Origin of the sequence: Streptomyces exfoliatus, assembly GCF_000725545.1 — a bacterium.
GTDB classification, from domain to species: Bacteria; Actinomycetota; Actinomycetes; order Streptomycetales; family Streptomycetaceae; genus Streptomyces; species Streptomyces exfoliatus.
On sequence record NZ_JNZP01000014.1, the window covers coordinates 56,625 to 169,397 of the forward strand.

Below are 112,773 nucleotides of genomic sequence, written 5' to 3' on the forward strand. Positions count from 1 at the left end.
GGCCGCGTACGTGGTGACGCCCGAGGTCTCGTCGGTGAACAGCACCGTGAGGGTTCCGGGCGCGTGCCCGTTGAACGCGGTCAGGCTCAACTCCTGTCCGCCCAGCCGGAAGACGACGCGGCCCGGGGCGTCGTACACGTGCCGAAGGCCTTCGACGGAGGCGCCCACCGTGGTCGGCCGCGGTTCGTCGAAGGCCTCGTAGCGGCCCGTGACCACCCAGCGCGGATCGGGCGCGTACGCGGGCGTGCCGGTGAAGGCGACACGCAGCGGGTGGTCGGGGTGCCTGGGCCGGACCACGTCGTGGCCGCCGCGCTTGGCCACCTCGATCACCGTGTCGCCCCAGAGGGCGTGGACGCCGCCGCGTTCCGGAATGACGCCGAAGAGGTGCCGCGTCCGCACCGACGCGCCGTCGACGAGGAGTTCCGTCCCCTCGTCGAGCTCCACGACGACACCTTCGGGCCCCGTCGACCAGGTCCCCGGCACCCCGGGGAAGCTCTGGGGCTCGGCGGAGAGCCAGTGCAGGGCGGTGACCGCGAGGAAGCCGTGCTCCGACGCGAGCCGGGCGTCCTTGTCCCGGTGCCACTCCCGCCATTCCGCGGCGAACGCCTCCGGATCGGGAACGCCGGCGGTGCCGTTGGGGTCGTCGCGGCCGACGGTTGCGCGGGGGTCGGAAATGTCACGGACGCTCATGCGTCTCCTCCTGGTGCGGTGGATGGTGGGGTGTGCCCGGCTCCGTGTCCCTTGCCGGAGAAAGCAGAGAACCCCGGTACGGGCCGGGAGGCGGGGAGGGAAGAACGGATCGCGGGACGGAACGAGGCCGTCAGGGGCCGCAGCAACCCTTCGGCGCGAGCGCGTCGGTGTCCGGACGCCGGGACGAGGCCTCGGTGTCAGCCGGAACAGGCCATGGTCGTGACGCGCACGTAGTCCACGTGTCGACGCATCACGAGCAGGCTCATGGCTTCAGGAGAGCACAACACCGGTGCCGCGCGCCAGTGTTCCCTCGGCTCGACCCCTGAACCCCCTTGCAAGTCGGACGGGTTGGGGGTGGCCGGAAACTGGGTAGTCCCCTTGTTCCGGCGGCGCCCCGTCTCACGGCCCGGCTCGCCGGCCCCGCACGGCCTCGTTCCGTCCCCGAACGAAGGGTTCCCGCCTGCGATGACCGCCACCACGCCTTCCGGAAGACCCGCACCTGCGTCCCCGCCCGGCGGCCGGGTCGAACTCGCTCCCGGCGCCGCCCCGGACGATCCCCGCTTCGTGAACGACGACCTGCTGCCCGTCCCCGTCGAGCGGCGCCGCTGGACCACGTACAACTTCGCCGCCCTCTGGGTCGGCATGGCCCACAACATCCCCTCCTGGATGCTCGCCTCAGGTCTCGTCGCCCTCGGCATGGACTGGAAGCAGGCCGTCCTCACCATCGCCCTGGCCAACGTCATCGTGCTCCTCCCGATGCTGCTCACCGGGCACGCGGGGCCCAAGTACGGCATCCCCTTCCCCGTCCTGGCCCGCGCCTCCTTCGGCCTGCGCGGGGCGAACCTGCCCGCCCTGATCCGGGGAGGGGTCGCCTGCGCCTGGTTCGGCATCCAGACCTGGATCGGCGGCCAGGGCGTCTTCGTCCTGCTCGACAAGGTCTTCGGCGGCAGCTGGGCCGAGGCGTCGAGGATCGGCGGGCAGCCCTGGACCCTCTGGCTCTGCTTCGTCCTCTTCTGGGCCCTCGAACTCGCCATCATCTACCGGGGGATGGAGGCCCTGCGCCGCTTCGAGAACTGGGCCGCGCCGTTCGTCATCGTCGGCGCGCTCGCCCTCCTGGTATGGATCACGGTCAAGGCCGGCGGCCTCGGCCCCCTCCTCGACCAGCCCTCCCGGCTCGGCTGGGGCGCGGACTTCTGGCCCGTCTTCTTCCCCGCGCTCATGGGCATGATCGCCTTCTGGGCGACGCTCAGCCTCAACATCCCGGACTTCACCCGCTTCGGCGCCGGCCAGCGCGCCCAGGTCCGCGGGCAGGTGCTCGGACTCCCCGCCACCATGACCTTGTTCGCCCTGCTCTCGGTGCTCGTCACCTCGGGCTCGCAGGCCGTCTACGGCGCACCCGTCTGGGACCCCGTGGCCCTCGCGGCGAAGACCGACAGCGTCTTCGGACTCCTGTTCGCCCTGGTCACCGTCCTCGTGGCGACCCTCTCGGTGAACATCGCGGCGAACGTCGTCTCACCGGCGTACGACCTCGCCAACCTCGCCCCGAAGCTGGTGAACTTCCGCACGGGCGCCCTGATCACCGGCGTCGTCGGCGTGCTCATCATGCCGTGGAAGCTGACCGCCACCCCCGAGCTGTACATCTTCACCTGGCTCGGCCTGGTCGGCGGTCTCCTCGGTACGGTCGCCGGCATCCTCATCGCCGACTACTGGCTCGTCCGTCGCACCGTCCTCGACCTCGAAGGGCTCTACCGGGCCGACGGCCCCTACTGGTACCGGGGAGGCTGGAACCCGGCGGCCGTACTGGCCTTCGCCGTCGGCGGGGTCCTCGCAGTCGGCGGCTCCCACTCCGCCCCCGGTACCGGGCCGTTCCCCGAGGACGGCCTGATCCCCTTCCTCAAGCCCCTCGCGGACTACGGCTGGGCCGTCGGCCTCGTGGCCTCCCTGCTCCTCTACACCGCGCTCATGAGGCGCGGGGGAGCCGCCCGATCGTCCGCTCGATCCAGTTGACGTAGGAGCGGACGCGGGTGTTCACGGCGGGGGTGTCGGTGGCGCACTCCCTGCCGTAGGACACCAGGCCGACCACGTAGGGCCGGCCCCCGACCGCGCGGACGAGAGGGCCGCCGGAGTCGTACTGGCAGGTGTCGCGGCCGGGGGCGTACGTGCAGATCTGGGTGGTGGTGACCTGCGTCATGCCCCGGCTCGCGCAGGCCGCGTTGCTCATGGTGCCGAGGGCCACCGTCCGCAGCACGTCGGAGGTGCGGCCGCCGTAGGAGGTGGTGCCCCAGCCGGGGACCTCGACCTGGGTGTCGTCGAAGGAGCCGTGGGCGTACGCGGCGGGCAGGGCGATCGGCCGCACGTGGCGGTTGAGGGCGACCGGCTCGGCGAGCCGGACGAGAGCGATGTCGTTGACCTGGGTGTCCGGGTCGTACTCCGGGTGCGGCAGGAGACGGTCGGGGCGCGCCAGGACCGCGTGCGGGCTGTCGGCCCCGGTCGTCAGGTCGTGGTCGCCCAGGAGTACGCCCACCCGGGTGGGGTCGCTGTACGAGCCCGTCAGGCAGTGCGCGGCGGTGAGGACGTACCGGTCGCCGATCAGCGACCCGCCGCACATCACCCTTCGCTCCAGCACGTCCACGAGTCCCGCCATGAAGGGGTACTGGTGGGGCCGCGCCTCCTGTCCCCCGACGACCGCCCGCGCGGGCGGCGCGGTGCCGAGGGGGCTCACGGCCATCACCGCGCCCGCGACCGTCGCCATGAGCCTTCTCGCCCGTCCCACCTGATCTCCGTATCCGTCGGCGCCGTACGACCGGGGCCGGGGGTCTGCGGAGACGTTTCCGCACGGCCCTCCCCGGCCCGCGTCGGCATCAACGACGGGGGCGGGACCAGGTCACTCGACCACGGGGCCGGACTGGTGACCGAAAGGGCGGTCAGCGGTCAGCGGTCAGCGGCCATGGGTCAGCGGTCCGCGTCCGGCGCCCAGCCGGGTACGTGCGCGGTGGCGGCCGCGTCCCAGCCGGGGACGCCGCCCGGGAACGGCCAGGCACGGGTGAGGTCGTAGGCGTGGACGAGGGACCTGAGCTGGGCGGCCAGCATCCGGCTCTCGTTCGCGATCCGTGCCGGGGCGAGCGGGCCCTTCAGCGCGGCCACCCGCTTCTCGTACTCCAGCACCGGACGTTCCGCCCAGCGCGCCACCCGGGCGGCGTCGGCCGCCCGGGAGAGGAGGAGCACCTGCGGCCTGCCCCCTTCCGCGAGCGCCGCCGTAAGGCGGTCGTGACCGTCGAGCACCACGGGGGAGTTGAGCCCGCTGATCCACCAGGCGAACACCGGCGGCAGCACCCCCTCCCGGTACTGGCGGCGGTACGCCTTCACCCGCGGCGCCTCCGGGGGCGACAGCGCCCGCAGCGGCAGCAGGTCGCGCGCGTCCTCCACCGGGTCGCCGTACCCGAACCAGGTCAGATGGCCCCGGTCCGGGTCGTGGGCCAGGAGCTTGGGCCAGTTCGCGTCCACGAACCACCGGTGGGCGTCCGGAGCCAGCAGCCACTCGCCCGCGTGGAGCGGGCCGTCGGCCGCCGCGCGGAGCCCCGCCTCCGCGTACGCGGCCCAGCGCTCCGACCACTCCGCCGATCCGGGAGCCGCCGACTCCGCGGCCGCCCGGGCCCGTTCGGCCCGCAGGGGCGGCAGCGGGGAGGCGTACCGCCCGGTGCGCGCGTAGCGCACGCCACGGTGCGTGGCCCGCTGCCGGGCGAAGAGCACGGGAACCGTGCCCTGGAGCAGGACCAGCCGACCCCCGTCGGCGCTCTCCATCCGCAGACCGGGCTTCACCGGACCCTCGATACGCATGCCACGACCCTACGCAGCAGCGCCGGGGCGCCTCACACCCCCGTCCGGCGGATCAGGCCCTACGGCACCCGGGCCGTCCACTCCGCCGTGCCGAACTTCGACTCCGCGAGTTCCTTCGCCCGCGTCAGCTCGTCCTCCGTGACGTGACCCTCCGACAGCCCGTACCGGCCGCGGAAGGAGGCGATCATCCGCTCGATGACCGTCTCGCGCGGCAGGCCCGTCTGGCGCCGCAGCGGGTCCACCCGCTTCTTCGCGCTCTTCGTGCCCTTGTCGGAGAGCTTCTCGCGGCCGATGCGGAGCACCTCCGTCATCTTGTCCGCGTCGATGTCGTACGCCATCGTCACGTGGTGCAGGACCGCCCCCTGCCCCGTCACGATCCGCTTCTGCGCCGCGCCCGCGATCTTGCCGGCGTCCGTGGCGATGTCGTTGAGCGGCTGGTACCAGGCCCGGACGCCCATGTCACCGAGGGCGCCGAGCACCCAGTCGTCGAGATAGGCGTAGCTGTCCGTGAAGGACAGGCCCTGCACGAGGGCGTCGGGCACGGAGAGCGAGTACGTGATCGTGTTGCCCGGCTCGATGAACATGGCGCCGCCGCCGCTGATCCGGCGCACCACCTGGATCCCGTGCCGCTCCGCGGCCGCCGGATCGACCTCGTTGCGCAGCGACTGGAAGCTGCCGATCACCACCGCGGGCGCGCCCCACTCCCAGACCCGCAGGGTCGGCGGGCGGCGGCCCGCGGCGACCTCGGCCGTCAGGACCTCGTCGAGTGCCATGTGCAGGGCGGGGGACTGCGCCGGCTCGTGGATCAGCTGCCAGTCGTAGTCGGTCCAGTCCGTGGCGTGCGCGAGGGCCCGGCGGACCGCGACCCCGACGCCCTCCGAGGTCAGCCCGAACATCCGGGTGTCCGGCGGCAGCGCCGCGTCGATCCGCGCCGCGAGCCCGACGGCGTCGGTGTCGGCGGGCGCGCCCTCCAGGGCGTGGTCGATCGCCAGGATCGCCTCGTCCGGCTCCAGGAAGAAGTCCCCGGCGACCCGGACGTTCCGCAGGACGCCGTCCTCGGTGTCGAGGTCGACGACCACCAGCTTCCCGCCGGGGACCTTGTACTCGCCGTGGTACGCGCCGTGCACGGAACCCTCCCTGCGTGTAAGGGGTGAACTCGGCCAAAGGGTACTCCCCGGGAGAACGGAGGACGACGAGTGCGGTGGCCGGCCCGTCAGTGCCGCGTGCTTAGCTGGGTGCATGACCGAAGACCTCATCGAGCACGTCCTCGGCGGCCGTACGACCGAGGTGGAGGAGGCCGTCCGCAAGGCCGCCGCCGCCGAGATCATGCCGCGCTTCCGCCAGCTCGCCGCCCATGACATCGTCGAGAAGAACGGGCCGCACGACCTGGTCACGGTCGCCGACCGGGCAGCCGAGGCCCATCTCACCACCTCCCTCACCGCCCTGCTGCCCGGCTCGGTGGTCGTCGGCGAGGAAGCCGTCCACGCCGACCCCACGGTCTACGAGGCCCTGCGCGGCGATGCCCCCGTCTGGATCGTCGACCCCGTCGACGGCACCCGCCAGTTCGTCCACGGCGACCCCGCCTTCTGCACCCTCGTCGCCCTCGCCCGGCAGGGCGAGCTGCTCGCCTCCTGGACCTTCGCGCCGGCCCTGGACGAGTTCGCCGTCGCCGTACGGGGCAGGGGCGCCGCGCTCAACGGGCAGCCGCTGCGCGCCGGTTCGCCCGCCCCCGGCGCGGTCCTGGAAGTCGCCACCTCGCACCCCGACTACACCACCCCGGACCAGAAGCGGGCCCTGCTCGGCCTGGTCACCGAGGGCGTCGCCCCCCGCCCCTGCGGCTCGGCGGGCCTGGAGTACCTGGCCGTGGCGCGCGGCCGGCTCGACGCCACCGCCTTCTCCTGGGAGTACGCCTGGGACCATGCGGCCGGACTGCTCCTGGTCACCGAGGCGGGCGGCGTCCAGACGACCGTCGCGGGAGAGCCGTTCCGTATCACCGGAGGCAACGCGCTGCCGTTCACGGCGGCCCGGGACGCGGCCACCGCCGACCGGATCCGGACACTCCTGAGGGGCCGTTAAGGGACGTCGGGGCACAGGAATATCCTGGGAGTGCTGGTCATCGGCTGACGAAGGAGTCCGAAGGTGTCGAAGGTGACGTCGATGCTCGATGCCGTCGTCGTGGGCGCGGGGCCCAACGGACTGACCGCCGCCGTCGAACTGGCCCGCCGTGGCCTCTCCGTGGCCGTCTTCGAGGCCGAGGCCACCATCGGCGGGGGCGCCAGGACCGAGGAACTCACCCTCCCCGGCTTCCGCCACGACCCCTGCTCCGCCGTCCACCCGCTCGGCGCGGGCTCGCCCGTCTTCAGGACGATGCCGCTGGACCGGTACGGCCTGGAGTGGCTCCACCCCGAACTGCCCATGGCCCACCCGTGGGACGACGGCACCGCCGCCGTCCTCGCCCGCTCCGTCGCCGAGACCGCCGCCTCCTTCGGGCCGCGCGACGCCGGGGCGTACCGCCGCCTCGTCGCACCCTTCGCCGACAAGTGGGACACCCTGGCGCGGGACTTCATGCAGCTGCCGCTCACCGCGCTGCCCCGCGACCCGGTCACCCTCGCCCGCTTCGGCCTCGCCGGCCTGCCGCCCTCCACCTGGCTCATGCGCCGCTTCCGCGACGAGAAGGCCCGCGCGCTCTTCGCCGGGCTCGTCGGCCATGTCATGGCCCCGCTCAGCGGATTCGCCACCGGCGCCGTCGGCCTGGTCTTCGCGCTCGCCGCGCACGCCGGCGGCTGGCCCCTGCCCCGGGGCGGCTCGCAGTCGATCTCCGACGCCCTCGCCGGGTATCTCAAGGACCTCGGCGGGACCGTCCACACCGACTTCGAGGTCAAGCGCCTCGACGACCTGCCGCCGGCCCGCGCCTACGTCTTCGACACCTCGCCCACCGCCCTCGCCCGGATCGCCGGCTTCGGCGGGCACTACGACCACTACCGGTACGGCGCGAGCGCCTTCAAGATGGACTACGCGCTGGACGGCCCCGTGCCCTGGACCGCCGAGGAACCCCGGCGCGCCGGCACCGTCCAGATCGGCCCCACCGCCGGCGAGATCGGCGCAGCCCTGCGCCAGGCCTCGTCCGGCACCGCGCCCGACGTCCCCTTCCTCATCACCGCCCAGCCCAGCCTCGTCGACCCCTCCCGCGCTCCCGAGGGCAAGCACGTCTTCTGGGCGTACGGTCACGTCCCCAACGGCTGGCGGGGCGACCTCACCGAGGCGATCGAGCGTCAGATCGAGCGCTTCGCCCCCGGCTTCCGTGACCGCGTCCTCGCCCGTGCCACCGCCGGACCGCCCGAACTCGCCGCCCGCAACGCCAACTACGTCGGCGGCGACATCGCCTGCGGCGCCGCCCGCGGCCTCCAGCTGCTGCTGCGCCCCACCCTCTCGCCGCGCCCCTACGCCACCCCGCACCCGGCGGTCTTCCTCTGTTCCTCCGCGACCCCGCCCGGCCCCGGCGTCCACGGCATGTCAGGACACAACGCGGCGAAGGCGGTCTGGCGCAGCCTGCGCGCCCAGGCCGTCCGGTAGGGCCTGTCTGTCGGACCGGGCCCGCCCGCGAAAATAGACTGCCCCCATGGCCAAGTACTTCGACGTCCACCCCGACAACCCCCAGCCCCGCACGATCAGCGCGGTGGCCGACTCCATCCGGAACGGGGCGCTCGTCGCGTACCCGACCGACTCCTGCTACGCGCTCGGCAGCCGCCTCGGCAGCCGTGACGGCATCAGCCGGATCCGCGCGATCCGCGATCTCGACGACCGGCACCACTTCACGCTCATGTGCCAGAACTTCGCCCAGCTGGGCCAGCTCGTGCACGTCGACAACGACGTCTTCCGCGCGGTCAAGGCGTCGACCCCGGGTGCGTACACCTTCATCCTGCCCGGGACGAAGGAGGTGCCGCGCCAGCTGCTGCATCCCAAGAAGAAGACGGTCGGCGTCCGCATCCCCGACCACGTCGTCACCCAGGCCCTCCTCGCCGAACTCGGCGAGCCGCTGCTGTCCAGCACCCTGCTCCTGCCCGACGAGGCGGAGCCGCTGACGCAGGGCTGGGAGATCAAGGAGCGGCTCGACCACCAGGTGGACGCGGTGCTCGACTCCGGCGAGTGCGGAACCGAACCCACCACGGTCGTCGACTTCTCCAGCGGCGAGCCCGAGATCGTCCGCCGCGGGGCGGGGGACACCTCCCGGTTCGAGTAAGCACTTCGAACAGGCGCGACGAGGGGCACGGGAAGCGGTCCACCGGCTCCCGGGCGGCCCTTTCCGCCCGGTCGTGATCGCCGTACGGTCGCGTGAACGCCCTTCACGCGCACCCACGGAGGATCGGCCGCATGATCGTCATCGCCCACGTCAGCGACGTCCACATCGACGGCGAGGAGCGCGCCACGGACCGCACCCGCGCCGTCCTGCGGTACCTGGAGGAGCTGCCGTACGACCTGTCGGCGGTCCTCGTCACCGGGGACGTCGCCGACCACGGGACGCCGGACGAGTACGCGGTGGCGCGGAAGCTGCTGACCTCCCGTCACCCGCTGCTCGTCTGCCCCGGCAACCACGACGACCGCGCCGCCTTCCGGAAGGCGCTGCTTCCTGAGGAGACGCCGGCCCTCCCGTACGCGCCCGTCAACCAGGTGCTCCGCGGCGAGGGCTTCGTCGTCGCCCTCTGCGACTCCTCCGTCCCCGGTGAGCACCAGGGGCTCCTGGAGGACGAGACGCTGGAGTGGCTGGACGCGGTCCTCGCCGACACCCCGCACGAGCTGCCCGTCCTGGTCGCCTTCCACCACCCGCCCGTACCCCTGCACACCCCGTACGTGGACGAGATACGGCAGTTCGGCGAGGAGCGGCTCGCCGCGCTCGCCGACCGCCACCCCCACCTCACGGCCTTCCTCGCGGGCCACGCGCACACCGCCGCCGCCACGACCTTCGCCGGGCGCCCGCTGCTCGTCGCGCCCGGGGTCGTGTCCGCGCTGCGCCTCCCGTGGGAGAACCCGGGCCCGGACTCCCCGCACGTCCACCTCGACCTGCCGCCCGCGCTCGCCTTCCACGTCCTCGGCGACGACGGCCGGCTGACCACCCACTACCGGACGGTCACCGTCTGACCGTCCGACCCGCGGAGCGGACGTCCATGTCGTTTTCTCGCCAGCCCGCGAGCCGGCCGTCCGCGATCCTGGACTCATGCACACCGACACCGAGCGCTGCGTACGGGCCGTTCAGTCGAAGGACGCCCGCTTCGACGGCGTGTTCTTCACCGCCGTCCGCACCACCCGGATCTACTGCCGGCCCAGCTGCCCGGTCGTCCCGCCCAAGCCCGAGAACATGGAGTTCCACGCCAGCGCCGCGTCCTGCCAGCGGGCCGGCTTCCGGGCCTGCAAGCGGTGCCGGCCCGACACCAGCCCCGGTTCGCCCGAGTGGAACGTCCGCGCAGACGCCGTCGCCCGCGCCGTACGGCTCATCCAGGACGGGGTCGTCGACCGGGAAGGCGTCCCCGGGCTCGCCCGCCGCCTCGGCTGGTCCACCCGCCAGATCGAACGCCAGCTCCTCGCCGAACTGGGCGCGGGACCCCTCGCCCTGGCCCGCGCCCAGCGCGCCCAGACCGCCCGGGTCCTCATCGAGACGACCCCGATGCCCCTGGGCGAGGTCGCCTTCGCGGCCGGCTTCTCCTCCATCCGCACCTTCAACGACACCGTCCGCGAGGTCTTCGCCCTCACCCCCGGCGAGCTCCGCGCCCGCGCCGCCCGCCCGGCGTCCGACCGCCCCCGCACCCCCGGCGTGATCAGCCTCCGGCTGCCCTTCCGCGCCCCCCTGGAGCCCTCCAATCTCTTCGGCCACCTCGCGGCCACCGCGATCCCCGGGGTGGAGGAGTGGCGGGACGGCGCCTACCGGCGGACCCTCGCCCTGCCGTACGGGCACGGGATCGTCGCCCTCGCCCCCCGCCCCGACCACATCGCCTGCCGCCTCTTCCTCACCGACCCCCGGGACCTCACCCACGCCATCAGCCGCTGCCGCCGTCTCCTCGACCTCGACGCCGACCCCGTGGCCGTCGACGACCGGCTGCGCGCCGATCCGCTGCTCGCCCCGGTCGTCGACAAGGCGCCCGGCCGCCGGGTGCCCGGGACCGTCGACCCCGCCGAGTTCGCCGTACGGGCCGTCCTCGGCCAGCAGGTCTCCACCGCCGCCGCCCGCACCCACGCCGCCCGGCTCGTCACCGCCTACGGCACCCCCGTCGACGACCCCGAGGGCGGCCTCACCCACCTGTTCCCGGGGCCCGAAACGCTCGCCGACCTCGACCCCGAGACCCTCGCGCTGCCCCGCAGCCGCCGCGCCACCCTCCTCACCCTGGTCAGGGCCCTCGCCGACGGCTCACTGCCCCTCGGCCCCGCCGACGACCGCGAGGAGGCCCGCGCCCGGCTGCTCGCCCTGCCCGGCTTCGGCCCCTGGACCACCGAGATCATCGCCATGCGGGCCCTCGGCGACCCCGACGCCTTCCTCCCCGGCGACCTCGGCGTCCGCCGCGCCGCGGCAGGACTCGGCCTGCCCGGCACCCCGGCCGCGCTCACCGCCCGCGCGGCCCACTGGCGCCCCTGGCGCGCGTACGCCGTCCAGTACCTCTGGGCGACCGACGACCACCCGATCAACCACCTGCCCAGCGAAGGACACTGAACCGCCATGACCACCACCGTCCGGCACACCGTCGTGGACAGCCCGTACGAGCCGCTGACCCTCGTCGCCGTCGACGGCGTCCTCAGCCGCGTCCACATGACCGGGCAGCGCCACCGTCCGCCCGAGGAGGCCTTCGGCGCAGCGGACCCGCGCCCCTTCGACGAGGCGATCCGCCAGCTGGACGCCTACTTCTCCGGCGAACTCACCGAGTTCGACCTGCCGTTGCACCTGGTCGGCACCCCGTTCCAGGTGCGGGTCTGGGAGCGGCTGCTCCGCATCCCGTACGGGGAGACCCGGACGTACGGCGAACTCGCCGAGGAACTGGGCAACCCCGCAGCCTCCCGCGCGGTGGGCCTCGCCAACGGCAAGAACCCCGTCAGCATCATCGTCCCCTGCCACCGGGTGATCGGCGCGGGCGGCGGCCTCACCGGCTACGGCGGCGGCCTCGACCGCAAGCAGCGCCTCCTCGCCTTCGAGTCGGGCGCGGCGGAACCCGCCGGGCTCTTCTAGGACCGGTTCCGTCCCGCAGCGGCTACCGCAGCCGGTCGAGCAGCGCGGGCAGCGCCGTGCCGATCGGCTCGCGCAGGATCTCGTCGGCGACGGCGTCGTACGGGGTGGGCTCGGCGTTCACGATGATCAGCCGCGCGCCGTGCTCGGCCGCGATCCCCGCGAGGGAGGCCGCCGGCTGCACCTGGAGACTGCTGCCGACCGCGACGAACACCTCGGTGGCCTTGGCGATCGACATGGCCTCCCCGAGCACCACCGGATCGAGCCGCTGCCCGAACATCACGGTCGCCGACTTCAGGATCCCGCCGCACACCCGGCACGCGGGGTCGTCCTCACCGGCCCGCACCCGGTCCAGGGCCTCCTCCATCGACGAGCGGGCGTGGCAGGCCGTGCACACCACCGACCGCGCGGAGCCGTGGAGTTCGAGCACCTTGCGGCCGGGCACCCCGGCGGCCTGATGCAGTCCGTCCACGTTCTGGGTGATCACCCGCAGCGCGTTCCCGCTCGTCCGCTCGTACGCGGCGATCGCGTGGTGCGCCACGTTCGGCTCGGCGCTCAGGACGGGACCGTCGAGCCGCATCCGCCACGAGCGGCGGCGGATCTCCGGGTCGGCCATGTACGGCCCGTACGTGACGAGCCGCTCGGCGTCGGGGTCCCGCCGCCAGACACCGTTCGGGCCCCGGTAGTCGGGGATGCCCGAGTCCGTCGAGATACCGGCTCCACTGAGAATCGCGACCATCGTCATACGACGAGCCTAGGCACCGCGAAACCGCTCCCGCGAACGGGTTTTCGGGTGCTAGGTTCCCGGCATGGCCAAGGTGAACATCGCGCTCGACGCCGACCTCGTCGTGGAGGTCATGGTCCTGGCAGGAGTCGGGAACCCGCAGGACGCGGTGGAGGCCGTCGTCCGCGACTACATCGCGCGCGGGCACCGCACCGAGGCCCGGGTGGCCACCCGCGACGAGCCGCACCGCACCGGCGAACTCCTGCCGCCCGAGCCCCCTCAGGGTTAGGACCTGGCCCGCGTCATCCCCCGACCGGGTGACCGTTCTCCAGCTCCACCGGCCCCGCGCCCGTCGCCAGGACGTCCAGCGAGGCGAGGACCCGCAGGCCCAGGCTGCCCGGAAGGTGGGCGGTGACCTCCTCGCGCTCGATCAGCTTCCAGGACAGCAGTTCCTCCTCCTGGAGCCGGATCTCCGCGAACCGCTCCTCGGCCAGCACTCCGCCGTCGTACACGTACGCCACGATCGGCGGCCGCCCCGAGCCGTGCGACCAGTCGACGGAGAGCAGCGGGCCGAGGGCCACATCGAGGCCGATCTCCTCGGCCGTCTCCCGGCGGGCGGCCTGCCGGGGCGTCTCGCCGGTGTCGGACTCGATCGTGCCGCCGGGCAGCGTCCAGCCCTCGCGGTAGTTGGGTTCCACCACCAGGACGCGCCCCGTGGCGTCCCGGAAGAGTGCGGCGGCGCCGGCCAGGACGCGAGGGAGACCGGCGATGTACGTGGTGTAGTCGGTCGTGGTCATGGCGTCAGCGTAGCCAGCCGCACGGTCCGCTCGGCCAGTTCACCGATCCCGACGCCGTCGAAGCCGAACACCGCGCTGCTCACCCGGTCCCGCAGCGGCTCCGACCACTGGGGCGGGATCGCCGCCGCCCCGCACATCACGCCCGCCACCGAACCCGCCGTCGCCCCGTTGGAGTCCGTGTCCAGGCCGCCGCGCACGGTCAGCGCGATCGTCCGGGTGAAGTCCCCCTCCCCGTACAGGAGTCCGGCGGTCAGCACGGCCGCGTTCGGCACGGTGTGGATCCAGCCGAGGCCCGCCGTGCGCTCCGCGAGTTCGTCGAGCGCCGCGGACCAGCCGAGCCCCGACTCGTACAGGGCGATCGTCCCGCGCACCGTCCGGGCGAGCCGGCTGCTCGGCGGAACCTGCGCCAGGCCCGCTTCCAGGGCGGTCCTGACGTCGGGCGCGGTGAACGCCGCCGCGATCACGGCCGCCGCCCACATCGCCCCGTACACCCCGTTCCCGCTGTGCGAGAGGACCGCGTCCCTGCGGGCCAGCGAGGCGGCCCGGCGCGGGTCGCCCGGACTGGTCCAGCCGTGGACGTCGGCCCTGATCAGCGCGCCGATCCACTCCTGGTACGGATTGTCGTACGTGGCCGTCAGCGGCGGCCGCAGGCCGTTCGCGAGGTTCCGGTAGGCGGCCCGCTCGGCCGTGAACGTCTGCAGATAGGGCAGCCGCGTCAGCCACTCCCGCCCCACCTGTTCGGTCGTGAAGGCGGAGCCGTACGTCTCCAGAAGGTGCAGCCCGAGGATCGACCAGTCGATGTCGTCGTCCCGGCAGCTGCCGTCGATCCGGCCGCGCACGCACCGCTGCCACTCCGGACGCAGCTCGAAACCGGTCGCCCCCGGCGGAGGCGGCGGCAGGTAGTCCGTCAGGGGCAGCGCGCCCGTCAGCCGCAGATAGGTGTCGATGTGCTCCCGGCTCCAGTGGTCGCCCTGCTCCACGGGCTTGCCGAGCATGTTCCCGGCGATCCGGCCCGTCCAGCCGCCCAGGATCCGGTCCGCGAGCCCTCCGGCCGTGCGGTCCATCTCAGCCCTCGCCCTCGGGAGGTTCCACGTCGGTCCGTGCCTTCGCCGCCCGGCGCAGCCGGTGGTGGCGCGACTCGCCCCGCTCCGTGATCGCCTCCCCGACCAGCGCCCTGACCGCGTCACCGGGCCCGTGCAGCGCGTGGTGCCGGACCAGGCCGGCCCCGGGGTCCTCCCGCAGCTCCTTGAGCAGTGCCCAGCACAGTGCCAGCATCACCACGACGAACGGCAGCGCGACCAGGATCGTCGCCGTCTGGAGCGAGTTCAGACCGCCCACCACCAGGAGGACCGCCGCCACGGCGGCCATCAGGACGCCCCAGGTCACGACCAGCCAGGTCGGCGGGTGGAGCGAGCCACCGCTCGTCAGCGACCCCATGACGAGCGAGGCGGAGTCCGCGCTCGTGACGAAGTACGTCATCACCAGGAGCATCGCGACCACCGAGGTGACCGTGCCGATCGGCAGCGCCTCCAGCATCGCGAACAGCGAGGCCTCCGCCCCGTCCCGCACCGCCGTCGCCAGGTCCGCCGCGCCCGTGGACTCCAGGCGGATCGCCGTACCGCCCATCACGCAGAACCACACCACCGTGGCCCCTGACGGCACGAGCAGCACCCCGACGAGGAACTCCCTGATCGTCCTGCCGCGCGAGATCCGGGCGATGAAGGTGCCGACGAACGGCGCCCAGGACAGCCACCACGCCCAGTAGAAGATCGTCCACGTCCCCAGCCAGTCGGGGTCGGTGAACGCGCCCGTGCGGCTCGCCATCGGCAGCAGCTGGTGCAGGTAGCCCCCGACGGAGGCCGGAATGGTGTCCAGGATGTAGACCGTCGGGCCGAGCAGGAACACGAACAGCATCAGACAGCCCGCGAGGACGATGTTCAGGGTCGACAGCCACTTCACGCCCTTGTGCAGCCCCGAGAAGGCCGACAGGACGAAGGCCCCGGACAGGGACACGATGATGATCAGCTGGGTGGACGTCGAGTTCTCCACGCCCATCGTCAGGTTCAGGCCCTCGGCGACCTGCAGCGCACCGAGCCCGAGGCTCGTCGCCGTGCCGAACACGGTCGCGAACACCGCGAGCAGATCGATCGCCCTGCCCGGCCAGGACGCCGCCCGCCGAGCCCCGAGGAGCGGCACGAACGCGGAACTCAGCCGGTTCCCGCGGCCCTTGCGGAATCCCGCGTACGCCAGGGCCAGACCCGCGATGCCGTAGATCGCCCACGGGGTCAGCGTCCAGTGGAAGAACGAGTACTCCATCGCGGTACGGGCCGCGCCGCCCGTCCCCGCCGGCACGCCGCTCGCCGGGGGAGGGCTCAGGAAGTGCTGGAGCGGCTCCCCGACCCCGTAGAACATCAGGCCGATGCCCATGCCGGCGCTGAACATCATCGCGATCCACGCCAGGTTGCCGAACTCCGGCTCCGAGTCGTCCGCGCCCAGCCTGATCCGGCCGAAACGGCTCAGGGCGATCACCACGCACAGCACGAGGAACGTGTCGGCCGCGACGACGAAGAGCCAGGCGAAATTGGACAGCACCCACTGGAGGGCCGTGTCCGAGGCGCTGTCGAAGGAGTCCTCGCCCAGAGCCGCCCACCCGACGACCGCGACGACGGCCGCCACCCCGATCCCGATGACCTTGCCGTCCGGCTCGGCGTCGGAAACGATCTTTTCCGTACTCATGTGACCCCACTATGGTGCGGAATATCGCCTTATCAGGGGGTGGCACGCCGTCCGGGGGTACGGATAGGGTCGGCCACGGCGCGACTGCACGTTCGAAAGCAAGGGATGCAAGGTGACGGACGGGGCAGCAACTCAGGTCGCACACGTGCTCGTGGCGGCCGACAAGTTCAAGGGCTCGCTCACGGCCGTACAGGTCGCGGAGCGGGTCACAGCAGGACTGCGACGGGTCGTCCCCGGCCTCACCGTGGAGACGCTCCCCGTCGCCGACGGCGGCGACGGCACCGTCGCGGCAGCCGTCGCGGCCGGATTCGAGCGCCGCGAGGTCCAGGTGACGGGACCGCTCGGTGAGCAGGTCACCGCCGCCTTCGCGCTGCGCGGCACCACCGCCGTCGTCGAGATGGCCGAGGCCTCCGGCCTCCAGCTCCTCCCGCGCGGTGTGTTCGCCCCGCTGACCGCGACCACGTACGGCTCCGGCGAGCTGCTCAGCGCCGCCCTGGACGCCGGTGCGACCACCGTCGTCTTCGGCGTCGGCGGCAGCGCCACCACCGACGGCGGCGCCGGCATGCTCGCCGCGCTCGGCGCCCGCTTCCTCGACGCGTCCGGCGACCCCGTGGGCCCCGGCGGCGCACCCCTCGCGGACCTGGCCACCGCCGACCTCAGCGGCCTCGACCCCCGCTTCTCCTCGGTCGACCTGATCCTCGCGAGCGACGTCGACAACCCGCTCACCGGCCCCAAGGGCGCCCCCGCCGTCTACGGCCCGCAGAAGGGCGCCACCCCGGACGACGTCCGCACCCTGGACGCCGCCCTCGCCCACTTCGCCACCGTCCTGGAGAAGGCCGTCGGCCCCAGGGCCGCCGAAGCCGCCGTCGCCCCCGGCGCGGGCGGCGCGGGCGGCATCGGCTACGGCGCGCTCATCCTGGGCGCGAGCTTCCGCCCCGGCATCGAGCTCATGCTGGACGTCCTCGGCTTCGCCCCCGCCCTGGAGCGCGCCACCCTGGTCATCACCGGCGAGGGCTCCCTCGACGAGCAGACCCTCCACGGCAAGGCCCCGGCGGGCGTCGCCGCGGCGGCCCGCGCCGCCGGCAAGGAGGTCGTCGCCGTCTGCGGCCGCCTGGCCCTCCCGCCGGAGGCCCTCGGCAAGGCGGGCATCCGCCGCGCCTACCCCCTCACGGCCCTGGAACCCGACCCGGCCACGTCCATGGCGAACGCGGGCCCGCTCCTGGAGGACGTGGCGGCGGACATCGCGCGGGACTTCCTGTCGTAACCCGGGCCCGCCGCCCCCGAAGCAGGGGGCGGCCGCCCGGTGTGCTCAACCCCCCGGCGCCGTCAGGCGGAACGCGTCCAGGGCCAGTGTCATCTCCGTCAGGTCCCGTGGCCGCGACAGCGACCGTGACGTCAGCTGCTCGAGCCGCCGCAGCCGGTTGAAGACCGTGTTCCGGTGGCAGTACAGCCGCCCCGCCGCCCGTCCCGCCGACCCCTCGCACTCCAGCCACGCGTCCAGCGTCTCCAGGAGCACCGCCCGGTCCGCCGGGTCCAGTTCGAGCAGCCCCCCCAGGACGTCGGACACCAGAAGACTCGCCATCTCGGGCTGGCTCACCACCAGCGCCCCCGCCATCCGGCGGTCGAGCCGCACGATCTGGCGGCTGCCCGGCGGACACGTCCGCAGCGCCAGCTCCGCGAGGCGCCGCGCCCGGCCCAGCTCCGTCAGGCCCACCACCACAGGACTGATCCCGCCAGGCCCCGGGCACCGCCCGTCGAGCAGCTCGGACAGCGCGTCGAGACCGGTGTCGTGGGCCAGCGCCACGACCCCCAGCTCGCAGTCCGCGCCCATCCGCCACAGGAACCGCACGCCCTCGCCCTGCACCTGCCGGTGGAACGGCTCCCGCTCCTCCCGCCGGTCGTAGCGCAGCACCACCACCGCGTACCGGCCCTGCTCCGGCAGGTCCAGGCCCGCCGCCGCCCGCGCCACCAGCTCGGGCGACCGCTGGCCCTGGAGCAGGGCGTCCAGGAGCGCCTGGAGCTGCTCGTCCGTCCGGCGGCTCAGCTCCAGCTCCGCGGACCGGTACGCCTCCGACGCCGTGTCCGCCTGCGCGTCCACCGCCGACCACACGGTCGTCGCCGACTGCATCAGCGCCGCGAGCTGCGCCGTGTCCGACCCCGCGCCCTCGATCAGCGCGTCCCACACCAGATGCCCGGCATGCCGGTACGCGTGCACGACCAGTTCGAGCGGCATGCCCTGAGCGGCCCGCCGCCGGCCCACCTCCTCCGCGTTCTCCAGGTCCCTGCGGGGCGAGTTCCGCGGCGCCGAGATCATCTCGATCCCGATCCGCATCGCCTCCTGGGCCTCCTGCCAGTGCTGGTCGTACGGGAGGATCCGCGCGTACGCGGGCTCGTACGCGTGGAGTTCCCTCAGATGCTCGTCCACCAGCTCCGGCACCCGCTCCAGAAGAGCCGTGCACGCCTGAGCGAGCACCTTCCAGTCGTCATCGGTTCGCCGTCTGCGCCGTCCCATGCCGGGAGGATCCACCGCCCCGGCCCCCTCCGCACAGCCCTGACGCGCACTGTTGTGCGCATGCACAGCCCGCCGCCGCGCCCGCTGGTCACCGGCAGCGATTCGGCCGCGGGACGTGGACGCGCGGTCCTGAGCGGTGTTGGGGTGAGCGCCACTGAACGGCCGAGTAACACGTACGGCCGGGGAAAGGGGAACCATGGGAGGTACCGCACCCGCTCTCCAGGTGACGGACCTGACGGCGGGATACGGACCGGTACGCGCGCTGCGGAAGGTGTCGCTGACCGTACCGGCGGGCGCCGTCGTCACCGTCCTGGGCGGCAACGGGGCCGGTAAATCGACGCTGCTGAGGGCGGTCTCGCGCACCCTGCGGTTCCACGGCGGCGCCGTGGTGGCCGGCACGGTGAGCCGCGACGGCCGACCGCTCGACGGACTGCCGCCGGACCGGGTCGTCGCGGCCGGCGTCTCCCAGGTGCCCGAGGGCCGCCAGGTCTTCGCCCGGATGACGGTCGAGGACAACCTGCGCGCCGGCGCGCTCGGCAGGCGCGGCGGCCGGGCGTCGAAGGCCGCCGCACTCCGCCGCGTCCACGAGCTGTTCCCGGTCCTCGCGGACCGCGCACGCCAGCAGGCCGGGCTGCTCTCCGGCGGCGAACAGCAGATGCTGGCCGTCGGCCGGGCACTGATGGCCGCGCCGGGCCTGCTGCTCCTGGACGAGCCGTCCCTCGGCCTGGCCCCGCTGATGGCCGCCCGGATCGCGGACGCGATCCGGGAGATCAACTCCCAGGGCACGGCGGTGCTCCTCGTCGAGCAGAACGCCGCGCTCGCGCTGCGGCTCGCCTCCCGGGCATACGTCCTGGAGGTCGGCGAGGTCACCCTGTCCGGTCCCGCCGACGAACTCGCCGCCTCCGACGAGGTCCGCCGCCGCTATCTGGGCGTGGTCGACGAGGACGCCGCCGCCGACGCGGCCCGCGCCCGCGCCACCCACCCGGTCCTGTCCCGCTGGGAGGAGACCCGATGACCGACACACCGGCCACCACCGCGGCCGTCCCCGGCGTCCCGGCTCTCGTCGTCGAGGGCCTGACCGTCCGCTTCGCGGGACTCACCGCCCTCGACGGCGTCGGGTTCACCGTCCGGCCCGGCACCGTGCACGCCCTCATCGGGCCCAACGGCGCCGGCAAGTCCACCTGCTTCAACGTGCTCTCGGGTGTCTACCGGGCCACCGAGGGCTCCGTCCGGTTCGGCCCGCACGAGCTGACGGCGCTGCCCCCGCACCGGATCGCGGACCTCGGCGTCGGCCGGATCTTCCAGAACCTGGCCCTGCCGCCGCGCGCCAGCGTCGAGGACAGCCTGATGCTCGGCCGCCACCGGCTGACCCGTACCGGCTTCGTCGCCGCGGGACTCAGGCTCCCGTCCGCCGCCCGTGAGGAGGCGCGTCACCGCGCCAGGGTCCGGGAGATCGCCGCCTTCGTCGGTCTGGAGAAGCAGCTCGCGCAGCCGGCGGGCTCCCTCCCTTACGGACAGCAGAAGCTCGCCGAACTCGCCCGCGCCCTCTGCATGGAGCCGAAACTGCTGCTGCTCGACGAGCCCGTCGCCGGAATGACCGCCGACGAGCGGGTCCGTACCGCCGCCGTCATCGCGGGTGTCCGCGACAGCCTCGGCATCTCGGTCCTGCTCGTCGAGCACGACATGGGCCTGGTGATGCGGCTCGCCGACTCCGTCACCGTCCTCGACTTCGGCCGCCGGATCGCCGACGGGGTTCCCGCCGACGTCCAGAACGACCCGGCGGTCGTCCGCGCCTACCTCGGAGAGGAGTCCGCCGCGTGAGCACGTTCGCCGAGTTCCTGATCAACGGCATCTCACTGGGCTCGATCTACGCCCTCATCGCCCTCGGCTTCGTGGTCATCTTCCGCGCCACCGAGGTCGTCAACTTCGCCCACGCCTCCCTCCTCCTGGCGGGCGGCTACGTCACCGCCGTGCTGCACGACGAGATCGGCTTCTGGCCCGCACTGCTCGCCGGCATCGCGGGCGCCGCGGTGGTCGGCGCGGCCGTCGAGTTCTTCGTCATGCGCCGCCACCGGGGCGGCGACCACAGCGTCCTCGCCATCGTCACCATCGGCGTCGACATCCTGCTCGCCACCGAGCTGACCCGCCGGATCGGCACCGACATCCTCGCCCTCGGCGACCCGTGGGGCGACGCCGTCGTCACCGTGGGCCCGGTGACCATCGCGGAGACCCGGATCGCCGCCCTGCTCGCCGCGGCCCTCCTCATCACCGCCTTCCTGGTGGCCTTCCGGTACACGTCCTGGGGCGTCGCCATGCGGGCCGCCGCCGAGAACCAGGAGACCGCCGCCCTCATGGGCATCCGGCTCGGCCGGGTCTCGCTCGGCGCCTGGGCGGTCGCCGGCGGTCTCGCCGCCGTCGCCGCGCTCTTCCTCACCGTCTTCCCGACACCGGGACTCGAACGGGCCACCTCGCTCGCCGCCCTCAAGGCGTTCCCCGCGGCCATCCTCGGCGGCCTCGACTCCACCACGGGCGCCCTCGTCGGCGGCCTCCTCGTCGGCGTCACCGAATCCCTCGCCACCGGCTACCAGAGCGACCTGGCGTTCCTCGGCCGGGGCATCGGCGACCTGGCCCCCTATCTCGTCATGGTCGCGGTGCTCCTGATCCGCCCGGCCGGACTCTTCGGCACGAAGGAGCTGGCCCGTGTCTGAGACCCTCGCCCGGAGCGGCCTGCGGGTCCGTACCCCCGCGGTGTACGGGTGGGCCGCCGCCGCCCTCGTCCTCGTCGTCCTCCCGTTCTACCTGGACCGCTTCTGGCTCCAGGCGGGCCTGTTCGCGATGGCCGCCGCCATCGGCGCCATCGGCATCAACCTGCTGACCGGCGCCACCGGACAGCTCTCCATGGGACACGCCTTCTTCCTCGCCGTCGGGGCCTACGGCTACTGCCTCTTCGCCGGCGACGGCACCGACGGGCTCGCCGGACTCGGCCTGCCCGGCTGGCTCGCGGCGGTGCTCGCGGTCGCCCTCTCGGGCCTGGCCGGCGGGGTGTTCAGCCCCATCGCGGGCCGGCTGCGCGGCGCGTACCTCGGTATCGCCACCCTCGCGCTGATCTTCATCGGACAGCACGTGCTCTTCAACGCCCACGACCTCACCGGCGGCTACAACGGCCGAGCCGTCCCGCCGCTCAGCCTCTTCGGCCTCACCTTCGACGACACCGAACTCCTCGTCGCCCAGGTGCCCTTCGGCGCGGTCGAGAAGCTCTGGTACCTCGGGCTCGTGCTGCTCCTCGCCGGGGTCGTCTTCGCCCGCGGTGTGCTCAGGGGCCGTCCCGGGCGGGCGATGAACGCCATCCGGGACCACCGGATCGCCGCGGGCGTGATGGGCATCCCGGTGGCCCGCTACCGCGCCGCCGTCTTCGTCCTGTCCTCCATGTACGCCGGCCTCGCGGGCGTCCTGCTCGCCCTGGTCTTCCAGCGCACGGTGCCCGAGTACTTCGGCATGGCGCTGTCCCTCGAATACCTGGCCATGATCGTCATCGGCGGTCTCGGCTCGGTCGCCGGAGCCGTGGCCGGAGGCGTCTTCGTCTCCCTCCTGCCGCAGTTCCTCAACCGGTACAGCGAGGCGCTCCCGCTGGTCTCCGCCCCGGGAACGGGCGGCATCGCACCGGGCGAGGCATCCCGCTACCTGTACGGCGCCGCCGTCGTCGCGGTGGTGCTGTTCCTGCCCGGAGGCCTGGCCCGGCTCGCGGCCCGAAGGCCCGGCAGGCCCAAGAACCCCACACCCGACACGCCCCCGTCCACCACCCCCACTCCGCCCGACACCTCTTCCACCGAACCCTCAGGGGAGCCACGATGACCCACAGACGACAGGCCGCGCGGGGCCTGGCCGCCGCGCTCGCCGCACTGGTCGCCCTCACCGCCGCCGGATGCAGCTCCAAGGCCAAGACCGGCGACGGCAAGCAGACCGACGCGGGCGGGGTGAAGACCGGCGAGGGCGTCACCGACAAGGCGATCTCGCTCGGCGCGCTCACCGACATGACCGGCGTGTACGCGACCCTCGGCAAGAGCGTCACCCAGGCCCAGCAGCTGTACGTGAAGCAGGTCAACGCCGCCGGCGGCATCTGCGGCCGACAGCTGGAGCTCACGGTCCGCGACCACGGCTACGACCCGCAGAAGGCGCTCGCCGCCTACACCGAGCTGGAGCCGAAGGTCGTCGGCTACGCCCAGTTCATCGGCTCCCCGTTCGTCGCCGCCGTCAAGCCCCTGGTCGACGGCAAGGACAAGGGACTCGTCCTGCCGCAGGCCTGGTCGGCCTCGCTGCTCGGCTCCCCGTACATCCGCGTCCTGGGTGCCACGTACGACGTCGAGACGATCAACGCCGTCGACTTCCTGGTGAAGGAGAAGGGCCTGAAGTCCGGCGACAAGCTCGGCCACGTCTACTTCGAGGGCGACTACGGGGAGAACGCGCTCAAGGGCTCCAAGCACGCGGCGGAGGCGGCCGGTCTGACCGTCGTCGAGCAGAAGATCAAGCCCACCGACAACGACATGTCGGCGCAGGTCGCGGCCCTCAAGAAGGCCGGGGTCAAGGCCATCGTCATCAGCGCGGGCCCGCGCCAGGCGGCCTCCCTCGTCGGCGTCGCCGCCGCCACCGGCCTCAAGGTGCCGGTGGTCGGCAACAACTCGGCCTTCGCCCCGCAGCTCCTCGGCACCCAGGCCGGTCCCGCCCTGGAGAAGATGTACTGGTTCGCCTCCCCGAGCCTCCCCATCGGCGCGGACACCCCGACCGCGAAGAAGTTGGTCGCCGACTACAAGGCCGCCTACCCGAGCGACACCCTCGACAACGGCATCGTCGCCGGCTGGACCGCGGCGAGCGTCTTCGGCGAGGCCCTGAAGAAGGCCTGCGCGGAGAAGGACCTCACCCGCGAGGGCGTCGGCAAGGCGCTGCTCACCATGACGGCCCACGACGCCGGCTTCGGCATGAGTCACGACCTCGGCGACCCCAAGGCCCCGTCGTCCCGCGAGTCGGTCATCATCCAGCCGGACAAGTCCGTCCCCGGCGGCATGCGCACGGTCCGCCCGCCCTTCGTCTCGGACGCGGCGAAGTCCTACACCCCCTGAGCGGTGACGCCCCGCGCCCGGGACCTCCGCGAGGGGTCCGCGGGACGCGGGGCGTCGGCTTCACCTCGCCGAAACATCGGAATGTGAAGCTCTGATCCATGACCTATGCACGTATCGAGGAGAACCGCTCCCACCCGCGGCTCCCCGCCCTCCTCGCCGCCTACCACCTGGCCAACCAGGCCGAGAAGGGCGTGGCGGTGGGGGCGGTCGCCGACCTTCCGGCCGTATACCGCGGCGAGGCCGAGGACCCGGCGACGGCCTTCGCCGCCGACACCGTCCTCCTCGTCACCGCACCCGGTGACGAGGACCCCTCGGGCTGCGTCGTCCTCAAGGCGGCAGGGGAGGGCGGCGCGCCGGAGATCAAGCGGCTCTGGGTCGAGCCCCACACCCGCCGCAAGGGCCTCGCCAGGGCCCTCATGACCGAGGCCCTGCGCCGCGCCGCCACCTCGGGCGCGCCCGCCGCCCGCCTCACGGTCTGGTCCTGGCGGGCGGAGCCGCTGGCCCTCTACCGCGCTCTCGGCTTCGAGGCCGTCGACTCGTGGGACGAGCGGCCGGACCTGGTCTGCCTGGAGAAGCCGCTCGACGTGATCGAGCGCCTCACCCCCGACGCCGTACGGGCCCACGCCGAGGCCGGTCTCGCCGCGCTCCTCGTGGACGCCGTGGACAGTGGCGCCTCCGTCGGCTTCCTCGCGCCCCTGGACGCCGCCGAGGGGGCCGCCTGGTGGTCGGGCGTCGCCGAGGAGGCCGCGGCGGGCGTACGGGACGTCTGGGCGGCCCGCGCCCCGGACGGCGGCCTGGCCGGCGTCGTCACCCTCACCCGTACCGGCACCGCCAACGGCCGCCACCGCGGCGAGATCGCCCGGCTCCTCGTGCACCGCTCGGCCCGCGGCCGGGGCCTGGGCCGCCGGCTGCTCGCCACGGTAGAGGCGCACGCCGCCGCCACCGGTCTCACCCTGCTCGTCCTGGACACGCAGACCGACAGCCCCGCCGAGCGCCTCTACCGGGCGGCGGGCTGGACGGCCGCCGGGACGATCCCGGACTTCGCCGCCGACCCGGGCGGCACCCTGCGCCCCACCACGCTGTACTACAAGCGCCTCGGATAGGTCCTGCCGACGCACGCGAAAGGGCCCGGGAGGCGATATCGCCTCCCGGGCCCTTTCGTACCGCGGAATCCGCTACGGCAGCTGTGCCGCCCGCGCCTCCCGGCTCTCACGCCGGTTGCCGCGGAAGGTGTTCACCCGGCGGGCCGTCGCGAAGAGGGGGATCACGGCGCCCATCACCACCTGCAGCGCGCAGCCGGCCTGGAGCAGGAACGCGCCGCCCGGGGCGTCGAACGCCCAGGCCGCCAGCATGCCCATCGCACCGACGATCCAGCTGAGCATCGCCACCGCGAGGATGCCCCGCGGCTTGGGGTACTCGACCCGGCTCACCATCAGCCAGGCCACCCCGATGATCGCGAGCAGCGTCGGGATGAACGGCAGCTCCAGGAGCACGATCGAGACGACCGTCAGCGCGCCGAAGGGGCTCGGCATGCCCTGGAACATGCCGTCCTTCATGGTCACGCAGGAGAATCTCGCCAGCCTCAGCACCACCGCGAGCAGCACCACGATCGCGGCCACCGCCGAGACCTTCTGCTGCGCGCCGGGCGTGACCATCCCGTACACGAGTACGAAGTAGGCCGGGGCCAGACCGAAGCTGATCAGGTCCGAGAGGTTGTCGAGCTCGGCGCCCATCGGCGACGAGCGCAGCTTGCGCGCCACGATGCCGTCGAAGAGGTCGAAGATCGCCGCGGCCAGCATCAGGATCACGGCGGTGGCGGCGCTGTTGCGCGCCATGCCGGTCTCGGTGCTGCCGGTGAGGTGCGGGATGAGGATGCCGGTGGTGGTGAAGTACACCGCCATGAATCCACATGTGGCGTTACCGAGCGTGAGGGCGTCCGCTATGGACAGCCTCAGCGACAACGGCATCTCCTCGGCCTCGTCGGCCGCTTCAGGATCGGTGCCGGCGACCCAGTCGGCGGCCCGTGTGTCGGGATCAATCACGGTCAATGCGAGTCACCCCCGCTGTGGTGACCTGGCCGACCTCGACGTCGACTTCGACACCCTCGGGGAGGTAGATGTCGACGCGCGAACCGAAGCGGATGAGACCGATCCGGTCACCCTGCTCGACCTTCGTCCCCTGCGGGATGTACGGCACGATGCGCCGGGCGACGGCGCCCGCGATCTGGATCATCTCGATGTCGCCGAGCTCGGTGTCGAAGTGCCAGACAACGCGCTCGTTGTTCTCGCTCTCCTTGTTGAACGCCGGGACGAACCCGCCGGGGATGTGCTCCACGGACGTCACCGTGCCGGCCAGCGGCGCGCGGTTGACGTGGACGTTCAGCGGGCTCATGAAGATGGCGACCCGGGTGCGTCCGTCCTTCCACGGCATGATGCTCTGCACCACACCGTCGGCGGGGGAGATGACCCGGCCCTGAGCGATCTCGCGCTCGGGGTCGCGGAAGAACCACAGCATGCCGGCCGCGAGAGCGGTGGTCGGCACGGCGATGGCCGCGGCCCGCCTCGACTTGCGCGCGCGCACGAGGCTGAGCGCCGCGGTGGCGACGGTCGGCAGAAGCCACGGCGATGCTCCGCGCGCGAGGCGTACGCCGGAGAGGCTGTCGCGGTGTGCAGAGGTTTGGCTGTGGGGCATGGATGACCTTCGTAGCGGATGATGCCGCACTGGCAACGGGGACGGCGGCTTTCCCGCGATGCTATCGGTTGCGGGGCGCAACTGGGTAAGCCAGGAACCGAGTCGACGGCCGGAAGACGAACACAGGGTGTGATCTTCTTCGCGGCCGTATCGACCCAAATCCGACAATCAACCCTGGAATCGGTACTCCTCGAGCAGCCGACGACCAATGATCATTTTCTGGATCTCGGCGGTACCTTCACCGATGAGCAGCATCGGCGCCTCGCGGTAGAGACGCTCGATCTCGTACTCCTTCGAGAACCCGTAGCCGCCGTGAATGCGGAACGCGTCCTCGACGACCTCCTTGCAGTATTCGGAGGCGAGGTACTTCGCCATCCCTGCTTCGAGGTCGTTTCGTTCCCCGGAGTCCTTTTTGCGTGCTGCGTTCACCATCATGGCATGAGCGGCCTCGACCTTGGTAGCCATCTCGGCCAGCTTGAACTGAATCGCCTGGTGCTCGGCGATCGCCTTGCCGAAAGTGTGACGCTGCTGGGCATACGAGACACCCAGTTCGAAGGCACGCTGAGCGACGCCGCAGCCACGCGCCGCCACGTTGACGCGGCCGACCTCCACGCCGTCCATCATTTGGTAAAACCCTCGGCCGGTGGTGCCGCCGAGGACCCGATTGGCCGGAATGCGCAGTCCGTCCATGATGAGCTCGGTGGTGTCGACGCCCTTGTAACCCATCTTGTCGATCTTCCCGGGGATGGTGAGGCCGGGGCGGACCTCTCCGAAGCCGGGCTCCTTCTCGACGAGGAAGGTCGTCATCGACTTGTGGGGGGCCGTGCCCTCCGGGTGTCCTTCGTCACTCCGGACGAGAACGGCGACCAGCGACGACGTTCCGCCGTTCGTCAGCCACATCTTCTGGCCGTTGAGGACGTACTCCTCGCCGTCCTTCACCGCCTTCGAGGTGATGGCCGACACGTCCGAGCCGAGACCCGGCTCCGACATCGAGAACGCGCCACGCGTCTCGCCGGCCGCCATCCGCGGAAGGAAGTAGTCCTTCTGCTCCTGGGTGCCGTGCTGCTTCAGCATGTACGCCACGATGAAGTGGGTGTTGATGATGCCGGAGACCGACATCCAGCCACGGGCGATCTCCTCCACGCACAGCGCGTAGGTGAGCAGCGACTCACCCAGGCCGCCGTACTCCTCGGGGATCATCAGGCCGAAGAGACCGAGTTCCTTCAGCCCGTCGACGATCTGCTGGGGGTACTCGTCACGGTGCTCCAGCTCGGTCGCGACCGGGATGATCTCCTTGTCGACGAACTCCCGGACGGTCTTGAGGATCTCCTGCTGGACGTCCGTGAGCCCGGCGGTCTGGGCGAGTCGGGCCATGGCTACTTCTCCGTCTTCTTGGCGGGCTCGATCAGCGTGGGGCGGCCGGGCTGCTCGCCGCCGCGCTCCTTGATGTACGTCTCGGTGGGGACCATCACCTTGCGGCGGAAGACGCACACGAGGGTGCCGTCCTGCTTGTAGCCCTTGGTCTCGACGTAGACGATGCCGCGGTCGTTCTTCGACTTCGACGGGGTCTTGTCGAGGACCGTCGTCTCGCCGTAGATCGTGTCGCCGTGGAAGGTCGGCGCCACGTGCCGCAGCGACTCGATCTCCAGGTTGGCGATGGCCTTGCCGGAGACGTCCGGCACGGACATGCCGAGCAGCAGCGAGTAGATGTAGTTGCCGACGACGACGTTCTTGCCGAAGTCCGTCGTGTTCTCGGCGTAGTTCACATCCATGTGCAGCGGATGGTGGTTCATCGTCAGCAGACAGAAGAGGTGGTCGTCGTACTCGGTGACCGTCTTTCCGGGCCAGTGCTTGTAGACGGCACCGACTTCGAACTCTTCGTAGGTACGGCCGAACTGCATGGTCCTACGCCTCCGGGATCTCGAACTTGCTGGTGCGCTGCATTCCCGCGGCGCGGCCCTTGCCCGAGATGACCAGGGCCATCTTGCGGGAGGCCTCGTCGATCATCTCGTCGCCGAGCATCGCGGAGCCCTTCTTCCCGCCGGCCTCGGACGTGTAGTAGTCGTACGCGTCGAGGATCAGCTCGGCGTGGTCGAAGTCCTCCTGCGACGGCGAGAAGATCTCGTTCGCGGCGGCGACCTGGTCCGGGTGCAGCACCCACTTGCCGTCGAAGCCCAGGGCCGCGGCGCGCTGGGCGACCGCCTTGTAGCCCTCGGGGTTGCGGATCTGGAGGTACGGGCCGTCGATCGCCTGGAGGTTGTTGGCGCGGGCGGCCATCAGGATCGCCATCAGGATGTAGTGGTACGCGTCGGCGCCGTAGCCGGGCGGCTGCTCGCCGACGACCAGGGACTTCATGTTGATGGAGGCCATGAAGTCGGCCGGGCCGAAGATGATCGTCTCGACGCGCGGGGAGGCCTGCGCGATCGCGTTGACGTTGTTGAGGCCCTGGGCGTTCTCGATCTGCGCCTCGATGCCGATCTTGCCGACCTCGAAGCCCATCGTCTTCTCGATCTGCGTCAGGAGCAGGTCGAGCGCGACGATCTGCTGGGCGTCCTGGACCTTCGGCAGCATGATGCAGTCGAGGTTCTGGCCGGCGCCCTCGACGACCGTGACGACGTCACGGTAGGTCCAGTGGGTCGTCCAGTCGTTGACGCGGACCACACGGGTCTTGCCGGTCCAGTCGCCCTCGTTGAGGAACTTCACGATGGTGTGGCGGGCCTCGGGCTTGGCCAGCGGGGCGCACGCGTCCTCCAGGTCCAGGAAGACCTGGTCGGCGGCGAGGCCCTGGGCCTTCTCCAGGAAGCGCGGGTTGGAGCCGGGGACCGCCAGGCAGGAGCGGCGGGGGCGGAGCCGGTTCACGGGGCTGGTCATGCGAGGACCTCCGTACTTTCAAGGGGGCTGAGCTTGTTTGCTGTCCGGATCTCGTCGACGATACGGCCGATGATCTCCGTGATGCCGAAGTCCTTCGGTGTGAAGACGGCGGCGACACCCGCCCGCTTCAGTTCTGCGGCGTCGGCGTTCGGGATGATCCCGCCGACGATGACGGGAACGTCGGTGGCGCCCGCCTCGCGGAGGCGCTCCAGGACGTCCGGCACCAGCTCGGCGTGCGAGCCGGAGAGGATCGAGAGACCGACGCAGTGCACGTCCTCGGCGAGGGCCGCGTTCACGATCTGCTCGGGGGTCAGCCGGATGCCCTGGTAGACCACCTCGAAACCGGCGTCACGCGCGCGTACGGCGATCTGCTCGGCCCCGTTGGAGTGTCCGTCCAGGCCCGGCTTGCCGACGAGCAGCCGCAGCCGCCCGCAGCCGAGCTCCTCGGCGGTCCGCGCCACCTTCTCCCGTACGAGAGCCAGCGGGGTGCCCGCCTCGGCCGTCACGGCGACCGGGGCGGAGGACACGCCCGTGGGGGCGCGGAACTCGCCGAAGACGTCCCGCAGCGCCCAGGACCACTCCCCGGTCGTGACGCCCGCACGCGCGCACTCCAGGGTGGCGGCGAAGAGGTTGCCGTCGCCGGCAGCCGTCGCCTTCAGCTTCGCCAGGGATTCCTGGGCGCGGGTCTCGTCGCGGTTGTCGCGCCACTCGTGGAGGGCCGCGACCACCCGCGCCTCGTTCGCCGGGTCCACCGTCATGATCGCGGTGTCGAGGTCGGCGGTGAGGGGGTTCTCCTCGGTGCCCTGGAAGATGTTGACGCCGATGATCTTCTCGTCACCGGCCTCGATCCGGGCGCGCCGCTCGGCGTGCGAGGAGACGAGCTGCGACTTGAGGTAGCCGGACTCGACGGCGGCCATCGCGCCGCCCATCTCCTGGATGCGCCCGATCTCGGCCAGGCACTCCTCGACGAGCGAGCCGACCTTGGCCTCGATGACGTGCGAGCCCTCGAAGATGTCCTCGTACTCCAGGAGGTCCGACTCGTGGGCCAGGACCTGCTGGATGCGGAGCGACCACTGCTGGTCCCAGGGCCGGGGCAGGCCCAGCGCCTCGTTCCAGGCGGGCAGCTGCACGGCACGGGCGCGGGCGTCCTTGGAGAGGGTCACGGCCAGCATCTCCAGGACGATCCGCTGGACGTTGTTCTCCGGCTGGGCCTCGGTCAGACCGAGCGAGTTGACCTGCACGCCGTAGCGGAACCGGCGCTGCTTCTCGTTCTCGATGCCGTACCGCTCGCGGGTGATCTTGTCCCAGATGCGGCCGAAGGCGCGCATCTTGCACATCTCCTCGATGAAGCGGACGCCCGCGTTCACGAAGAAGGAGATACGGGCGACGACCTCGCCGAAACGGTCCGCCGGGACCTGCCCGGAGTCCCGTACCGCGTCGAGCACCGCGATGGCGGTGGACATCGCGTACGAGATCTCCTGGACCGGAGTGGCCCCCGCCTCCTGCAGGTGGTAACTGCAGATGTTGATCGGGTTCCACTTCGGGATGTTGTTCACCGTGTAGGTGATCATGTCCGTCGTGAGGCGGAGCGACGGGCCGGGCGGGAAGACGTGCGTCCCGCGCGACAGGTACTCCTTCACGATGTCGTTCTGGGTGGTGCCCTGGAGCCGGGTGACGTCCGCACCCTGCTCCTCGGCGGTCACCTGGTAGAGCGCCAGCAGCCACATGGCGGTGGCGTTGATGGTCATCGAGGTGTTCATCTGCTCCAGGGGGATGTCCTGGAACAGCCGGCGCATGTCACCGAGGTGCGAGACGGGGACACCGACCCGGCCGACCTCGCCGCGGGCGAGGATGTGGTCGGGGTCGTACCCGGTCTGCGTCGGCAGGTCGAACGCGACCGAGAGGCCGGTCTGACCCTTGGCGAGGTTGCGCCGGTACAGCTCGTTGGACGCCTCGGCGGTCGAGTGACCGGCGTACGTCCGCATGAGCCACGGCCGGTCCTTCTGGCGCTCAGTCATCTATGGTCCCGGGCTCAGATGTTGCGGAAGCGGTTGATGGCGTCGATGTGCTTCTCGCGCATCTCCGGGTCCCGCACGCCCAGGCCCTCCTGGGGCGCGAGGGCGAGGACGCCGACCTTGCCCTGGTGCAGGTTGCGGTGGACGTCGTAGGCCGCCTGGCCGGTCTCCTCCAGGGAGTAGACCTTCGACAGGGTCGGGTGGATCTTGCCCTTGGCGATGAGGCGGTTGGCCTCCCACGCCTCGCGGTAGTTGGCGAAGTGCGAGCCGATGATCCGCTTGAGCGACATCCACAGGTAGCGGTTGTCGTACTCGTGCATGTAGCCCGAGGTCGAGGCGCAGGTGGTGATCGTGCCGCCCTTGCGGGTGACGTACACGGAGGCGCCGAAGGTCTCGCGGCCCGGGTGCTCGAAGACGATGTCGATGTCCTCGCCGCCGGTCAGCTCACGGATCTTCGAGCCGAAGCGCTTCCACTCCTTCGGGTCCTGGGTGTGCTCGTCCTTCCAGAACTTGTAGCCCTCGGCGTTGCGGTCGATGACCGCGTCGGCACCCATCGCCCGGCAGATGTCGGCCTTCTCGGGGGAGGAGACGACACAGATCGGGTTGGCGCCGCCGGCCAGCGCGAACTGGGTGGCGTACGAGCCGAGGCCGCCGCTCGCGCCCCAGATGAGGACGTTGTCGCCCTGCTTCATGCCGGCGCCGTTGCGGGAGACCAGCTGGCGGTACGCGGTGGAGTTGACGAGACCGGGGGAGGCCGCCTCCTCCCAGCTCAGGTGGCCGGGCTTCGGCATCAGCTGGTTCGACTTGACGAGCGCGATCTCGGCCAGGCCGCCGAAGTTGGTCTCGAAGCCCCAGATGCGCTGCTCGGGGTCGAGCATCGTGTCGTTGTGGCCGTCGGAGGACTCCAGCTCGACCGAGAGGCAGTGCGCGACGACCTCGTCGCCGGGCTTCCACGAGTTCACGCCGGGGCCGGTGCGCAGCACGACGCCCGCGAGGTCGGAACCGATGATGTGGTACGGCAGGTCGTGGCGCTTGCTGAGGTCGCTGAGCCGGCCGTAGCGCTCCAGGAAGCCGAAGGTCGACACCGGCTCGAAGATCGAGGTCCAGACCGAGTTGTAGTTCACGGAGCTGGCCATGACGGCGACGAGGGCCTCGCCCGGGCCGAGCTCGGGCAGCGGCACGTCGTCGAGGTGCAGCGACTTGCGCGGGTCCTTGTCGCGGCTGGCGAGCCCGGCGAACATCTCCGTCTCGTCCTTGTGGACGGTGACGGCCCGGTACGACTCGGGGAGCGAGATGTTCGCGAAGTCGGCGGACGAGGATTCCGGCGACTGGATCGCGTCCAGGATGTCCTTCACGGGGTTGCCTCCGGCGGTGCGGCGTCCTGGGGCGGACGCGCTGAGGGTTACGTCTTGGAGTGCTGCTGTGGAGGTGTGCCGTCGGTTCGGCGGGTGGAGCGGTGGCGGCGCCTGGCTCCGCTTCGTTCCGCCTTCGCTCGTGACAAAGGCGCTGAGGAAGCAAAGCCGAACGCGAGGGGTGCCTGTGACGCAGGCGTCCGGGCGCACAATCACGATCGCTTGTGGGGACAGCCGGCGCACGAGGAGAACTCTGCGCGCCGACCGCCCGGACAACATCAACGTATGGCACGCCGTGTCACGTGACAAGGCACTGCGTGCCAACAATTTCACTCATATGCAATCTGCCCGTCACATCTGAGCGATGATCGATCGAACGGGGGGAGGAAACGGACGAAGGCCGCCCCGGGGAGGGGCGGCCTTCGGTGAAGCAGGGGGTCAGTTCTTGCGCAGGGCCTGCTGGATCGTGCGCATGACCTCGTCCAGAGGTGCGTCCGTACGGGCCACGGCGACCACCACGTCCCCCTCCGTGGAGGCGACGGCGGCGGGCGCGGCGACGGTCACGCCGGCGGACGAGCCGGCCGGCTGCTGCGTCGACGCGGCCGGCCGGGCGCCTATGCCCGAACCGAAGGTGTCCCGGACGATCGCGAAGGCGTGGTCCAGCTGGGCCTCCACGTCACCCTGACCGCCCGCCCGCAGCCAGCGGCGCAGCACGTGGTTGTGGGCCGTGACCACCGCGGAGGCGGCCACCTCCGCCAGCAGCGGGTCGTCGTTGCCGTCGTGGTGGTCGCGCTCGTCGAAGTGCCCGAGGAGATAGCGGGTGAACAGGCGCTCGTAGCGGGCCACGGACGCGATCTCCCGCTCCCGCAGGGTCGGCACCTCGCGGGTGAGCCGGTAGCGCTCCACGGAGACCGCGGGGGAGCCCGCGTACATCTTCATGACTTCCTTGATGCCCCGGCACACCGTGTCCAGCGGGTGCTCGTGCGGCGGGGCCGCGTTGAGCACCGCCTCCGCACGCACGAGCGTGTCGTCGTGATCGGGGAAGATCGCCTCTTCCTTGGAGCGGAAGTGGCGGAAGAAGGTGCGCCGCGCGACCCCGGCCGTCGCCGCGATCTCGTCGACCGTCGTGGCCTCGTACCCCTTGGTCGCGAAGAGCTCCATCGCGGCCGTGGCCAGCTCCCGGCGCATCTTCAGCCGCTGGGCGGCGGCGCGGGTGCCCGCCGCGCTCTCCGGAGCGTCGGACGGGGAGGTGGCACGGGGTGTCTTCGCGGCCTTGGGCATGGTCCGAACGTACTGCATCGGAGGGACAGTGTGCCCAGGTGGGGGCGGGGAGCCCCCCGGGGCACCGACGGTGCCCCGGGTCCTCAGCAGACCGCCCCAGCCGGCCGCTCCGGGCTCAGCGTCGGGCATATTCGCGGAAGCCGCGCCCCGTCTTCCGGCCCAGGCAGCCGGCGGCCACGAGGTGCTCGAGGAGCGGTGCGGGCGCGAGACCGGGGTCGCGGAACTCGCGGTGCAGCACCTGCTCGATCGCGAGCGAGACGTCCAGACCGACCACGTCGAGCAGCTCGAACGGGCCCATCGGGTAGCCGCCGCCCAGCTTCATCGCCGCGTCGATGTCGTCCAGGGTGGCGTAGTGGTCCTGCACCATCTTGATCGCGTTGTTCAGGTACGGGAAGAGCAGCGCGTTCACGATGAAACCGGCCCGGTCGCCACAGTCCACCGGGTGCTTGCGGATCTTCGCGGTGACCTCGCGGACGGTCGCGTGGACGTCGTCGCCGGTCAGGACCGTACGGACGATCTCGACCAGCTTCATCGCCGGCGCCGGGTTGAAGAAGTGCATCCCGATCACGTCCTGCGGACGCGAGGTCGCACGGGCGCAGGCCACGACCGGCAGCGAGGAGGTCGTGGTGGCGAGCACCGCGCCCGGCTTGCAGATCTTGTCGAGCCGGGCGAACAGCTCCTGCTTGATCTCCAGGTCCTCGGCGACCGCCTCGACGGCAAGGTCGACCTCGGCGAAGGCGTCGAGCGTGCCCGCCGCGGTGATCAGGGCCAGCGTCGTGTCGCGGGCCTCGCCCGTCATCCGGCCCTTCTCGACGGAACGGGCCAGCGACTTGGCGATGCGGGCCTTGGCCGTGTCCGCCTTCTCCTGGGAGCGGGCGGCGAGGACGACCTCGTACCCGGCCTTGGCGAAGACCTCGGCGATGCCGGAGGCCATGGTGCCCGAGCCGGCGACACCGACCGAGCGCACCTCACGGCCACCGGTCGCGTCGGCGGAGCTGAGCGGGGTCAGCGCGTCCCGCACCACCTCGCCGGAGCCCGGCGCCTCGTAGGTGTAGAAGCCGCGGCCCGACTTGCGGCCGGTCAGACCGGCCTCGCTGAGCTGCTTGAGGATCGGGGCCGGGGCGTGCAGCCGGTCGTGCGAGTCGGCGTACATGGCCTCCAGGACCGTACGGGCCGTGTCGACGCCGATCAGGTCGAGCAGCGCGAGCGGGCCCATCGGAAGCCCGCAGCCGAGCCGCATCGCCGCGTCGATGTCCTCGCGGGAGGCGTACTTGGCCTCGTACATGGCGGCGGCCTGGTTCAGGTAGCCGAAGAGGAGTCCGTCGGCGATGAAACCGGCCTTGTCGCCGACCGCCACCGGCTCCTTGCCGAGGTCTTGGGCCAACCGGGTGACGGCGTCGACCGCTCGCGGGTCGGTCAGCACGGAGGAGACCACCTCGACCAGCTTCATCGCCTGGACCGGGGTGAAGAAGTGCAGACCGAGGACCCGCTCGGGGTGCGCCGAGTCGGCGGCGAGCCGGGTGACGGAGAGCGCGTTGGTGCCGGTGGCCAGGATGGTCCCCGGCCGGACGATGCCGTCGAGGGCCCGGAAGACCTCCTGCTTCGCCTCGTAGGACTCGGGCACGACCTCGATCACGAGGTCCGCATCGGCGGCCGCGTGGAGGTCGGAGAAGGTACGGAAGCGGGCCAGGACGTCCTGCCGCTCCTCCTCGGTGATCCGCTCACGGGCCACCGCACGGGCGGTCGAGGCCTCCAGGGCGGCGACGGCCTGGGCCGCCGCGGTGTCGCTGATGTCGATGCCGATGACCTCGCGGCCGGCGCGGACGAGGACGTCGGCGATGCCGGTGCCCATGGTGCCGAGACCGACGACGGCGATGGTGGAGAGAGGGGTGTCCATCAGGGGACTCCTGAGAGGAAGAGTGACGACTGAGGGCAGTGCGCGCGCGAGGGAGAAAGGTCGCGGGAAAGAACGAGGGTGATGCCCTGCGAGAAGGGGCGATGCCCTGGAAAAGGGGGCGATGGACTCTGTCCCGGAGTCACATCTGAACTGCCGAACCGACGAAACAATCACAACAGCTGCGTCACCAGGCTGCTGTGAGGAAGGCGGGGGGTGGCCCGCTCACCTGAGACTAACCGGCCGGTAACGAGCGCGCCAGTCCTCGGAAGTTGAGAAAGTGTGATCTGGATCGCGGATAGGCTCCGATTCATGGAAATCGCCGAGGATCCCGAATTCTGCTCGATGATCGATCGATTGCGGGACGAGATCGGGAATGGCGACGGAGAAGTCCCCGCGGCATTCGGAGAACTCACCGGAACCACAGACCCGGAGGAACTCCACCAGGTCCTCACCGCACCGGGGCAGCCGCTCTGGGCGCGTGAGATCGCCGCCTTCAAGCTCGGGCTCGCGGGCGACCCGCGCGCCTTCGAGGCGCTCGTGCTCCTCCTCAACCACCGCGACCCCGAGCGCTGCGTCACCGCCGCCCACGCCCTGACCCGGCTCGGCGACCCGCGCACCGCCCGCGCCGCCGCCGCCCTCGCCACCAACGAACTCCGGATCGCCTACGCCCTGCTGCCGGTCCGGCTGCTCGCCGAGCTGCGCGCCCCCGAGTCCGTCGCGGCCCTGATCACCGTCCTCGAACGGCGCCTCCCCGCCGACGACCCCCACTGGCGGGTCGGCCTCGCCTGCGTCGAGGGCCTCGGCACGCTCGGCGACGCCCGCGCCCGGCCCGCCCTCGAAGCCGCGCTTCCCCACCCCCGCCTCGGCTCCGCGGCCGCGGCGGCGCTCGGCCGCCTCCCGTCGGGCGCCCCGGCAGCCCGCCCATCGGGGTGAACAACGCCGGGCGTCCAGCCCGGGATCATCGCCGGGCGAGCGTCTTCCGCCAAGGATGAGCGCCGGCGGTACCGGTCGGTCTCCGCCCTCGCGCACACACGGACCGAGGTTGGTGGAGATGCCCGGCACCCGCCGTCGACGAGGACGCGCCCGGCTCGCAGCCCTGCTGACGGGTTGTCTGCTGCTCGGGGCGGGAGCCGCGTATCCCTCGCCCGTGGCGGCAGCGCCGCCCGCCGCCCGGACCGACGTCACGACGATCTCCGAGGACACGCTCCGTACCGGCTGGGACCCCGACGAGCCGAAGCTCGCCCCCGCCGAGGTGTCCAGCGCGGACTTCGGCCGGCAGTTCTCCACCGCCGTGGACGGCCAGGTCTACGCCCAGCCGCTGGTCGTCGGCGACACCGTCATCGCGGCCACCGAACGCAACAAGGTGTACGGCCTCGACTCCGCCACCGGGAAGATCAACTGGACGAGGAGCCTGGGCGCGCCGTGGCCGGCCTCGGCGATCGGCTGCGGTGACCTGGTCCCCGACATCGGCGTGACCGCCACCCCGGTGCACGACCCGGCCACCCGGACCGTCTACCTCACCTCCAAGACCGACGACGGCGTCGACGACAAGCACCCCAACTGGTACGTCCACGCCCTGGACGCGGCCACCGGCGTCGAGCGCAGCGGCTGGCCCGTGAAGGTGCAGGGCGCCCCCGTCAACGACCCGGGGCGTTCGTTCAACGCCTTCACCGCCGGCCAGCGCCCCGGCCTGCTCCTCATGGGCGGCGCGGTCTACGCGGCGTTCGCCTCCCACTGCGACGTCGGCCCGTACGTCGGCTACGTCCTGCGGGTCGACACCGCGACCCGCAGAACCAGCCTCTGGGCCGCCGAGGACTCCTCCGCCAACGGCATGGCGGGCATCTGGATGAGCGGCGGCGCCCCGGTCTCCGACGGACCCGGCCGCATCTTCGTCACCACGGGCAACGGCATCTCGCCGGCGCCCGGCCCCGGTTCGAGGCCGCCGGGTCAGCTGGCCCAGTCGGTGGTCCGGCTGGGCGTCAACAGCGACGGCTCGATGTCCGCCCAGGACTTCTTCGCCCCGAGCAACGCCCCGGCCCTCGACACGAACGACACCGACCTCGGCTCGGGCGCGCCGGTGGCCCTGCCGGGACCGTTCTTCGGCACCCCGCAGAACCCCAGGCTGATGGTCCAGATCGGCAAGGACGGCCGTCTCTTCCTCCTCGACCGCGACAACCTCGGCGGGCGCAGCCAGGGACCCGGCGGTACGGACGCGGTGCTCGGCACCTTCGGGCCGTACGAGGGCGTCTGGGGGCACCCGGCGGCCTACGGCGGGGAAGGCGGCCACGTTTACACGATCGGCAGCCGAGGTCCCCTGCGGGCCTTCGCGTACGGAGTCACCGGGGCGGGCAAGCCGTCCCTGACCAACACCGGCACCAGCACGGGGACCTTCGGCTACACCTCGGGCTCGCCCGTCGTGACCTCCACCGGCACCACGCCCGGCTCCGCCCTCGTCTGGGCGATCTCCTCGGACGGCGCCAACGGCGCGAACGGCCAGCTCCGAGCGTACGACGCCGTACCGGTGAAGGGCATCCTGAACCTGCGCTTCTCCGCCCCGATCGGCATCGCGTCGAAGTTCGCGACACCGGCCACCGACGGCGGACGCGTCTACGTCGGCACCCGGGACGGTCACGTCCTCGCCTTCGGACGCCCCTCCACCACGGCGCTCACCGGCAGCGCGGTGGACTTCGGCAAGGTGCCCGTGGGCGGAACCGGCCAGGCCACGGCGACGGTGACGGCCACTCAGGACCTGACGATCTCGGCGGTGAGCACGCCGTCGGGCAGCGCCTTCTCCGCCGCGCCCACCGGACTGCCGCGGACCATGCGCCCGGGGGACAGCTACTCCGTGCCGGTGTCGTTCTCGCCGACCACGCCCGGAGCGGACCACTCCGTGCTGACCTTCACCACCGACGCCGGCGCGCTCGGCTTCGGCCTCGGCGGCTACGGCACCCGGCCAGGACTCACCCCCACCCCGCTCGGGCTCGCCTTCGGCACGGTCGCGACGGGTACGTCCAGGACCCTGGGCGTGACCTTCACCAACACCGGGACCGAGGCCGAGACGATCGCGGCCGCCAGTGCGCCCGCCACCCCCTTCAGCGCCACCGGTCTGTCCGCCGACGGCACCGTCGTCGAACCCCAGCAGTCGGTCACCGTCCAGGTGACGTACACCCCGACGGCCCCGGGCGACCACACAGGGACGCTGTCGGTCACCGGGCAGCACGGCACGGCGACCGTGCCCCTCACGGGGGCGGGGGTGACCGGCTCGGCGCGGCTGACGATCACCCCGACCACCACCGGCTTCGGCAACGTCGCCGTCGGGAAGTCGGTCACCAAGACGTTCGCCATCAGCAACACGGGCAACATCCCGCTCACCATCACCAAGGCGAAGGCGCCCGCGGCCCCGTTCCAGGTGACGAGTCCGCTGAGCGAGGGGCAGGTCATCGGCCCCGACGACGTGCTGTACCAGGCCGTCACCTTCTCCCCGACCGCCCTCGGTGCCGTCACCGGCACCTACCAGTTCACCTCCGACGACGGCCGGGGACCGCAGAACGAGACGCTCACCGGCACCGGGACCGCGCCCGGCAGAGTCACCGTGCCGCCCCCCGGCGAGGGCGGCTGGAAGCTCAACGGAGCGGCGCAGCTCTCCGGCGACGACCTCCAGCTCACCCGGACGGCCAGGAGCACGGCGGGCTCGGCGGTCTTCCCCGTCCCCGTGGTCACCGACGGCCTGAAGGCCGCCTTCACGACCGTCATCGGCGGCGGCACCGGCGCGGACGGACTCACCCTCAGCCTGCTCGACCCGGCCCGGTCCACGCCGAGCGCGCTCGGCGCGACCGGCGGAGGCCTCGGCTGGGCGGGCACGTCGGGTGTGGCGATCACCTTCGACACGTACCGCAACCCCGGCGATCCGTCCGCCAACTTCGTCGGCATCGCGACCGCGGCCACCGGCTCCGCCCTCACCTACGCGGCCACCACCACCGCCGTACCCGGGCTGCGCGCCGGCCCGCACTCCGTGTCCGTCTCCGTCACGGGCCAGACGATCACGGTGTCCATGGACGGCTTCCGGCTGCTCAGCACCTCGGTGCCCTCGCTGAGCCCGACGGCCCTCCTCGCCTTCACCGGCGGCAACGGCGGTCTCACCGACCTCCACACGGTCCGCGACGCGGTCATCAGCGCGGCCACCTACGCGGTGCCGCCACCGGGCCCCAACGGCTGGACCTACAACGGCTCCGCCGCGATGTCCGGCACCGGCCTGGTGCTCACGAAGCCCGCCGCGTACCTCAAGGGCTCGGCCGTCCAGTCGACCGTCGTCCCGGCGGCCCGCCTGAAGGCGAGGTTCACCGCCGCCATCGGCGGCGGCACCGGCGCCGACGGCATGGCCTTCCTCCTGCTCGACGCGACGAAGGCCACCCCCACCTCGCTCGGGGCGGCCGGCGGGGGCCTCGGCTACTCGGGCCTGCCGGGCATCGCCGTCACCCTGGACACCTCCCGCAACACACCGGATCCCTCGGCCAACTTCGTCGGCGTCGCCACCGGGGGGACGGCGGACCGGCTCCGGTACGCCGCCACCTCCACCGCCGTCCCCGCCCTGCGCACCGGTACGCATGTCATCGACGTGAGCGTGACGGCCGCCGGGCACCTGCTCGTCGCCGTCGACGGCAAGCAGGTCATCGACGCCGTGGTCACCCTGCCGAAGAACGTGCTGATCGGATTCAGCGGCGCCACGGGAGGCAGGACGGATCAGCACACCGTCCGCGGCGTCAAGATCACTTACTGACCACCCGGCCCGTTCCGACCGCCCGATCCGTTCCGACCGCCGGGCCCGTCCAGGAGGCGTCGTCCGGGACCAGCGCGAAGGCCTCGATCTCGATGAGGAGTTCCGGGCGGACCAGCGCCGACACCTGCACCGCCGAGCTCGCCGGCAGCGGCGTCCCCGCGAAGTGGGCGTCCCGCGCGTCCCGTACCGCGGGGAGGTGGGCCACGTCCGTGACGAAGTAGGTCAGCTTGACCACGTCCTCGAAGCCGGCGCCCGCCGCGTCGAGGCAGCGGGCCAGGTTCGCGAAGACCTGCCGGGCCTGCGCCACCGGGTCGCCCTCCCCGACCACCGCGCCGGAGGCGTCGAACGCGCACTGGCCGGATATCGCGACGAAGCGGCCCGTCCCCCCCACACGACGTGGCTGTACTGGGGGCTGGCGGCGATGCCGTCGGGTGCGGGGAGGTGGGTGAGGTGGCTCGTCATGCCGGACATCCTCGCGCACGCCACTGACAGTGCCCGCGTCCCCAAGGGGCGCGGGCACTGTCGGTGGGGCTACGGCGATGTCAGCGCACGTGGCCGAGAAGCCCGTGCAGGACGCCGCCGACGGACTCCGTCCGGACGGGTCCGGCGGTCTCCGCCCGTGCCGGGGCGACGTTCGCCTTCCCCGGCGGGAGGGACCGGGCGGCCGTCTTCCCCTTGGTCTGCTTGCCGGCCGGCGGCGTGAGCGGCTCCGGCTCGGGCTCCGGGAGCGCGGCGCAGACCGCGTCCACGTCGGCGTCGCCCGCGGCGCGCGGGACCTTGCCCGTCGCCAGATAGGTGGCCAGGTGCTCGTCGAGGCACTCGTTCCCGCCGAGCGTCACCCCGTGGTTCCCGCCGCCCTCCTCGACGACCAGGCTGGAGCCGCGCATCAGCCGGTGCAGGGCGACCCCGCCCTCGTACGGCGTCGCCGCGTCGTCCGTCGCCTGGAGGATCAGGACCGGCGGCACCTGGTCGTTGCTGACGTCCGGCGGGGTCAGCGAGTCCACCGGCCAGAACGCGCACGGCGCGTTGTACCAGGCGTTGTTCCAGGTGGAGAAGGGCGCCTTCGCGTGCACGTCCCAACTGTCCTTGCGCCAGACGTTCCAGTCCCGGGGCCAGCCCGCGTCCCGGCACTGCACGCTCGTGTAGACCGAGTAGCCGTTGTCCGCCGCGGCGTCGGCCTCCCCGTACCGCTCGTACGCCTCCGTCAGCGGCACCGCGTCGGCGTCGTTGACGTACGCGGAGAAGGCGGTCGCGAGGCGGGGCCAGTAGCCGTTGTAGTACCCGCCGGGCAGGAAGGTGTCCTCCAGCTCGCCCGGGCCGACCTTCCCGCCGGCCGGGGCCGCGCGCAGCGCGTCGCGCATCCGGTACCAGGCCGCTTCGACCGCCGCCGGGTCGGTACCCAGCTTGTACACGGCGTCCTGGCGGGCCACCCAGGCCATGAAGTCCTTGTGGCGGGTGTCGAAGGCGTAGTCCTGCGCGATGTTGTCCTCGTACCAGACGCCGTGCGGGTTGACGACGGAGTCGAGCGCCATGCGCCGCACGCGGTCCGGGTGGAGCCGCGCGTAGACGGCGCCCAGGTAGGTCCCGTACGAGTAGCCGAGGTAGTTGATCTTCGGGGCGCCGAGCGCGCGGCGGATGAGGTCCAGGTCGCGCGCGGTGCTCACGGTGTCGATGAACGGCAGCACGTCCGCGTACTTCTCGCCGCAGGCCTCGGCGAAGTCCTGCGCCCGCTCGACCGCGGCCCGCTCGCCCTCGGCGCCGCGCGGCACCGAGTCGGGGCGGACCGGCGCGAAGTGGCCGGGCTTGCAGTCGAGGGCGGGCTCGCTCCTGCCGACCCCGCGCGGGTCGAAGCCGATGACGTCGTACTGGGCGGCCACCTCCGGGGGCAGCGAGGCCGCCACGTACCCGGCCATGGTCCGCCCGCTGCCGCCGGGCCCGCCCGGGTTCACGAGCAGCGGTCCCTGGAAGGTCTTCGCGGTGTGCGGGACCCGGCTCAGGGCGAGGGTGACGGTCCGGCCTGCCGGGTCGTCGTGGTTGAGGGGCACCTTGAGGGTGGCGCACTGGAGCTTCGGGTAGGCCTTGACGGCGCAGCCGGTCCAGGCGAGCGGGGGGAGCGGTCGGGGGGCCGGTTCACCGGCGCCCGCGGGGGCGGCGGGCAGGACGGTGACCGTCCCGGCGACCAGCGCTCCTGCGGCGATCAGCATTCCTGCGCGTGGGGTCATAGGGCGTTTGTGTCCCGAACGGGCCGCCGGGGGACCTGTTTCGCCGAGAGTTGACCCGAACGGAGGGGGATCCGACGGCGTGTCAGGTGATCGGTCCGATGATCGGACGAGGCGAGGGACCGCGCCTCGTGGGACGGGTGGTGGTCAGAGGAGCGTGAGCTGCTCCGGAGCCGCCGCCGTCTCCGGTTCCTCCGGTACGGGTACGCGGCGCGAGGCGCCCCGGTGCGAGGGCCCGATGCCGAACTCGGCCGCGAACTCGTGCACCTGACGGGTGATCCGGCGCTGGTACCAGGTCGGCGCGTAGGCCCCCTCCGCGTACATCCGCTCGTACCGTCGCACCAGGTCGGGATGGTGGCGCCGCAGCCACTGCATGAACCACTCGCGGGCGCCCGGCCGCAGATGCAGCACGAGCGGGGTGACCGAGCTCGCCCCGGCCTCGGCTATCGCGCGGACCGTGTCGCGCAGCTGCTCGGGCCGGTCGCCGAGGAAGGGCACCACGGGGGCCATCAGGACCCCGCAGTCGATGCCGTGCTCGCCGAGCGTCCGGACCACGTCGAGGCGGCGCTGCGGGGAGGGGGTGCCGGGTTCGATCGTGCGCCACAGCTCCTGGTCGGTGAAGCCGACCGAGACGGAGATGCCGACCTCGGTGACCCGGGCCGCCTGGACGAGGAGCTCCAGGTCGCGAAGGATCAGCGTGCCCTTGGTGAGGATGGAGAACGGGTTCGCGCGGTCCCGCAGGGCCGTGAGGATGCCCGGCATCAGCCGGTACCGGCCCTCGGCCCGCTGGTAGCAGTCCACGTTGGTGCCCATGGCGATGTGCGCGCCCTGCCAGCGGGCGGAGGCGAGCTGGCGGGTCAGCACCTCCGGGGCGTTGATCTTGACGACGATCTGGGAGTCGAAGCCGAGCCCGGTGTCGAGGTCGAGATAACTGTGGGTCTTGCGGGCGAAGCAGTACACGCACGCGTGCGTGCAGCCCCGATACGGGTTGACCGTCCATTCGAACGGCATCCGGGAGGCGCCCGGCACCCGGTTGAGGATCGAGCGGGCCCGCACCTCGTGGAAGGTGATGCCCCGGAACTCGGGGGTGTCGAAGGTGCGGGTGGTGACCGCGTCCGTGCCGAACAGCGCGATGTCGGCGGGAGCGGCAGGGGTGTCGCCCAGATTGTCCCAGCGCATTGGACGTCTCCTCGGTGGCTCTGCATCGACCGTTCGACCAGAATAGAACAACTGTTCCCTTGATCGTCGCAACCCGGATTTCGCGCCCCGGGGCCCACGTGGTTCGCTAGGCCGCACACCCCCGAGGAATGACGAGCTGGAGGAAGTCAATGGCGCAGGTCGAGGCCACGACGGAACGAATCATCGCCGCGGACGCGGAGACGGTGTTCGACGCGCTGGCCGACTACAGCGGCACGCGCGCGAAGGTGCTCACCGAGCACTTCAGCGAGTACGAGGTGCGTGAGGGCGGCGACGGCGAGGGCACCCTCGTCCACTGGAAGCTCCAGGCCACCAGCAAGCGCGTCCGCGACTGCCTCCTGGAGGTCACCGAGCCCACCGACGGTCAGCTCGTCGAGAAGGACCGCAACTCCTCCATGGTCACCACCTGGACCGTGACCCCGGCCGGCGAGGGCAAGTCCCGTGCCGTCGTCACCACCGTCTGGGACGGCGCCGGCGGCGTCGGAGGGTTCTTCGAGCGGACCTTCGCGCCCAAGGGCCTCGGTCGCATCTACGACGCCCTTCTCGCCAAGCTGGCGGACGAGGTGGAGAAGTAACGCCCGGAGCGTTCACCGATTCGAGTGGATCGCCCGCGCCCCCGTTACCCGCGCCCGCGCGCGACGGGGGCGCGGGCCCTCTCGTAAACGCGCTGATGAGCGACCCAAGTGCGCCGTAGCTCGCGGTCGTTCGGCGCCCCGGACGCCACTGCCCTCCCGCACCGCCCGACTTGCTCCCCCTTCGTGCCCAATGCGAAGAATGGCGCGGCGCAGACGCCGTGACGAGGGGAGCAGTACGTGGGTGCGATCACGACGGCGAAATCCGTCAAGGGCACTGCTGACGCGGAGGGCACCGTCGGCGCGGTGGACGTCGGGGCACCGATGGGCGCGGAACCCCTCGCAGCGAGCGGCCCGCCCGCCGACCCCGCGCCACCCTCCGAGCAGGGAACGGCCGCCCTCGACCCCCGCCGCGTCCGGCTCGTCTTCTGCGGCCTCATGCTCGCGCTGCTCCTCGCCGCGCTCGAGCAGATGATCGTGGCCACCGCCCTCCCGAAGATCGTCGGCGAACTCCAGGGCCTCGACCGGATGTCCTGGGCGATCACCGCCTATCTGCTGACCTCCACCATCGGCCTGCCGATCTACGGCAAGCTCGGCGATCTCCTCGGCCGCAAGGGCGTCTTCCTCTTCGCCATCGTCGTCTTCGTCATCGGCTCCGGCCTCGCCGGTTGGTCCCGCAGCATGGACGAGTTCATCGCCTTCCGCGCGCTCCAGGGCGCGGGCGCCGGCGGACTCATGATCGGCGTCCAGGCGATCATCGCCGACATCGTCCCCGCCCGGGAACGCGGCCGGTACATGGGCCTGATCGGCGCCGCCTTCGGCCTCGCCTCCGTCGCGGGACCCCTGCTCGGCGGCTTCTTCACCGACCACGTCTCCTGGCGCTGGTGCTTCTACTTCAACGTGCCCTTCGGGCTCGTCACCCTCGCCGTCGTCGCCGTCGTCCTCAAGCTCCCCAAGCCCACGGCCCGCGGGCGCTTCGACGTCCTCGGCGCGCTGCTCCTCGCCGCCGCCTCCACCTGCATCGTCCTGCTGACCAGCTGGGGCGGCACCGAATACGCCTGGAACTCCCGGGTCGTCCTCGCCCTCGCCTGCGGCGCCGCCGGAACGACCCTGCTCTTCCTCGTCGTCGAGCACTTCGCGCCCGAACCCCTGATCCCGCTCCGGCTGTTCCGCGACTCGGTCTTCACCGTCACCGCCCTCGTCGGCGCCGTCGTCGGCATCGCGCTCTTCGGCGCCGCCAGCTACCTCCCCAGCTTCCTGCAGATGGTCGAGGGCGCCACCGCCACCGAGTCCGGCCTCCTGATGCTGCCGCTGATGGGCGGCATCGTCATCGCCTCCGTCGTCTCGGGGCAACTCATCAGCCGCACCGGGCACTACAAGATCTACCCGGTGGCCGGCGGCGCCGTCTCCGTCCTCGGCATGTGGCTGCTCTCCCGGATGGACGTCGACACCCCGCGCCTCCAGCACAGCCTCTGGCAGGCCGTCCTCGGCACCGGCATCGGACTCGTCATGCCGGTCCTCGTCCTCGCCGTGCAGAACTCCGTACGCCCGGCCGACCTCGGCACCGCCACCAGCGCCCACAACTACTTCCGCCAGATCGGCGGAAGCGTCGGCGCCGCCGTCTTCGGCACCCTCTTCGCCTCCCGGCTCGACGACGCCCTCGGCGACCGGCTCGCCGGCGTCCTCTCCGGCGGCACGACGACCCTGCCGCCGGCCGAGTCGATCACCCCGCAGACGGTCCACACCCTGCCGCCCGCCGTACGCGACGCCTACATCCAGGCGTACGCGGACGCGATGCCGCGCATCTTCCTCTACCTCGTGCCGGTCCTCGTGCTCGGCCTCGTCCTCGCCTTCTTCCTCAAGGAGAAACCGCTGGTGTCCCACCACACCCCCACCACCGAGGCCACCGCCGACGACCACGCCGGCGTCCAGGCCGTCCCGCACGCCCGGCACGCCGCCCCCGCCCCGGTCCCCGCCTCCGTCGCCGCGCCGCACTCCGGGCTCCCCGTCTGCGGCACCGTGCAGCACCACGACGGCAGCCGGGTGCCCCGCGCCGCCCTCACCCTCATCGACGTCCAGGGCCGGCAGGTGGGCCGCGGCGCCAGCGGCGAGGACGGCCGGTACGCGCTGAGCGTCCCCGGCGGCGGGGCGTACGTCCTCATCGCGGCGGCCGGCGGACACCAGCCCCAGGCCGTCTCCGTCACCGTCGGCGACCGGCCGGTCGAGCTCGACGTCGTCCTCGGCGGCGCCGGGCGGCTCGCGGGCAGCGTCGTCACCGCCGACGGGAGCCCCGTGCGGGACGCGGCCGTCACCCTCACCGACGTACGCGGGGAGGTCGTCGCCTCCACCCGCAGCGGGCGCGAGGGCGGGTACGTGATCACCGAGCTCGTCGCGGGCGAGTACACGCTCGCCGCCAGCGCCCCCGCCTTCCGGCCCGCCGCGCTCCCCGTGAGCGTCCAGTCCTCCCGCGAGACCCGCCAGGACATCGAACTGGCCGGCGGCGCCGTGCTCCGCGGCACGGTACGGGCCGGCGGCGGGCGCCCCGTCGAGGACGCCCGCGTCACCCTGCTCGACGCCGCGGGCAACGTCGTCGACACCCTCACCACCGGGCCCGACGGCACCTTCCGGTTCGTGGACCTGTCCTCCGGCGAGTACACGGTCATCGCCGCCGGCTACCCGCCCGTCGCGACGGTCCTCCAGATGGCCGGCGGAGGCCGCACCGAGCGCGACCTCCAGCTCGGCCACCAGGACTGAGGGGTCAGGAGGAGGTGGTCGTCGCCTTGCGCAGCGCGCTGATGCAGGTGCCGATCGCCTCCTGGAGGGCTTCGAGGCGCTGGAGCATGTCGGCCTCGTAGATGTCCTCCTCCATCACCTCGTCCAGGGTCAGCTCCTCGAAGACCTTCGTCGCCTTCTGCAGGCTGTTGTAGAACTTCGTCCGCCGCTCCTGGACCCGCAGCGCCGGGTCCTCCTCGACGGCCTTCGCGACGAGGCCCTTGACCGTGTCGTACGCCTCACCCGCCCACTCGCCCGCCTCCTCGGAGTCGTCCAGCTCGTCGAGGAGCGACAGGTGCCGCTCCGCCTCCGCGCGCAGTTCGGCCGGCGCCTCCACGGTCTGCCCGGCGGGGGTCCTGATCTGGCCGTTCTCGACGATCTGGCGCACGTACCCGATGCGGTCGGCCGCCTTCGCCTCGCTCGCCACCGCCTTCTTCAGGTCGTCGGTCCGCGCGATGGCGCGGGCCATCTCGGTTTGGAGGGCGGGATCCTCCTTCATGCGGTCGAGCAGCGCGCCCCGCGCGGCCTCCGCCGTTCCCGGGTCGGCCAGGATCGCGGCCCGCAGCGCCGTCGGGTTCTCGGCGACCTCCAGGGCCTTCGTCGGCCGGATGCCCTCCGCCTCGGCCGCCGCGCTGATCGCCTGGCCGCGCACCGAAGAGGCGCTGTTGCGGGAGGTGTAGTACGAGAGCCAGACGTCCGCCTCGGGCAGCTCGATGTCCTCACCAGGGACGAGCACCTCGAACTGCGGGACCAGACCGTCGTCGGCCGCCATGTCCCAGGCCTTGTAGTACCGCATGACCCGCTCCGGCGAGCACCCCGCGAGCTGCGCGAAGGCCTTCGCCGACACCTTCGTCCGGGCCGTCCCCTCGGCCGCCTGGCCGCCGGGGCGGACGCTCCGCGCCACCTTGAGGGCGAAGGCCCAGCCGCCGGTCCGCGCGTACACCCCGAAGTCGTGCGCGTCGCGGACGACCACGGGGTCGTGGTCCCGGCCGTCCGCGCCGTCCGTGCCGTCCGCGCCGTCCGTGCCGTCCGCGTCGTACCGGCCCTGGTCGTCCGTTGCGTCCGGTACGTCCCGCGTCGCCACCTGGGGCTCGGGAGCCGACGGCTCCCAGAACTCCGGCTCCGAGATCGCCGCGACGGCCTCGGGTTCGGCGGGGGACGATGCGGACGGGGTGAAGGCGATGGTCACCGAGGGCTCTCCGGAAGGTCGACTACGACAACTGCGGCCGACAGCCTATACGCACCCGTTGGCGATGGTTCGTCCGATTCGAAGCCCGGTAAACCGGTGGCGGCGCGGCCACGGCAGCGGGCAGCATGCCGCCATGACCTACGGAATCGAGCTCCACCCCGCGCGATGAGCGCCCCGCACGAGCGCCCGACGCTCGCACCCTCCCTGTACGCGTACGCCGAGGGCCTGCGCGACAGCGACCCCGCCGCGCCGCCGCCCGAAGGCGGCCACCCCCTCCCCGACACGGCGAACCTGCCGGGCCGCCGGACCCTCCGCTACGCCGAGGCCCGCGCCGCCGTCACCGCCATCCTGCTCCCGCTCCTCGACGCCCCCGACCCCGTGCGGGCCGCCGCCGAGGCGGAACGCGCGCTCGGCGCGACGGGCGTCGTGCGTGGGCGGGTCGTCTTCCACGCGGCGGCGGCCATCGAACCGCCCGAGGAACCCGCCGCCCGCGCCCGCACCCGAGCATTCGCCCGACACCTCGTCCGGACCGGAACGATCGTCCCCGGCGTGGCCGCAGGCCTCGGGCTCCTGAGCCGGCTCGCGGAACCCGAGGACGTCCCGTACCTGCGCGTCCTCGGCCTCCTCGACGGTCTCCTCGACCCCGTCGACCGGACCCTCGCGCCCCTGGACCGGGAGGCGGCCGCCCTGCTGTGGCTGATCCACCGGACCCGGGGCGAGGAACTCCGCGGCCTCGTCGAAGCCCTCGCCGCCGGGGACCGGACGGCCGTGTCCGACCGGCTCCTCACGCTTCCCACGGAGGCACGGGACATGGGCCCCGAGGCCTCCCGCCGGGTCGCCGAGGCCGTCGGCCTCGCCGGACTCCTCCGCACGGCCCCGGACCACCCCGGCCTCCTCGCGCGGGCCGTGCACCTCCTCGTCCGCATGACCAGCAGCCGGGACTACCACGCCGAGGTCCTGCGGTACGGAGAAGCCGTCGGCCTGTACGAGACGGTGGCCGCCCACGCCCACCTGCTGCCCCGCGACGTGGAGCACCGGGCCAGGCTGCTCACCCTCGCCCTCGACCTGCACAGCGGCCCCTCGCACCTCCTGCCCTGGCCGCCCGGCCGGCGCGAGGAACTCCACCGCACCCTCCTGGACACGGCGGCGTGGCCGGGCCCCGCGCCGACCGACCCGGCCGGGCGGCGGCGCGCCGACTGGATCCGCCGGACGGCACGCCGGCTGCGCGCCGCACCGCAGGACCCGCCCCGGTTCCGGATCGAGGTGGCCGTCGCCGACCCCGGCGACCCGGACGTCGTCGAGACCCGCTTCCTGATCGACGGGCGGCCCCTCGTCCCGGAGGCCTTCGGGCCGGGCCCGGGGGAGTCCCCCGAGCGGCTCCTCGACAGCGGCGCGCTGCGGGCCGGGCCCGAACCCCGGGAGGTACGGCTCGCCGAGGCGTACTGCACCGAGGGCTGCTGCGGCGCCCTGTACGTGACCGTGCGCCGTGAGGGCGAGCACGTCGTGTGGAGCGACTGGCGGCGGTCGGGCTCACCCGCCGCGCGGCCGGACCTCCCCGCGTACCGCTTCGACGCCGCCGCCTACGACGCCGAGGTCGCGCGCGCCGAGCACGACCACTCCTGGACCTGGCCGGCCCGCCGCACCGCCCGGCTGATCACCGCCGGGCTCCGCGACCGCCCCGACCTCCTCACCCGCTGGGGACTCCGGCAGGGCTGGATCAGCTCGGACTTCGGCCAACCGGACACGACCGTCGTCACGTTCACCGGGCCGCCGCTCGGGAGCGGGGGCCGTAGTGCGGCGGAGGGGGAGACGCGCCAGTTCCTGTGGCGGCTGCCCGACGACGGCGCCCCTCCCGAGGAGCGGGCCGCCACCGCCCTGCGCCGGCTGGCCGAGGAGGACCCCAGGCGCTATCCGGAACTGCGCGGATGATCCCGTACGGCCGTCCCGGTGACCTCCAGTGGTCCACTCCAACGGCGGTTATCCACAGGGGTGGTGAGGCCGCCGGGCGGCGCGTACGGTGCCAGACATGAAGATCCTCATCAGCGCCGACATGGAGGGCGCGACCGGTGTCACCTGGCCCGCCGACGTCCTGCCCGGCACGCCCCAGTGGGAGCGGTGCCGCGCGATGTTCACCTCCGACGTGAACGCCGCCGTGCTCGGCTTCTTCGACGGCGGCGCCGACGAGGTGCTCATCAACGAGGCGCACTGGTCCATGCGGAACCTGCTCCTGGAGCGGCTCGACGAGCGCGCCGAGATGCTCACCGGACGGCACAAGTCCCTCTCCATGGTCGAGGGCGTGCAGCACGGGGACGTCGACGGCATCGCCTTCGTCGGCTACCACACGGGCGCGGGCGCCGAAGGCGTCCTCGCCCACACCTACCTCGCCAACTCGATCACCGGGGTCTGGCTCAACGGCGAGCGGGCGAGCGAGGGTCTGCTCAACGCCCACGTGGTCGCGGAGTACGGCGTGCCCGTCGTTCTCGTCACCGGGGACGACCTCACCTGCGAGGACGCCCTCGGGTACGCCCCCGAGGCACCCAAGGTCGCCGTCAAGGACCACGTCTCGCGGTACGCGGCGGTGTGCAGGACCCCCAGCAGAACCGCCGCCGACATCCGGGCGGCGGCGAAGACCGGCGCCGCGCTCGCCGTCCGCCACGAGCCGGTCCGCGGCGGGCCCTTCACCGTGGAGCTGGAGTTCGACGCCGAGCACCTGGGAGCCGCCGCCACGGTGGTTCCCGGCGTGGCGCGGAGCGGTGAGCGGCGTGTCGCCTACACCAGCGAGACGATGTACGAGGCAATTCGCACGTTCAAGGCGGTCACGACCATCGTCTCGGCCGCGGTGGAGGAGCAGTATGGCTGAGGAGGTCCGGGGCCCGGACACGACGGCGCTCGACGAGGTGGTCACCTTCACCTCCGAGCTCATCCGCATCGACACCACCAACCGGGGCGGCGGCGACTGCCGTGAGCGGCCCGCCGCCGAGTACGTCGCCGAACGGCTCGCCGCCGCCGGTGTCGAACCCACCCTCCTGGAGCGGACCCCCGGCCGCACCAACGTGGTGGCGCGCATCCCCGGCACCGACCCCTCGGCCGAGGCGCTCCTCGTCCACGGCCATCTGGACGTGGTGCCCGCCGACCCCGCCGAGTGGACCACGCACCCCTTCTCCGGGGAGGTCCGCGACGGGACCGTGTGGGGGCGGGGCGCCGTCGACATGAAGAACATGGACGCGATGGTCCTGGCCGTCGTCCGCTCCTGGGCCCGGCAGGGCGTCCGGCCGCGCCGCGACATCGTCCTGGCCTACACCGCCGACGAGGAGGCCAGCGCGGAGGACGGCTCCGGCTTCCTCGCCGACCGGCACGCCGCGCTCTTCGAGGGCTGCACGGAGGGCATCAGCGAGTCGGGGGCGTTCAGCTTCCACCCGCAGCCCGGCACCACCCTCTACCCGATCGCCGCGGGGGAGCGGGGCACCGCCTGGCTCAAGCTGACCGCCCACGGCCGGGCGGGCCACGGCTCCAAGGTGAACACGGCCAACGCGGTGACCCGCCTCGCCGACGCCGTCGCCCGGATCGGCTCGCACCCCTGGCCCGTCCGCCTCACCGCGACCGTCCGCGCCGCCCTCACCGAACTGGCCGCGCTGTACGCCATCGACGTGGACACCCACGCGCCCGACCTCGACGTGGACCTGCTCCTCGACAAGCTCGGACCGGCCGCCGCCCTCGTCGAACCGACCGTCCGCAACAGCACCAACCCGACGATCCTCGACGCCGGGTACAAGGTCAACGTCATCCCGGGCCAGGCCGTCGCCTACATCGACGGGCGGACCCTGCCGGGCACCGAGGAGGAGTTCGCCGCGACCATGGACCGGCTCACCGGGCCGGACGTGGAATGGCAGTTCCACCACCGCGAGGTGGCCCTGGAGGCCCCCGTCGACTCACCGACCTTCGCCAAGCTGCGGGCCGCCGTCGAGCGCTTCGACCCGGCCGGGCACGTCGTGCCGTTCACCATGTCCGGCGGCACCGACGCCAAGCAGTTCTCCCGGCTCGGCATCACCGGCTACGGCTTCTCGCCGCTCCGGCTGCCCCCGGGCCTCGACTACGCGGCCCTGTTCCACGGCGTCGACGAACGGGTCCCCGTGGACGCCCTGCACTTCGGCGTCCAGGTACTCGACCACTATCTGAAGTCCGCGTAGCCGCGACGACGCGGCCGCGCGCAGGAACGACCGGGGGGAAGTCCCATGAAGAACACGGCCGCCTACGGCAGCTGGCTGTCACCCGTCGACGCGGCGCTCGCCGCCGCGCACGACGGGCGGCCCGAGTACCTCGGCGCCGTCGGCGACGAACTGTGGTGGACCGCGCCCCGCCCCGCCGAGGGAGGCAGGCGCGCCCTCGTCAGGCGGCGCGCGGACGGCGCCGAGGAGGGGATGCTGCCCGCCCCGTGGAACGTCCGGAGCCGGGTGATCGAGTACGGCGGCCGACCCTGGGCGGCGGTCGCCCGCCCGGCGGGCGGACCGCTCGCCGTGTTCTGCCACTTCGCGGACCAGCGGCTGTACGCCTACGAGCCCGATGCCGTTCCCGGCACGGAGCCGAGGCCCCTCACCCCCGTCTCCGCGGTCGGCGGCGGACTGCGCTGGGTCGACCCCGTGATCCGTCCCGACCGGGGCGAGGTGTGGTGCGTCCTGGAGGAGTTCACCGGACCCGCGCCCACCGACGTGCGCCGGGTGCTCGTCGCCGTGCCCCTGGACGGATCGGCCGCCGACGACCGCGCGGCGGTACGCGAACTGTCCGACGGGGCGCACCGGTTCGTGACCGGGCCCCGGCTCTCCCCGGACGGGCGACGGGTGGCCTGGATCGCCTGGGACCACCCACGGATGCCCTGGGACGGCACCGAGGTCCTGCTCGCCGAGGTCGGGCCCGACGGGACCTTCCACGATGCCAGGACCGTCGCCGGCGGGCCCGCCGAGTCGATCCCGCAGGTCGACTGGGACGGGGCGGGACGCCTGCTCCTCGTCAGCGACCGCACCGGTTGGTGGAACCTCTACCGCGCGGACGTCGACGCGGCCGGCGGGGTGGGCGAACCGGTCGCGCTCTGTCCCCGCGCCGAGGAGTTCGGCGGACCGCTCTGGAAGATCGGACTGACCTGGTTCACGCCCCTCGACAACGGGCTGATCGCCGTCGTCCACGGCAAGGGCACCACCGCCCTCGGCATCCTCGACCCCGAGCGCGGCGCCCTCGTCGACGCTCACGGACCCTGGACCGAGTGGGCCTCGACGCTCGCCGCGCACGGCACCCGGGTGGTCGGCCTCGCCGCGGGACCGCGGAGCGCGTACGAACTCGTCGAACTCGACACCCGCACCGGCCGCACCCGCGTGGTCGGCGCCGCGCACCACGACGCCGTCGACCCCGCCCACCACCCCGAACCTCACGTCCGTACCTTCACCGGACCCGGCGGCCGGGAGATCCACGCACAGGTCTACCCGCCCCACCACCCGGAGTTCGCCGGACCCGAGGACGAACTGCCGCCGTACGTGATCTGGGCCCACGGGGGTCCCACCGGACACGCGCCGCTCGTCCTCGACCTGGAGATCACCTACTTCACCTCACGGGGCATCGGGGTCGCCGAGGTCAACTACGGCGGCTCGACGGGCTACGGCCGGGAGTACCGGGAGCGGCTCCGCGAGCAGTGGGGCGTCGTCGACGTCGAGGACTGCGCGGCCGTCGCCCGGGCCCTCGCCGCCGAAGGCACCGCCGACCCGGCCCGCCTCGCCGTGCGCGGCGGCAGCGCGGGCGGCTGGACGACCGCCGCCTCCCTCGTCGCCACCGACGTGTACGCGTGCGGCACGATCATCTACCCCATCCTCGACCTCCGCGGCTGGGCGACCGACGAGACCCACGACTTCGAATCCGAGTACCTGTACGGACTGATCGGCCCCGTCGACCAGGTGCCCGCCCGCTACAAGGAGCGCTCGCCGATCGAGCACGTCGACCGGGTCACCACGCCCTTCCTGCTGCTCCAGGGGCTCGACGACGTCATCTGCCCGCCCGCGCAGGCCGAGCGGTTCCTCGCCCGCACGGCCGGCCGGGGCGTCCCGCACGCCTACCTCGCCTTCGAGGGAGAGGGTCACGGCTTCCGCAGGGCCGACACCATGGTGCGCGCCCTGGAGGCCGAACTCTCCCTGTACGCCCACGTCTTCGGTGTCAGCCGGACCGACGTCCCCGCCCTGGAGTACCGCACATGACCCGTCAGGACCCCCCTCCCGCCACCGTCGACCGAGAGGCCGGCAGCCGGCCGGGTGTCGGTGCGCTCGCCCGGCCGGACCGGCTCCGGCCGGGCGCCCGTGTCGCCGTCGTCGCGCCCAGCGGGCCCGTCCCCGAGGAACGGCTCAAGGCGGGACTCGACATCCTGAGCGGCTGGGGTCTCGATCCCGTGGTCGCCCCGCACGTCCTCGACACCCACCCCACCCTCGACCACCTCGCGGGCGCCGACCGGGATCGAGCCCAGGACCTCACGGAGGCCTGGTGCGACCCCTCGGTCTCCGCCGTCATCTGCGCGCGCGGCGGATTCGGGGCGCAGCGGATGGTCGACCTCGTCGACTGGAGGGCCGTCAGGGAGGCCGGGCCCAAGGTGTTCGTCGGGTACAGCGACGTCACCGCCCTGCACGAGGCCTTCGCCGTCCGGACCGGATTCGCCACCCTGCACGGTCCGATGGTCGCCGCCGGCACGTTCCTGTCGGACCCGCGCACCCAGGAGTCGCTGCGGGCCACCCTCTTCGAGCCCGAGTCGGTGCGGACGCTCGGGCTCGGGACGGCACGGGCCCTGGTGCCGGGCCGGGCCCGGGGCGTCACCCTCGGCGGCTGCGCCAGCCTCCTCGCCGCCGACCTCGGCACGCCGCACGGCCGGCCCTCGGCGCGCGGCGGGCTGCTGCTCCTGGAGGACGTGGGGGAGGAGCCGTACCGGCTCGACCGCGTCCTCACCCAACTGCTGCGCTCCGGCTGGCTGGACGGCGTCACGGGCGTCGGCCTGGGCTCGTGGGAGGAGTGCGGCCCGTACGAGGAGGTGCGGGCGGTCCTTGTCGACCGGCTCGGCGGGCTCGGCGTACCGGTCGTGGAGGAGATGGGCTTCGGGCACAGCATGACGGCGCTGACGGTGCCGCTCGGAGTGTCGGGGACGCTCGACGCGGAGGAGGGCACGCTCACGCTCGACGTACCGGCCCTGCGCTGAACCGAGTGTCGGGCACCCGGGCGCGCGGTCTTCACTGAATCTCCGTCAACAACCTTCGTTCGGCGGATTGACGGGATCTGACACGTGTCACAGCATGGGCGCTGCCTAGGTACCTACCAGTCGGTAGGTACCTAGGCCTTCGGCGTCGTCCTCAGCGTGGAGGTCTCTGTGTCCCGTGCCGTGCCCCGCCCCCGCAAGGCCCCCGCGCTCGTGGCCGGTGCGGCCGCGCTCGCCGCGCCCCTGACCCTGGCAGTGCCCCCGGCTCTCGCCGCGCCTCCGGTTCTTGCCGCGCCCGCGACCGGAGCGGAGACGGACAGTGCGACCGGAACGTACACCGTCACCCCGCTCCGGTTCACCGTCCAGGCGGCCGGCCGGAGTTGCGCCGTCGACGCCGACCTCTACCGGCCGGCGGGTGTGGACGCCGCCCGTCCCGCGCCCGCCGTCCTCGCCACCAACGGCTTCGGCGGCAGCAAGAGCGACGGCTCCACCGACGCCATCGGCAAGGCCTTCGCCGCCCGCGGCTACGTGGGTCTCGTCTACTCCGGCCTCGGGTTCGGGAAGTCCGGGTGCCTGATCTCCCTCGACGATCCGGAGATCGACGGCCGCGTCGCCGCCCGACTCGTCGACTTCCTCGCCGGCGGCCTGGCGGCGGACGACGGAACCCGCGCCGACTTCGTCACCCGGGACGGTGCGGACGACCCGCGCGTCGGCATGATCGGCGGCTCCTACGGAGGGGCCGTGCAGCTCGCCGCCGCCTCAGTCGACCGGCGGATCGACGCCCTCGTCCCCCTGATCACCTGGAACGACCTCGCGTACTCCCTCGCCCCCAACGCCGCGGACCGTGCCACACCCGGCGTCTTCAAATGGCAGTGGGCCAACGGCTTCTACCTGATGGGCGAGGGGCAGCCGCTGCTCGTCCCCTCCCTCGACCCCAGCCGGATCAACTCGCTCGGCTGTCTGCACTTCGTCAGCGACGCCTGCGACACCGTGCGGCTCCTCAACTCGGGCCGCTACCCGAAGGCCGAGACCGAGAAGATGCTCGCCTACGCCCGGAGCGTCTCCCCGGTCTCGTACGTGGACCGGATCACCGCCCCCACGCTCCTCGTCCAGGGCCAGGCCGACACCCTCTTCACCCTCAACGAGGCACGGGCCACCTACGAGCGGTTGCGCGAGCGCGGCGTCGGCACCGGGATGATCTGGCAGTCCTGGGGCCACAGCGGGGGACAGCGGCCCGGTGAACTCGACTTCACGAAGGGCGATCTGGAGGGCAGCTACGTCGGGCGACGCGTCCTCGGCTGGTTCGACCGTCACCTGCGGAAGGACCCGACCGCGGACACCGGCCCCGCCTTCGCCTGGTTCCGCGACTGGCAGGGCGACTACGGCACGGCGTCCAGGGTCCCGGCGCTCAGCCAGCGGCTGTACCTCTCCGGCGACGGCAAGCTCGTCGACAACCGTACGAAGGTGGCCCGGGGCTCCCGCTCGTACAGCAACTGGCTGTTCCCGACGAGCCATTCGGAGTCCTCGCTCGCCGGCATGATCGGCCTTGCCGACCGGCGGCCGTACGACACCCCCGGCACCCACCTCGGCTGGACCAGCGCGCCGCTCACCGCGCCCGTCGACCTGGTCGGCGCGCCGAAGGCCACCCTGAAGGTGGTCTCCCCGGTGACCGAGCGGGTCCAGGACTCCGGCGACGCATCCGACAAGCTCGTGCTCTTCGCCAAGCTCTACGACATCGCCCCCGACGGCACCAAGACCCTGGTCAACCGCCTTGTCGCCCCGGTGCGGGTGCCGGACGTCACCCGCCCGTTCACCGTCGAGCTGCCCGCCGTCGTCCACCGCTACGAGACCGGCCACAGGCTGGAGCTGGTGATCGCGGCGAGCGACACGGCGTACGCCGGCAACCGGGGCGTCAAGCCGGTGACCGTCGTCAGCGCCCCCGAGGACACGGGGACGCTCGAACTGCCCCTGGTGCAGGGGCGGGTGGGCTGAGGCCCGACCCGCGGGGCGGGTCAGAGCGCCGCGTACCCGGGGCGGACGACCTCGTCGATCAGCCGCTGCCGCTCCGGCAGCGGCAGGAAGGCGGCCTCCAGGGCGGAGACCGTGAACTCCTCGAAGACCTCGGGGCCGTAACCGAAGGCGTCCACCATGTGCTGGAACTCCTCGCTCATGGTGGTGCCGGAGACCAGCCGGTTGTCCGTGTTGAGCGTGATCCGGAAGCCGAGACGGCGCAGCTCGTCGATCGGGTGCGAGGCGTAGTCCTTCGCCGCGCCGGTCTGGAGGTTGGAGGTCGGGCAGACCTCCAGGGCGATGCGGTTGTCCCGGACGTACGAGGCCAGCCGGCCCAGGGTGCCGTCCTCGGCGATGTCGTCCGTGATCCGCACGCCGTGACCGATCCGCTCGGTGCCGCAGACCTGCACGGCCTCGTGGATCGACTCGGCGCCGACGGCCTCGCCCGCGTGGATCGTGAAGTGGCAGTTCTCCCGCTTCAGGTGCTGGAAGGCGGGGAGGTGCCGGGCGGGCGGGTTGCCGATCTCGCCGCCCGCGATGTCGAAACCGGCCACGCCGTTGTCCCGGTGCGCGACCGTCAGCTCCGCTATCTCCAGCGAGCGGTCCGTGTGGCGCATGCCGGTGAGGAGGGTGCGGACGGTGATCCGGCCGCCGGAGCGCCGCTCGCCCTCGCGGAAGCCGTCGTTGACCGCCACGACGACCTCGTCGAGGGTCAGCCCGCCCTCCAGGTGCTGCTCGGGGGCGTAGCGGATCTCCGCGTAGACGACGCCGTCCGCCGCCAGGTCCTCGGCGCACTCGGCCGCGATGCGCGTGAGCGCCTCGCGGGTCTGCATGACCGCGCAGGTGTGGGCGAAGGTCTCCAGGTAGCGCTCGAGCGAGCCGGAGTCGGCTGCGTCCCGGAACCAGACCGCGAGCGCGGCCGGGTCCTCGGTCGGCAGCGCGGTGTAGCCGCACTCCCGCGCCAGCTCGACGATGGTCGCGGGGCGCAGCCCGCCGTCGAGGTGGTCGTGCAGGACGGCCTTGGGGGCCCGGCGGATCCACTCGGAGACGGTGGCGGCGACAGGCGTGGCAGGGTTGTCAGACAAGTGCATGGCGGGGAAGTGTACGCCACGGGGGCGGGGGGTGCTGTGACGGGCCTTACGCGGGTGCCGGGACCGGTCTCTCGCCGGGTGCCAGGACCGCCCTTGCGCGGGTGTCAGGACCGGTCTCTCGCTGGGTGTCCCGGCGGGTCCCGGGCGCTGCCCCCGGGCGGTCCCATGGAGCGGCGGTGCTCAGTGGGACTGCAGCACCGGCAGGGCGGGAGCGCCCGTCGGGAGCATGTGCTTGGCCGCCAGGACCGGGACCTCGCCGACCCGGACGACCTGCGTGACGAGGACGGCGGGGGTGTCCGCCGGGCGCCCCAGCTGCTCTCCGCGCCGCCGCCCGAGCAGCGTCGCCGTGATCCCGCTGTGCGCGCTCAGAGCCGTCTCGCGCGAGGCCCCGACGAGGACCGCGAGCATGGAGACCGCCGGGCCGCGCCCGGTGCCCCCGCCGGGCGCCCGGGTGTCCGGATCAGCCGCCCGCAGGGCCTGCGCGAACTCCGGATGCACCTGGTCGAGCAGCTCGTCGGCAGCCGCCCACTCATGGCTCAGCGCCGCCGCCGTCCCCTCCCCGGTCAGCACGGACTCCCAGAACCGCAGCTCGGCGCGGGCCGGGGCGAGCAGGTGCTGGGTGGTGAAGTCCGTGGGCTCCTCGACCGTCCGCAGCAGCGCCCGCACCCGCAGCGGCGTCCCCGCTCCGATCAGCTCCTCCAGCGGCTGCACGTGCTCGAAACCGCGCCGCGGGGGACGGTCGTTGACGGTCCGCCCCACCCCGCGCCGTACGGAGAGCAGACCGTCCTCCTGGAGCAGCAGCAGCGCCTCGCGCAGGGCCGGCCGGCTCACGCCGAGCTCGGCGGCGAGCTTCGGCTCCGAGGGAAGCGTCGAGCCCGGCGGATAGGTGCCGTCGTGGACGGCGTCCGCGATCCGCTCGTAGAGCGCCACGACCGGTCGCCGCCGCTGTCCGCTGACCGCCACGGCCGCTCCTCGTCTCGTTCCCGCCGGTGTCCGGCACCCACGGTAGTCGGCCCACGTTGTCTGACAAGTCACCCGTACGGATGCGCTCGCCGTCACGGAGAGGGTCCGCCCACCCCATTCTGGTCCCACGGCGGTGGCCGGGTACGACCGACGGCACCACGACGGAGGAGAGGGCCGGGCATGAGTCCCAAGGACACGTCACGGGCATCGGGCGGGGGAAGATCCGGGTTCACCGCGTCCCTCACCCCGGGCCGCGTCGGGATGGCCGTACTCGCGGCCGTCACCCTGATCTTCATCTTCGAGAACACCGGCGACGTCAAGATCCGCATCCTGATCCCCGAAGTCACCATGCCGCTCTACCTGGCGCTCCTCGCGACCGCGATCCTCGGCGCGGCCTGCGGCTTCTACGTCGCCGCCCGGAGGCGGAAGTGAGGCGGCGGGCCGTCGTGGGCGCGGGCGCCGTCCTCGCGCTCGCCGCCGTCGCCGTCACCTCCACCGAGGAGAGCGCCGCGGCCGACGACGGGGCCCGGACGCGTCCCGTGCCCGACTTCCTGGGCCGGGGACTGTGGCAGGTGTTCGTCCGGCTCGACCGCCGCACCCGGCTCGACGTCCACGACGTCAGCGGTCGGGACCGGCGGGTGCTCTGGCCGCCGAGGTGGGAGGTCTGCACGCAGTACCCGGCGGCGGGCACGGACCTCGACCGCCGGACCACCGTCATGATCGGAGTCGTACGGAAGGGCGAGACCTGCCCGCCCCGGGTCCGGACGGCCCGCCGCTGAGGGGCAGGACCTGCATGTGGCCCGGACACGACTTCGGCTGCGGCCCGGACCAGGCCCCACCCCCGCGCGCGCGGCATAAGCTGGCCGGATGCCCGAAGACTCCGGCCGGTACCTCGCCGTGGGCCCCCGCGTGGGCCTGCGTGCCTTCTCCCTCGACGACGCCGAGGAGTTCACCGCACGCGCCCGGGAGAGTCGGGAGCTCCACCGGCCCTGGCTCTTCCCGCCGTGCACGACGGAGACGTACCGGACCTACGCGGCCACCCTGACGGGGGATCCGGCGCGCGCCGGCTACCTGGTGTGCGACCGTGAGGCGGACGGCGCGATCGCCGGATTCGTCAACATCAACAACATCGTCCGTGGCGCCTTCCGAAGCGGCGCGCTCGGCTACGGCGCCTTCGCGCACGCGGCCGGGCGGGGCCTGTTCACCGAGGCCCTCGGGGTGGTGATCGGGTACGCCTTCGGGCCCCTGGACCTGCACCGTCTGGAGGCGAACATCCAGCCGGGCAACCTCGCGTCCCGCGCGCTCGTCCTGCGCGCGGGTTTCCGCCTGGAGGGGTTCTCGCCCGCCATGCTGTTCATCGGCGGGGCCTGGCGCGACCACGAACGCTGGGCGATCACCGCCCCGGAGCCGGAGCCGGAGCCGGAGCCGGAGCCGGAGCCGGAGCCGGGCCCCGGCAGCCCTCGTCAACGCTTGTAGTTGATCTTCATCGTGTCGAGGTCGGTCACGGTCGACCGCAGCCCCTTGTGCCCGTGACCGAGTTCCCTCAGCGCGGTCTCCACCCGGTCCTCCGCGAGCGCGCCCGCCATCTCGTCGCCGTCCTCGGCGTCGGAGACGACGACCAGGCGGTACGAGAAGTGCTTCAGCGTCCGGTCGTACGACAGCGAGCCCTCTTCCGTGAACTGCATCGCCGTGAGCCCGTGCGCGTCCACCTCGGCGAGCAGCCGGGACCGGCTCTCCTCGGACAGACCGTCGAACGTGCCGCGCACGATGACCCGGTAGGTGTGCTGCGTGCCCATGCGCCGCGTCCCCATTCCTCGTACTCCCCACACCACTGATCCCCGGCCGCCGGGCGGCGCGCCGACCGTCCACCCTACGGTCGCGCGGCCCCCGCCGCCGGGAATATCCGGGCCGCGCCGGCCCGTGCTCGCCGCGGAGAGCCCCTGGTCAGGACGGCCTCCGGCGTGTTCGATGGGGCGATGACGACCGTACGACGTGCCGTACTGACGCTGCCCGCCGCCCCGTTGGGCCCGGACAACCCTCTTCCCGCACTGCGGGCCCCCGCCGGGGCCCACGCGGTCGACGCGCGGACCCTCGCGGAACTCCCGCGCGACATGGCCCGCGGCATCGGGCGGGCGCCCCTGCGCAGCCTGCTGCCCGCCCCGGTGCGTGACGGCTACGGCCGTGAGCGCACCCCTGCGGACCTCGACACGATCCTGATCGAGAACGACCGGCTCCGCGCGACGGTCCTGCCGGGGCTCGGCGGCCGGATCCACTCCCTCCACCACAAGCCCACCGGACGTGAACTCCTCTACCGCAACCCGGTGTTCCAGCCCGCCGCCTTCGCGCTCAACGGCGCCTGGTTCTCCGGCGGCATCGAGTGGAACATCGGGGCCACCGGCCACTCCACGCTGTCCTGCTCGCCCCTCCACGCCGCCGTCGTCCGCGCGCCCGACGGCGGGCCGATGCTCCGCCTCTGGGAGTGGGAACGGCTGCGCGACCTGCCCTTCCAGGTCGACCTGTGGCTCCCGGACGACTCCGACTTCCTGTACGTCGGGGTCCGCATCCGCAACCCCCACGAGCGCACCGCCCCCGTCTACTGGTGGTCCAACACCGCGGTCCCCGAGGACCGCCGGATCCTCGCGCCCGCCGACGCCGCCTGGCACCACGGCTACGAGCGCGGCCTGCGCAGGCTGCCCGTCCCCGTGACCGAGGACGGCACCGACCGCTCGTACCCGCTGAACGGCACGCACGCCGCCGACTGGTTCTACGACCTGCCCACGGGGCAGCGCCCCTGGATCGCCGCCCTCGACAGGGAGGGCGCCGGGCTCGTCCAGACGTCCACCGACACGCTGCGCGGCCGCAAGCTCTTCCTGTGGGGCACCGAGCGCGGCGGCCGGCGCTGGCAGGAGTGGCTGACGGAGCCGGGCACCCCCGGCTACGCCGAGATCCAGGCCGGGCTCGCCCGCACCCAGCTGGAGCACCTGGAACTCGCGGGCGGCGCGGAGTTCAGCTGGCTGGAGGCGTACGGGCCGCTCGCCGCCGATCCCGCCGCGGTGCGCGGCGAGGACTGGGCCGCCGCCCGCGCCGACGCCGAACGGAGCCTGGCCGACGCCCTGCCTCGGCCCGCGGTCGACGCGGCGTACACGGCCTGGCGTGAGGGTGCGGCCGACGCGGCGCCGCAGGAGGTCCTCGCGGTGGGATCCGGCTGGGGAGCCCTGGAAGTGCTGCGCGGCCGGTACGAGTTGCCGGGCACGCCGTTCCCCGAGTCGACGCTCGGCCCCGCGCAGCAGCCCTGGCGGGAGCTGCTCCGCACCGGCGTCCTGCCACCCTCGGCGCCGGGCGCCGCGCCGGGCGCGCCGCTGGTCTCCGCGCCCTGGCGGGACATGCTGGAGACCGCCCCCGCCGATCCGTCCACCGAGTACCACCTCGGCATCGCCCAGTGGCACGCCGGTGACCGGGCCCAGGCGGTACGGAGCTGGGAACGCGGTCTGAAGGAGGCGGACGTGCGCTGGCCCCTGCTGTACTGCCTGGCCGTCGCGGACCGGGAGGACGGGCATCCTGACCGGGCGGCCGAACGGTTCACGGAGGCCTTCGCCGCCCACGCGGCAGGGGACCCGGCGCATGGCGGGTGTGCCGCCGCTCTCGGCCGTGAGGCGGTCGAGGCGCTGTTGGCCGCCGGGCGGCCGGGCCAGGCCCGGGCCCTGTGGGGACGGCTGCCGGAGCGGGCCCTGCGGACCGGGGCCTTCCGGCTCCTCGAAGCGCGGCTGCTGCTCGCCGAGGGCAGGAAGGACGAGGCCCGCTCCGTCTTCGACACCGGGTTCGAGGTGGCCGACCTGCGCGAGGGCGCCGAGATCCTCGGCGAGGTCTGGGCCCGTCTGACCGACGAACCCCTGCCCTGTGCCTACGAGTTCAGGATGCGCCCGAGCTGAGATCGGGGGTGGGGGCGGCTGTCGGGTCGCTACCCTGAAAAGGGCGGTGGACCATGAGGGGGCGGGGGCGGAGATGGGGGCCTGGGCGACGCAGGAGTGCCGGTGCGGGCATCCGCGTTTCCGTCACGGCGCGCCCCGGTTCGCGGGTGCCTGCGACGCCTGCCTCTGCGACGCCTTCGCGATGCCGCCGCCCGCCCCGGACCTCCAGGGGCCGCCCCCGCCGCCGGAGCCGGACCGCACACCCCATCCGAACTGCCCTCGTCAGGACCCGGACTGCGACGGCGTGCACCACGACCTCTACTGAGGCGCGGTCCCGCCCGTCAGGACACCCGGCACAGGATCTCGCCGTGCGGGACCATGAACCAGGCGTCCTCCCGGCCGCCCCACTCCCGCCACGCCTCCGCGATCGTCGTCAGTTCGGCGCCGGTGGCGTGGCCGCCGGAGACGGCCAGGTCGGCGTAGCCGGAGTCGGTCGTACGGTCCGCCCACAGGCCGCTCCACCAGGCCCGCTCCTCGGGGGTGGCGAAGCACCAGGTGGCGGCAGTCGTCGTGATGTCGGTGAAGCCGGCCCGCCGGGCCCACGAGAACAGGCGTCGTCCGGCGTCCGGTTCGCCGCCGTTGGCGCGGGCCACCCGGTGGTACAGGTCCAGCCACCCGTCGAGCGCGGGCCGTTCGGGGAACCAGGCGAAGGCCCCGTAGTCGCTGTCGCGGGCCGCGACGACGCCGCCGGGGCGGCACACCCGCCGCATCTCGCGCAGCGCCCGTACCGGGTCGCCGACGTGCTGGAGCACCTGGTGGGCGTGGACGACGTCGAAGGAGTCGTCGGGGAACTCCAGGGCGTGCACGTCGGCGACGGCGAACCCGACGTTCTCCAGACCGCGTTCGGCCGCCACGGCGCGGGCCTTGGCGAGGACGCCCTCGGCCGCGTCCACGCCGGTCACCCGGCCAGGCGCGACCAGCGCCGCCAGATCGGCGGTGATGGTGCCGGGCCCGCAGCCCACGTCCAGGACGTCGAGACCGGCGCGCAGCGCGGGCAGCAGATAGGCCGCCGAGTTGGCGGCGGTCCGCCAGCTGTGCGAGCGCAGGACCGACTCGTGGTGGCCGTGGGTGTAGACGGCGGTGTCGTGGGCCGCGTCGTGCGCGGACGGGACGGGGGCATGCGTCATGGAAGCGACTCCCTCGGTGCGGGTGCGTGCCACCACCGTACGCACGCATGTCGCATCATGAGACTCGCGTCTCGTCATGTGGACATGAGCTCAGGTCAACAGGTCGCGCCGGTAGCGGAGTTCATCGAGCACGCGGCCTCCCGTCTCCTCCCGTGCCACCTCGCCGTCCGGCCGCCAGCCCGCCGCCTCGTAGAACCGGCGCCCCCGCGCGTTCCCCGCCAGCACCCACAGCGCCGCCGTACGGAACCCGGCCGCCGCGAGCGCCTCCGTGGACGCCGAGAGCAGCGCCCGCCCGACACCCGTGCCCCACGCCTCCGGCAGGGCGTAGAGCGCCGCCAGCTCGCCCGTCGTCCGGGGGTCGAGGCCCTCGCCCTGCCACGCCCGGAAGCAGGAGAAGGCGAGCACCTCCCCACCCGAACCCGTCGCCACCAGGACCGTGGGCCGGTCCGGGGCCACCAGGCGGGTGCGCCACGCGGCGGTGCGCTCCGCCACGTCCAGAGCGGCCAGGTAGGGGGCGGGGAGCAGGTCGCGGTAGGCGGCCCGCCAGGACAGGACGTGCACGCCGGCGACGGCCGCCGCGTCCTCGGGACGTGCTTCACGTATCGACATGCCGCATTGTCGACGGCAGGACGCCGCCTGCGCCTCACCATTCCGGCGGACCTGACGAACCCTTCTGTGACAGCACCGTGAACAGTCCGCCCGGACCGCGTCCACGGCCCTAGGGTGGGCGCGCCGCCGCCCGGTGGTCCGCCTCCCACCTGTCGAGGAGTCCCGTGCCGAACCCGCCCGCGCCCGACCGCCGCACCCTGCTCAAGCTGCTCGCGGCGGGCCCCACGGCCACCGCGCTCGGGGTCGCCTCCACCGCACCCGCGTACGCCGCGCCCGCCGGCACCGGCTCCCTCGCCGCACCTGGCATCGTCAAGGCCCTCCCGGCCGAGCACTTCACCGTCCGGGGCACCAACGCCGAGGCGCGGTTCGACAGCTTCGCGGACACCGGCCTCCTCACCCCCGCCGACCGCTTCTTCGTCCGCAACCACACCTCCACCCCCGTCCTCGACGCCGCCGACTGGCGCCTGACCCTCTGGGGCGACGGACTCCACGGCCGCAGCCCCGTCCACTTCACCTACGGGCAGCTCCGCGACCTGCCCTCCGTCACCCGTACGGCCCTGATGGAGTGCGCCGGAAACGGCCGCAGCCTCTACGCGAGCCAGCAGGGCGAACCCGTCACGGGCACCGCGTGGACCCTGGGCGCCGTAGGAGCCGCCCGCTGGCGCGGCGCACGCCTCTCCGACGTCCTGCGACGGGCCGGGATCGCCCAGGACGCCGTCGACCTCCAGCCACGCGGCCTCGACGACCCGTACGTCTCCGGCGGCGTCGACTTCGGCCGGGTGCGCCGCCCGCTGCCGGTCGCCAAGGCGCTGGACGACGTCATCCTCGCGTACGAGATGAACGGCGAGCCCCTCCCGTACGACCACGGCCATCCGGTCCGGCTCGTCGTGCCCTCCTGGGTCGGCATCGCCTCGATCAAGTGGCTCGGCGACATCGAGGTCTCCACCCGGCCGCTCAGCTCGCCCTGGTCCACCGACTGGTACCGGCTCTTCGGCGCCGCCCACCCCGACGGCGGCAGCGCCCCGATCAGCCGCCAGACCCTCAAGTCCGGCTACCAGCTGCCCTTCGGCGCCACCATGGAGGCCGGCCGCCTCCACCGGCTCACCGGCCGCGCCTGGTCCGCCCTCGCACCGGTGCGCACGGTGGAGGTGTCCACCGACGGCGGCGCCCACTGGCGCCCGGCCCGGCTCCTCGACGAGCCCCGGCGCGACGGCTGGGTCCGCTGGAGCGTGCCATGGCGCCCGCGCCACACCGGGCCGGTCACCCTGCTCTCCCGTACCACCGACGCCGCCGGCAACACCCAGCCCGAGCGGTCCGTCCACAACACCCAGGGCTACCTCTTCGACGCGGTCGTCCGCCACTCCGTCACCGTGGTCTGACCCGCTCAGCCCTCCGGCGACAGGGCGGCCTTCCGCCCGGTGTCCCGCCCGTCGCCCGAAGCGACGCCTGGAGCGGCGGAAACGCCCGAACCTTCGTATAAAGGGCACGGGAGTGCCGTGCCGGCGCCCCGTGCGCTCAGGAGGTTCGGGACATGCGGCAGACGGCTCCGGAAGGCCGCGGCCCGGTGCGCTACGGCCCTCCCCTCCCCGACACCGGCCTGCCCGTCCTGCCGGGACTCGCCGGACTCCTCGCGGCCGCGGCCGGACGGACCACCCCCGAGCCGCCCGGCGGCGGCCCCGTCCTGCGCGAGGCCGCCTCCGGCTACTGGTGGCGCCGCGGCCTGCGCACCCACCCCGAGGACGTCGTCGCCGCCCCCGGCGCCCCCGCCCTGCTGCTCGCCCTGATCGCCGCCCACGGCGGCGACCTGCTGCTGCCCCGGCCCTGCCCCGCCTGGTGGACCCCGCAGGCCCGCCTCCTCGGCCGCCCCGCCTACCACGTGCCGACCCCCGCGGAGTGCGGCGGCGTCCCCGACCCGTACGCCCTCCTGGAGACGGTCCGGCGGGTCCGAGCCGAGGGCGGCACCCCCCGCCTCCTGCTGCTCTCCGTCGCCGACGACCCCACCGCCACCGTCGCCCCGCCCGAACTCGTCCGCGAGGCCTGCGAGGCCGCCGTCGCCGAAGGCCTGCACGTCATCAGCGACGAGACCTGGCGCGACACCCTCCACCACCCCCACGACACCGTGCTCCTCAGCCCCGCCGAGATGTGCCCCGACGACGTGACCGTCGTCAGCGACCTCGGCGGCGCCCTCACCCCGGCCGCCTGGCCCTGCGCCGTCGCCCGGTTCCCGCCCACCGACCCCTCCCGCGCAGACCGCTGGACCGACCGCAGGGCCCGCGTCCTCGACGTGCTCACCGCCCTCGGGGCCGTCGTCCCGGGACCCGTCGCCCCCGCCGCCGCGCACGCCCTCGACGAACCCGAGGACGTGACCGTACGGGCCAGGCGCGCGGCCACCGTCCACGGCCGCCTCGCGGGGGCCGCGCACCGCACCGCCCTCGCCGCCGGGCTCCTCGCCCGGCCACCGCAGGCGGGCCGCCACCTCTACGCCGACCTCGGGCCGCTGCGGGCGGGCCTCGCCGCCCGGGGCGTCACCGACTCCCTGGAGCTGGAGAGCCATCTCACCGCGCGGCTCGGCGCCCCGGCAGCCGGCGGCCACCGTTTCGGCGACGAACTCGGCGCGCTGCGCGTCCGGTTCGGCACCGGCATGTTCCTTGGAGTCACCGAGGAGGAGCGGGACGAGGCGCTCCGGGCGCGCGATCCGGTGGAACTACCGCACGTGGCGCGGGCGCTGGAGGATTTCGGAGGGGCTCTGGAGGAACTCCGATGACACCGCCTCCGGACCGTCTCCGCCGCCGCCCGACTCGCGGTGCGCCGTACCGCCGCCGCCAAGGGCACCCCCACACACGTCCACGCCCACGAGCCGCGCAGAACGGAGCCCGCAGATGACCGAACGGACGGCACACAGCGCGCGCGCCGCACGCGCCTCCGCCACCGCTCCCGAGGCCGTCTCCGCGACCGCCCCCGTCCCCACCCCCGTCCTCCAGCCCGTCGGGCGGCTGCGCGCGGACTGGCCCCGCACCTTCGCCGACCGGCTCACCGCCCCCCTCCCCGGCCTGCGGGCCCTGGCCCGCCTCGCCCGCGAGGGAGCCGTACGCCCCCGCCCCGAGGGGCTCCGCGACGTCCCCCAGCTGCCCTTCGAGCCGGGCCCGCTGCCCGCCGCGGGACCCGACACCCTCGCCGTCACCTGGGCGGGACACGCCAGTTGGGTACTGCGGATGGGCGGACTCACCGTCCTCACCGACCCGGTCTGGTCCCGCCGCATCCTCGGCACCCCCGCCCGGCTCACTCCCGTCGGGGTCCGCTGGGAGGACCTGCCGGACGTCGACGCCGTCGTCATCAGCCACAACCACTTCGACCACCTCGACGCCCCCACCCTGAAACGGCTGCCCCGGCACACCCCGGTGTTCGTCCCGGCCGGCCTCGGCCGGTGGTTCACCCGCCGCCGGTTCAGCCGGGTGACCGAACTGGACTGGTGGGAGGCCGCCGAACTCGACGGCGTGCGCTTCGACTTCGTCCCCGCCCACCACTGGTCCAAGCGCACCCTCCTGGACACCTGCCGTTCCCTGTGGGGCGGCTGGGTGCTCACGGACCGCTCGGGGCGCCGGGTCCACTTCGCGGGGGACACCGGCTACGGCCACTGGTTCGCCGAGATCGGCCGCCGGTACCCCGGCATCGACCTGGCGCTGCTCCCCATCGGGGCCTACGACCCCCGCTGGTGGCTCAGCGACGTCCACACCGACCCGGAAGAGGCGGTCCGCGCCCACCAGGACCTCGGGGCGCGGCGGATGGCACCGATGCACTGGGCCACCTTCGTCCTGTCCTCCGAGCCCGTGCTCGAACCCCTCAGCCGGGTCAGGACCGCCTGGGAGCGGGCCGGGCTGCGCCGCGAGGACCTGTGGGACCTGCCGGTCGGCGGCTCACGGGTGCTCGTGCCCTGAAGGCACCTCGGGGCCCGCCTTTCGTCGCGGGCCGGGCTCCCGGCGTCCCCTGACCCGCCGCCACAGCGCGGGGACCGCGCTGAGCAGCACCGTCAGGCCCACCGCCGCGACCACGCCCTGCCAGGGCTCCGGGAAGAGCGAACCGCCCAGGACGCCGATCAGCTGGTACGTCGCCGCCCACGCCAGACAGGCCGGGATGTCGCCCCGGACGAAGCGCCGCAGCGGCATCTGGGCGAGCAGACACGCCAGCATCACCGGGATCCGCCCCGCCGGCACGAGCCGGGACAGCACCAGGACCGACACCTGATGGGTGTCGAGCCGTGCCTGGGCGTCGGCAAGCCGGTCCGGGGTCACCCGCCCACGCAGCGAGGCGAGCCACCGCGATCCGTTGCGTGAACGGACCCCGCGCTGCCCGAGCCAGTAGAGGGCCGCGTCGCCGAGGCACGCGGCGAACGCCGCCACGAGGAAGACGAAGAGCAGCGCCGTCGGCGAGCTCTGGTGGAAGGCGACCACCGCCGCCGAGCTGACGATCGCGCCCGTGGGCACGACCGGCACCAGCGCGCCGAGCGCCACGAGCAGGAACAGCGACGGGTAGCCGACCGCCTGCTGGGTCGACTCCGGTGGCAGCTCCCGCACCGCCTCCGCGAGCCGGACGAGCCCGTCGATCACCGGGCGGCCCCCGTCCGCCCCGTCGTTCCCGCCCGTCCCGTCGCTCCCGTCCGCCCCGCCGTCGTCCCCGTCCGCCCCGCCGTCGTTCGCGCCCGCGTCATCGGGCCACCTCCGGCCGTACCCGTTCGCCGTGGCCGAGGAGATGGACCGCCACCTTCGGCGCCAGCCGAGCCGCGTGCCGTACGAACTCGTCGCCTGGTGCGTGGAACTCGTGCGGCCGGACCCCGTCGAGCCCGATGGGCCAGTACGTACCGAAGTGGACCGGGACCGCCGTCGCGGGTGACAGCGCGGCGAGCGCCTCCGCCGCGCGGCCCGCGTCGAGGTGACCGTGCCCGAGGTACGGGCCCCAGCCGCCGACCGGCAGCAGCGCCACGTCCACCGGCCCCACCGCCTCCGCCATCCCGTCGAACAGACCGGTGTCCCCGGCGAAGTACGTCCGCGCCTCGCCCTCCACGACGTACCCGAGCGCGGGGGCGCGGTGCGGTCCGACCGGCAGCCGCCGTCCGTCGTGGAGCGCCGGGACGGCCCTCACCGTGACACCCTCCACCGTCACCGTGTCGCCAGGACCCACCTCGGTCAGCCGCACCCCGTTCCCCGCGAGCCTGCGCAGCCCCGGTACGGCGTCGGGGGCGCCGCGCGGCACGACGACCAGCGTCCCGGGCGCGAGCCGGGCGAGCGAGGGCAGGTGCAGGTGGTCGGCGTGCAGGTGCGAGACGAGGACGGCCTCGGCGAGCGCGGCCTCGGACGGCGGCAGGGCTCCGCGTCGGCGTCGCAGATGCGCGAGCCGCCGCGTGAACAGCGGATCGGTGAGGAAGCGGACCCCGGAGTCCTCGACCGTGCAGGTCGCGTGGCCCCACCAGGTGACCTCCACCGGCATGCCGCCTTCCGTTCTCGGGGGTCACGGCCGCCGGTCAGATGTCCGTGGCCGTTCCCTATCTCCTTGACGAGGGTAAATGTCCGGAGCGGCCGCCGGAGGATGTTCGGCCGTCCCGTCCCGCAGTAGGGTCTGGCCATGGACGACGTTCGGGTGGCGGCGATCGCCAGCCTCACCCCGCTCGAAGAGCTGGACAGCGACCCCTTCCTCGTAGACACGCGCGAGCAGCACGCGCGGTGCGCCCGCTGGGCGGACGACCGGGGGTACGTGGTCGCCCGCCAGCTGCTCTTCTACGGAATCCGGCCCGACCACGCGGCGCTGTGGGCGGACGTGGAGGAGGGGGTGGTCGACCTCTTCGTCGCGGCCAACGAGCGCGTCCTCGCGCGCGCGTTGACGTCCGTGCCCGGCTTCCGCGCCGAGTGCGCGCGGCGCGGGGTACGCCTCGAGACCGTCGGCCCCGAGGAGCCGGCGTACGACGCGGCGGCCAAGGCGGGGGTGCACCGGCGGCTCTCGATGCCGACGGCCGGCTACGACGGCTGCTGACCCGCCCCCGACCTGAGACGCGTCGCGGTGCACTCCCCGTACCCGAGCTGACACGAGCTCCGGCGCTCTCGCCGCACCCGAGCCGACACGAGCTCCGGCGCACGCCCGGCGTCCGACCTGACACATCCGGGCTCCTTCCCGTCACCCGTCGTCACCCGTTTCCCGCGCCGATCGTGGGCGTTGTGACACGCTTGGGGCAGGAAACGGGCGAAAGGCGAAGCGGGCGTGGGTGACAGGCGATGGGGTGGCGCCGACCGCTGGCGGTCCGCGGGCCGTGCGGCGGGGCGGATGGCCGTGGTCTGGGCGGTGTCCACGCTGACCCTGCTGGTCCTCGCCGGACTGCTCCCGGACTTCCAGCTCCAGTCCGCCGACGGCGACACCTTCACCAGGACCGCGCTCACCGCCGCCGCCGCGGCCGGCGCCTTCGGTCTGCTCGGCGCACTCGTGTGGCCGCTGATCGTGCGGGCCCTGCTGCTCGTGCCGGCCCTCGTCCTCGGCCTGCTGGTGTTCTTCCTCAACGGTTCGCTGCTGCTCGTCGCGCTCTGGCTGATCCCCGACGGGCGTGGCGTCGCCGACCCCGAGACGGCCGTCGTGGTCGCCGCCGTCATGTCCGCCGTCGCCTCCGCCACCTCCACCGCCCTCGCCGTCCGCGACGACGACGCCTACCGGCGCCGCCTCTACCGTCTCACCGGCCGCACCCGGCCGCGCCGGCCGGAGGACGCACCCGAGCAGGCCCCCGGCACGGTCTTCCTCCAGCTGGACGGCGTCGGTCACCACGTGCTGCGCGGCGCCGTCGCCGACGGCCTCATGCCGACCGTCGCGGGCTGGCTGGACACCGGCCACCGGCTCACCCCCTGGCGCACCGACTGGTCGAGCCAGACCGGCGCGAGCCAGCTCGGCATCCTGCACGGTTCCAACGAGGACGTGCCCGCCTTCCGCTGGTACGAGAAGGACACCGGCCGGCTCATGGTGTCGAACCGTCCGGCGAGCGCCGTGGAACTCCAGCGCCGGGCCGTGCGCCGCACCGGGGACGGCGGACTCCTGACCGTCGACGGCGCGTCCCGGGGCAACCTCTTCAGCGGCGGCGCCGACCAGGTCGCCCTCGTCCTGTCGGTGGCCGCCCGGCGCGGCCCGCGCAACCGCTCACGGGCCGGCTACTTCGCGTACTTCTCCGACCCCGCGAACGCCGTCCGTACCGCGGGGTCGCTCGCCGCCGAGTGCCTCCGAGAGGTGGGGCAGTCGACCCGGGCGCTGCTGCGCCGCCAGACCCCGAGGGTCTCGCGCGGCGGCACGTACCCCTTCGTCCGCGCCTTCGCGACGGTCGTGGAGCGGGACGTGGTGGTCTCCGCCGTGATGGGCGACATGCTCGCCGGGCGGACCGCCGTCTACGCCGACCTCGTCGCCTACGACGAGGTGGCGCACCACTCGGGTCCGCACGGCCGGGACACCGACCAGGTCCTGCGGCGCCTCGACCGTTCGATCGCGCTCATCGCCACCGTCGCCGAGCACGCCCCGCGTCCGTACCGGATCGTGCTGCTCTCCGACCACGGGCAGAGCCCCGGCGAGACCTTCGAAGGGGCGTACGGGCTGACGCTGAAGGACCTCGTCAGGGCCGGGTGCGGGCTTCCGGTGCCGCGTCGCGTACGGCGCACCCGGAGCGGTTCGGAGGCGCGGGACGCGGCCAGGGACGCGCTGCGGCTCGCCCTGCACCGGCCGGTGGACGAGACCGGCGAGACGGCGAAGGAGCTGCCCGCCCGGCCGTCCGAGCCGGTCGTCCTGGCGTCGGGGAACCTCGGTCTCGTCTCCTTCCCCGACGTGCCGCACCGGATGACCCGGGAGGAGATCGACCGGCGGCACCCGGCGCTGCTCCGTACCCTCGCGAACCATCCGGGCGTCGGCTTCGTGCTGGTGGCGAGCGCCGAGCACGGCTCGGTGGTGCTCGCCGGGGGAGGGGCGGAGGTGCCCGTCGCGGAGCTGGACGACGGGGGACCGCTGGCGGTGTTCGGGCCGGGCGCGGCGGAGGCGGTACGGCGTACGGACGGTTTCCCGCACGTGGCGGACATCATGGTCAACTCGATGTACGACCCGGCGACGGGCACCGTGCACGCCTTCGAGGAGCAGATCGGTTCGCACGGGGGTCTCGGCGGCGAACAGTCGCGCCCCTTCCTCCTGTCGCCGCCCGAGCTGTCGCCGCCGGTCGGCGAGGGGGAGGAGCTGGTCGGCGCGGAGCGGGTGCACCGGGTGCTGCGGCGCTGGCTGCGGGAGTGTTCGGGTCCACAGGTGCCGCTGTCATCGCTGTCGGAGCCGTCGGAGCCGTCGTCGCTGGAGATTTCCCTGCCCATGGACGAATCGGAATCACTTCTTCCGGTTGATCACCCTGTCGTACAGGACAAAAACCTCTGATTTGGACGCCTGTTCGTCGTTACCGGACGATGGTCCGGATTTGTACGACGGAAGGCGCACCACCCCATGAGCACGGCCACCACAACTCCACAGCGCGGACCCCGGACCGACACCCCGCCGGCCGAACGGCACTCCCGCCGCTTCGGGCTCCCCATCGCGACCGCCCTGGTCATGGGCAACATCATCGGCGGCGGAATCTTCCTCCTGCCCGCCTCCGTCGCACCCTTCGGCACCATCAGCCTGGTCGCCTTCGGCGTCCTCACCCTCGGCGCGATCGCCCTCGCCCTCGTCTTCGGCCGCCTCGCCCACCGCCACCCCACGACCGGCGGGCCCTACGTCTACGCCCGCGAGGCCTTCGGCGACTTCGCCGGATTCCTGACGGCCTGGTCGTACTGGATCACCACCTGGGTCTCCAACGCGGCCCTCGCCGTCGCCGCCGTCGGCTACCTCGACGTCCTCATCCCCGTCCACGGCTCCCTGGCCGCCACCATCGCCGCCGCGCTCCTCCTCCAGTGGCTGCCGGCCCTCGCCAACCTCGCCGGAACCCGCTGCGCGGGCGTGGTCCAGCTCGTGGCCACCGTGCTCAAGTTCCTGCCGCTGCTGCTCGTCGCCGTCGGCGGACTCTTCTTCTTCGACAGCGCCAACCTCGGCCCCTTCCGGGCCGGTGACGAGAGCGCCCTCGGCGCCGTCTCCGCCTCCGCCGCGATCCTGCTCTTCAGCTACCTCGGCGTCGAATCGGCCGCCGTCAGCGCCGGCGAGGTCCGCGACCCGCGCCGCAACGTCGGCCGCGCCACCGTCCTCGGCACCCTCGGTGCCGCGTTCCTCTACCTGCTCACCACCGTGTCCGTCTTCGGCACCGTCCCGCACGAGCGGCTCGTCGCCTCCAGCGCCCCCTTCACGGACTCCGTCAACCTCATGTTCGGCGGCTCCTGGGGCGGCACCGCCGTCGCCTGCATGGCCCTCGTCTCCATGGTCGGCGCCCTCAACGGCTGGACCCTCCTCAGCGCCCAGACCCCGTACGCCGCGGCCCGGGACGGCCTCTTCCCGAAGGTCTTCGCCCGCAAGCGGCGCGGCGTCCCCACGGCCGGCGTCCTCGTGACCGTCGCCCTCGCCTCCCTGCTCACCGTCTACAACTACACGGCCGGCACCGAGGGCGTCTTCGAGACCCTCGTCCTCGTCACCACCTTCACCGCGACCGTCCCCTACCTGCTGTCCTCCGCCGCCCAGCTCTACTTCCTGCTCTCCGGACAGGCCGACCGGGTCCACCGCCCCCGCCTCGTCCGCGACACCGTCCTCACCCTCGCCGCCTTCGGCTTCTCCCTCTGGCTGGTCGCGGGTTCCGGCTACGCGGCCGTCTACCAGGGCGTCCTGTTCCTCTTCGCCGGAGTGCTCGTCTACGCCTGGATGGCGGCCCGCAGGCAGCGCACCTCTGCCACCATCGGTACCGGAGCCGGAGCGGTGGAAGGAGCCGCGGGGGAGTGACGGCCGCCGAAGGCCACGCGCGGCCGACGAGGCCGGAGGCGGATCCCGCTCAGTCGTCGAGCAGCCGCCAGGCGGTGAGGGCGAGCCTGGCTCGGGTCAGTCCGGCGGGCCGGGTGAGTTCGATGCCCAGGGTCCTCGCGATCTGCTCGATGCGGCGGGCGACGCTGCTGTGGTGCAGGTGGAGCAGATCCGCCGCGTGCCGCAGGGAACCGGTGACGCAGTACGCGTCCAGCGTCCTCAGATCCTCCGGACTGCCGGCCACGCGGGCGACCGCGACCACGTCGGCGTTGCCCCGCGCGACCTCCGGTGGCACATCGGCCAGGAGCGCCAGCGCGCCCAGCTCCTCGTAACGGACGACGGGTTCGCGCGGGCCGGTGAAGCGGAGCGCCGTGCGGGCCTGCCGCCAGGAGGAGTCGGGGCTGCCGGCGGCGCCGATGCCCGCGCGCACGGCCGGCGGAAACCCCGCCGGGTCGACGGCGGTCGCCAGGATGACGCCCACGTCGGCGAGCGCCGCCGCCTTGACCGGCCGGGCCCGGCAGACCAGACCCCCGACCTCGTCGAGCGGAAGCCGCGAGCGTACGGCGACGACACGGACCGGCAGGTCGGCGGAGAAGCCCAGCAGCCGTAGCGCCCGGGCTCTGGCCGCCTCGTCGCCGTCGGAGCTGATCGCCAGCTCGACGAGAGCGGGGTCGGCCATGGTGGTGAGGGCCGGACCGTGCCGCTCGGCGACGGCCGCGGCGGCGATGGCGAGCCGGTCGAGGAGCACGTCGTCGAGTGCGTTCGGCGAGCCGGGGCGTTCCAGCCACACCGTGCCGATCTCCTCCCCGTCGAGCGTGACCGGCGCCGCCGTGGACGCGGACGCCGGCGGACCGGACGCCGGTCCGCCGTCGGGCCCGACCCGGATCACCCGCCCCGTACCGTGCAACCGCAATCCCGCCACGCACTCGGCCAGACCCGCCGAGGCCCGGGCGAGCGCCGGGAGATCCACCCGACGGCGCATCAGCGTGTCGTAGAACCCGACGATGCGCATCGCGCCGTCCAGGTGCGGATCCAGTCCCGACAGCCGTACCGCCAGTGCCTCCATGGCAGCAGGATAGAAGGGCGGGAGCGCGCCGAGTGGTGCGCGATCGGAGCGGGATGCGCGACGGACGGCGGATGACCCCCGGGGCGGCGGCCGTGAGGATGGCCGTCATGGACCCCGAACTCGAAGCATTCATCCCGTTCCTGCCCCAGGCCGACATGAACGACCCCGTCACGGCGCGCAGGAACTTCGCCGAACGGGCCGCCGCCGCACCGGAACCGGACACGTCGGCCATGGAGATCGAGGACCGCACGGTCCCCGCCGATCCGGACGTGGCGGTACGGATCTACCGCCCGCACCAGGCCCAGGGGGCCGTGGTCTGGCTGCACGGCGGCGGCGGGGTCTTCGGCGACCTGGACACCGAGCACCCGTGGGCCGCCCGGATCGCGGACTTCTCCGGGGCGGTGGTGATCTCGGTCGGCTACCGCCTGGCGCCCGAACACCCCTTCCCGGCCGCCCTGAACGACGCCTACGCCGTACTGACCTGGGCGGCCGAGCACGCCGCCGAACTCGGCACGGACCCGGAACGGATCGCCGTCGGCGGTCACAGCGCCGGAGCGAACATCGCGGCCTCGGTGGCCCTGCGGACCCGTGACGAGCGGGGACCGGCGATCCGCTTCCAACTCCTCAACCAGCCGGGCCTGGACGACCGCCAGCAGACCTGGTCGGCGCGGAACTTCACCGACACGCCCTGGATGACCCGCGATCAGATCGCCGCGTCGTGGCGGCACTACCTGGGCTCCACCCCCGCCTCCCCGTACGCGGCCCCGTCCCGCGCCGCCGACCTGTCCGGCCTGCCACCGGCCTACATCTCCACCGCGGAGTTCGACCCCAACCGCGACGAGGGCGTCGAGTACGCGCTGCGCCTGCTGCGGGCGGGCGTGTCGGTCGAGCTCCACCAGTGGCCCGGCACCTTCCACGGATCGCAGGCGATCCTCTCCGCCGCCGTGTCGCAACGGCAGAACCTCGAACTCGGCGCCGCTCTGCGCCGCGCTCTGGCCGCGTGAACGCGTCGATCAGGAAAGGACGGACGCCATGAGGATCCGACTGATGTGGTGCGCGGGCGCGGCCGCGCTGAGCGTGTGCGCCGGCACGGCGGCCGCCGCGCCCCCGACCACCGGGACGACGGTCGTGCCGGCCGGTGGCGCGAGCCAGTCGACCGGCCTCGACCCGGCGGAGCTGCAATCCGCCCTGGACGGGGTCCACCGCGCCGGGATACCGGGGGTGTACGCCGAGGTACGCGACAACGGCCGGACCTGGCGCGGCGCCTCCGGCGTCGCCGATCTCAGGACCGGCCGCCCCGTCACACCCGAGATGCGCCAGCGCGTCGGCAGCATCACCAAGACCTTCACCGCCACCGCCGTCATGCAGCAGGTCGAGCAGGGCAGGATCCGGCTCGACGCGCCGATCGGCGACTATCTGCCGCGGCTGGTGCCGGGGGAGCGCGGCAGGAAGATCACCGTCCGGATGCTGCTCGACAACACCAGCGGCATTCCCGACTACATCCCCTACGCGTTCCCGTCCCTCCGGGCGTTCCCCTCCCTGCCGGACGTGTCGACCGAAAGCCTGGACGACAACCGGTTCCGGCGGTTCCACCCGTCAAAGCTGATCGAGATGGGGCTCGCGGCCCCTCCCGCCGGCGAGCCCGGAGCCACCCCAGGGGTGTACTCCAACACCAACTACCTTCTCCTCGGCCAACTCCTGGAGCAGGTGACCGGTACCCCGGCCGAGGAGTACATCACCCGGAACGTCATCGAGCCCGCCGGGCTCCGGCACACCGGCTTTCCCACCGGACCGCGCGTCAAGGGACCGCACGCGCGGATGTACGAGGCCTTCTACGGCCTGATCGACCCGCCGCGCGACTACAGCGTCTACGACATGTCCTGGACGGGGACGGGAGCGGCGCTCGTGTCGACCATGGAGGACCTCAACCGCTTCTACGCCCGGCTGCTCGACGGCAGGATCGTCAGCCGGTCGTCGCTGGCACAGATGCAGCGCACGATCCCGGTCCGCGCCCTGGACGGAACGATGATCGAGTACGGACTCGGCCTGCACAGGGTCACCACGAGCTGCGGCACGTTCTGGGGACACGACGGCACGGTGTGGGGAGCCGGGACGATCTCCATGACGCGGGCCGACGGCAAGCGCCAGATGTCCGTCGCCGTCAACCTCCAGAGGTGGAACAGGCCGGACGCCTCGGGGAGGCCGCAGCCCCACCCCATCGACCACGCGCTGGCGACGCTGTACCGGCAGGCGATGTGCGGGGAGGGAGGCACCAGGACCGAGACCGCCGCCCGGCTCCCCTAAGCCTGGTCGTGTCCTGGTCGGATCGGCTCGGGCCCACCCTGACCGCCGGGGTGGTGAATCACGGGCTTCGGCCGTAGGCCGCTCGGGCGGATCTGCGGTCCGGGGCGCCGCCCCCGCGGCCACGCGGGGCAGTACGGATCTTCGTGAGCCCCGTACCCGAGCCGCCCGAACCGCCCGCCGTCCCGGCGGGCGGCCCGGTGCGCCCGGACCGGGGCCCACGGCGCTGGATCGTGCTCCTCCTCGTCCTCGCCGCACTGCTCGGCACCGGCGCCGCGGCCACCCTCACCGGGGGAGCCGAACTCCGGCCCGCCGCCGCCCCGGCGTCCGACCCGAGCGGTGAGATCCACGATCCCGCCGGCGCCGAGGCCGGACTCCCAGGCCGCTCCCGCCGGCGCCGGACGCGGCTGCGCCCCGTACCGCCCCGGCGCCGGCCGTACGCCATCCGCAGGCTCGTGCGGATCCTGATCCCCGCCCCCGTCGCGGCCCCGCGCGGCGACGCGCTCCGGTGCGTGGTGATGCGCTGCTGAGAGGCCCTGCCTCCCAGCGGTTTCCGACATCACCCCCACCACGAGGAGTCGCGTCATGCCCGCAGACCCGTTCGCCGTCCTCCAGGCCCTGCTGCGCGCCGAGGCCTCCCGCGCCCGACGCACCGACCGGGCGCCCGAACCCGCCGCCGAGATCCCCGATCATCCGGCCCCGGCCCCGGCGCCGGAGCCGCCCGCGCACCGGGACGGCCCCGTCCGCTGACCACTGCGAGCCCCCGCATTACCTCGCGGGTAATCGACCCCCTCAGGGCCTCGCGGCATGCTCATGAGCACCGGAACCCGGGCGGCGCACTCCGCTCGGGCTCCGGGCCCACACCGCCCGAACGTCCCCCATGGAGGGTGATCCGTCATGTCCCAGGCCCTGCTCACCGGTCTCGCCCGCACCACCCGGCCCCAGTCCGCCGTCCGCCGGTTCCTCGCCCTCGACGCCGTCGTCACCGGCGCCAATGGCGTCGCCTACGCCGCCGCCTCCGGGCCGCTCGGGGACCTCCTCGGGATCGACGCGAGGCTGCTGTTCGAACTCGGGCTCTTCCTCACGCTGTTCGCCGCCGGGGTCGGCTGGCTCGCGAGCCGCCCGCAGCCCCCGGCGCTCGCCGTGAAGCTCGTCGTCGACCTCAACGTCCTCTGGGCCGTCCTGAGCGTGGTCGCCCTCGTCGCCTGGCTGGAGCCGACCACCGCGGGCCTGGTGTGGACGCCGATGCAGGCGGTCACCGTGGCCGGGTTCGCCGTCCTCCAGTGGACCGCGCTGCGGGCCGTCGCCGCCAGGCAGTCCTCCTGACGCCGACGGTCGCCGTCCGTCGCGCGCCGACGGCCCGGGACGCGGGCCGTGTCCGTCAGCCCTCGCCGGGCCGGCCGAACAGCAGGTCGTAGCCGGCGGGGAGCTGGAACAGGACGCGCTTCATCAGGTCCTCGCCCGCGGCGTCGGCCACGGTGCTGAGGACGGCGCTGACGTCCCAGGTGGCGGTGGTCTCCGTGGCCCCGTCGATCCAGGCCGCGGTGGCGCGGACGAACCGCTCGGGACTCAGGGGCTCGGCGGACTGCAGGGGATTGAGCAGGATCAGCGCGTAGGTCTCGGGGAGACGGGCGGCCAGCTCGGCCCGCTCCGAGCCGATCAGGTGGGCGCCGAGAAGGGCGAGCACGACGCGGGCCGCCCGGTCGGCCTCGCGCGAGCCGGGATACCTGCCGCGTTCCCGGACGTGTTCCAGAAACGGTTCCTGTCGGAGCGTCATCGCCGGTTCCTCCCTCCGGTCCGCCGGTCGGCGGTGGACGTCCCGCTCCGGGACGAGGGTTCGACCGGCAGCCGTTCATGGACGCCGGTCAGGCGGAGGAGCCTGGACACCTGGCGGTTCGGGGAGCGCAGGGTGAGGGCGTGGCCGTGGCGCTCGGCCTCGCGGAGGGCCGCGATGAGGGCACCCAGGCCCGCGCAGTCCATGAACTCCACGCGGGACAGGTCGACCACCACTCCGTGGTGGTGTTCGAGGGCCTCCGAGATCTCGTCACGCAGGGCGGGGCCCGTGTCGATGTCGAGTTCACCGCGGGCCGTGATCACGGTGCGGCCTTCGGCGGTGGTTCCGGAGGCGGTGGTCGTTCCAGAGGCGGCGGTGGTTCCGGACGCGTCGGTGGCGCCGGTGGCACCGGTGGTGTCGAAGGTGCCCATGATGTCCAGCCTCCCTCCAGTGGTCCGGCTCGCGGCCCGGCCCCCGGGGCCCGCCGGCGGGGCGGACCACGGGGGCACGGGCAGCAGGGTGCCCGCCGAGACGTCAGGCACGGATCTCCCTGTGCGTGGCGCCGCCCCCGATCTCGATCTTGTGGGGCTTGGCGCGCTCAGCGATCGGGATGCGGAGGGTCAGTACGCCGGCCTCGTAGTCGGCCCTGATGTGATCAGTGTCCAGGGTGTCGGCCAGCATGACCTGTCGGGAGAAGGCGCCCAGCGGACGCTCGGACAGCTCCATCTGCACGTCGTCGTTGTTCACGGCAGGCCGTCGTTCGGCCCGCACGGTGAGCATGTTGCGCTCCACGTCGACGTCGATGGCCTCCGGGGTGACACCGGGGATGTCCAGGGCCACCACGTACTCGTCGCCCTCTCGGTAGGCGTCGAGCGGCATCGCCGAGGGGCGCGACCACGTGCCGTTCGTCCCGAGCAGCTGCTGGGTGAGCCGGTCCAGCTCGCGGAAGGGGTCGGTGCGCATCAACATCACGGACACCTCCAGTCGGTTCGGCATGTGCTGCTTTGTGCGCTTCACCTGTCTCCGTTGTAACATGTCATAGGAACGATGACAACCAGGAAGTCATCGAAATGGTGACGCAAACGGGAGAGGCGCGCATGGACCTGAACGGCGGCCCCGCTCCGCACGACGCGTCCGAAGTGGACCGCGAGTCGTTCCTCGCCGCCGAGAGCGCCCTGCGCGCGATCGACCACGCCCTGCGATCGGCCCGGGCGGCCCGGGACGAGCCCTCCGGCACCGCCGCGACTCCCGGCCCCGACCTCGCCCTCGCCGCTCTGCCGTTGCTGCGCGAACTTCGCGCGCGCCTCGACGGCTGGGAGCACGGCCTCATCGAGGGCGCCCGCGACGCCGGCGCCAGCTGGGCCGACCTCGCCTCCCCGCTCGGCGTCGCCAGCCGCCAGGCCGCCGAACGCCGCTACCTGCGGCTGCGCCCCGCGGACGCCGACCCCGGCGCCACCGGCGACCAGCGCGTCAAGACCGAGCGCGACCGCCGCGCCGCCGAACGGGCGATCAGCCGATGGGCCCGCGTCAACGCCTCGGAGCTGCGCCGCCTCGCAGGCCGGATCGGCTCCCTCGACGACCTTCCCGGCCCCGCCCGCACCGCGCTCGGCGTTCTGGTCCGGGCGCTCGCCGACGACGACGCCGCGCGCCTCCTCGCCCCCCTCATCGACACCACGCCCCACCTGAAGGCGCGTTACCCCGAGCTGGCCGCCCAGACCCAGGCCCTGGCCGACCACACCGAACGACTCCGGCGCGCCAGCGACCACCACCGCCGCAACCTGCGATGACACCAGGGGAACGGACGGACGCCCCTGAGTCCTAGGGCTCCGTCGGCAGGGACCGCAGATACGCGACCGTCGCCGGGTCCGCCGGGAGGAACGTCTCGATGGCCAGCTCGGCCACGGTCACGTCCATCGGCGTGTTGAACGTCGAGATCGACGACACGAACGACAGCACCTGCCCGTCGTGCTCGATACGGAGCGGCAGCGCGAAGTACGGGTACGGCTCGGCGTCCGGCCGGTCCTCCGGACCGACCTCGGCCGGCAGCGGATAGGCCGCCACCTCGTCGTACAGCGCGCGCAGCGACTCCGAACGGGCCAGCGCGATCTGACGGTCCATCTGGGCGAGCAGGTGGCCCCGCCACTCCCGCAGGTTCCGGATCCGGGGCGCCAGACCCTCCGGGTGCAGGGTGATCCGCATCGCGTTCATCGGCGGCGTCAGGAGGTGCTCCGGCAGCCCGTCGAGAAGCAGCCCGATGCCCCGGTTGGCCGCCACCACCGTGTACGTGCCGTCCACCACCAGGGCCGGGTACGGCTCGTAGCCGTCGAGGAGCTGCTGGATGCCCCAGCGCAGGGTGTCGAGGCGCGGCGCGTCGAGCGGCGATTCCGTGTACCGGGGGGCGTATCCCGCGGCGAGCAGCAGCGCGTTCCGCTCCCGCACCGGCACCTCCAGGTGCTCGGCGAGCCGCAGGACCATCTCCTCGCTCGGCCGGGAACGGCCCGTCTCCACGAAGGAGATGTGCCGCGCCGACGAATCCGCGCGCAGCGCCAGCTCCAACTGGCTCAGCCTCCGCTGCTCGCGCCATCCGCGCAGCAGCGACCCCACCCCCGTGTCGCTCACGACAGTCGTCATGGCCAGACGGTATCCCAGAGGGGCACCCGGGTAGCTTTCCCGGGGACCCCGAACGCCACCGCGCAACCCGACCCGAGGGAGCACCCCGTGCCCACACAACCCCTGTCGCAGAAGGAGATCGAGGACCGGCTGCGGGAACTCCCCGGCTGGTCCGTCGAGGACGACCGCCTCACCCGCGTCTACCGGCTCGGCGACCACTTCGCGGCGACCGCCCTCGTCGTCCACGTGGCCCAGATCCAGCAGGAGCTGGACCACCACTCGGACCTGACCCTCGGCTACAACACGGTCTCCCTCTCCGTGAACACCCACTCCGCGGGCGGCGCCCTCACCGAGAAGGACTTCGAACTCGCCGAACGCGTCGAGGGGATCGCCCCCGGCCACGGCGCCAACTGACCCTCAGCGGGCCCCGTACCCTCGTACGATCATCGGCATGGCGGAGACCCTGCTCGACTACGAGGCCGAGGCCGCGCACTACGACAGGACCCGGGGCGGGGCGCCCCGGGCCGCGGCGGCGGCCGAGGCCGTCCTGCGGCTCGTGCCGCCCGGCGCCCGCACCCTCCTCGACCTCGCCTGCGGCACCGGCCTCGTCACCGAACGGCTCACCCGGCCCGGACTCCGCGTCTATGGCGCCGACGCCGCCCACGCCATGCTGCGGGTCGCCGCCGGACGCGCACCCGACCGGGTCGTCCGCGCCGACGCCCGGCGGCTGCCGCTGCCCGACGCCTCCCTCGACGCGGTCAGCGCCGTCTGGCTGCTGCACCTCGTGCCGTTCACGGCCGGGATCGTCGCCGAGGCGGCCCGCGTCCTGCGCCCCGGCGGCGTCCTCATCACCACCGTCGACAAGGACGCCGCCCACGACGTCGGCAGCGACATCGACGCCCTCCTCCGCCCGCACCGGTCGACCGAAGCCGCCTCCGACCGCGCCGACCTCATCACCCGGTACGCCGCCGCCCACGGCCTCGAACCCGCCACCGGCACCCACTTCACCGGACACGGCCAGGGCGCCACCCCGCGCGACACCGTACGCAAGCTGCGCGCCGGCTACTTCGCCTCCTGGTTCGACGGCGACAGCGCGACCTCCGACGCGCTCGCCGCCGCCCTCGCGGCCCTGCCGGACCAGGATCGCCCCCGTGACGACCCCCGATACCGGCTGGCCCGCTTCGTCAGGCGCGGCTGAACTCCATCACCCAGTTCGTCACCCACCCCTCCTCGCCCCCGCCGTCAGCCGGCGCGAACGCCTGCTCCCAGCGGGCCGTGTCCCGGCCGATCCCCGACCAGTGGAACCGCACCCGCACCGGCCGCCCCTCATAGGTGTCCGTGCCGTGGAACGTGCCCGTCCCGTCCTCGGCGAACCGGCCCCTGACCGGCGGGTCGAGCCGCCCCGTACGGCTGGAAGACCAGTTCAGCGTCCACTCCCCGGTCTCCGGCTCGTACAACCGCAGCGTCAGCCCGCTGAACCCCATCGACGGGAAGACGATCTCGTCGACGTGCGCACGCCCGTCCCAGAACAACCGCCCCGTCGTGTGCCCCTCGAACTCCGTCCAGCCGCTCCCCGGATCGAGGAAGTCGGCGAGCCGCCGGTTGTGGACGTGCCAGTCCCCGTCGAGGAAGTCGAAACCCCGGCCCTTCACCCCGACACCTCCGTCGTGCCGGAGGGCAGCGCGTCCCCGAGATAGCCGGCCAGATCCGGGGCGTCCGGGGCCAGCACGTGACGGATCCAGGCGCTCCGCTCGTGTTCGAGCGGCGCCAGCTCCCACACGCAGCCGATCCACGAGCGGTCCACCCGGACGAAGTGCGCCGGGTCGGTGTCGGGGCAGCCGAGGACGGGCTGCCCCGCCGCCCCGCCGCCGAAGTGGAGCACGTTGTCCCACACCCAGCTGTACGCGTTCAGATACGCGCCGGTGTCACCGCCCCGGTGCAGCACCACGAAGCCCGCCGCCGGCGCGCCGTCCGCCGGCGTGCCCTCCGCCGGGGGCAGCAGCTCCGGCAGCAGCGCGTACGCCGCCTTCTCCACCTCCGGTTCGATGCCCGCCGGATCCGAGGTCACGTGATAGCGCTTGAGCCGCCGCCCGCCGATCTCCACCGGCGGCAGCGTGAAGAGGAACTTCTCCGCGAAAGCCATGGCTGGACTGTAGGAGCACTTCACTGACACCTTGTGTCAGTGAAGTCCAGCCGACTCCTCTCGATCCTCCTGCTGCTCCAGACCCGGGGCCGGATGACGGCCGCCGCGCTCGCGGAGGAACTGGAGGTCTCCGTCCGCACCGTCTACCGCGACGTCGACTCCCTGCACGCCGCCGGAGTGCCGCTCTACGGGGACGCCGGACACCGCGGCGGCTACCGCCTCCTCGCCGGACACCGCTCCCGCCTCACCGACCTCTACACCCGCGAGGCCGAGGCGCTCGTCCTCGCCGGCATGCCCGGCGCCGCCGAAGAGCTCGGGCTCGGACCGCACTTCGCCGACGCCCAGCTGAAACTGCGCGCCGCCCTCCCCGCACCCCTGCGCGAACACGTCGACCGGCTCCGGGCCCGCTTCCACATCGACGCCCCCGGCTGGTACGACGAGGGCACCGAGACCCCGTTCCTGCCCCAGGTCGCCGACGCCGTCCGCACCGGGCGCGCCCTCGAACTCCGCTACCGGCGCTGGCGGACGCCGACCGACATCGACCGCCGCCTCGAACCGTACGGCCTCGTCCTCAAGGCAGGCCGCTGGTACCTGATCGCCGGACCAGGACCGCGTACGTACCGCGTCGACCAGATCCTCGACCTCACCGTCACCGACGAGGAGGTCACCGTCCCGGAGGGCTTCGACCTCGCCCGCCACTGGCGCGACAGCCAGGCCGACTTCCACGCCCGGCTGCACCGGGGCGAGGCCCTCGTCCGGCTCTCCCCGGCCGGCGCGGCCCGGCTGACCGGGGCCGCGGCCCGCGCACTCGCGGCGACCGGCACCCCGGAACCCGACGGCTGGACCCGCGCCACGCTCCCCGTCGAATCGGACGACCACGCCCACGACACCTTCCTCGCCCTCGGCACCGACGTGGAGGTCCTGGCCCCCGAGGAACTCCGTACCCGCGTCGCCGAGACCGTACGGACCCTGGCACGGCGCTACGCCTGAGCGGGGCGTCAGCGCGCCGGACCACCCCAGGCCTCCGCCGCGAACGCGGCGAACGAGCGCGGCTCGCGGCCCAGGACCCGCTTCACCCCGTCCGTCACCGAGGCGTTGTGGCCGTCGAGGAGCGTCGCGAACAGGGCCGCGAGCCACTCCGCCTCCGGCACCGAGAGCCCGAACCCCGTGAGGAGCTCCGCGTACTCGGCCTCGGACACCGCCCGGTAGACCACCGGACGGCCCGAGACCCGCGCGATCTCCGCCGCCACCTCGGCGAAGCCGACCGGACGCGGCCCCGTCACCTCGTGCACCCGCCCCGCGTGCCCGTCCACCGTCAGGGTCTCGACGACCACGTCCGCCAGATCGTCCACGTCGACGAAGGGCTCGGCCGTGTCACCCGCCGGGAAGACGAGCACGCCCTCGGCGACCCCGTCCGCGAGCAGCCCCTCGGAGAAGTTCTGCGCGAAGAACGAGGCACGGACGACGGTCAGTTCGACCCCGGTCGCCGCCGCCCGCAGCGCCTCCTCCGCCACCAACGCCTCGGGCTCCCCACGGCCGGACAACAGCGTCAGTCGCCGCACCCCGCTCTCGGCGGCGAGCCGGCCGAAGGTCCGCATCGCCTCGGCCCCGCCGGGGGCGGCGAGGTCCGGGTAGTAGGCCACGTACGCGGCGTCCGCGCCCCGCAGCGCCGGGGCCCAGGTCGCCGGGTCCTCCCAGTCGAAGGCCGTGGCCCCGGTACGGGATCCGGCCCGGACCGTCACCCCGCGGGCCCCGAGCCGCTCGGCCACGCGCCGCCCGGTCTTGCCGGAGGCGCTCGTCACCAGGATCGTGCGCGTGCTCAGGACATCCTGCGTGCCCTGTACGTCCTGTGCGTCCCGCGCGTCGTGGATGTTCTGACTGTCCTGGGTGTTCCGCGTGTTCGTCGTCATGGCTCAAGACTCCCGCCCAGGCACCCGTACGCCCATGCTCCGCAGTCTCACCCGCCTACGCCTCCGTCTCACCCACCCGCACGCCCTGCCCGTACCCTTGCGGACCATGGACGCACTCGCCGGACTCCTCGACGGGCCCCGCGCCAAGGGCGCCTTCCTGCTCCGCATGATCATGGAGCCGCCGTGGTCCGTGCGCATCGAGGACGGCGCACCGATCTGTCTGATGTGCGTCACCGAGGGCGAGGCCTGGGTCGTGCCCGACACCGGCGAGCCGGTCCTGCTGCGGCCCGGGGACATCGCCATCGCCCGCGGTCCCGAGCCGTACACCGTCGCCGACGCCCCCGACGCGCCGCCCCGCGCTCGGATAGGCCCCGACGGCGCCTGCACCACCCTCACCGGGGAGCCGCTCGCCGACGCCATGCGGCTCGGCGTCCGCACCTGGGGCAACGCCCCCGACGGCACCACCACCGTCCTCGTCGGCACCTACCGGATGGACGGCGAGGTCGGCCGCCGGCTGCTCGACGCCCTGCCGGGGTTGCTCCACCTGCCCGCCGACACGTGGAACTGCCCCCTCATGCCCTTCCTCGGCGAGGAGATCGCCCGCGACGAACCGGGTCAGTCCGCCGTCCTCGACCGGGTCCTCGACCTGATGCTCATCGCCGGCGTCCGCGCTTGGTTCTCCCGGCCCGGCGCCGAGGCCCCCGGCTGGTACCGGGCCATGGGCGATCCCGTGGTCGGCCGGGCGCTCCGGCTACTCCAGAACGACCCCGCGCACCCCTGGAGCGTCGCCTCGCTCGCCGCCAAGACGGGTGTGTCCAGGGCCGCCCTCGCGCGCCGCTTCACCGCACTCGTCGGCGAGCCCCCGATGGCGTACCTCACCGGCTGGCGGCTCGCGCTCGCCGCCGATCTGCTCCGCGACCCGGACGCGACGGTCGAGTCCGTCGCCCGGCGGGTCGGCTACAGCGGGGCGTTCGCCCTCAGCGCCGCCTTCAAACGGGTCAGGGGCGTCAGTCCGCAGGAGCACCGCACCGCGGCCTGAACCGACCGCCCACCCCTCACCCGAATGGCCGATTCTTTGCCGTACTGGCAATATTTCTCGCACTTCGGGGCCGCTGGACTCACGCTGGACCCATGAGTCAGCACAGCGAATCCCGCCAGGGCGATCACGGCGACCACGCAGGTCACGGCGAGCACGGCGACCACGCCGGTCACGGCCAGGGCCACGCACACGCGCACCACCACGACGGCCCCCACCTGGACTGGAACGAGCTCGCCCCGCTCCTGGAGCGGCAGGCCGAGATCGCGATCCCCGCGTACACCGACGCCGCCGCCTGGCTCGGCACGCTCGCCCCCGTGCAGGGCGTCCGCCGGATCCTCGACGTCGGCAGCGGCCCCGGTGTCCTCACCAGCCTGCTCGCCGAGTCCTTCCCCGCCGCCGAGACCGTCGCCGTCGACGGCTCCCCCGAACTCCTCGCCCGCACCCGCGACCGCGCCGAGGCGCGCGGCCTCGGCGCCCGCGTCTCCACGCTCCACGCCGAACTCCCCGAGGGCATCGCGGGCCTGGGGCAGGCCGACCTGATCTGGGCGGGCAACTCGGTGCACCACATCGGCGACCAGCGGGCCGCGCTCGTGGAGTTCGCCGGGCTGCTGAACCCCGGCGGCCTGATCGCCCTCGTCGAGGGCGGCCTGCCGACCCGTCACCTGCCCTGGCACATCGGCATGGGCCGGCCCGGTCTCGAGGCGCGCCTCGACGCCGCCGGCGCGGACTGGTTCGGCGAGATGCGCGCCGGACTCCCCGACACCAAGGACGAGCCGGACGACTGGCGTGCGCTGCTCGCCGGCGCGGGCCTCACCCCGGCGGGCACCCGCACCTTCCTCACCGACGTTCCCGCGCCCGTCTCCCCGGTCGTACGGGAGCTGGCCGTCACCCACTTCGGCCGGCTCAGGGAGGGCTGCGGCACCCGGCTCGACGCCGACGACAGGGCCACGCTCGACCGGCTCCTCGACCCGGCCGACGAGCTGTCCCTGCACCACCGCACGGACCTGTTCCACCTCACGGCCCGCACGGTCCACACCGCCCGCAAGGGCTGACGGCCACCTGTCAGGACACCGGCTCCAACCGCCACCACTGGAACGGGGAGTCGGTGTCCTCCCACTGCCGTACGTTGCCGCCGTCGGCCGTCGAACCGTCCGCGACCTCCAGGAGCAGTCCGCTGATGAAGCTCACCAGCGCGACCGTCCCCGGCGACTGCAGGTCCTGCTCGATGATCCACTCCTGCGCGCCGAAGTTGTTGGCCTTCCACTGCTGGACGTTGGCGCCGTTCTCCGTGGACGCGTTGGCGACGTCGAGCCGCTTCCCACTGGCCGCGTTCACCAGGTGGTAGAGCCCCCCGCCGTTCGGCACGGGCGTGATGTGCCACTGCTGCCCGGCCGACCCGTTCCCCCTGCCCTGCTGGACGTTGGCGCCACTGCGGCCCGAACCCTCGTACACCTCGAGGAGCAGCCCGCTGCCCACGTTCCGCACCTGGTAGAGGCCCGCTTCCACGGGCCCCGGCGAACCACTCACCGTACCGACTTCCTCGTCCAGGGACTTCGGCGAACCACTCACCGTACCCACCCCCTCGTCGTCCGCGCTCAGGCGCCGAAGCTGAACTCCGCCGGGTCCGGGCCCAGTCGGCGGCTCTCGTCGAGCGCGGCGATCGCGGCCAGGTCCTCGGCGTCCAGCTCGAAGCCGAACACGTCGATGTTCTCCTGGATACGGGACGGGGTGACCGACTTCGGGATCACCACGTTCCCCAGCTGGAGGTGCCAGCGCAGCACCACCTGGGCCGGCGTCCTGCCGTGCTTGCGGCCGATCGCGACGATCGCGGGAACGTCCAGGAGGCCCTTGCCGGAGCCGAGCGGAGACCACGCCTCGGTCGCGATGCCGTACCGGGCGTGCGCCTCGCGGGAGGCCGCCTGGGGGAACTGCGGGTGGAGCTCGATCTGGTTGACGGCGGGCACGACCGACGTCTCGCCGATCAGCCGCTCCAGGTGCTCGGGGAGGAAGTTCGAGACGCCGATCGCCTTGGCGCGCCCGTCCGCGTAGATCTTCTCGAACGCCCGGTACGTGTCGACGTACGCGTCCTTCGTGGGCAACGGCCAGTGGATGAGGTACAGGTCGACGTAGTCGAGCCCCAGCTTGTCGAGCGAGGCGTCGAAGGCCTTCAGCGTCGAGTCGTAGCCCTGCTCGCTGTTCCACAGCTTGGTGGTGACGAACAGGTCCTCGCGGGCGATGCCGGAAGCGGCGACGGCACGGCCCGTGCCCTGCTCGTTCCGGTAGATCGCGGCGGTGTCGATCGAGCGGTAGCCGGCCTCCAGCGCGGTCGCGACGGCCGAGGCCGCCTCGTCGTCCGGGACCTGCCAGACGCCGAAGCCCAGCTGCGGCATCAGGACGCCGTTGTTCAGAGTGACCGAGGGAACCTTGCTGTCCGTGCTCACGTGGCAGAGATCCTTACCTTGTCGCGGGTCGTGACGGTGCCCCGCACGGGCCGTACGCCGTACGGAGACACTCCCAGCGTCAACGATCACGGGCCGTCGCGCATTCCACTTCCCACATTCCGCCGACGCGAACGGCTCAGCCGTACAGCGCCGCGACCTCCGCCGCGTACGCCCGCTCGATCGCTTTCCGCTTCAGCTTCAGGGAGGGCGTGAGCAGCCCGTGCTCCTCGCTGAACGGATGCGCCAGGATCCGGAACGTACGGATCGACTCGGCCTGCGAGACCAGCGTGTTCGCCGCCACCACCCCCCGCCGGATCTCGGTCTCCAGGGCCGGATCCCGCACCAGCTCCGCCGGTGCGAGCGGCGCCCGCCCCTGCATCGCCAGCCAGTGCTCCACCGCCTCCTGGTCGACCGTCACCAGGGCGGCGATGTACGGCCTGTCGTTGCCGACCACGATGCACTGGGCGATCAGCGGATGTGCCCGCACCCGCTCCTCCAGACGCCCCGGGGCGACGCTCTTGCCGCCCGAGGTCACCAGGATCTCCTTCTTGCGGCCGGTGATCGTCAGATAGCCGTCCTCGTCGAGGGCACCCAGGTCCCCGGTGGCCAGCCAGCCGTCGTTGAGGACCGCGGCCGTCGCCTCGGGAGCGTTGAGGTAACCGGAGAAGACCTGACCGCCGTGCAGCCACACCTCGCCGTCCTCCGCGATGTGCACCGTCGTACCGGGAACCGGCTGCCCGACCGTCCCGTACTTCACGCGCTCGGGCGGGTTCGCGGTCGCGGCCGCCGAGGACTCCGTCAGGCCGTACCCCTCGAACACCGTGACCCCCGCACCCGCGAAGAACAGACCCTGCCTGCGGTCCATCGCCGAACCGCCCGACATCGCGTGCCGCATCCGCCCGCCCAGTGCCGCGCGGATCTTCGCGTACACCGTCTTCTCGAAGAACTGGTGCTGCACGCGCAGCGCCGCCGAAGGCCCGGGACCGGTCCCGAACGCCTTCTGCTCCAGCGCCTCCGCGTACGCCACCGCCACCTCCACGGCCTTGTCGAAGGGCCCGGCCTTCCCCTCCCGCTCCGCCCTGCGCCGCGCCGCGTGGAAGACCTTCTCGAAGACGTACGGAACGGCCAGGACGAAACTCGGCCGGAACGACGCCAGGTCGGGGAGCAGCTCACCGGCCGCCATCACCGGCTGGTGCCCCAGCTTCACCCCGCTCCGGACCGCCGCGACCTCCACCATCCGGCCGAAGACGTGCGCGAGCGGCAGGAACAGCAGCGTCGACGCCTGCTCGCCCGGCCGGGAACGGAACACCGGCTCCCAGCGGCCCACCAGCATGTCCGTCTCGAACATGAAGTTGGAGTGGGTGATCACACAGCCCTTGGGGCGGCCGGTCGTCCCCGACGTGTAGATGACCGTCGCCACCGTCTCCGGGGTCACCGCCCGCCGGTGCCGGTGCACCACGTCCTCGTCGATGTCCGCCCCCGCCGCCGTCAGCTCGGCGACCGCACCCGCGTCCAGCTGCCACAGGCGCCGGACCAGCGGCAGCCGGTCGATCACCGAGCCGATCGTCATCGCGTGGTCCTCGTGCTCCACCACGCACGCCGTGACCTCGGAGTCGTGCAGCATCCAGTAGACCTGCTCGGCGGAGGACGTCGGATAGACCGGCACCGGCTGGGCGCCCAGCGACCACAGCGCGAAGTCGAAGAGCGTCCACTCGTAACGGGTACGGGCCATGATCGCGACCCGGTCGCCGAACCGCACGCCCTCCGCGATCAGCCCCTTCGCGAGACCGAGGACCTCGTCCCTGAACCGCGCGGCCGGCACGTCCCGCCACTCCCCGTCCGGGCCCTTCCGGCCGAACGCGACCCGGTCCGGCTCGGCGAGAGCGCGCTCGAACACGGCGTCCGCGAGACCGCCGACCTGAGGCGCCGCCTCGACGGGCGGCACGGTGAACTCGCGCACTGACCTGCTCCTCGACGGCTCGGTGGCTGAAAAAGCCCGTTGTCGCGCTCCGTACGGCGCGGGTGACGGTACCCCACCCGACTGCCCGGCGGCAGGGCCTTCACCAAGCCGGGACATTCAGCGTTCCCACAGGTCAGGGCGGGTGGAGGAGTCAAGTCACAGACCCCTCCGGGCCGTTACCGACCGGGCGGTACGTCCACCGGGCGCGAATCTCCACCGAATCTGTACCGACCGCTCACGGGAGCGCCGCCCCGACGCCGCCTTCATGCCGTCCAGCCGCTCGGGTGCGGCCCGCCGCCGTTCACCGGAACGTCGCCACACACTCGTTGAGGGGCCCCGTGCGACCGGACCGGAGTCCGGTCCACATCCGGTCAGCCGGGCAGCGGGTCAGCCGGACAGCCGGACAGCCGGACAGCCGGACAGCCGGACAGCGGGACAGCGGGACAGCGGGACCCGTACAGCCGGTCGCATCCGGTCAGCCGGACCGGTGCAGCCGGTCGCCGCCCGCCAGGATCGCCTCCGCCAGCGCGTCCGCCGCCTCCTGCACCGACCCGCCCCGACGGCCCCCGCGCAGCACGAAACCCACGTCCCCCAGCTCCGGCAGCCCCGCCCGGTCCGGCACCGGCACGAGCCCCGGAGGCACCAGACCCCTCGTGTGCGCCATCACCCCGAGCCCCGCGCGCGCCGCCGCCACGTTCGCGCTCAGACTGGAACTCGTACACGCGATCCGCCACGCCCGGCCCTGCGCCTCCAGCGCCTCCAGGGCCCGCTCCCGGGTGATCCCCGGCGGCGGGTACAGGATCAGCGGCACCGGACGGTCCGGGTCGAGCCGCAGCCCCGGCGCCCCGATCCAGATCAGCGCGTCCTCCCACACGAGCCGGCCCTCGCTCTCCCCGCCCCGCCGCTTCGCCAGGATCAGATCGAGCCGGCCGGCCGCCAGCCGGGCCTGCAGCGTGCCCGACAGCTCCACCGTCAGCTCCAGATCGACCTCAGGATGCTCACGCCGGAACGACTCCAGGATCTCCGGCAGCCGGGTCGTCACGAAGTCCTCCGACACACCGAAGCGCAGCCGGCCGCGCAGCCGGGTCCCGCCGAAGAACGCCGCCGCGCGCTCGTGCGCCTGGAGGATCGTCCGCGCGAAGCCGAGCATCGCCTCACCGTCCTCCGTCAGCGCCACCCGGTGCGTGTCCCGGGTGAACAACGGCCGGCCGGTCGCCGTCTCCAGCCGCCGCACATGCTGGCTGACGGTCGACTGGCGCAGCCCCAGCCGCTCCGCGGCCCGCGTGAAGCTCAGCGTCTGGGCCACGGCGAGGAAGGTGCGCAGGTGCGTGGGCTCGTACACCACCCCATCATCACAGATCATGATGACAGTCAGAGGGCTGTACGGGATACCCGATCACCGGGCTGTGGAACAGGATGGGAAGACGCGCCCCGCCCCCGCCGTGCACAGAGCAGTGGAGCCCATGACCGTCCCTACGCCCGCCCGTACCGCCCGCCGCACCCCGCGCCTCCCGTCCTGGCTGCCCGTCGACGGATACGTCCTCTCCCTGCTCGGCACGGTCGCCCTCGCCACGCTCCTGCCCGCCTCCGGAGCCGCCGCAGACCTCGCCCAAGGCGCCTCGACCGGGGCCGTGGCCCTCCTCTTCTTCCTCTACGGCGCCCGGCTCTCCACCCGCGAGGCCCTCGACGGCCTCAAGCACTGGCGGCTCCACGTCACCGTCCTCGCGAGCACCTTCCTGGTCTTCCCGCTCCTCGGACTCGCCGCCCGCGGCCTCGTCCCCACCGTGCTCACCCCCCAGCTCTACGGCGGCTTCCTCTTCCTCTGCCTGGTGCCCTCCACCATGCAGGCCTCCATCGCCTTCACCTCGATCGCCCGCGGCAACGTCCCCGCCGCGATCTGCGCCGGCTCCTTCTCCTCACTCGCCGGCATCGTCCTGACCCCGCTGCTCGCCGCGGCGCTCCTCGGCGACAGCGCCGGCGGCCTCTCCGCCGCGGCGCTCCTCAAGATCGTGTTCCAGCTCCTCGTGCCGTTCCTCACCGGACAACTCCTGCGCCGCTGGGTCGGGGGCTTCGTCGTACGCCACAAGAAGGTCCTCGGACACGTCGACAGGGGATCGATCCTCCTCGTCGTCTACACCGCCTTCAGCCTGGGCATGACCGCCGGGATCTGGCATCTGGTGACCCCGGCCAGACTCGGCATGCTGCTCGCCGTCGAGGCCGTCCTCCTCGCGGCGATGCTCGCCCTGACCTGGTACGGCGCCGGACGCCTCGGCTTCGGCCGGGCCGACCGGATCGCCATCCAGTTCGCCGGCTCGAAGAAGAGCCTGGCGTCGGGGCTGCCGATGGCCAGCGTCCTCTTCGGCCAGCAGGCCTCGCTCGCCGTCCTCCCGCTGATGCTGTTCCACCAGATGCAGCTGATGGTCTGCGCGGTGATCGCGAGGCGCCGCGCACGCGACGCGGAGACGGAGGGGGAGGGAGAGGAAGGCGCGGAGACGGAGGGGGAGACGGCCTCAGAGGCAGGCGCGGAGACGGCCTCGGAGACGGGCGCGGAGGCGGGCGCGAAGCCCCGGTGATCATCCGGGCCGCTACGGTGCTCCCATGCCCGCACTCGATCCCGGCCGCACCGCACTCGTCCTCGTCGACCTCATGGAGCGCATCGTCGCGCTGCCCCTCGCCCCCAGGCCCGGCACCGACGCCCTCGCCGCGGCCGCCCGGCTCGCCGACACCTTCCGTGCCGCCGGCGCCCCCGTCGTCCACATCCGGTCCGAGCGCTCCGGCGTCGACCACCAGCCGCCCGGCAGCGACCTCGCACCCCAGCCCCTCGGAGACCGCGAACCCGTCGTCGTCAAGCGCACCATAGGCGCCTTCCACGACACCGGACTCCACGAGCTGCTCACCGGACTCGGGGCCACCACCCTCGTCCTCGGCGGCATCGCCACCAACCTCGGCGTCGAGTCCACCGCCCGCGCCGCCTCCGACCACGGCTACGACCTCGTCTTCGCCGAGGACGCCATGACCGCGCTCACCGCCGACGAGCACCGCGCCTCCGTCGACCTCGACTTCCCGCGCCTCGGCACGGTCGCCCCCGTCTCCGCGATCACCCTGGACGGCCCCCAGTGACCCCGGTCCCGATACGGTACGGGGCCCGCCCCTGCTCCCTCGTCGTCTGCCGGGGCTGCTGCTGCGGCGACGCCCGCAAGAACCCCGGCACCGACCACGCCGGCCAGCTCGCCCGCCTCCGGGAGGCCGCCGCGGCCTCCCGCGGCCGGCTCGCCGTCCGTACCAGCGACTGCCTCGGCCCCTGCGCCCAGGCCAACATCGTGGTCGTCCAGCCCTCCACCGAAGGCCGGCGGCGCGGTGGACGGGCCGCCTGGATCGCGTTCACCCTCGACGACGACTCCCTCGACGACATCCTCGCCTGGACGGCCGCCGGCGGCCCCGGCGTCGTCCCGCCCCCGGCCACCCTCGCCCTCCAGATGATCGACCCGCCGAAGAACTGAAGAGAAGAACCGAAGAACTGACCTCGCCCACGGTGCCCGCCGCCGCCGCGGAGGCCGTGCCCCGCCCGGGCCTTGTCACGGTCGGCCAAGGGGTACCGGGGAATCTTGGTGGTTTACGTCACCCGTTACCCATCAGTCGCTGGCAAGACTGGGGGGTCCTGTCCACGATCGACACACCGAGGGGGCCCCGGTATGACGGGCACTCGCATCGCAGCGCTCGGGCACTACCAGCCCGCCAAGGTGCTCACCAACCACGACCTCGCGGCGTTGGTCGACACCGACGACGCGTGGATCACCAGCCGGGTCGGCATCCGCACCCGGCACGTCGCAGGGCCCGACGAACCCGTCGACGAGCTCGCGGCGCACGCCGCGGGCAAGGCCCTGGCCACCGCGGGACTCGTCCCCGACGACATCGATCTCGTCCTCGTCGCCACCTCCACGGCCATCGACCGCTCGCCCAACACGGCCGCCCGCGTCGCCGCCCGCCTCGGCATGACCTCGCCCGCCACCATGGACCTCAACGTGGTCTGCGCCGGCTTCACGCACGCCCTGGCCACCGCCGACCATGCCGTACGGGCCGGTGGGGCGCGCCGCGTCCTGGTCATCGGCGCCGACAAGATGTCCGAGGTGGCCGACTGGACGGACCGCACCACCTGCGTCCTCGTCGGCGACGGCGCGGGTGCCGCGATCGTCGAGGCGGTGGACGACGAGACGGCCGCGGGGGAGGCGCCCGGCATCGGACCCGTCCTGTGGGGATCCGTCCCGGAGATGGGCAACGCCGTCCGCATCGAGGGCACCCCGCCGCGCTTCGCGCAGGAGGGCCAGTCCGTCTACCGCTGGGCCACCCAGCAGTTGCCCGCGCTCGCCCGCAAGACCTGCGAGCGGTCCGGCATCGCCCCCGAGGAGCTCGCGGGCGTGGTCCTGCACCAGGCGAACCTGCGGATCATCGAGCCGCTCGCGGCGAAGATCGGCGCCGTCAACGCGATCGTCGCCCGTGACGTCGTCGACTCCGGCAACACCTCGGCCGCCTCCATCCCGCTGGCCCTGGCCAAGCTGGTCGAGCGCGGCGAGCTGGCGTCCGGAGCCCCGGTCCTGCTCTTCGGCTTCGGCGGCAACCTCTCGTACGCGGGTCAGGTCGTCCGGGTTCCCTGACGGACCGCGAAGGGCGGACCGCGGGCGGCGGGCGACCTTCACCCTCGCGGTCACGGGTCACGGGTCACGGGTCACGGGTCACGGGTCACGGGGGTCACACGGGGTCATGACCCGTTCGGCGGAGCCCGGTGGCGGCGTGCCTGGGGCGGACCTAGCTTCGATCGCGGTGAGGGTCGTCGCCTTCCGTCACGGAATCGCTCCGCGGCCGGGCCCTCTCGTGATCTGGAGGACACCGCCATGCGTGCGATACGTGCCGCTTCCGCCGCCGCCTTGCTGAGCGCCGCCGCCGTGATCGCCGTCGCCCCGCCGGCCCTGGCGGGCGAGGGAGACCAGAACATCACGTCGTTCGGTTTCTCCGTCACGCCCGCGACGGTCGCCCCCGGCGGCACCGTCACCCTCACCTCCGAAGGCTGCGAGGTGCCGTCCGTGACCGTCACCTCCGGGGTGTTCGAGACGGTGACCCTGAACGAGGGCCGCCCCGGCACCGCGACCGTGGACTTCGACGCCAAGGCCGGCGCCCAGTACAAGATCACCTTCGACTGCAAGGGCGAGCGCGGCACCACCACCCTCACCATCGGCGGCGGCAGCACCGGTGGACACACGGGTGGAGACACGGGCGGAGACACGGGTCGAAGCACGGGTGGGCACGACAACGCCACGCAGCCCGGAGCGCACAAAGGCGTGAAGGCCGGTTACGGCACCGCCGCCTCCGGCGCGGACTCCGAGGGACTCGGCGTCACCGAGGTGGTCACGGGCGTCCTGCTCATCGCCGGGGCGCTCGGCGCCGCCGTCGTGCTCACCCGTCGCCGCGACGCCGACGGCCGCGCCTGACGGCCCGGAGCCGGGGGGCCTGAAACGGCCCCTCCGTCCCGGTGTGACGAGGACCGGGACGGAGGGGCGCCACGAAGCGCGCGGGACGGGGCGGTGCGAGGAGGAGGGCGGACGTGGGACGACCGGACGACGCGGGGACTTCCGGTACGGGACGGACGGACAGCGCCGACAGACCCGGCACGGGCCGGCACGGCGCCTGGGGCGTCATAGCCGTCGTCCTCCTCGTCGGCGTACACCTGGTACGCGGCGGTGCCGAGGAACTCCGGGCCGAGGGCCCGCCGCAGCCCCTCTCCGTGGCGGCCCCCGACGGCAGTCGGGCGGCCGCCGCCGCACTCGCCACCGGTCCCGTACCCGATCCGCTGCCCCCGTCGGCCCCGGTCCGGGTGCGCGTACCGGCCGTCCGGATCGACGCGCCCGTCACGGACGTCGGGCTCGACGCCGACGGCTGGATCGAGGCGCCGCCGCCCGAGGACGACCGGCTCGCGGGCTGGTTCACGGGCGCGGTCACCCCCGGCGAACGCGGTACCGCCGTCGTCGTCGGCCACGTCGACACCCCGAGCGGACGGGCCGTCTTCTACGATCTCGGCGCCCTCGGCAAGGGCCACCGCGTGGAGATGACGCGCCGTGACGGCCGGACCGCCGTCTTCGTCGTGTACGGGGTCGAGGTGGTGCCCAAGGAAGGCTTCCCCGCCGAGCGGGTCTACGGCGACGCGGGCGTCCCGGAGCTGCGGCTGATCACCTGCGGCGGCACGTTCACCGAGGAGAACGGCTACGCGGGCAACGTGGTGGTCTCCGCCCGCCTGGTCGAGGTCCGCTGACCACCGCCACCGCCACCTGCCCTACCTTCTCCCCTCAGGACCCCGTCTTTGTCCCCATCCGGGAAGAAGTCGGGGTCGATTCGTGCGCAACTTCTTCCCAGCCCGGTACACCGCTGCTACGTTCCCCTCGAAAGCCCGCAGACGAGCGTGTGCGAGAGGGAGGGGCGCGTGAGACGCATGACGGCACGACCTGCCAACCGGCATCAGGCGCGGCTCCTCAGGCTGTTGCGCGACGGAGGACCCAACTCCCGCGCCCAGCTGGGCGATCAGATCGATCTCTCCCGCTCGAAGCTCGCCGTCGAGGTCGACCGGCTCCTGGAGACCGGTCTCGTGGTCGCCGACGGCCTCGCCGCATCCCGCGGCGGCCGTCGCTCGCACAACATCAGGCTCGCGCCCGAACTCCGCTTCCTCGGCATCGACATCGGCGCCACCTCCATCGATGTGGCCGTCACCAACGCCGAGTTGGAGGTGCTCGGACACCTCAACCACCCCATGGACGTCCGCGAGGGCCCCGTCGCCGTCTTCGAGCAGGCCCTGTCGATGGCTGCGAAGCTCCGCTCCACCGGACTCGCGGAAGGCTTCGACGGCGCCGGCATCGGCGTCCCCGGACCCGTCCGCTTCCCCGAGGGCGTCCCCGTCGCGCCGCCGATCATGCCCGGCTGGGACGGCTTCCCCGTGCGGGAGGCGCTCAGCCAGGAACTCGGCTGCCCCGTCATGGTCGACAACGACGTGAACCTCATGGCCATGGGGGAGCAGCACGCCGGCGTCGCCCGCTCCGTCGGCGACTTCCTCTGCGTCAAGATCGGCACCGGCATCGGCTGCGGCATCGTCGTCGGCGGCGAGGTCTACCGCGGTACGACGGGCAGCGCCGGCGACATCGGGCACATCCAGGTCGAACCCGACGGGCGTCCCTGCGCCTGCGGCAACAACGGCTGCCTGGAAGCCCACTTCAGCGGCGCCGCCCTCGCCCGCGACGCCGAGGACGCGGCACGCGCGGGCGATTCACAGGAGCTCGCCGCCCGGCTCGCGGCGGCCGGGCACCTCACCGCCGTCGACGTCGCCGCGGCCGCGGCCGCCGGAGACGCCACCTCGCTCGCCCTCATCCGTGCGGGCGGCAACCGGGTCGGGCAGGTCATCGCCGGACTCGTCAGCTTCTTCAACCCCGGTCTGGTGGTGATCGGCGGCGGTGTCACCGGCCTCGGTCACAACCTCCTCGCCAGTGTCCGCACCCAGGTCTACCGGCAGTCCCTGCCCCTGGCCACCGGCAACCTTCCCATCGTCCTCGGAGAACTGGGCCAGACCGCCGGGGTCACCGGCGCGGCCCGCCTCATCAGCGACCACCTCTTCTCCCCGGCGTAACCCGCCGACGCAACAGGCCGGTTCCCCCGGCCCGGTGGGTGGCGTGCGCCCGGCCGCTCCCCGCGGCTCCCCGGACCCAGTCCTTGCAAGAGGGACCGCCAGGCGCGCACCACCCACCGGGCCCGCACCGCCGGGCCCACCCAGCCAGCCGCTCCGGCGCCACCCGCACCCGCCGAGGGGACTTCCGCCATGCCCCAAGAAGAACGGCCCCAGGACCACCCGCCCCTGCTCACCATGTCCGGCATCACCAAGTCCTTCCCCGGCGTCCGCGCCCTCGACGGCGTCGACCTGGAGGTCGCACCCGGCGAGGTCCACTGCCTCCTCGGCCAGAACGGCGCCGGCAAATCCACCCTCATCAAGGTCCTCGCCGGCGCCCACCAGCCCGACGACGGCCATATCACCTGGAACGGCGAACCCGTACGGCTCCGCTCCCCGAGCGCCGCCGTCCGCCTCGGCATCGCCACCATCTACCAGGAACTCGACCTCGTCGAAGGCCTCACCGTCGCCGAGAACGTCCACCTCGGCCACGAACCCACCACCGCCGGATTCGTCCGCACCAGGGCCGCGCGGGCCACCACCGCCGCACTCCTGAAGCGCCTCGGCCACCCCGAGATCGACCCGGCCCGGCGCGTCGGCGAACTCTCCGCCGCCCAGCGGCAGATCGTCTCCATGGCCCGCGCCCTCTCCCACGACGTACGCCTCATCGTCATGGACGAGCCCTCCGCGGCCCTCGACCCCGACGAGGTCGCCAACCTCTTCCGGATCGTCGACGACCTCACCACCGACGGCGTCGCCGTCGTCTACATCTCCCACCGCCTGGAGGAGATCCGCCGCATCGGCGACCGCGTCACCGTCCTCAAGGACGGCCGCGCCGTCGCCCGAGGACTCCCCGCCGCCACCACCCCCACCCGCGACGTCGTCGCCCTCATGACCGGCAGGGACGTCCCCTACGTCTTCCCCGAACGGCCCGCCGTCCCACCGTCCGGCGCGCCCGTCCTCCACGCCCAAGGGCTCGCCAGGAAAGGCGAGTTCGAGGCGCTCGACCTCGAACTGCGCCCCGGCGAGATCGTCGGCCTCGCCGGACTCGTCGGCTCAGGCCGCTCCGAGATCCTGGAGACCGTCTACGGAGCACGGAAGCCCACCGCGGGCCGGGTCCTCGTCGACGGACGGCCCCTGCGCCCCGGCAGCGTCCCGGCCGCCGTCGCCGCCGGGCTCGGCCTCGCCCCCGAAGAACGCAAGGCGCAGGGCCTCCTCCTCCTCGAATCCGTCACCCGCAACGTCTCCGTCTCCTCCCTCGCCCGCTTCTCCCGGGCCGGCTGGATCGACCGCGCCACCGAACACGACACCGCGCGGACCGCCACCCGCGCCCTCTCCCTCCGCCCCGACCTCCCCGACGCCCCCGTCCGCACCCTCTCCGGCGGCAACCAGCAGAAGGCCGTCCTCGCCCGCTGGCTGCTGCGCGGCTGCCGCGTCCTCCTCCTCGACGAACCCACCCGCGGTGTCGACGTCGGCGCCCGCGCCGAGCTGTACGCCGTCATCCGCCGCCTCGCCGACGAAGGGCTCGCCGTCCTCCTCGTCTCCAGCGAGGTACCCGAGGTCCTCGGCCTCGCCGACCGCGTCCTGGTCCTCCGCGAGGGCCGGGTCGTCCACCAGGCCCCCGCCCGTGACCTCGACGAACACCGCGTACTCGACCTCGTGATGGAAGGGAGCCCGGCCGCATGACACTCACCACACCGGCCAAGGCGCCGGCCGGGGAGGGCCCTCGGCGCACACTCGGCCTCAGGGCCGACGTCCGCAACCTGTCCCTGCTCGGCGTGCTCGCCGTCCTGGTACTCGTCGGCGGCCTCACCCGGCCAGCCGAGTTCCTCGCCACCTCCAACCTGCAACTCGTCCTGACCCAGGCGTCCGTGATCGGCGTCGTCACCGTCGGCATGACCTTCGTCATCACCAGCGGCGGCATCGACCTCTCCGTCGGCGCGATCGTCGCCCTCGCCTCCGTCTGGGCCACCACCCTCGCCACCCAGGAGTTCGGCTTCGCCGGCATCCTCTTCACGGCGGTCGCCGTCGGCGTCGGCTGCGGTCTCGTGAACGGCGTCCTCGTCGCGTACGGCGGCATGGTCCCCTTCATCGCCACCCTGGCCATGCTCGCCTCCGCCCGCGGTCTCGCCCTCCAGATCACCGACGGCAGGACCCAGATCGTCACCGTCCCGTCCGTCCTCGACCTCGGCGTCCCCGACGCGTACGTCCTCGGGATCCCCCCGCTCGTCCTGGTCTTCGCCGCCGTCACCGCCGCCGGATGGCTGCTGCTCAACCGGACCACCTTCGGCCGCCGCACGATCGCCGTCGGCGGCAACCCGGAGGCCGCCCGCCTCGCCGGCATCGACGTACGCCGCCAGCGCCTGTTCCTCTACCTGCTGTCAGGACTGTGCTGCGGCATCGCCGCCTTCCTGCTCGTCGTCCTCGCCGGCTCCGGCCAGAACACCAACGGCAACCTGTACGAGCTCGACGCCATCGCCGCCGCCATCATCGGCGGCACCCTCCTCAGCGGTGGCCGCGGCACCATCGTCGGCTCCGTCCTCGGCGTCCTCGTCTTCACCACCATCACCAACATCTTCGCCCTCAACAACCTGCAGAGCGACGTCCAGCAGATCGCCAAGGGCGCGATCATCGTCGCCGCCGTCCTGGTCCAGCGCCGCACCGCACGCGACAGCTGAGACCGACGCCCGCACCGGGCGGAACGACCCGACGGGCCCGCCCCGTCCCCGCAAGCCCCCCTTCACCACCACCCCTCGGAAGGGATCCACCACCATGCCCGAAACCAGCCGCAGACACCTCCTCCTCGGCGGCGCGGCCGTCTCCGCCGGCGCCCTCCTCACCGCCTGCACCAGCAACGAACCGAAGGACGCCGGGAACACGGCCCCCGCCGGGAGCGCCGCCCCCGCCGCCGACGACAAGCCCGGCACCCCCGTCACCATCGGCTTCGCCGGCCCCCAGGCCGACCACGGCTGGCTCAACGCCATCAACGAGAACGCCGAGCGGCGCGCCAAGAAGTACTCCGAGGTCACCCTGGAGATCACCGAGGGCTCCAACGACACCGCCACCCAGATCGGCCAGGTCCAGACCCTCATCAACAAGAAGGTCGACGTCCTCGTCATCCTCCCCGCCGACGGCAAGGCCCTCACCCAGATCGGCCTCCAGGCCATGAAGGCCGGCATCCCCGTCATCAACCTCGACCGGATCTTCGCCTCCCCGCAGGCCTACCGCTGCTGGATCGGCGGCGACAACTACGGCATGGGCCTCAACGCCGGCAACTTCATCGGCGAACAGCTCAAGGACAAGCCGAACGCCACCGTCATCGAACTCGCCGGCATGGACAGCCTGGAACTCACCAAGCAGCGCACCCAGGGCTTCGACGACGCCCTCAAGAACTACCCCAACATCCGCAAGGTCGCCCGCCAGGCCGCCGACTTCACCGTCGAGTCCGGACAGGCCAAGATGGCCCAACTCCTGCAGGCACAGCCCAAGTTCGACGCCCTGTGGAACCACGACGACGACCAGGGCGTCGGCGCCCTGCGCGCCATCGCCCAGGCCGGCCGCAAGGACTTCCTCATGGTCGGCGGCGCCGGAGCCAAGTCCGCCATGGACGCCATCAAGGCCGACACCAGCGTCCTCAAGGCCACCGTCCTCTACCCGCCGACCATGGCCGCCTCCGCGATCGACCTCGCCCGCGCCCTCGGCCAGAAGAAGGGGATCGGCGGCATGTCCGAGCTGGAGATCCCCGCCTCGATCACCCTCTACTCAGCCGTCGTCACCAAGGACAACGTCGACGAGTACCTGCCCACCGGCTTCAGCTGACCGGCCCCGGGGCCAGGCCGTCGCCGGGGGCCCGACCGCCCCCGGCCCCGCCCGGTCCCCCGCAGCAGCACCTCGCCGCACCACGAAACGGAGGAACCGTATGGAACAGACGGAGAGCGGGGCCGCACCGCCGACGCTCGGCGTCGGCATGGTCGGCTACGCGTTCATGGGAGCCGCCCACTCACAGGGCTGGCGCACCGCGGGCCGCGTCTTCGACCTGCCGCTGCGGCCCGTCCTCGCCGCCGTCGCCGGCCGTGACGCCACCGCCGTCCGCGCCGCCGCCCACCGGCACGGCTGGGCCGCGGCCGAGACCGACTGGCGCGCCCTGATCGCCCGCGACGACGTCCAGCTCGTCGACGTCTGCACCCCGGGCGACAGCCATGCGGAGATCGCCGTCGCCGCCCTGGAGGCCGGCAAACACGTGCTGTGCGAGAAGCCGCTCGCCAACTCGGTAGCCGAGGCCGAGACGATGGCGGCAGCCGCCGAAGCCGCCGCGGCCCGCGGCCAGATCTCCATGGTCGGCTTCAACTACCGCCGGGTGCCCGCCCTCGCGTACGCCCGCAGGCTCGTCACCGACGGGCGGCTCGGCACCCTGCGGCACGTCCGCGTCAGCTACCTCCAGGACTGGCTGGTCGACCCCACGTTCCCGCTGACCTGGCGCCTGGAACGCGAACACGCCGGCTCCGGGGCCCTCGGCGACCTCGGGGCGCACGCCGTCGACCTCGCCCAGTACCTGACAGGGGAGCTCCTCGTCGGCGTGTCGGCGCTCACCGAGACCTTCGTGCGCGAGCGGCCGCTGCTCCCGGGCGCCGCCCCCGGCGGTCTCAGCGGTCTCAGCGGCCGCGACGGCCTTGACGGCCTTGACGGTCTGGACGGTCTGGACGGGGGAGCGGTGTCGGAGGCGTACGGGCAGGTCACGGTCGACGACGCGGCCCTGTTCACCGGGCGGCTCGCCTCCGGGGCGCTCGCCTCCTTCGAGGCCACCCGGATGGCCGCGGGCCGCAAGAACGCGCTGCGCCTGGAGATCAACGGGGAGCGCGGCTCCCTCGCCTTCGACCTGGAGCGGCTGAACGAACTGTCCTTCCACGACCACACCGAACCGGCCGTCTCCGCGGGCTTCCGCCGCATCCTCGTGACCGAACCCGACCACCCGTACCTGGAGGGCTGGTGGCCGCCCGGCCACGGCCTCGGCTACGAGCACACCTTCGCCCACCAGGCCCGCGACCTGGTCCACGCCGTCGCGAGCGGCGTCGCCCCGGCGCCCTCCTTCGCCGACGGCCTCCAGGTCCAGCGCGTCCTGGCCGCGGTGGAGGACAGCGCCCGGAACAACGCCGTCTACACACGCGTACCCGTGCCGGTAGCCGTACCGGCCCCTGTCCCCGTACCCGATTCCGTACGCGATTCCGCATCCGATTCCGCACCCGATTCCGTACCGCGCTAGGAGGCGCCCGACGTGCCCCGACCCTTCACGCTCTTCACCGGCCAGTGGGCCGACCTCCCGCTGGAGGAGGTCTGCCGACTCGCCCGCGACTTCGGTTACGACGGACTCGAACTCGCCTGCTGGGGCGATCACTTCGAGGTGGACAAGGCCCTCGCCGACCCCGCGTACGTCAAGGGCAGGCGCGAACTGCTCGACGCGTACGGCCTGAAGTGCTGGGCGATCTCCAACCACCTGGTGGGACAGGCCGTCTGCGACCATCCGATCGACGAACGCCACCAGGCGATCGTGCCCGCCCGCATCTGGGGCGACGGCGACGCCGAAGGGGTGCGGCAGCGGGCCGCCCGTGAGCTCGCGGACACCGCGCGGGCCGCGGCCGCGCTCGGCGTCGACACCGTCATCGGCTTCACCGGCTCCTCCATCTGGCATCTGGTGGCGATGTTCCCGCCGGTCCCCGAGCGCATGATCGAGCGCGGCTTCGAGGACTTCGCGGAGCGGTGGAACCCGATCCTCGACGTCTTCGACGCCGAAGGCGTGCGCTTCGCCCACGAGGTGCACCCCAGCGAGATCGCGTACGACTACTGGACCACCCAGCGGGCCCTGGAGGCGGTCGGCCGGCGTCCCGCCTTCGGGCTCAACTTCGACCCCAGCCACTTCGTGTGGCAGGACCTCGACCCGGTCGGCTTCCTCTGGGACTTCCGCGACCGGATCTACCACGTGGACTGCAAGGAGGCCCGCAAGCGGCTCGACGGCCGCAACGGGCGGCTCGGCTCCCACCTCCCCTGGGGCGACCCCCGGCGCGGCTGGGACTTCGTCTCCGCCGGGCACGGCGACGTGCCCTGGGAGGACGTCTTCCGGATGCTCCGGTCGATCGGCTACGCCGGACCCGTCTCCGTGGAATGGGAGGACGCCGGCATGGACCGGCTGACCGGCGCCCCCGAGGCACTGTCCTTCCTCAAGCGGTACGACTTCGACCCTCCGGCGACCTCCTTCGACGCTGCCTTCGGGAACGGCGACTGACGGTCCCCCGCCTCCACCGCGCGAGGCCCTCGGACGAGCTTTGTCCTCGTGCGGTGGAAAGTTCGACGGAAGCGTGCACAAGGACTTCACGGCGTGGACGAACCTCGCTACGGTCCCTGATGTGTACATGACGTAACTGGCCCATGTGACCAGCGTGACGGCGCACGCCGGTCCCCGGACACCCGCACACCCGGCCCAACTCCGGAGGACAACCGTGCACAGACAACGACTCCGAGCCAGGAACACACTCGCCCTCATCACGGTCGCACTGCTCGCCCTCGGCGCCCCCCAAGGCCTCGCCGCCGACACCGACACCGCAGCCGCGGCCGGGACCGACACGGCAGTCGGGACCGACACCGCGGCCGCCGCCGCCGAGGAGTTCCAGCAGGTCACCCTCGCCAAGGGCGGCGAAGAAGTCGGCGAACCCATGTCCCTCGCCGTACTCCCCGACCGCAGCGTCCTGCACACCGACCGCGGAGGCGAACTCCGCCGCACCGACGCCGCCGGCAACACCACCGTCATCGGAACCGTCCCCGTCTACTCCCACGACGAGGAAGGCCTCCAAGGCATCGGACTCGACCCGAACTTCGCCCAGAACAAAGCCATCTACCTCTACTACGCCCCACCGCTCGACACCCCCGCGGGCGACGCCCCCAACGACGGCACCCCCGCCGAACTCGCCCCCTACGACGGCGTCAACCGCCTCTCCCGCTTCACGCTGAAAGCCGACGGCACCCTCGACAACGCCAGCGAGAAGAAGGTCATCGACATCCCCGCCACCCGCGGCATCTGCTGCCACGTCGGCGGCGACATCGACTTCGACGCCCAGGGCAACCTGTACCTGTCGACCGGCGACGACTCCAACCCCTTCGCCTCCGACGGCTACACCCCCATCGACGAACGCCCCGGCCGCAACCCCGCCTTCGACGCCCGCCGCACCTCCGGCAACACCAACGACCTCCGCGGCAAGATCCTCCGCATCAAGGTCGCCGACGACGGCACCTACACCGTCCCCGAAGGCAACCTCTTCGCCCCCGGCACCGACAGGACCCGGCCCGAGATCTACGCCATGGGCTTCCGCAACCCCTTCCGCTTCAGCGTCGACAAGCCCACCGGCATCCTCTACGTCGGCGACTACGGCCCCGACGCCGGCGCCGCCGACCCCCAGCGCGGCCCCGCAGGACAGGTCGAGTTCGCCCGCGTCACCAAACCCGGCAACTTCGGCTGGCCCTTCTGCACCGGCGACAACGACCCCTACGTCGACTACGACTTCGCCACCAAGACCTCCGGCGCCACCTACGACTGCGGCGGCCTCAGGAACGACTCCCCGCACAACACCGGACTCGTCGACCTCCCGCCGGCCGAACCCGCCTGGATCCCCTACAACGGCGGCTCCCTCCCCGAGTTCGGCACCGGCTCCGAATCCCCCATGGGCGGCCCCGTCTACCGCCACGACCCCGCCAACACCTCCCCGGTGAAGTTCCCGGAGGCGTACGACGGAGACTTCTTCGCCGGAGAGTTCGGCCGCCGCTGGATCAAGCGCATCGACCACGACGCCAACGGCACCGTCCAGTCCATCAACCCCGTCCCCTGGACCGGCACCCAGATCATGGACATGGCCTTCGGCCCCGACGGAGCCCTCTACGTCCTCGACTACGGCACCGCCTGGTTCGGCGGCGACCACAACGCAGGGCTCTACCGCATCGAGAACGCCACCGGAGGCCGCTCCCCGGTCGCCGAGGCGAGCGCCGGCAAGACCTCCGGCACCGCACCCCTCAAGGTCACCCTCTCCTCCGCCGGCACCACCGACGGCGACGGCGACCCCCTCACCTACAGCTGGGACTTCGGCGACGGCACCCCCGCCTCCACAGCCGCCCACCCCACCCACACGTACCGCCAGAACGGCACCTACACCGCCACCGTCACCGCCAAGGACCCGACCGGCCGCACCGGCTCCGCGTCCGTCCGCATCGTCGTCGGCAACACCGCACCCAAGGTAACCCTCCAACTCCCCGCCGAAGGAGCCCTCTTCGACTTCGGCGACGACATCCCCTTCAAGGTGACCGTCACCGACCCCGAAGACGGCGCCACCGCACCCATCGACTGCGCCAGGATCAAGGTCACCTACGTCCTCGGCCACGACAGCCACGGCCACCCCGTCACCACCGCCAACGGCTGCACCGGCACCATCAAGACCTCCGCCGACGGCGGCCACGACGACGACGCCAACATCTTCGCCGTCTTCAACGCCGAGTACACCGACGGCGGAGGCGGCGGACAGACCGCCCTCACCGGCAACGACCAGGCCAAACTCCAGCCCCGCCACCGCCAGGCCGAACACTTCGACACCCAGCAGGGCGTCACCGTCATCGACAAGACCCCCGCGAACGGCGGCCGCACCGTCGGCAACATCGACAACGGCGACTGGATCGCCTTCAGGCCCTACAACCTCACCGGCTCCACCAAGCTCACCGCCCGCGTCTCCTCCGCCGGCGCCGGAGGCTTCCTCGAAGTCCGCACCGGCTCACCCACCGGCACCCTCCACGGCTCCGCACCCGTCCCCGTCACCGGAGGCTGGGAGACCTTCCAGGACATCGACGTACCGCTCCGCAACCTCCCGCGCCGCACCACCGAGCTCTACCTCGTCTTCAAGGGCGGAACCGGCGCACTCTACGACGTCGACGACTTCACCCTCTCCGGCACCCCGGTGAACCCCGCCGCCAAACGCGTCCTCGTCTTCTCCAGGACCGCCGGATTCCGGCACGACTCCATCGGCACCGGCATCACCGCACTCAAGGAGATCGGCGCCGGCAGTGACATCACCGTCGACGCCACCGAGGAACCACGCCAGTTCACCACCGCCAACCTCGCCCGCTACGACGCCGTCGTCTTCCTCTCCACCACGGGCGACGTCCTCAACACCGAGCAGCAGACCGCCTTCGAGAACTACGTCTCCAACGGCGGCGGCTACCTCGGCGTCCACGCCGCGGCCGACACCGAATACGACTGGAGCTTCTACGGCGGACTCGTCGGCGCCCACTTCCAGTCCCACCCCCAGATCCAGCCCGCCACCCTCCGCGTCGAGGACCACGACCACCCCGCGACCGCCCACATCGACGGCCCCTGGGAACGCACCGACGAGTGGTACAACTACCGCACCAACCCCCGCGGCCAGGCCCGCATCCTCGCCACCCTCGACGAGACCACCTACCAGGGCGGCACCATGAAGGGCGACCATCCCATCGCCTGGTGCCAGACCTACGGAGGCGGCCGCTCCTTCTACACCGGTGGCGGCCACACCAAGGAGTCGTACGGCGAACCCGCCTTCCGGCAGCACCTGTTGGGCGGACTCCAGTACGCCACCGGCCAGACCAAGGCCGACTGCCGGCCCCGCACCGGCTACCGCGACCTCTTCAACGGCGTCACCACCGAAGGCTGGAAGCAGGCCGGACCCGGCGGCTTCGACATCACGGGCGGCGAACTCCACACCGTCGGCGGCATGGGAATGCTCTGGTACCAGGCCAAGGAATTCCGGTCCTACTCCCTCACCCTCGACTGGAAACTCACCGGCGACGACAACTCCGGCGTCTTCGTCGGCTTCCCCGCCTCCGACGACCCCTGGTCCGCCGTGAACAACGGCTACGAGATCCAGATCGACGCCACCGACACGCCCGACCGCACCACCGGCGCCGTCTACGGCTTCAAGTCGGCCGACCTCCAAGCCCGCGACCAGGCCCTCCGGCCCCCCGGCCAGTGGAACACCTACGAACTCCGCGTCCAGGGCGAACGCCTCCAGCTCTTCCTCAACGGCATCAAGATCAACGACTTCACCAACACCGACCCGGCCCGCAGTCTCACCAGCGGCCACATCGGCATCCAGAACCACGGAGCCGGAGACCAGGCCGCCTTCCGCGACATCCGGATCAAGGAACTCCCCTCCTGACGGGAGCCCACCCAGCCGACGGTGGGCGGGGCGGCGCCGTACCCCCCGCCCACCGTCACCCCCCGCATTCACGTCCCGCTTTCACGTTCCGCTTTCACGTTCCGCTTCATGTTCCGCTTCACGAGCAGGGAGGCCGACGTCATGACCCCCGCACCCCGCACCGGAATCTGGCTCATCGGCGCGAGAGGCTCCGTCGCCACCACCACCGTGGCCGGCTGCGCCGCCCTCGTCGCCGGACTCCACCCGCCCACCGGCATGGCCACCGAGACCCCCGACCTCGCCGACGCCGGCCTCCCCCCACTCGCCTCCCTGGTCTTCGGCGGACACGACACCACCGACTGCCCGCTCCCCAAGCGCGCCGAACAACTCACCACCGCCGGAGTCCTCCCGTACGGTCTCGCCCACGCCGTCACCGCGGAACTGGACGCGGCCGACCGCGAGATCCGCCCCGGCGGCCCGGTCCACGGCGACACCCGCACCGACGAACAACTCGTCACCGCCTTCACCGGCGACCTGACGAACTTTCGCAGCCGCATTGGCCTGGACCGCGTCGTAGTCGTCAATGTGGCCTCCACGGAGCCGGCGTCGGGGGGCGCCGGGCTCCCACCCAGCAGCCTCTACGCCGCCGCGGCACTCCGCGCCGGCTGCCCGTACGTCAACTTCACGCCATCCACCGGCCTGCGTCACCCCGCCCTCGCCACACCGCTCGCCACGAGCGGACTACCCCACGCAGGGCGCGACGGCAAGACCGGACAGACCCTCCTCCGTGCCGTCCTCGCCCCCATGTTCCACCAGCGGGCCCTGACCGTACGCGCCTGGTCCGGCAGCAACCTCCTCGGCGGCGGCGACGGAGCCTCCCTTGCCGACCCCGCGGCCGCGGCCGCCAAGAACGCCGGCAAGGAACGCGTCCTCACCGACACCCTCGGCCCCGGCGTCGAAGGCCAGGTCCACATCGACGACGTCCCGGCGCTGGGGGAGTGGAAGACCGCCTGGGACCACATCGCCTTCGACGGCTTCCTCGGCACCCGCATGATCCTCCAGACCCTCTGGCAGGGCTGCGACTCCGCCCTCGCCGCCCCCCTCGTCCTCGACCTGGCCCGCCTCACGGCCCGCGCCCACGAGAGGGGCCTCACGGGCCCCCTCGAAGACCTCGCCTTCTACTTCAAGGACCCGGAAGGCACACCACCCGCCTCCCTGGCCGACCAGTACACCCGCCTGCTCGCCTTCGGCCGCGCTCTGGGCACGAGACCGCCCCGCGACCGGACGGCCGCCCCGCACCAGGAGACCCCCCGATGACCGGCGGCCGCGCCGGAAAGGCGCGCGCCTGGGCGGAACTCCTCCGCGTGTCGGCCCTGCTGTCCGTACCCGGCGACGCCCTCGCCGGCGCGGCCGCCGCCGGAGCCCGCCCCGGACGGGGCACGCTCCACGCGATCGGGGCATCGCTGTGCCTGTACGAGGCGGGGATGGCCCTCAACGACTGGGCCGACCGAGCGGAGGACGCCGCCGAACGCCCGCACCGCCCGCTCCCCTCCGGCCGCATCACCCCCGGGGCCGCCCTCGCCGCCTCGGTCGCCCTGACGGCGACCGGCCTCTGCATGGCCGCCCGCGCGGGCCGCCCGTCCCTGGCGGTCGCCACGGCGCTCGCCACCACGGTCTGGGCCTACGACCTCGGCCTCAAGCACACCCCTGCGGGCCCCGCCACCATGGCCACGGCCCGCGCCCTGGACCTCCTCCTCGGCGCGACGGCCTCGACACCCAGGCCATCCGGACCCGCCAGAACCACGGCGACCGGCAAATCCACGGCGACCGGCAAATCCACGGCGCCCGGCAAATCCACGGGGACCACCACGGCCACCGGGCCGTCCGGCACGACCACCGCGACCAGCAGAACCAGCACGGTCACCGGATCCGGCACGGTCACCGCGACCAGCACGGTCACCGCGACCAGTACGGTCACCGGAACCGGCAGGGTCACCAGGTCCGGTACGGCCACCGCCACCGGCAGGGCGACAGGGTCCGCCCGGACCGCGCTCCGTGCCGCCCTTCCCTCCGCCGTTCTGCTCGGGGCCCACGCCTACGCCGTCACCGCCGTCTCCCGACACGAGACGCAGGGCGGTTCCACCCGCACCCCACTCGCCGCCCTCGCCGTGACCCTGACCGTGGCCGGCGCGGCATCCGGTGTGACGCCCAGGGCCATGGCGGGACGCCGGCCCGGCCCCACCACCACTTCCTCCCCCTCCGGGGGGCCCGCCCCCGCCCCC

The 112,773-nt window shown here is 73.0% G+C and carries 102 protein-coding genes and 1 pseudogene (1 of these 103 cut by a window edge); 62 read left to right on the forward strand and 41 right to left on the reverse strand.

What is annotated here, in order from left to right; genetic code table 11:
* Window positions 1–690, reverse strand: the 5' portion of a protein-coding gene (locus tag IO20_RS0117240; RefSeq protein WP_030551195.1) for a DUF1684 domain-containing protein. It extends 189 nt beyond the left edge of the window; the window shows 690 of its 879 coding nt (coding positions 1–690); it begins with the start codon at window positions 688–690; its stop codon lies beyond the left edge, outside the window.
* A gap of 465 nt (window positions 691–1,155) precedes the next feature.
* Between IO20_RS0117240 and IO20_RS0117245 the strand changes: the two genes are divergently transcribed.
* The gene (locus tag IO20_RS0117245) at window positions 1,156–2,697 is read left to right on the forward strand and encodes an NCS1 family nucleobase:cation symporter-1 (protein ID WP_030551196.1); all 1,542 of its coding nucleotides are present in this window, start codon (window positions 1,156–1,158) and stop codon (window positions 2,695–2,697) included.
* Here IO20_RS0117245 and IO20_RS0117250 read toward each other — a convergent pair.
* The 3 genes from IO20_RS0117250 to lplAB all read right to left on the reverse strand — a co-directional run bounded on the left by IO20_RS0117250 (window position 2,651) and on the right by lplAB (window position 5,654).
* Window positions 2,651–3,442, reverse strand: coding sequence for a serine protease (locus IO20_RS0117250; RefSeq protein ID WP_030551198.1), 792 nt, complete (start codon window positions 3,440–3,442; stop codon window positions 2,651–2,653). The genes IO20_RS0117245 and IO20_RS0117250 overlap by 47 nt on opposite strands.
* A 200-nt stretch (window positions 3,443–3,642) precedes the next feature.
* The gene (locus IO20_RS37670; RefSeq protein ID WP_157850788.1) at window positions 3,643–4,527 is read right to left on the reverse strand and encodes a hypothetical protein; all 885 of its coding nucleotides are present in this window, start codon (window positions 4,525–4,527) and stop codon (window positions 3,643–3,645) included.
* 59 nt (window positions 4,528–4,586) lie between these two features.
* On the reverse strand, window positions 4,587–5,654 hold the full coding sequence (gene lplAB / locus IO20_RS0117260; RefSeq protein ID WP_030551201.1) for a lipoate-protein ligase LplAB: 1,068 nt from the start codon (window positions 5,652–5,654) through the stop codon (window positions 4,587–4,589).
* 112 nt (window positions 5,655–5,766) lie between these two features.
* Here lplAB and IO20_RS0117265 point away from each other — a divergent pair, with 112 nt between their 5' ends.
* From IO20_RS0117265 to IO20_RS0117290, 6 genes are all read left to right on the forward strand, one after another.
* The gene (locus IO20_RS0117265) at window positions 5,767–6,603 is read left to right on the forward strand and encodes an inositol monophosphatase family protein (protein ID WP_030551203.1); all 837 of its coding nucleotides are present in this window, start codon (window positions 5,767–5,769) and stop codon (window positions 6,601–6,603) included.
* A 72-nt stretch (window positions 6,604–6,675) separates the two neighbouring features.
* Window positions 6,676–8,100 carry a phytoene desaturase family protein gene (locus tag IO20_RS0117270; protein WP_030551205.1) on the forward strand — a complete coding sequence of 475 codons (1,425 nt, stop codon included), beginning with the start codon at window positions 6,676–6,678 and terminating at the stop codon, window positions 8,098–8,100.
* A 46-nt stretch (window positions 8,101–8,146) separates the two neighbouring features.
* A complete protein-coding gene (locus IO20_RS0117275; protein WP_030551207.1) occupies window positions 8,147–8,767 on the forward strand; it encodes an L-threonylcarbamoyladenylate synthase in 621 nt (206 codons plus the stop codon).
* A 131-nt stretch (window positions 8,768–8,898) separates the two neighbouring features.
* Entirely contained in the window at window positions 8,899–9,663 is a 765-nt protein-coding gene (locus IO20_RS0117280) for a metallophosphoesterase (protein WP_030551209.1), read from the forward strand.
* Window positions 9,664–9,739: 76 nt separating this feature from the next.
* Entirely contained in the window at window positions 9,740–11,224 is a 1,485-nt protein-coding gene (locus IO20_RS0117285; protein ID WP_030551211.1) for a DNA-3-methyladenine glycosylase 2, read from the forward strand.
* Between the two features lie 6 nt (window positions 11,225–11,230).
* Window positions 11,231–11,734 (forward strand): methylated-DNA--[protein]-cysteine S-methyltransferase, encoded by a 504-nt coding sequence (locus tag IO20_RS0117290; RefSeq protein WP_030551213.1) that lies wholly within the window; start codon window positions 11,231–11,233, stop codon window positions 11,732–11,734.
* A gap of 22 nt (window positions 11,735–11,756) precedes the next feature.
* Here the strand turns inward: IO20_RS0117290 and IO20_RS0117295 are convergent, their stop codons facing one another.
* Window positions 11,757–12,476, reverse strand: a complete 720-nt coding sequence (locus IO20_RS0117295) for an SIR2 family NAD-dependent protein deacylase (RefSeq protein ID WP_030551215.1) — start codon at window positions 12,474–12,476, stop codon at window positions 11,757–11,759.
* Between the two features lie 64 nt (window positions 12,477–12,540).
* On the opposite strand from IO20_RS0117295, the gene IO20_RS0117300 reads away from it, so the two are divergent.
* Complete coding sequence (locus tag IO20_RS0117300) at window positions 12,541–12,744, forward strand: type II toxin-antitoxin system VapB family antitoxin (RefSeq protein WP_030551217.1); 204 nt, start codon at window positions 12,541–12,543, stop codon at window positions 12,742–12,744.
* Between the two features lie 13 nt (window positions 12,745–12,757).
* Here the strand turns inward: IO20_RS0117300 and IO20_RS0117305 are convergent, their stop codons facing one another.
* The 3 genes from IO20_RS0117305 to IO20_RS0117315 are packed head-to-tail and all read right to left on the reverse strand — an operon-like array spanning window position 12,758 to window position 15,988.
* Window positions 12,758–13,252, reverse strand: coding sequence for an NUDIX domain-containing protein (locus IO20_RS0117305; protein ID WP_030551219.1), 495 nt, complete (start codon window positions 13,250–13,252; stop codon window positions 12,758–12,760).
* Entirely contained in the window at window positions 13,249–14,316 is a 1,068-nt protein-coding gene (locus IO20_RS0117310) for an ADP-ribosylglycohydrolase family protein (RefSeq protein WP_030551221.1), read from the reverse strand. Before IO20_RS0117310 ends, IO20_RS0117305 begins: the two co-directional genes overlap by 4 nt.
* Window position 14,317: 1 nt before the next feature.
* On the reverse strand, window positions 14,318–15,988 hold the full coding sequence (locus IO20_RS0117315; RefSeq protein ID WP_030551223.1) for a BCCT family transporter: 1,671 nt from the start codon (window positions 15,986–15,988) through the stop codon (window positions 14,318–14,320).
* 112 nt (window positions 15,989–16,100) lie between these two features.
* Between IO20_RS0117315 and IO20_RS0117320 the strand changes: the two genes are divergently transcribed.
* Window positions 16,101–17,252 (forward strand): glycerate kinase, encoded by a 1,152-nt coding sequence (locus IO20_RS0117320; protein ID WP_030551225.1) that lies wholly within the window; start codon window positions 16,101–16,103, stop codon window positions 17,250–17,252.
* 45 nt (window positions 17,253–17,297) lie between these two features.
* Here IO20_RS0117320 and IO20_RS0117325 read toward each other — a convergent pair whose 3' ends face one another.
* On the reverse strand, window positions 17,298–18,500 hold the full coding sequence (locus IO20_RS0117325; protein WP_030551227.1) for a PucR family transcriptional regulator: 1,203 nt from the start codon (window positions 18,498–18,500) through the stop codon (window positions 17,298–17,300).
* 196 nt (window positions 18,501–18,696) lie between these two features.
* Here IO20_RS0117325 and IO20_RS0117330 point away from each other — a divergent pair, with 196 nt between their 5' ends.
* From IO20_RS0117330 to IO20_RS42360, 6 genes are all read left to right on the forward strand, one after another.
* Complete coding sequence (locus tag IO20_RS0117330) at window positions 18,697–19,515, forward strand: ABC transporter ATP-binding protein (protein WP_030551228.1); 819 nt, start codon at window positions 18,697–18,699, stop codon at window positions 19,513–19,515.
* The gene (locus IO20_RS0117335) at window positions 19,512–20,321 is read left to right on the forward strand and encodes an ABC transporter ATP-binding protein (RefSeq protein WP_030551230.1); all 810 of its coding nucleotides are present in this window, start codon (window positions 19,512–19,514) and stop codon (window positions 20,319–20,321) included. Before IO20_RS0117330 ends, IO20_RS0117335 begins: the two co-directional genes overlap by 4 nt.
* A complete protein-coding gene (locus tag IO20_RS0117340) occupies window positions 20,318–21,208 on the forward strand; it encodes a branched-chain amino acid ABC transporter permease (RefSeq protein ID WP_030551232.1) in 891 nt (296 codons plus the stop codon). Before IO20_RS0117335 ends, IO20_RS0117340 begins: the two co-directional genes overlap by 4 nt.
* The gene (locus tag IO20_RS0117345; RefSeq protein WP_037635724.1) at window positions 21,201–22,352 is read left to right on the forward strand and encodes a branched-chain amino acid ABC transporter permease; all 1,152 of its coding nucleotides are present in this window, start codon (window positions 21,201–21,203) and stop codon (window positions 22,350–22,352) included. The genes IO20_RS0117340 and IO20_RS0117345 overlap by 8 nt, the downstream gene beginning before the upstream one ends.
* Entirely contained in the window at window positions 22,349–23,614 is a 1,266-nt protein-coding gene (locus tag IO20_RS0117350) for an ABC transporter substrate-binding protein (protein WP_030551235.1), read from the forward strand. The genes IO20_RS0117345 and IO20_RS0117350 overlap by 4 nt, the downstream gene beginning before the upstream one ends.
* A 98-nt stretch (window positions 23,615–23,712) precedes the next feature.
* A complete protein-coding gene (locus IO20_RS42360; protein ID WP_078946035.1) occupies window positions 23,713–24,717 on the forward strand; it encodes a GNAT family N-acetyltransferase in 1,005 nt (334 codons plus the stop codon).
* Between the two features lie 72 nt (window positions 24,718–24,789).
* Here IO20_RS42360 and pssA read toward each other — a convergent pair whose 3' ends face one another.
* The 9 genes from pssA to IO20_RS0117400 form a co-directional block, all read right to left on the reverse strand.
* Entirely contained in the window at window positions 24,790–25,656 is an 867-nt protein-coding gene (gene pssA, locus IO20_RS0117360; RefSeq protein WP_030211152.1) for a CDP-diacylglycerol--serine O-phosphatidyltransferase, read from the reverse strand.
* Complete coding sequence (locus IO20_RS0117365; RefSeq protein WP_030551237.1) at window positions 25,649–26,305, reverse strand: phosphatidylserine decarboxylase; 657 nt, start codon at window positions 26,303–26,305, stop codon at window positions 25,649–25,651. The genes pssA and IO20_RS0117365 overlap by 8 nt, the downstream gene beginning before the upstream one ends.
* Before the next feature lie 168 nt (window positions 26,306–26,473).
* On the reverse strand, window positions 26,474–27,679 hold the full coding sequence (locus IO20_RS0117370) for an acyl-CoA dehydrogenase family protein (RefSeq protein ID WP_030211147.1): 1,206 nt from the start codon (window positions 27,677–27,679) through the stop codon (window positions 26,474–26,476).
* 2 nt (window positions 27,680–27,681) lie between these two features.
* Entirely contained in the window at window positions 27,682–28,206 is a 525-nt protein-coding gene (locus IO20_RS0117375) for a MaoC family dehydratase (RefSeq protein ID WP_015037485.1), read from the reverse strand.
* Window positions 28,207–28,210: 4 nt separating this feature from the next.
* Window positions 28,211–29,176, reverse strand: a complete 966-nt coding sequence (locus IO20_RS0117380; protein WP_030551238.1) for an HpcH/HpaI aldolase/citrate lyase family protein — start codon at window positions 29,174–29,176, stop codon at window positions 28,211–28,213.
* Window positions 29,173–31,194 (reverse strand): protein meaA, encoded by a 2,022-nt coding sequence (locus tag IO20_RS0117385; RefSeq protein ID WP_030551239.1) that lies wholly within the window; start codon window positions 31,192–31,194, stop codon window positions 29,173–29,175. The genes IO20_RS0117380 and IO20_RS0117385 overlap by 4 nt, the downstream gene beginning before the upstream one ends.
* A 14-nt stretch (window positions 31,195–31,208) precedes the next feature.
* A complete protein-coding gene (gene ccrA / locus IO20_RS0117390; RefSeq protein WP_030551240.1) occupies window positions 31,209–32,546 on the reverse strand; it encodes a crotonyl-CoA carboxylase/reductase in 1,338 nt (445 codons plus the stop codon).
* A 435-nt stretch (window positions 32,547–32,981) separates the two neighbouring features.
* Window positions 32,982–33,824, reverse strand: coding sequence for a TetR family transcriptional regulator (locus tag IO20_RS0117395; RefSeq protein WP_211270388.1), 843 nt, complete (start codon window positions 33,822–33,824; stop codon window positions 32,982–32,984).
* Between the two features lie 115 nt (window positions 33,825–33,939).
* Window positions 33,940–35,721: a 3-hydroxyacyl-CoA dehydrogenase family protein gene (locus tag IO20_RS0117400; RefSeq protein WP_030551242.1), complete on the reverse strand. Its 1,782-nt coding sequence runs from the start codon at window positions 35,719–35,721 to the stop codon at window positions 33,940–33,942.
* 309 nt (window positions 35,722–36,030) lie between these two features.
* Here IO20_RS0117400 and IO20_RS0117405 point away from each other — a divergent pair, with 309 nt between their 5' ends.
* Entirely contained in the window at window positions 36,031–36,654 is a 624-nt protein-coding gene (locus IO20_RS0117405; RefSeq protein ID WP_030551243.1) for a HEAT repeat domain-containing protein, read from the forward strand.
* Window positions 36,655–36,772: 118 nt separating this feature from the next.
* A complete protein-coding gene (locus IO20_RS0117410; protein WP_169749521.1) occupies window positions 36,773–40,498 on the forward strand; it encodes a choice-of-anchor D domain-containing protein in 3,726 nt (1,241 codons plus the stop codon).
* Here IO20_RS0117410 and IO20_RS36675 read toward each other — a convergent pair.
* The 3 genes and pseudogenes from IO20_RS36675 to IO20_RS0117425 form a co-directional block, all read right to left on the reverse strand.
* Window positions 40,488–40,960: pseudogene (locus tag IO20_RS36675) on the reverse strand (RidA family protein). The gene IO20_RS0117410 and the pseudogene IO20_RS36675 overlap by 11 nt on opposite strands.
* Window positions 40,961–41,040: 80 nt before the next feature.
* Complete coding sequence (locus IO20_RS0117420; protein ID WP_030551246.1) at window positions 41,041–42,720, reverse strand: alpha/beta hydrolase; 1,680 nt, start codon at window positions 42,718–42,720, stop codon at window positions 41,041–41,043.
* A gap of 144 nt (window positions 42,721–42,864) precedes the next feature.
* A complete protein-coding gene (locus tag IO20_RS0117425; protein WP_030551247.1) occupies window positions 42,865–43,896 on the reverse strand; it encodes an Rv2578c family radical SAM protein in 1,032 nt (343 codons plus the stop codon).
* Window positions 43,897–44,045: 149 nt separating this feature from the next.
* Between IO20_RS0117425 and IO20_RS0117430 the strand changes: the two genes are divergently transcribed.
* Both IO20_RS0117430 and IO20_RS0117435 read left to right on the forward strand, forming a co-directional pair.
* Complete coding sequence (locus tag IO20_RS0117430; RefSeq protein ID WP_030551249.1) at window positions 44,046–44,489, forward strand: SRPBCC family protein; 444 nt, start codon at window positions 44,046–44,048, stop codon at window positions 44,487–44,489.
* Window positions 44,490–44,810: 321 nt separating this feature from the next.
* Entirely contained in the window at window positions 44,811–47,240 is a 2,430-nt protein-coding gene (locus IO20_RS0117435) for an MFS transporter (RefSeq protein WP_030551250.1), read from the forward strand.
* Between the two features lie 4 nt (window positions 47,241–47,244).
* On the opposite strand, the gene IO20_RS0117440 is transcribed toward IO20_RS0117435, so the two are convergent.
* A complete protein-coding gene (locus IO20_RS0117440) occupies window positions 47,245–48,447 on the reverse strand; it encodes a hypothetical protein (protein ID WP_030551252.1) in 1,203 nt (400 codons plus the stop codon).
* A 165-nt stretch (window positions 48,448–48,612) separates the two neighbouring features.
* Between IO20_RS0117440 and IO20_RS0117445 the strand changes: the two genes are divergently transcribed.
* The 6 genes from IO20_RS0117445 to IO20_RS0117470 all read left to right on the forward strand — a co-directional run bounded on the left by IO20_RS0117445 (window position 48,613) and on the right by IO20_RS0117470 (window position 57,652).
* A complete protein-coding gene (locus IO20_RS0117445) occupies window positions 48,613–50,376 on the forward strand; it encodes a hypothetical protein (protein WP_211270389.1) in 1,764 nt (587 codons plus the stop codon).
* A 97-nt stretch (window positions 50,377–50,473) separates the two neighbouring features.
* Window positions 50,474–51,307 (forward strand): M55 family metallopeptidase, encoded by an 834-nt coding sequence (locus IO20_RS0117450; protein ID WP_030551256.1) that lies wholly within the window; start codon window positions 50,474–50,476, stop codon window positions 51,305–51,307.
* The gene (locus IO20_RS0117455) at window positions 51,300–52,634 is read left to right on the forward strand and encodes a M20/M25/M40 family metallo-hydrolase (protein ID WP_030551257.1); all 1,335 of its coding nucleotides are present in this window, start codon (window positions 51,300–51,302) and stop codon (window positions 52,632–52,634) included. Before IO20_RS0117450 ends, IO20_RS0117455 begins: the two co-directional genes overlap by 8 nt.
* Window positions 52,635–52,679: 45 nt before the next feature.
* Window positions 52,680–54,680: a S9 family peptidase gene (locus IO20_RS0117460; RefSeq protein WP_030551259.1), complete on the forward strand. Its 2,001-nt coding sequence runs from the start codon at window positions 52,680–52,682 to the stop codon at window positions 54,678–54,680.
* On the forward strand, window positions 54,677–55,663 hold the full coding sequence (locus IO20_RS0117465) for a S66 peptidase family protein (protein WP_030551261.1): 987 nt from the start codon (window positions 54,677–54,679) through the stop codon (window positions 55,661–55,663). Before IO20_RS0117460 ends, IO20_RS0117465 begins: the two co-directional genes overlap by 4 nt.
* A 210-nt stretch (window positions 55,664–55,873) precedes the next feature.
* Complete coding sequence (locus tag IO20_RS0117470) at window positions 55,874–57,652, forward strand: CocE/NonD family hydrolase (protein WP_051874531.1); 1,779 nt, start codon at window positions 55,874–55,876, stop codon at window positions 57,650–57,652.
* A gap of 20 nt (window positions 57,653–57,672) precedes the next feature.
* On the opposite strand, the gene IO20_RS0117475 is transcribed toward IO20_RS0117470, so the two are convergent.
* Complete coding sequence (locus tag IO20_RS0117475) at window positions 57,673–58,761, reverse strand: adenosine deaminase (RefSeq protein WP_030551265.1); 1,089 nt, start codon at window positions 58,759–58,761, stop codon at window positions 57,673–57,675.
* 180 nt (window positions 58,762–58,941) lie between these two features.
* A complete protein-coding gene (locus IO20_RS0117480) occupies window positions 58,942–59,724 on the reverse strand; it encodes a GntR family transcriptional regulator (RefSeq protein WP_030551267.1) in 783 nt (260 codons plus the stop codon).
* Between the two features lie 180 nt (window positions 59,725–59,904).
* Between IO20_RS0117480 and IO20_RS0117485 the strand changes: the two genes are divergently transcribed.
* From IO20_RS0117485 to IO20_RS0117495, 3 genes are all read left to right on the forward strand, one after another.
* Window positions 59,905–60,156 (forward strand): LapA family protein, encoded by a 252-nt coding sequence (locus tag IO20_RS0117485; RefSeq protein ID WP_030551269.1) that lies wholly within the window; start codon window positions 59,905–59,907, stop codon window positions 60,154–60,156.
* Window positions 60,153–60,503, forward strand: a complete 351-nt coding sequence (locus IO20_RS0117490) for a hypothetical protein (RefSeq protein ID WP_030551271.1) — start codon at window positions 60,153–60,155, stop codon at window positions 60,501–60,503. Before IO20_RS0117485 ends, IO20_RS0117490 begins: the two co-directional genes overlap by 4 nt.
* Window positions 60,504–60,591: 88 nt before the next feature.
* Window positions 60,592–61,200: a GNAT family N-acetyltransferase gene (locus tag IO20_RS0117495; protein WP_078946038.1), complete on the forward strand. Its 609-nt coding sequence runs from the start codon at window positions 60,592–60,594 to the stop codon at window positions 61,198–61,200.
* Here the strand turns inward: IO20_RS0117495 and IO20_RS0117500 are convergent.
* Entirely contained in the window at window positions 61,188–61,520 is a 333-nt protein-coding gene (locus IO20_RS0117500; RefSeq protein WP_030551275.1) for a DUF6204 family protein, read from the reverse strand. The two genes, IO20_RS0117495 and IO20_RS0117500, sit on opposite strands and share 13 nt — an antisense overlap.
* Window positions 61,521–61,700: 180 nt before the next feature.
* Between IO20_RS0117500 and IO20_RS0117505 the strand changes: the two genes are divergently transcribed.
* Window positions 61,701–63,653, forward strand: coding sequence for a DUF5107 domain-containing protein (locus IO20_RS0117505; RefSeq protein ID WP_030551277.1), 1,953 nt, complete (start codon window positions 61,701–61,703; stop codon window positions 63,651–63,653).
* 46 nt (window positions 63,654–63,699) lie between these two features.
* The gene (locus tag IO20_RS0117510) at window positions 63,700–63,957 is read left to right on the forward strand and encodes a hypothetical protein (RefSeq protein WP_245684971.1); all 258 of its coding nucleotides are present in this window, start codon (window positions 63,700–63,702) and stop codon (window positions 63,955–63,957) included.
* Window positions 63,958–63,973: 16 nt separating this feature from the next.
* On the opposite strand, the gene IO20_RS0117515 is transcribed toward IO20_RS0117510, so the two are convergent.
* Window positions 63,974–64,819, reverse strand: coding sequence for a methyltransferase domain-containing protein (locus tag IO20_RS0117515; protein WP_030551281.1), 846 nt, complete (start codon window positions 64,817–64,819; stop codon window positions 63,974–63,976).
* 90 nt (window positions 64,820–64,909) lie between these two features.
* Window positions 64,910–65,428, reverse strand: coding sequence for a GNAT family N-acetyltransferase (locus IO20_RS0117520; protein WP_030551283.1), 519 nt, complete (start codon window positions 65,426–65,428; stop codon window positions 64,910–64,912).
* A 164-nt stretch (window positions 65,429–65,592) separates the two neighbouring features.
* On the opposite strand from IO20_RS0117520, the gene IO20_RS0117525 reads away from it, so the two are divergent.
* The 3 genes from IO20_RS0117525 to IO20_RS0117535 all read left to right on the forward strand — a co-directional run bounded on the left by IO20_RS0117525 (window position 65,593) and on the right by IO20_RS0117535 (window position 69,363).
* Window positions 65,593–66,807, forward strand: a complete 1,215-nt coding sequence (locus tag IO20_RS0117525) for a sulfite oxidase (protein ID WP_030551285.1) — start codon at window positions 65,593–65,595, stop codon at window positions 66,805–66,807.
* Between the two features lie 152 nt (window positions 66,808–66,959).
* Window positions 66,960–68,192, forward strand: a complete 1,233-nt coding sequence (locus IO20_RS0117530) for an aminotransferase class I/II-fold pyridoxal phosphate-dependent enzyme (protein ID WP_030551287.1) — start codon at window positions 66,960–66,962, stop codon at window positions 68,190–68,192.
* 115 nt (window positions 68,193–68,307) lie between these two features.
* Entirely contained in the window at window positions 68,308–69,363 is a 1,056-nt protein-coding gene (locus IO20_RS0117535) for an MBL fold metallo-hydrolase (RefSeq protein WP_030551289.1), read from the forward strand.
* On the opposite strand, the gene IO20_RS0117540 is transcribed toward IO20_RS0117535, so the two are convergent.
* Window positions 69,343–70,032, reverse strand: coding sequence for a DedA family protein (locus IO20_RS0117540; protein WP_051874524.1), 690 nt, complete (start codon window positions 70,030–70,032; stop codon window positions 69,343–69,345). The two genes, IO20_RS0117535 and IO20_RS0117540, sit on opposite strands and share 21 nt — an antisense overlap.
* Window positions 70,033–70,129: 97 nt before the next feature.
* A complete protein-coding gene (locus IO20_RS0117545; RefSeq protein WP_030551293.1) occupies window positions 70,130–70,909 on the reverse strand; it encodes an MBL fold metallo-hydrolase in 780 nt (259 codons plus the stop codon).
* 135 nt (window positions 70,910–71,044) lie between these two features.
* Between IO20_RS0117545 and IO20_RS0117550 the strand changes: the two genes are divergently transcribed.
* The 3 genes from IO20_RS0117550 (at window position 71,045) to IO20_RS0117560 (ending at window position 75,334) form a co-directional block, all read left to right on the forward strand.
* The gene (locus tag IO20_RS0117550) at window positions 71,045–71,449 is read left to right on the forward strand and encodes a recombinase family protein (RefSeq protein WP_030551295.1); all 405 of its coding nucleotides are present in this window, start codon (window positions 71,045–71,047) and stop codon (window positions 71,447–71,449) included.
* Window positions 71,450–71,737: 288 nt separating this feature from the next.
* Window positions 71,738–73,852 carry a phage holin family protein gene (locus IO20_RS0117555; RefSeq protein ID WP_211270391.1) on the forward strand — a complete coding sequence of 705 codons (2,115 nt, stop codon included), beginning with the start codon at window positions 71,738–71,740 and terminating at the stop codon, window positions 73,850–73,852.
* 66 nt (window positions 73,853–73,918) lie between these two features.
* The gene (locus tag IO20_RS0117560; RefSeq protein WP_051874525.1) at window positions 73,919–75,334 is read left to right on the forward strand and encodes an amino acid permease; all 1,416 of its coding nucleotides are present in this window, start codon (window positions 73,919–73,921) and stop codon (window positions 75,332–75,334) included.
* Window positions 75,335–75,383: 49 nt separating this feature from the next.
* Here IO20_RS0117560 and IO20_RS0117565 read toward each other — a convergent pair whose 3' ends face one another.
* Window positions 75,384–76,418, reverse strand: a complete 1,035-nt coding sequence (locus IO20_RS0117565; protein WP_030551299.1) for a helix-turn-helix domain-containing protein — start codon at window positions 76,416–76,418, stop codon at window positions 75,384–75,386.
* 107 nt (window positions 76,419–76,525) lie between these two features.
* On the opposite strand from IO20_RS0117565, the gene IO20_RS0117570 reads away from it, so the two are divergent.
* The 5 genes from IO20_RS0117570 (at window position 76,526) to IO20_RS0117590 (ending at window position 80,045) form a co-directional block, all read left to right on the forward strand.
* On the forward strand, window positions 76,526–77,422 hold the full coding sequence (locus IO20_RS0117570; protein WP_030551301.1) for an alpha/beta hydrolase: 897 nt from the start codon (window positions 76,526–76,528) through the stop codon (window positions 77,420–77,422).
* Window positions 77,423–77,450: 28 nt separating this feature from the next.
* Window positions 77,451–78,722, forward strand: a complete 1,272-nt coding sequence (locus IO20_RS0117575; RefSeq protein ID WP_078946039.1) for a serine hydrolase domain-containing protein — start codon at window positions 77,451–77,453, stop codon at window positions 78,720–78,722.
* A gap of 143 nt (window positions 78,723–78,865) precedes the next feature.
* Window positions 78,866–79,249 (forward strand): hypothetical protein, encoded by a 384-nt coding sequence (locus IO20_RS0117580; protein WP_030551305.1) that lies wholly within the window; start codon window positions 78,866–78,868, stop codon window positions 79,247–79,249.
* Between the two features lie 55 nt (window positions 79,250–79,304).
* Window positions 79,305–79,469 carry a hypothetical protein gene (locus IO20_RS40345; RefSeq protein WP_157850789.1) on the forward strand — a complete coding sequence of 55 codons (165 nt, stop codon included), beginning with the start codon at window positions 79,305–79,307 and terminating at the stop codon, window positions 79,467–79,469.
* A 147-nt stretch (window positions 79,470–79,616) separates the two neighbouring features.
* Window positions 79,617–80,045 (forward strand): hypothetical protein, encoded by a 429-nt coding sequence (locus tag IO20_RS0117590; RefSeq protein ID WP_030551307.1) that lies wholly within the window; start codon window positions 79,617–79,619, stop codon window positions 80,043–80,045.
* A gap of 55 nt (window positions 80,046–80,100) precedes the next feature.
* On the opposite strand, the gene IO20_RS0117595 is transcribed toward IO20_RS0117590, so the two are convergent.
* From IO20_RS0117595 to IO20_RS0117605, 3 genes are read right to left on the reverse strand one after another with little or no spacing between them, the layout of a single operon-like run.
* Complete coding sequence (locus IO20_RS0117595) at window positions 80,101–80,496, reverse strand: DUF2267 domain-containing protein (RefSeq protein ID WP_030551308.1); 396 nt, start codon at window positions 80,494–80,496, stop codon at window positions 80,101–80,103.
* Complete coding sequence (locus IO20_RS0117600; RefSeq protein WP_157850790.1) at window positions 80,493–81,035, reverse strand: STAS domain-containing protein; 543 nt, start codon at window positions 81,033–81,035, stop codon at window positions 80,493–80,495. Before IO20_RS0117600 ends, IO20_RS0117595 begins: the two co-directional genes overlap by 4 nt.
* Complete coding sequence (locus IO20_RS0117605) at window positions 81,028–81,462, reverse strand: Hsp20/alpha crystallin family protein (RefSeq protein WP_030551312.1); 435 nt, start codon at window positions 81,460–81,462, stop codon at window positions 81,028–81,030. Before IO20_RS0117605 ends, IO20_RS0117600 begins: the two co-directional genes overlap by 8 nt.
* 101 nt (window positions 81,463–81,563) lie before the next feature.
* Here IO20_RS0117605 and IO20_RS0117610 point away from each other — a divergent pair, with 101 nt between their 5' ends.
* Window positions 81,564–82,280 (forward strand): type III effector protein, encoded by a 717-nt coding sequence (locus IO20_RS0117610; protein WP_342668767.1) that lies wholly within the window; start codon window positions 81,564–81,566, stop codon window positions 82,278–82,280.
* Between the two features lie 31 nt (window positions 82,281–82,311).
* Here the strand turns inward: IO20_RS0117610 and IO20_RS0117615 are convergent, their stop codons facing one another.
* The gene (locus IO20_RS0117615) at window positions 82,312–83,124 is read right to left on the reverse strand and encodes a helix-turn-helix domain-containing protein (protein ID WP_030551316.1); all 813 of its coding nucleotides are present in this window, start codon (window positions 83,122–83,124) and stop codon (window positions 82,312–82,314) included.
* A gap of 87 nt (window positions 83,125–83,211) precedes the next feature.
* Between IO20_RS0117615 and IO20_RS0117620 the strand changes: the two genes are divergently transcribed.
* Window positions 83,212–83,517, forward strand: coding sequence for a 4a-hydroxytetrahydrobiopterin dehydratase (locus IO20_RS0117620; protein ID WP_030551317.1), 306 nt, complete (start codon window positions 83,212–83,214; stop codon window positions 83,515–83,517).
* A 37-nt stretch (window positions 83,518–83,554) separates the two neighbouring features.
* Window positions 83,555–84,301: a class I SAM-dependent methyltransferase gene (locus IO20_RS0117625; RefSeq protein ID WP_245684972.1), complete on the forward strand. Its 747-nt coding sequence runs from the start codon at window positions 83,555–83,557 to the stop codon at window positions 84,299–84,301.
* On the opposite strand, the gene IO20_RS0117630 is transcribed toward IO20_RS0117625, so the two are convergent.
* Together IO20_RS0117630 and IO20_RS0117635 are read right to left on the reverse strand one after the other, a co-directional pair.
* Complete coding sequence (locus tag IO20_RS0117630; RefSeq protein WP_030551321.1) at window positions 84,288–84,755, reverse strand: hypothetical protein; 468 nt, start codon at window positions 84,753–84,755, stop codon at window positions 84,288–84,290. The two genes, IO20_RS0117625 and IO20_RS0117630, sit on opposite strands and share 14 nt — an antisense overlap.
* Window positions 84,752–85,246 carry a hypothetical protein gene (locus IO20_RS0117635; protein WP_030551323.1) on the reverse strand — a complete coding sequence of 165 codons (495 nt, stop codon included), beginning with the start codon at window positions 85,244–85,246 and terminating at the stop codon, window positions 84,752–84,754. Before IO20_RS0117635 ends, IO20_RS0117630 begins: the two co-directional genes overlap by 4 nt.
* Before the next feature lie 39 nt (window positions 85,247–85,285).
* Between IO20_RS0117635 and IO20_RS0117640 the strand changes: the two genes are divergently transcribed.
* Window positions 85,286–86,236 carry a helix-turn-helix transcriptional regulator gene (locus IO20_RS0117640; RefSeq protein ID WP_030551325.1) on the forward strand — a complete coding sequence of 317 codons (951 nt, stop codon included), beginning with the start codon at window positions 85,286–85,288 and terminating at the stop codon, window positions 86,234–86,236.
* An 8-nt stretch (window positions 86,237–86,244) separates the two neighbouring features.
* Here the strand turns inward: IO20_RS0117640 and IO20_RS0117645 are convergent, their stop codons facing one another.
* Entirely contained in the window at window positions 86,245–87,156 is a 912-nt protein-coding gene (locus tag IO20_RS0117645; protein ID WP_030551327.1) for a Rossmann-fold NAD(P)-binding domain-containing protein, read from the reverse strand.
* Window positions 87,157–87,262: 106 nt separating this feature from the next.
* Here IO20_RS0117645 and IO20_RS0117650 point away from each other — a divergent pair, with 106 nt between their 5' ends.
* The gene (locus IO20_RS0117650; protein ID WP_030551328.1) at window positions 87,263–88,195 is read left to right on the forward strand and encodes an AraC family transcriptional regulator; all 933 of its coding nucleotides are present in this window, start codon (window positions 87,263–87,265) and stop codon (window positions 88,193–88,195) included.
* A gap of 92 nt (window positions 88,196–88,287) precedes the next feature.
* A complete protein-coding gene (locus IO20_RS0117655; protein WP_030551330.1) occupies window positions 88,288–89,247 on the forward strand; it encodes a class I SAM-dependent methyltransferase in 960 nt (319 codons plus the stop codon).
* A 10-nt stretch (window positions 89,248–89,257) separates the two neighbouring features.
* Here the strand turns inward: IO20_RS0117655 and IO20_RS0117660 are convergent, their stop codons facing one another.
* The 4 genes from IO20_RS0117660 to IO20_RS0117675 all read right to left on the reverse strand — a co-directional run bounded on the left by IO20_RS0117660 (window position 89,258) and on the right by IO20_RS0117675 (window position 93,959).
* Complete coding sequence (locus IO20_RS0117660) at window positions 89,258–89,722, reverse strand: RICIN domain-containing protein (protein WP_030551332.1); 465 nt, start codon at window positions 89,720–89,722, stop codon at window positions 89,258–89,260.
* Between the two features lie 68 nt (window positions 89,723–89,790).
* Complete coding sequence (locus IO20_RS0117665; RefSeq protein ID WP_051874534.1) at window positions 89,791–90,585, reverse strand: aldo/keto reductase; 795 nt, start codon at window positions 90,583–90,585, stop codon at window positions 89,791–89,793.
* Window positions 90,586–90,772: 187 nt separating this feature from the next.
* Window positions 90,773–92,596, reverse strand: coding sequence for an AMP-dependent synthetase/ligase (locus IO20_RS0117670; RefSeq protein WP_030551336.1), 1,824 nt, complete (start codon window positions 92,594–92,596; stop codon window positions 90,773–90,775).
* Between the two features lie 475 nt (window positions 92,597–93,071).
* Window positions 93,072–93,959, reverse strand: coding sequence for a LysR substrate-binding domain-containing protein (locus IO20_RS0117675; RefSeq protein WP_030551339.1), 888 nt, complete (start codon window positions 93,957–93,959; stop codon window positions 93,072–93,074).
* Window positions 93,960–94,059: 100 nt separating this feature from the next.
* On the opposite strand from IO20_RS0117675, the gene IO20_RS0117680 reads away from it, so the two are divergent.
* The 15 genes from IO20_RS0117680 to IO20_RS0117750 form a co-directional block, all read left to right on the forward strand.
* Window positions 94,060–95,169, forward strand: coding sequence for a bile acid:sodium symporter family protein (locus IO20_RS0117680; protein ID WP_037635731.1), 1,110 nt, complete (start codon window positions 94,060–94,062; stop codon window positions 95,167–95,169).
* Window positions 95,170–95,194: 25 nt separating this feature from the next.
* The gene (locus IO20_RS0117685) at window positions 95,195–95,716 is read left to right on the forward strand and encodes an isochorismatase family protein (protein WP_030551342.1); all 522 of its coding nucleotides are present in this window, start codon (window positions 95,195–95,197) and stop codon (window positions 95,714–95,716) included.
* Complete coding sequence (locus IO20_RS0117690) at window positions 95,713–96,096, forward strand: hypothetical protein (protein WP_030551344.1); 384 nt, start codon at window positions 95,713–95,715, stop codon at window positions 96,094–96,096. The genes IO20_RS0117685 and IO20_RS0117690 overlap by 4 nt, the downstream gene beginning before the upstream one ends.
* Window positions 96,097–96,288: 192 nt before the next feature.
* A complete protein-coding gene (locus IO20_RS0117695; RefSeq protein WP_030551346.1) occupies window positions 96,289–97,248 on the forward strand; it encodes a beta-ketoacyl-ACP synthase III in 960 nt (319 codons plus the stop codon).
* Between the two features lie 237 nt (window positions 97,249–97,485).
* Complete coding sequence (locus IO20_RS0117700) at window positions 97,486–98,079, forward strand: hypothetical protein (RefSeq protein WP_030551348.1); 594 nt, start codon at window positions 97,486–97,488, stop codon at window positions 98,077–98,079.
* Window positions 98,080–98,192: 113 nt separating this feature from the next.
* Window positions 98,193–98,897: a class F sortase gene (locus tag IO20_RS0117705; RefSeq protein ID WP_030551350.1), complete on the forward strand. Its 705-nt coding sequence runs from the start codon at window positions 98,193–98,195 to the stop codon at window positions 98,895–98,897.
* A 177-nt stretch (window positions 98,898–99,074) separates the two neighbouring features.
* On the forward strand, window positions 99,075–100,256 hold the full coding sequence (locus IO20_RS0117710) for an ROK family transcriptional regulator (RefSeq protein WP_030551353.1): 1,182 nt from the start codon (window positions 99,075–99,077) through the stop codon (window positions 100,254–100,256).
* Between the two features lie 189 nt (window positions 100,257–100,445).
* Window positions 100,446–101,978, forward strand: a complete 1,533-nt coding sequence (locus tag IO20_RS0117715) for a sugar ABC transporter ATP-binding protein (RefSeq protein ID WP_078946040.1) — start codon at window positions 100,446–100,448, stop codon at window positions 101,976–101,978.
* Window positions 101,975–102,970 (forward strand): ABC transporter permease, encoded by a 996-nt coding sequence (locus IO20_RS0117720; RefSeq protein ID WP_030551358.1) that lies wholly within the window; start codon window positions 101,975–101,977, stop codon window positions 102,968–102,970. The genes IO20_RS0117715 and IO20_RS0117720 overlap by 4 nt, the downstream gene beginning before the upstream one ends.
* 94 nt (window positions 102,971–103,064) lie before the next feature.
* The gene (locus IO20_RS0117725) at window positions 103,065–104,111 is read left to right on the forward strand and encodes a substrate-binding domain-containing protein (protein WP_030551360.1); all 1,047 of its coding nucleotides are present in this window, start codon (window positions 103,065–103,067) and stop codon (window positions 104,109–104,111) included.
* A 100-nt stretch (window positions 104,112–104,211) separates the two neighbouring features.
* Complete coding sequence (locus tag IO20_RS0117730) at window positions 104,212–105,552, forward strand: Gfo/Idh/MocA family protein (RefSeq protein WP_245684973.1); 1,341 nt, start codon at window positions 104,212–104,214, stop codon at window positions 105,550–105,552.
* A 12-nt stretch (window positions 105,553–105,564) separates the two neighbouring features.
* On the forward strand, window positions 105,565–106,569 hold the full coding sequence (locus IO20_RS0117735; protein ID WP_030551363.1) for a sugar phosphate isomerase/epimerase family protein: 1,005 nt from the start codon (window positions 105,565–105,567) through the stop codon (window positions 106,567–106,569).
* 214 nt (window positions 106,570–106,783) lie between these two features.
* Entirely contained in the window at window positions 106,784–110,512 is a 3,729-nt protein-coding gene (locus tag IO20_RS0117740; protein ID WP_030551365.1) for a ThuA domain-containing protein, read from the forward strand.
* Window positions 110,513–110,620: 108 nt separating this feature from the next.
* Complete coding sequence (locus IO20_RS0117745; RefSeq protein WP_397789887.1) at window positions 110,621–111,808, forward strand: inositol-3-phosphate synthase; 1,188 nt, start codon at window positions 110,621–110,623, stop codon at window positions 111,806–111,808.
* Window positions 111,805–112,773: UbiA family prenyltransferase (locus IO20_RS0117750; protein ID WP_107062866.1), on the forward strand; the 969-nt coding region annotated here is incomplete at its 3' end. The genes IO20_RS0117745 and IO20_RS0117750, both read left to right, overlap by 4 nt.

What these genes read in the sequence shown, in the direction of transcription:
- IO20_RS0117330 (WP_030551228.1), top strand. Translation starts at nt 18,697, where the DNA reads ATGGGAGGTACCGCACCCGCTCTCCAGGTGACGGACCTGACGGCGGGA.
- IO20_RS0117460 (WP_030551259.1), top strand. Translation starts at nt 52,680, where the DNA reads ATGAAGAACACGGCCGCCTACGGCAGCTGGCTGTCACCCGTCGACGCG.
- IO20_RS0117465 (WP_030551261.1), top strand. Translation starts at nt 54,677, where the DNA reads ATGACCCGTCAGGACCCCCCTCCCGCCACCGTCGACCGAGAGGCCGGC.
- IO20_RS0117365 (WP_030551237.1), bottom strand. Translation starts at nt 26,305, where the DNA reads ATGCCCCACAGCCAAACCTCTGCACACCGCGACAGCCTCTCCGGCGTA.
- IO20_RS0117665 (WP_051874534.1), bottom strand. Translation starts at nt 90,585, where the DNA reads ATGCCGCAGCTGGGCTTCGGCGTCTGGCAGGTCCCGGACGACGAGGCG.
- IO20_RS0117515 (WP_030551281.1), bottom strand. Translation starts at nt 64,819, where the DNA reads ATGACGCATGCCCCCGTCCCGTCCGCGCACGACGCGGCCCACGACACC.
- IO20_RS0117425 (WP_030551247.1), bottom strand. Translation starts at nt 43,896, where the DNA reads ATGCGCTGGGACAATCTGGGCGACACCCCTGCCGCTCCCGCCGACATC.
- IO20_RS0117535 (WP_030551289.1), top strand. Translation starts at nt 68,308, where the DNA reads ATGACCGAACGGACGGCACACAGCGCGCGCGCCGCACGCGCCTCCGCC.
- IO20_RS0117445 (WP_211270389.1), top strand. Translation starts at nt 48,613, where the DNA reads ATGAGCGCCCCGCACGAGCGCCCGACGCTCGCACCCTCCCTGTACGCG.
- IO20_RS0117610 (WP_342668767.1), top strand. Translation starts at nt 81,564, where the DNA reads ATGGTGACGCAAACGGGAGAGGCGCGCATGGACCTGAACGGCGGCCCC.
- IO20_RS0117475 (WP_030551265.1), bottom strand. Translation starts at nt 58,761, where the DNA reads ATGCACTTGTCTGACAACCCTGCCACGCCTGTCGCCGCCACCGTCTCC.
- IO20_RS0117715 (WP_078946040.1), top strand. Translation starts at nt 100,446, where the DNA reads ATGCCCCAAGAAGAACGGCCCCAGGACCACCCGCCCCTGCTCACCATG.
- IO20_RS0117300 (WP_030551217.1), top strand. Translation starts at nt 12,541, where the DNA reads ATGGCCAAGGTGAACATCGCGCTCGACGCCGACCTCGTCGTGGAGGTC.
- IO20_RS0117280 (WP_030551209.1), top strand. Translation starts at nt 8,899, where the DNA reads ATGATCGTCATCGCCCACGTCAGCGACGTCCACATCGACGGCGAGGAG.
- IO20_RS0117505 (WP_030551277.1), top strand. Translation starts at nt 61,701, where the DNA reads ATGACGACCGTACGACGTGCCGTACTGACGCTGCCCGCCGCCCCGTTG.
- IO20_RS0117305 (WP_030551219.1), bottom strand. Translation starts at nt 13,252, where the DNA reads ATGACCACGACCGACTACACCACGTACATCGCCGGTCTCCCTCGCGTC.
- IO20_RS0117400 (WP_030551242.1), bottom strand. Translation starts at nt 35,721, where the DNA reads ATGGACACCCCTCTCTCCACCATCGCCGTCGTCGGTCTCGGCACCATG.
- IO20_RS0117590 (WP_030551307.1), top strand. Translation starts at nt 79,617, where the DNA reads ATGTCCCAGGCCCTGCTCACCGGTCTCGCCCGCACCACCCGGCCCCAG.
- IO20_RS0117655 (WP_030551330.1), top strand. Translation starts at nt 88,288, where the DNA reads ATGAGTCAGCACAGCGAATCCCGCCAGGGCGATCACGGCGACCACGCA.
- IO20_RS0117710 (WP_030551353.1), top strand. Translation starts at nt 99,075, where the DNA reads ATGACGGCACGACCTGCCAACCGGCATCAGGCGCGGCTCCTCAGGCTG.
- IO20_RS0117285 (WP_030551211.1), top strand. Translation starts at nt 9,740, where the DNA reads ATGCACACCGACACCGAGCGCTGCGTACGGGCCGTTCAGTCGAAGGAC.
- IO20_RS0117685 (WP_030551342.1), top strand. Translation starts at nt 95,195, where the DNA reads ATGCCCGCACTCGATCCCGGCCGCACCGCACTCGTCCTCGTCGACCTC.
- IO20_RS0117635 (WP_030551323.1), bottom strand. Translation starts at nt 85,246, where the DNA reads ATGGCTTTCGCGGAGAAGTTCCTCTTCACGCTGCCGCCGGTGGAGATC.
- IO20_RS0117575 (WP_078946039.1), top strand. Translation starts at nt 77,451, where the DNA reads ATGAGGATCCGACTGATGTGGTGCGCGGGCGCGGCCGCGCTGAGCGTG.
- IO20_RS0117520 (WP_030551283.1), bottom strand. Translation starts at nt 65,428, where the DNA reads ATGTCGATACGTGAAGCACGTCCCGAGGACGCGGCGGCCGTCGCCGGC.
- IO20_RS0117595 (WP_030551308.1), bottom strand. Translation starts at nt 80,496, where the DNA reads ATGACGCTCCGACAGGAACCGTTTCTGGAACACGTCCGGGAACGCGGC.
- IO20_RS0117370 (WP_030211147.1), bottom strand. Translation starts at nt 27,679, where the DNA reads ATGGCCCGACTCGCCCAGACCGCCGGGCTCACGGACGTCCAGCAGGAG.
- IO20_RS0117730 (WP_245684973.1), top strand. Translation starts at nt 104,212, where the DNA reads ATGGAACAGACGGAGAGCGGGGCCGCACCGCCGACGCTCGGCGTCGGC.
- IO20_RS0117380 (WP_030551238.1), bottom strand. Translation starts at nt 29,176, where the DNA reads ATGACCAGCCCCGTGAACCGGCTCCGCCCCCGCCGCTCCTGCCTGGCG.
- IO20_RS0117430 (WP_030551249.1), top strand. Translation starts at nt 44,046, where the DNA reads ATGGCGCAGGTCGAGGCCACGACGGAACGAATCATCGCCGCGGACGCG.
- IO20_RS37670 (WP_157850788.1), bottom strand. Translation starts at nt 4,527, where the DNA reads ATGCGTATCGAGGGTCCGGTGAAGCCCGGTCTGCGGATGGAGAGCGCC.
- IO20_RS0117450 (WP_030551256.1), top strand. Translation starts at nt 50,474, where the DNA reads ATGAAGATCCTCATCAGCGCCGACATGGAGGGCGCGACCGGTGTCACC.
- IO20_RS0117265 (WP_030551203.1), top strand. Translation starts at nt 5,767, where the DNA reads ATGACCGAAGACCTCATCGAGCACGTCCTCGGCGGCCGTACGACCGAG.
- IO20_RS0117315 (WP_030551223.1), bottom strand. Translation starts at nt 15,988, where the DNA reads ATGAGTACGGAAAAGATCGTTTCCGACGCCGAGCCGGACGGCAAGGTC.
- IO20_RS0117275 (WP_030551207.1), top strand. Translation starts at nt 8,147, where the DNA reads ATGGCCAAGTACTTCGACGTCCACCCCGACAACCCCCAGCCCCGCACG.
- IO20_RS0117455 (WP_030551257.1), top strand. Translation starts at nt 51,300, where the DNA reads ATGGCTGAGGAGGTCCGGGGCCCGGACACGACGGCGCTCGACGAGGTG.
- IO20_RS0117295 (WP_030551215.1), bottom strand. Translation starts at nt 12,476, where the DNA reads ATGACGATGGTCGCGATTCTCAGTGGAGCCGGTATCTCGACGGACTCG.
- IO20_RS0117605 (WP_030551312.1), bottom strand. Translation starts at nt 81,462, where the DNA reads ATGTTGATGCGCACCGACCCCTTCCGCGAGCTGGACCGGCTCACCCAG.
- IO20_RS0117745 (WP_397789887.1), top strand. Translation starts at nt 110,621, where the DNA reads ATGTTCCGCTTCACGAGCAGGGAGGCCGACGTCATGACCCCCGCACCC.
- IO20_RS0117560 (WP_051874525.1), top strand. Translation starts at nt 73,919, where the DNA reads ATGAGCACGGCCACCACAACTCCACAGCGCGGACCCCGGACCGACACC.
- IO20_RS0117700 (WP_030551348.1), top strand. Translation starts at nt 97,486, where the DNA reads ATGCGTGCGATACGTGCCGCTTCCGCCGCCGCCTTGCTGAGCGCCGCC.
- IO20_RS40345 (WP_157850789.1), top strand. Translation starts at nt 79,305, where the DNA reads ATGCCCGCAGACCCGTTCGCCGTCCTCCAGGCCCTGCTGCGCGCCGAG.
- IO20_RS0117555 (WP_211270391.1), top strand. Translation starts at nt 71,738, where the DNA reads ATGGCCGTGGTCTGGGCGGTGTCCACGCTGACCCTGCTGGTCCTCGCC.
- IO20_RS0117550 (WP_030551295.1), top strand. Translation starts at nt 71,045, where the DNA reads ATGGACGACGTTCGGGTGGCGGCGATCGCCAGCCTCACCCCGCTCGAA.
- IO20_RS0117675 (WP_030551339.1), bottom strand. Translation starts at nt 93,959, where the DNA reads ATGATCTGTGATGATGGGGTGGTGTACGAGCCCACGCACCTGCGCACC.
- IO20_RS0117650 (WP_030551328.1), top strand. Translation starts at nt 87,263, where the DNA reads ATGGACGCACTCGCCGGACTCCTCGACGGGCCCCGCGCCAAGGGCGCC.
- IO20_RS0117495 (WP_078946038.1), top strand. Translation starts at nt 60,592, where the DNA reads ATGCCCGAAGACTCCGGCCGGTACCTCGCCGTGGGCCCCCGCGTGGGC.
- IO20_RS0117325 (WP_030551227.1), bottom strand. Translation starts at nt 18,500, where the DNA reads ATGGGACGGCGCAGACGGCGAACCGATGACGACTGGAAGGTGCTCGCT.
- IO20_RS0117385 (WP_030551239.1), bottom strand. Translation starts at nt 31,194, where the DNA reads ATGACTGAGCGCCAGAAGGACCGGCCGTGGCTCATGCGGACGTACGCC.
- IO20_RS0117725 (WP_030551360.1), top strand. Translation starts at nt 103,065, where the DNA reads ATGCCCGAAACCAGCCGCAGACACCTCCTCCTCGGCGGCGCGGCCGTC.
- IO20_RS0117310 (WP_030551221.1), bottom strand. Translation starts at nt 14,316, where the DNA reads ATGGACCGCACGGCCGGAGGGCTCGCGGACCGGATCCTGGGCGGCTGG.
- IO20_RS0117625 (WP_245684972.1), top strand. Translation starts at nt 83,555, where the DNA reads ATGGCGGAGACCCTGCTCGACTACGAGGCCGAGGCCGCGCACTACGAC.
- IO20_RS0117695 (WP_030551346.1), top strand. Translation starts at nt 96,289, where the DNA reads ATGACGGGCACTCGCATCGCAGCGCTCGGGCACTACCAGCCCGCCAAG.
- IO20_RS0117680 (WP_037635731.1), top strand. Translation starts at nt 94,060, where the DNA reads ATGACCGTCCCTACGCCCGCCCGTACCGCCCGCCGCACCCCGCGCCTC.
- IO20_RS0117420 (WP_030551246.1), bottom strand. Translation starts at nt 42,720, where the DNA reads ATGACCCCACGCGCAGGAATGCTGATCGCCGCAGGAGCGCTGGTCGCC.
- IO20_RS0117395 (WP_211270388.1), bottom strand. Translation starts at nt 33,824, where the DNA reads ATGCCCAAGGCCGCGAAGACACCCCGTGCCACCTCCCCGTCCGACGCT.
- IO20_RS0117435 (WP_030551250.1), top strand. Translation starts at nt 44,811, where the DNA reads ATGGGCGCGGAACCCCTCGCAGCGAGCGGCCCGCCCGCCGACCCCGCG.
- IO20_RS0117350 (WP_030551235.1), top strand. Translation starts at nt 22,349, where the DNA reads ATGACCCACAGACGACAGGCCGCGCGGGGCCTGGCCGCCGCGCTCGCC.
- IO20_RS0117570 (WP_030551301.1), top strand. Translation starts at nt 76,526, where the DNA reads ATGGACCCCGAACTCGAAGCATTCATCCCGTTCCTGCCCCAGGCCGAC.
- IO20_RS0117335 (WP_030551230.1), top strand. Translation starts at nt 19,512, where the DNA reads ATGACCGACACACCGGCCACCACCGCGGCCGTCCCCGGCGTCCCGGCT.
- IO20_RS42360 (WP_078946035.1), top strand. Translation starts at nt 23,713, where the DNA reads ATGACCTATGCACGTATCGAGGAGAACCGCTCCCACCCGCGGCTCCCC.
- IO20_RS0117250 (WP_030551198.1), bottom strand. Translation starts at nt 3,442, where the DNA reads ATGGCGACGGTCGCGGGCGCGGTGATGGCCGTGAGCCCCCTCGGCACC.
- IO20_RS0117290 (WP_030551213.1), top strand. Translation starts at nt 11,231, where the DNA reads ATGACCACCACCGTCCGGCACACCGTCGTGGACAGCCCGTACGAGCCG.
- IO20_RS0117410 (WP_169749521.1), top strand. Translation starts at nt 36,773, where the DNA reads ATGCCCGGCACCCGCCGTCGACGAGGACGCGCCCGGCTCGCAGCCCTG.
- IO20_RS0117245 (WP_030551196.1), top strand. Translation starts at nt 1,156, where the DNA reads ATGACCGCCACCACGCCTTCCGGAAGACCCGCACCTGCGTCCCCGCCC.
- IO20_RS0117375 (WP_015037485.1), bottom strand. Translation starts at nt 28,206, where the DNA reads ATGCAGTTCGGCCGTACCTACGAAGAGTTCGAAGTCGGTGCCGTCTAC.
- IO20_RS0117645 (WP_030551327.1), bottom strand. Translation starts at nt 87,156, where the DNA reads ATGACGACGAACACGCGGAACACCCAGGACAGTCAGAACATCCACGAC.
- IO20_RS0117530 (WP_030551287.1), top strand. Translation starts at nt 66,960, where the DNA reads ATGCGGCAGACGGCTCCGGAAGGCCGCGGCCCGGTGCGCTACGGCCCT.
- IO20_RS0117545 (WP_030551293.1), bottom strand. Translation starts at nt 70,909, where the DNA reads ATGCCGGTGGAGGTCACCTGGTGGGGCCACGCGACCTGCACGGTCGAG.
- IO20_RS0117720 (WP_030551358.1), top strand. Translation starts at nt 101,975, where the DNA reads ATGACACTCACCACACCGGCCAAGGCGCCGGCCGGGGAGGGCCCTCGG.
- IO20_RS0117565 (WP_030551299.1), bottom strand. Translation starts at nt 76,418, where the DNA reads ATGGAGGCACTGGCGGTACGGCTGTCGGGACTGGATCCGCACCTGGAC.
- IO20_RS0117500 (WP_030551275.1), bottom strand. Translation starts at nt 61,520, where the DNA reads ATGGGCACGCAGCACACCTACCGGGTCATCGTGCGCGGCACGTTCGAC.
- IO20_RS0117485 (WP_030551269.1), top strand. Translation starts at nt 59,905, where the DNA reads ATGAGTCCCAAGGACACGTCACGGGCATCGGGCGGGGGAAGATCCGGG.
- IO20_RS0117405 (WP_030551243.1), top strand. Translation starts at nt 36,031, where the DNA reads ATGGAAATCGCCGAGGATCCCGAATTCTGCTCGATGATCGATCGATTG.
- IO20_RS0117615 (WP_030551316.1), bottom strand. Translation starts at nt 83,124, where the DNA reads ATGACGACTGTCGTGAGCGACACGGGGGTGGGGTCGCTGCTGCGCGGA.